This window comes from Herbaspirillum sp. GW103, from assembly GCF_000261365.1.
Taxonomy (GTDB): Bacteria; Pseudomonadota; Gammaproteobacteria; order Burkholderiales; family Burkholderiaceae_D; genus Herbaspirillum.
In genome coordinates this window covers 685410-799569 of record NZ_AJVC01000006.1, presented here as the reverse complement: position 1 = coordinate 799569, position 114160 = coordinate 685410, and the positions used below count along the sequence as shown (strand labels likewise).

106 protein-coding genes, 1 tRNA gene and 1 other RNA gene (1 of these 108 running past the window's edge) are annotated in these 114160 nt (G+C 63.7%); 37 read left to right on the top strand and 71 right to left on the bottom strand.

The genetic code is table 11. The features are described from left to right. The 7 genes from purH to tyrS form a co-directional block, all read right to left on the bottom strand. On the bottom strand, window positions 1–791 hold the 5' portion of the coding sequence (purH, locus tag GWL_RS22200) for a bifunctional phosphoribosylaminoimidazolecarboxamide formyltransferase/IMP cyclohydrolase (protein WP_008334724.1). Its footprint begins 781 nt before the window's first position; 791 of the gene's 1572 nt are visible here — the first part of the coding sequence; the start codon lies at window positions 789–791; the stop codon falls past the left edge of the window. A gap of 108 nt (window positions 792–899) precedes the next feature. After that, window positions 900–1133, bottom strand: coding sequence for a Fis family transcriptional regulator (locus GWL_RS22195; RefSeq protein WP_006463627.1), 234 nt, complete (start codon window positions 1131–1133; stop codon window positions 900–902). 172 nt (window positions 1134–1305) lie between these two features. Continuing rightward, window positions 1306–2325, bottom strand: coding sequence for a tRNA dihydrouridine synthase DusB (gene dusB, locus GWL_RS22190; RefSeq protein ID WP_008334716.1), 1020 nt, complete (start codon window positions 2323–2325; stop codon window positions 1306–1308). Window positions 2326–2543: 218 nt separating this feature from the next. Beyond that, window positions 2544–3188 (bottom strand): histidine phosphatase family protein, encoded by a 645-nt coding sequence (locus tag GWL_RS22185; protein ID WP_008334715.1) that lies wholly within the window; start codon window positions 3186–3188, stop codon window positions 2544–2546. A gap of 8 nt (window positions 3189–3196) precedes the next feature. Then, window positions 3197–3844 (bottom strand): YbhB/YbcL family Raf kinase inhibitor-like protein, encoded by a 648-nt coding sequence (locus GWL_RS22180; protein WP_008334713.1) that lies wholly within the window; start codon window positions 3842–3844, stop codon window positions 3197–3199. 87 nt (window positions 3845–3931) lie between these two features. After that, entirely contained in the window at window positions 3932–4414 is a 483-nt protein-coding gene (gene dtd / locus GWL_RS22175; protein ID WP_008334709.1) for a D-aminoacyl-tRNA deacylase, read from the bottom strand. Window positions 4415–4426: 12 nt separating this feature from the next. Beyond that, complete coding sequence (tyrS, locus tag GWL_RS22170) at window positions 4427–5698, bottom strand: tyrosine--tRNA ligase (protein WP_008334706.1); 1272 nt, start codon at window positions 5696–5698, stop codon at window positions 4427–4429. A 242-nt stretch (window positions 5699–5940) separates the two neighbouring features. Between tyrS and GWL_RS22165 the strand changes: the two genes are divergently transcribed. Together GWL_RS22165 and GWL_RS22160 are read left to right on the top strand one after the other, a co-directional pair. Continuing rightward, window positions 5941–7338 carry a M23 family metallopeptidase gene (locus GWL_RS22165; protein WP_008334704.1) on the top strand — a complete coding sequence of 466 codons (1398 nt, stop codon included), beginning with the start codon at window positions 5941–5943 and terminating at the stop codon, window positions 7336–7338. 81 nt (window positions 7339–7419) lie between these two features. Further along, window positions 7420–8538, top strand: a complete 1119-nt coding sequence (locus tag GWL_RS22160) for an anhydro-N-acetylmuramic acid kinase (RefSeq protein WP_008334696.1) — start codon at window positions 7420–7422, stop codon at window positions 8536–8538. A gap of 143 nt (window positions 8539–8681) precedes the next feature. Here the strand turns inward: GWL_RS22160 and GWL_RS22155 are convergent, their stop codons facing one another. From GWL_RS22155 to mpl, 9 genes are all read right to left on the bottom strand, one after another. Continuing rightward, a complete protein-coding gene (locus tag GWL_RS22155) occupies window positions 8682–9152 on the bottom strand; it encodes a glycine zipper 2TM domain-containing protein (protein ID WP_008334695.1) in 471 nt (156 codons plus the stop codon). Window positions 9153–9277: 125 nt separating this feature from the next. Then, window positions 9278–10243 carry a magnesium/cobalt transporter CorA gene (gene corA, locus GWL_RS22150; RefSeq protein ID WP_008334694.1) on the bottom strand — a complete coding sequence of 322 codons (966 nt, stop codon included), beginning with the start codon at window positions 10241–10243 and terminating at the stop codon, window positions 9278–9280. A gap of 186 nt (window positions 10244–10429) precedes the next feature. Then, window positions 10430–11137 carry a monofunctional biosynthetic peptidoglycan transglycosylase gene (mtgA, locus tag GWL_RS22145; RefSeq protein WP_008334693.1) on the bottom strand — a complete coding sequence of 236 codons (708 nt, stop codon included), beginning with the start codon at window positions 11135–11137 and terminating at the stop codon, window positions 10430–10432. A gap of 131 nt (window positions 11138–11268) precedes the next feature. Continuing rightward, entirely contained in the window at window positions 11269–12084 is an 816-nt protein-coding gene (gene aroE, locus GWL_RS22140) for a shikimate dehydrogenase (RefSeq protein WP_008334692.1), read from the bottom strand. Window positions 12085–12185: 101 nt separating this feature from the next. After that, window positions 12186–13067 carry a TonB C-terminal domain-containing protein gene (locus GWL_RS22135; protein ID WP_008334683.1) on the bottom strand — a complete coding sequence of 294 codons (882 nt, stop codon included), beginning with the start codon at window positions 13065–13067 and terminating at the stop codon, window positions 12186–12188. A gap of 55 nt (window positions 13068–13122) precedes the next feature. Next, the gene (locus tag GWL_RS22130) at window positions 13123–15204 is read right to left on the bottom strand and encodes an RNB domain-containing ribonuclease (protein WP_008334681.1); all 2082 of its coding nucleotides are present in this window, start codon (window positions 15202–15204) and stop codon (window positions 13123–13125) included. A 6-nt stretch (window positions 15205–15210) separates the two neighbouring features. Beyond that, window positions 15211–15825, bottom strand: coding sequence for a chorismate lyase (locus GWL_RS22125; protein WP_008334680.1), 615 nt, complete (start codon window positions 15823–15825; stop codon window positions 15211–15213). Next, complete coding sequence (locus GWL_RS22120) at window positions 15825–16415, bottom strand: YqiA/YcfP family alpha/beta fold hydrolase (protein WP_008334678.1); 591 nt, start codon at window positions 16413–16415, stop codon at window positions 15825–15827. Before GWL_RS22120 ends, GWL_RS22125 begins: the two co-directional genes overlap by 1 nt. Further along, complete coding sequence (gene mpl / locus GWL_RS22115; RefSeq protein ID WP_008334676.1) at window positions 16412–17794, bottom strand: UDP-N-acetylmuramate:L-alanyl-gamma-D-glutamyl-meso-diaminopimelate ligase; 1383 nt, start codon at window positions 17792–17794, stop codon at window positions 16412–16414. The genes GWL_RS22120 and mpl overlap by 4 nt, the downstream gene beginning before the upstream one ends. Before the next feature lie 66 nt (window positions 17795–17860). Here mpl and GWL_RS22110 point away from each other — a divergent pair, with 66 nt between their 5' ends. The 9 genes from GWL_RS22110 (at window position 17861) to GWL_RS22070 (ending at window position 25614) form a co-directional block, all read left to right on the top strand. Further along, a complete protein-coding gene (locus GWL_RS22110) occupies window positions 17861–18502 on the top strand; it encodes a hypothetical protein (RefSeq protein ID WP_008334675.1) in 642 nt (213 codons plus the stop codon). 3 nt (window positions 18503–18505) lie between these two features. Further along, on the top strand, window positions 18506–19027 hold the full coding sequence (locus tag GWL_RS22105; RefSeq protein WP_008334674.1) for a TlpA disulfide reductase family protein: 522 nt from the start codon (window positions 18506–18508) through the stop codon (window positions 19025–19027). 131 nt (window positions 19028–19158) lie between these two features. Then, entirely contained in the window at window positions 19159–19596 is a 438-nt protein-coding gene (gene aroQ, locus GWL_RS22100) for a type II 3-dehydroquinate dehydratase (protein ID WP_008334673.1), read from the top strand. A 124-nt stretch (window positions 19597–19720) separates the two neighbouring features. After that, window positions 19721–20191: an acetyl-CoA carboxylase biotin carboxyl carrier protein gene (gene accB, locus GWL_RS22095; protein ID WP_008334672.1), complete on the top strand. Its 471-nt coding sequence runs from the start codon at window positions 19721–19723 to the stop codon at window positions 20189–20191. A gap of 96 nt (window positions 20192–20287) precedes the next feature. Continuing rightward, window positions 20288–21667: an acetyl-CoA carboxylase biotin carboxylase subunit gene (accC, locus tag GWL_RS22090; protein WP_008334670.1), complete on the top strand. Its 1380-nt coding sequence runs from the start codon at window positions 20288–20290 to the stop codon at window positions 21665–21667. Window positions 21668–21724: 57 nt separating this feature from the next. Further along, window positions 21725–22639 (top strand): 50S ribosomal protein L11 methyltransferase, encoded by a 915-nt coding sequence (prmA, locus tag GWL_RS22085; protein WP_008334669.1) that lies wholly within the window; start codon window positions 21725–21727, stop codon window positions 22637–22639. A 3-nt stretch (window positions 22640–22642) separates the two neighbouring features. Then, a complete protein-coding gene (locus tag GWL_RS22080; protein WP_008334668.1) occupies window positions 22643–23914 on the top strand; it encodes a DUF3426 domain-containing protein in 1272 nt (423 codons plus the stop codon). A 106-nt stretch (window positions 23915–24020) separates the two neighbouring features. Next, window positions 24021–24956 (top strand): carbohydrate kinase family protein, encoded by a 936-nt coding sequence (locus GWL_RS22075; RefSeq protein ID WP_008334666.1) that lies wholly within the window; start codon window positions 24021–24023, stop codon window positions 24954–24956. A 64-nt stretch (window positions 24957–25020) separates the two neighbouring features. Beyond that, a complete protein-coding gene (locus tag GWL_RS22070; protein ID WP_008334665.1) occupies window positions 25021–25614 on the top strand; it encodes a peroxiredoxin in 594 nt (197 codons plus the stop codon). 82 nt (window positions 25615–25696) lie between these two features. On the opposite strand, the gene GWL_RS22065 is transcribed toward GWL_RS22070, so the two are convergent. From GWL_RS22065 to GWL_RS22020, 10 genes are all read right to left on the bottom strand, one after another. Next, window positions 25697–26236: a YggT family protein gene (locus GWL_RS22065; RefSeq protein WP_034351619.1), complete on the bottom strand. Its 540-nt coding sequence runs from the start codon at window positions 26234–26236 to the stop codon at window positions 25697–25699. Between the two features lie 315 nt (window positions 26237–26551). Continuing rightward, window positions 26552–27262 carry a histone H1-like DNA-binding protein gene (locus GWL_RS22060; RefSeq protein ID WP_008334655.1) on the bottom strand — a complete coding sequence of 237 codons (711 nt, stop codon included), beginning with the start codon at window positions 27260–27262 and terminating at the stop codon, window positions 26552–26554. 503 nt (window positions 27263–27765) lie between these two features. Continuing rightward, complete coding sequence (locus GWL_RS22055) at window positions 27766–28932, bottom strand: ribonucleotide-diphosphate reductase subunit beta (RefSeq protein ID WP_008334654.1); 1167 nt, start codon at window positions 28930–28932, stop codon at window positions 27766–27768. 211 nt (window positions 28933–29143) lie between these two features. Next, window positions 29144–32128 carry a ribonucleoside-diphosphate reductase subunit alpha gene (locus GWL_RS22050; RefSeq protein ID WP_008334653.1) on the bottom strand — a complete coding sequence of 995 codons (2985 nt, stop codon included), beginning with the start codon at window positions 32126–32128 and terminating at the stop codon, window positions 29144–29146. A 398-nt stretch (window positions 32129–32526) separates the two neighbouring features. Then, window positions 32527–33150, bottom strand: coding sequence for a 1,6-anhydro-N-acetylmuramyl-L-alanine amidase AmpD (gene ampD / locus GWL_RS22045; RefSeq protein ID WP_008334652.1), 624 nt, complete (start codon window positions 33148–33150; stop codon window positions 32527–32529). Between the two features lie 2 nt (window positions 33151–33152). Further along, the gene (locus GWL_RS22040) at window positions 33153–33452 is read right to left on the bottom strand and encodes a PP0621 family protein (RefSeq protein ID WP_008334650.1); all 300 of its coding nucleotides are present in this window, start codon (window positions 33450–33452) and stop codon (window positions 33153–33155) included. Beyond that, window positions 33449–34261, bottom strand: a complete 813-nt coding sequence (locus GWL_RS22035) for an inner membrane protein YpjD (RefSeq protein WP_008334647.1) — start codon at window positions 34259–34261, stop codon at window positions 33449–33451. Before GWL_RS22035 ends, GWL_RS22040 begins: the two co-directional genes overlap by 4 nt. A 136-nt stretch (window positions 34262–34397) precedes the next feature. Then, window positions 34398–35219 carry an ABC transporter ATP-binding protein gene (locus tag GWL_RS22030; RefSeq protein ID WP_008334645.1) on the bottom strand — a complete coding sequence of 274 codons (822 nt, stop codon included), beginning with the start codon at window positions 35217–35219 and terminating at the stop codon, window positions 34398–34400. 1 nt (window position 35220) lies between these two features. Next, complete coding sequence (locus GWL_RS22025; RefSeq protein WP_008334639.1) at window positions 35221–36042, bottom strand: ABC transporter permease; 822 nt, start codon at window positions 36040–36042, stop codon at window positions 35221–35223. Window positions 36043–36058: 16 nt separating this feature from the next. Then, window positions 36059–37024, bottom strand: a complete 966-nt coding sequence (locus GWL_RS22020; RefSeq protein ID WP_008334633.1) for an ABC transporter substrate-binding protein — start codon at window positions 37022–37024, stop codon at window positions 36059–36061. A 319-nt stretch (window positions 37025–37343) separates the two neighbouring features. Here GWL_RS22020 and ffh point away from each other — a divergent pair, with 319 nt between their 5' ends. From ffh to GWL_RS22000, 3 genes are all read left to right on the top strand, one after another. Beyond that, the gene (gene ffh / locus GWL_RS22015) at window positions 37344–38714 is read left to right on the top strand and encodes a signal recognition particle protein (RefSeq protein WP_008334631.1); all 1371 of its coding nucleotides are present in this window, start codon (window positions 37344–37346) and stop codon (window positions 38712–38714) included. A gap of 418 nt (window positions 38715–39132) precedes the next feature. After that, window positions 39133–39609, top strand: a complete 477-nt coding sequence (locus GWL_RS23170) for an SWIB/MDM2 domain-containing protein (protein WP_008334630.1) — start codon at window positions 39133–39135, stop codon at window positions 39607–39609. A 331-nt stretch (window positions 39610–39940) separates the two neighbouring features. After that, window positions 39941–40366 (top strand): hypothetical protein, encoded by a 426-nt coding sequence (locus tag GWL_RS22000; protein WP_034351616.1) that lies wholly within the window; start codon window positions 39941–39943, stop codon window positions 40364–40366. Window positions 40367–40437: 71 nt separating this feature from the next. On the opposite strand, the gene GWL_RS21995 is transcribed toward GWL_RS22000, so the two are convergent. Next, the gene (locus GWL_RS21995) at window positions 40438–42165 is read right to left on the bottom strand and encodes a proline--tRNA ligase (RefSeq protein WP_008334628.1); all 1728 of its coding nucleotides are present in this window, start codon (window positions 42163–42165) and stop codon (window positions 40438–40440) included. Between the two features lie 226 nt (window positions 42166–42391). Between GWL_RS21995 and GWL_RS21990 the strand changes: the two genes are divergently transcribed. Beyond that, window positions 42392–42982, top strand: coding sequence for an RNA pyrophosphohydrolase (locus tag GWL_RS21990; RefSeq protein ID WP_008334627.1), 591 nt, complete (start codon window positions 42392–42394; stop codon window positions 42980–42982). Window positions 42983–42987: 5 nt separating this feature from the next. Beyond that, entirely contained in the window at window positions 42988–43566 is a 579-nt protein-coding gene (locus tag GWL_RS21985; protein ID WP_008334625.1) for a CNP1-like family protein, read from the top strand. A gap of 144 nt (window positions 43567–43710) precedes the next feature. Here the strand turns inward: GWL_RS21985 and proB are convergent, their stop codons facing one another. The 4 genes from proB to rplU all read right to left on the bottom strand — a co-directional run bounded on the left by proB (window position 43711) and on the right by rplU (window position 46869). Further along, the gene (proB, locus tag GWL_RS21980) at window positions 43711–44829 is read right to left on the bottom strand and encodes a glutamate 5-kinase (RefSeq protein WP_008334624.1); all 1119 of its coding nucleotides are present in this window, start codon (window positions 44827–44829) and stop codon (window positions 43711–43713) included. A gap of 111 nt (window positions 44830–44940) precedes the next feature. Continuing rightward, on the bottom strand, window positions 44941–46050 hold the full coding sequence (gene obgE, locus GWL_RS21975) for a GTPase ObgE (protein ID WP_008334622.1): 1110 nt from the start codon (window positions 46048–46050) through the stop codon (window positions 44941–44943). 201 nt (window positions 46051–46251) lie between these two features. Continuing rightward, window positions 46252–46509 (bottom strand): 50S ribosomal protein L27, encoded by a 258-nt coding sequence (gene rpmA, locus GWL_RS21970; RefSeq protein WP_013232410.1) that lies wholly within the window; start codon window positions 46507–46509, stop codon window positions 46252–46254. Between the two features lie 48 nt (window positions 46510–46557). Beyond that, window positions 46558–46869, bottom strand: coding sequence for a 50S ribosomal protein L21 (rplU, locus tag GWL_RS21965; protein WP_006713215.1), 312 nt, complete (start codon window positions 46867–46869; stop codon window positions 46558–46560). A 379-nt stretch (window positions 46870–47248) separates the two neighbouring features. On the opposite strand from rplU, the gene ispB reads away from it, so the two are divergent. Together ispB and GWL_RS21955 are read left to right on the top strand one after the other, a co-directional pair. After that, on the top strand, window positions 47249–48178 hold the full coding sequence (gene ispB, locus GWL_RS21960; RefSeq protein WP_192811602.1) for an octaprenyl diphosphate synthase: 930 nt from the start codon (window positions 47249–47251) through the stop codon (window positions 48176–48178). 16 nt (window positions 48179–48194) lie between these two features. Then, a tRNA-Pro gene (locus GWL_RS21955) sits at window positions 48195–48271 on the top strand. A 188-nt stretch (window positions 48272–48459) separates the two neighbouring features. On the opposite strand, the gene GWL_RS21950 is transcribed toward GWL_RS21955, so the two are convergent. The 10 genes from GWL_RS21950 to GWL_RS21905 form a co-directional block, all read right to left on the bottom strand. Further along, window positions 48460–49536 (bottom strand): acyltransferase, encoded by a 1077-nt coding sequence (locus tag GWL_RS21950; protein ID WP_008334615.1) that lies wholly within the window; start codon window positions 49534–49536, stop codon window positions 48460–48462. A 577-nt stretch (window positions 49537–50113) separates the two neighbouring features. Next, window positions 50114–50374, bottom strand: a complete 261-nt coding sequence (locus GWL_RS21945) for a hypothetical protein (protein ID WP_034351615.1) — start codon at window positions 50372–50374, stop codon at window positions 50114–50116. Window positions 50375–50479: 105 nt separating this feature from the next. Continuing rightward, window positions 50480–50743 carry a translation initiation factor IF-1 gene (gene infA, locus GWL_RS21940; RefSeq protein ID WP_006713209.1) on the bottom strand — a complete coding sequence of 88 codons (264 nt, stop codon included), beginning with the start codon at window positions 50741–50743 and terminating at the stop codon, window positions 50480–50482. Between the two features lie 518 nt (window positions 50744–51261). Continuing rightward, window positions 51262–52311 carry an ABC transporter substrate-binding protein gene (locus GWL_RS21935; RefSeq protein WP_008334609.1) on the bottom strand — a complete coding sequence of 350 codons (1050 nt, stop codon included), beginning with the start codon at window positions 52309–52311 and terminating at the stop codon, window positions 51262–51264. Continuing rightward, the gene (locus GWL_RS21930) at window positions 52308–53480 is read right to left on the bottom strand and encodes an FAD-binding oxidoreductase (RefSeq protein WP_008334608.1); all 1173 of its coding nucleotides are present in this window, start codon (window positions 53478–53480) and stop codon (window positions 52308–52310) included. Before GWL_RS21930 ends, GWL_RS21935 begins: the two co-directional genes overlap by 4 nt. After that, window positions 53477–54928: an NAD(P)/FAD-dependent oxidoreductase gene (locus tag GWL_RS21925; protein ID WP_008334606.1), complete on the bottom strand. Its 1452-nt coding sequence runs from the start codon at window positions 54926–54928 to the stop codon at window positions 53477–53479. Before GWL_RS21925 ends, GWL_RS21930 begins: the two co-directional genes overlap by 4 nt. Next, a complete protein-coding gene (locus GWL_RS21920) occupies window positions 54925–55239 on the bottom strand; it encodes a (2Fe-2S)-binding protein (RefSeq protein ID WP_008334604.1) in 315 nt (104 codons plus the stop codon). Before GWL_RS21920 ends, GWL_RS21925 begins: the two co-directional genes overlap by 4 nt. Then, complete coding sequence (locus tag GWL_RS21915; protein ID WP_008334602.1) at window positions 55236–56030, bottom strand: ABC transporter permease; 795 nt, start codon at window positions 56028–56030, stop codon at window positions 55236–55238. Before GWL_RS21915 ends, GWL_RS21920 begins: the two co-directional genes overlap by 4 nt. 3 nt (window positions 56031–56033) lie before the next feature. Further along, window positions 56034–56951, bottom strand: coding sequence for an ABC transporter permease (locus tag GWL_RS21910; RefSeq protein ID WP_008334601.1), 918 nt, complete (start codon window positions 56949–56951; stop codon window positions 56034–56036). After that, window positions 56948–58033: an ABC transporter ATP-binding protein gene (locus GWL_RS21905; RefSeq protein ID WP_008334600.1), complete on the bottom strand. Its 1086-nt coding sequence runs from the start codon at window positions 58031–58033 to the stop codon at window positions 56948–56950. The genes GWL_RS21910 and GWL_RS21905 overlap by 4 nt, the downstream gene beginning before the upstream one ends. Before the next feature lie 265 nt (window positions 58034–58298). Between GWL_RS21905 and GWL_RS21900 the strand changes: the two genes are divergently transcribed. From GWL_RS21900 to yacG, 9 genes are all read left to right on the top strand, one after another. Beyond that, a complete protein-coding gene (locus tag GWL_RS21900; RefSeq protein ID WP_008334598.1) occupies window positions 58299–59156 on the top strand; it encodes an IclR family transcriptional regulator in 858 nt (285 codons plus the stop codon). Further along, a complete protein-coding gene (locus GWL_RS21895; RefSeq protein ID WP_008334596.1) occupies window positions 59153–60121 on the top strand; it encodes a glyoxylate/hydroxypyruvate reductase A in 969 nt (322 codons plus the stop codon). The genes GWL_RS21900 and GWL_RS21895 overlap by 4 nt, the downstream gene beginning before the upstream one ends. 152 nt (window positions 60122–60273) lie before the next feature. Further along, entirely contained in the window at window positions 60274–61566 is a 1293-nt protein-coding gene (locus GWL_RS21890) for an HlyC/CorC family transporter (RefSeq protein WP_034351614.1), read from the top strand. Window positions 61567–61716: 150 nt separating this feature from the next. After that, window positions 61717–62856: a GspE/PulE family protein gene (locus GWL_RS21885; protein WP_008334586.1), complete on the top strand. Its 1140-nt coding sequence runs from the start codon at window positions 61717–61719 to the stop codon at window positions 62854–62856. Next, window positions 62843–64099, top strand: coding sequence for a type II secretion system F family protein (locus GWL_RS21880; RefSeq protein WP_008334585.1), 1257 nt, complete (start codon window positions 62843–62845; stop codon window positions 64097–64099). The genes GWL_RS21885 and GWL_RS21880 overlap by 14 nt, the downstream gene beginning before the upstream one ends. A gap of 55 nt (window positions 64100–64154) precedes the next feature. Further along, on the top strand, window positions 64155–65018 hold the full coding sequence (locus tag GWL_RS21875; RefSeq protein WP_008334584.1) for an A24 family peptidase: 864 nt from the start codon (window positions 64155–64157) through the stop codon (window positions 65016–65018). 4 nt (window positions 65019–65022) lie between these two features. After that, a complete protein-coding gene (gene coaE, locus GWL_RS21870) occupies window positions 65023–65643 on the top strand; it encodes a dephospho-CoA kinase (RefSeq protein WP_008334575.1) in 621 nt (206 codons plus the stop codon). 216 nt (window positions 65644–65859) lie between these two features. Beyond that, window positions 65860–66615 (top strand): cell division protein ZapD, encoded by a 756-nt coding sequence (zapD, locus tag GWL_RS21865; protein WP_008334573.1) that lies wholly within the window; start codon window positions 65860–65862, stop codon window positions 66613–66615. A gap of 36 nt (window positions 66616–66651) precedes the next feature. Further along, the gene (yacG, locus tag GWL_RS21860; protein ID WP_034351612.1) at window positions 66652–66837 is read left to right on the top strand and encodes a DNA gyrase inhibitor YacG; all 186 of its coding nucleotides are present in this window, start codon (window positions 66652–66654) and stop codon (window positions 66835–66837) included. Between the two features lie 42 nt (window positions 66838–66879). Here yacG and GWL_RS21855 read toward each other — a convergent pair whose 3' ends face one another. The 7 genes from GWL_RS21855 to GWL_RS21825 all read right to left on the bottom strand — a co-directional run bounded on the left by GWL_RS21855 (window position 66880) and on the right by GWL_RS21825 (window position 75229). Further along, the gene (locus GWL_RS21855; RefSeq protein WP_008334571.1) at window positions 66880–67296 is read right to left on the bottom strand and encodes an NUDIX domain-containing protein; all 417 of its coding nucleotides are present in this window, start codon (window positions 67294–67296) and stop codon (window positions 66880–66882) included. After that, window positions 67296–68171 carry an ATP-binding protein gene (locus GWL_RS21850; protein WP_008334570.1) on the bottom strand — a complete coding sequence of 292 codons (876 nt, stop codon included), beginning with the start codon at window positions 68169–68171 and terminating at the stop codon, window positions 67296–67298. Before GWL_RS21850 ends, GWL_RS21855 begins: the two co-directional genes overlap by 1 nt. An 8-nt stretch (window positions 68172–68179) precedes the next feature. Then, entirely contained in the window at window positions 68180–69415 is a 1236-nt protein-coding gene (gene argJ / locus GWL_RS21845; protein WP_008334569.1) for a bifunctional glutamate N-acetyltransferase/amino-acid acetyltransferase ArgJ, read from the bottom strand. Between the two features lie 35 nt (window positions 69416–69450). Then, the gene (locus GWL_RS21840; protein WP_008334568.1) at window positions 69451–70203 is read right to left on the bottom strand and encodes an SGNH/GDSL hydrolase family protein; all 753 of its coding nucleotides are present in this window, start codon (window positions 70201–70203) and stop codon (window positions 69451–69453) included. 13 nt (window positions 70204–70216) lie between these two features. Then, window positions 70217–71023, bottom strand: a complete 807-nt coding sequence (locus GWL_RS21835) for a DUF2272 domain-containing protein (protein ID WP_008334567.1) — start codon at window positions 71021–71023, stop codon at window positions 70217–70219. A 172-nt stretch (window positions 71024–71195) separates the two neighbouring features. Then, the gene (secA, locus tag GWL_RS21830) at window positions 71196–73952 is read right to left on the bottom strand and encodes a preprotein translocase subunit SecA (RefSeq protein WP_008334558.1); all 2757 of its coding nucleotides are present in this window, start codon (window positions 73950–73952) and stop codon (window positions 71196–71198) included. 299 nt (window positions 73953–74251) lie between these two features. Then, on the bottom strand, window positions 74252–75229 hold the full coding sequence (locus GWL_RS21825; protein ID WP_008334553.1) for a M23 family metallopeptidase: 978 nt from the start codon (window positions 75227–75229) through the stop codon (window positions 74252–74254). A 53-nt stretch (window positions 75230–75282) separates the two neighbouring features. Here GWL_RS21825 and GWL_RS21820 point away from each other — a divergent pair, with 53 nt between their 5' ends. After that, entirely contained in the window at window positions 75283–75837 is a 555-nt protein-coding gene (locus GWL_RS21820) for a DciA family protein (RefSeq protein ID WP_034351610.1), read from the top strand. A 116-nt stretch (window positions 75838–75953) separates the two neighbouring features. Here the strand turns inward: GWL_RS21820 and lpxC are convergent, their stop codons facing one another. The 17 genes from lpxC to mraZ all read right to left on the bottom strand — a co-directional run bounded on the left by lpxC (window position 75954) and on the right by mraZ (window position 95849). Further along, window positions 75954–76889 (bottom strand): UDP-3-O-acyl-N-acetylglucosamine deacetylase, encoded by a 936-nt coding sequence (gene lpxC / locus GWL_RS21815; protein ID WP_008334548.1) that lies wholly within the window; start codon window positions 76887–76889, stop codon window positions 75954–75956. Window positions 76890–77085: 196 nt separating this feature from the next. Then, a complete protein-coding gene (locus tag GWL_RS21810) occupies window positions 77086–77592 on the bottom strand; it encodes a peroxiredoxin (protein ID WP_008334546.1) in 507 nt (168 codons plus the stop codon). Window positions 77593–77786: 194 nt separating this feature from the next. Next, complete coding sequence (gene ftsZ, locus GWL_RS21805; RefSeq protein ID WP_008334544.1) at window positions 77787–78977, bottom strand: cell division protein FtsZ; 1191 nt, start codon at window positions 78975–78977, stop codon at window positions 77787–77789. A gap of 324 nt (window positions 78978–79301) precedes the next feature. Beyond that, window positions 79302–80534, bottom strand: a complete 1233-nt coding sequence (gene ftsA, locus GWL_RS21800) for a cell division protein FtsA (protein ID WP_008334543.1) — start codon at window positions 80532–80534, stop codon at window positions 79302–79304. A 10-nt stretch (window positions 80535–80544) separates the two neighbouring features. After that, on the bottom strand, window positions 80545–81315 hold the full coding sequence (locus GWL_RS21795) for a cell division protein FtsQ/DivIB (protein WP_008334542.1): 771 nt from the start codon (window positions 81313–81315) through the stop codon (window positions 80545–80547). Window positions 81316–81343: 28 nt separating this feature from the next. Continuing rightward, a complete protein-coding gene (locus GWL_RS21790; protein ID WP_008334541.1) occupies window positions 81344–82348 on the bottom strand; it encodes a D-alanine--D-alanine ligase in 1005 nt (334 codons plus the stop codon). Next, window positions 82345–83772 carry a UDP-N-acetylmuramate--L-alanine ligase gene (murC, locus tag GWL_RS21785; protein ID WP_008334533.1) on the bottom strand — a complete coding sequence of 476 codons (1428 nt, stop codon included), beginning with the start codon at window positions 83770–83772 and terminating at the stop codon, window positions 82345–82347. Before murC ends, GWL_RS21790 begins: the two co-directional genes overlap by 4 nt. Next, window positions 83769–84851 carry an undecaprenyldiphospho-muramoylpentapeptide beta-N-acetylglucosaminyltransferase gene (gene murG, locus GWL_RS21780; RefSeq protein WP_008334531.1) on the bottom strand — a complete coding sequence of 361 codons (1083 nt, stop codon included), beginning with the start codon at window positions 84849–84851 and terminating at the stop codon, window positions 83769–83771. The genes murC and murG overlap by 4 nt, the downstream gene beginning before the upstream one ends. Next, a complete protein-coding gene (gene ftsW, locus GWL_RS21775; protein WP_008334530.1) occupies window positions 84848–86113 on the bottom strand; it encodes a putative lipid II flippase FtsW in 1266 nt (421 codons plus the stop codon). The genes murG and ftsW overlap by 4 nt, the downstream gene beginning before the upstream one ends. After that, complete coding sequence (gene murD, locus GWL_RS21770) at window positions 86110–88107, bottom strand: UDP-N-acetylmuramoyl-L-alanine--D-glutamate ligase (RefSeq protein WP_008334529.1); 1998 nt, start codon at window positions 88105–88107, stop codon at window positions 86110–86112. The genes ftsW and murD overlap by 4 nt, the downstream gene beginning before the upstream one ends. A gap of 119 nt (window positions 88108–88226) precedes the next feature. After that, window positions 88227–89396: a phospho-N-acetylmuramoyl-pentapeptide-transferase gene (gene mraY, locus GWL_RS21765; protein ID WP_008334527.1), complete on the bottom strand. Its 1170-nt coding sequence runs from the start codon at window positions 89394–89396 to the stop codon at window positions 88227–88229. Between the two features lies 1 nt (window position 89397). After that, window positions 89398–90858 (bottom strand): UDP-N-acetylmuramoyl-tripeptide--D-alanyl-D-alanine ligase, encoded by a 1461-nt coding sequence (gene murF, locus GWL_RS21760; protein ID WP_008334526.1) that lies wholly within the window; start codon window positions 90856–90858, stop codon window positions 89398–89400. Next, the gene (locus tag GWL_RS21755) at window positions 90855–92381 is read right to left on the bottom strand and encodes a UDP-N-acetylmuramoyl-L-alanyl-D-glutamate--2,6-diaminopimelate ligase (protein ID WP_008334523.1); all 1527 of its coding nucleotides are present in this window, start codon (window positions 92379–92381) and stop codon (window positions 90855–90857) included. Before GWL_RS21755 ends, murF begins: the two co-directional genes overlap by 4 nt. Beyond that, window positions 92381–94159 carry a penicillin-binding protein 2 gene (locus GWL_RS21750; protein ID WP_008334521.1) on the bottom strand — a complete coding sequence of 593 codons (1779 nt, stop codon included), beginning with the start codon at window positions 94157–94159 and terminating at the stop codon, window positions 92381–92383. The genes GWL_RS21755 and GWL_RS21750 overlap by 1 nt, the downstream gene beginning before the upstream one ends. Then, window positions 94156–94428, bottom strand: a complete 273-nt coding sequence (gene ftsL / locus GWL_RS21745; protein WP_008334519.1) for a cell division protein FtsL — start codon at window positions 94426–94428, stop codon at window positions 94156–94158. The genes GWL_RS21750 and ftsL overlap by 4 nt, the downstream gene beginning before the upstream one ends. Then, window positions 94425–95408 carry a 16S rRNA (cytosine(1402)-N(4))-methyltransferase RsmH gene (gene rsmH, locus GWL_RS21740; protein WP_008334517.1) on the bottom strand — a complete coding sequence of 328 codons (984 nt, stop codon included), beginning with the start codon at window positions 95406–95408 and terminating at the stop codon, window positions 94425–94427. The genes ftsL and rsmH overlap by 4 nt, the downstream gene beginning before the upstream one ends. Before the next feature lie 12 nt (window positions 95409–95420). Then, the gene (gene mraZ, locus GWL_RS21735; RefSeq protein WP_006465511.1) at window positions 95421–95849 is read right to left on the bottom strand and encodes a division/cell wall cluster transcriptional repressor MraZ; all 429 of its coding nucleotides are present in this window, start codon (window positions 95847–95849) and stop codon (window positions 95421–95423) included. Between the two features lie 432 nt (window positions 95850–96281). Between mraZ and GWL_RS23555 the strand changes: the two genes are divergently transcribed. The 3 genes from GWL_RS23555 (at window position 96282) to GWL_RS21720 (ending at window position 97845) form a co-directional block, all read left to right on the top strand. Beyond that, window positions 96282–96650 carry a hypothetical protein gene (locus tag GWL_RS23555; protein ID WP_157174308.1) on the top strand — a complete coding sequence of 123 codons (369 nt, stop codon included), beginning with the start codon at window positions 96282–96284 and terminating at the stop codon, window positions 96648–96650. A gap of 78 nt (window positions 96651–96728) precedes the next feature. Then, entirely contained in the window at window positions 96729–97013 is a 285-nt protein-coding gene (locus GWL_RS21730) for an HU family DNA-binding protein (protein ID WP_006465510.1), read from the top strand. Window positions 97014–97365: 352 nt separating this feature from the next. Continuing rightward, entirely contained in the window at window positions 97366–97845 is a 480-nt protein-coding gene (locus GWL_RS21720) for a nuclear transport factor 2 family protein (RefSeq protein ID WP_008334513.1), read from the top strand. Between the two features lie 44 nt (window positions 97846–97889). On the opposite strand, the gene GWL_RS21715 is transcribed toward GWL_RS21720, so the two are convergent. After that, on the bottom strand, window positions 97890–99050 hold the full coding sequence (locus tag GWL_RS21715; RefSeq protein WP_008334511.1) for an enoyl-CoA hydratase/isomerase family protein: 1161 nt from the start codon (window positions 99048–99050) through the stop codon (window positions 97890–97892). 80 nt (window positions 99051–99130) lie between these two features. Beyond that, an RNA gene (gene rnpB / locus GWL_RS22800) (RNase P RNA component class A) lies at window positions 99131–99465 on the bottom strand. 183 nt (window positions 99466–99648) lie between these two features. Between rnpB and GWL_RS21710 the strand changes: the two genes are divergently transcribed. Both GWL_RS21710 and GWL_RS21705 read left to right on the top strand, forming a co-directional pair. Continuing rightward, window positions 99649–100914: a D-amino acid dehydrogenase gene (locus tag GWL_RS21710; protein ID WP_008334508.1), complete on the top strand. Its 1266-nt coding sequence runs from the start codon at window positions 99649–99651 to the stop codon at window positions 100912–100914. 85 nt (window positions 100915–100999) lie between these two features. After that, window positions 101000–101752, top strand: a complete 753-nt coding sequence (locus GWL_RS21705; protein WP_008334506.1) for an HpcH/HpaI aldolase/citrate lyase family protein — start codon at window positions 101000–101002, stop codon at window positions 101750–101752. A 34-nt stretch (window positions 101753–101786) separates the two neighbouring features. Here GWL_RS21705 and GWL_RS21700 read toward each other — a convergent pair whose 3' ends face one another. The 3 genes from GWL_RS21700 to GWL_RS21690 all read right to left on the bottom strand — a co-directional run bounded on the left by GWL_RS21700 (window position 101787) and on the right by GWL_RS21690 (window position 105173). Continuing rightward, the gene (locus tag GWL_RS21700) at window positions 101787–102794 is read right to left on the bottom strand and encodes an aldo/keto reductase (RefSeq protein ID WP_008334504.1); all 1008 of its coding nucleotides are present in this window, start codon (window positions 102792–102794) and stop codon (window positions 101787–101789) included. A gap of 63 nt (window positions 102795–102857) precedes the next feature. Further along, window positions 102858–103862 carry an AraC family transcriptional regulator gene (locus tag GWL_RS21695; protein ID WP_008334494.1) on the bottom strand — a complete coding sequence of 335 codons (1005 nt, stop codon included), beginning with the start codon at window positions 103860–103862 and terminating at the stop codon, window positions 102858–102860. Window positions 103863–104159: 297 nt separating this feature from the next. After that, on the bottom strand, window positions 104160–105173 hold the full coding sequence (locus GWL_RS21690; RefSeq protein ID WP_008334492.1) for a LysR family transcriptional regulator: 1014 nt from the start codon (window positions 105171–105173) through the stop codon (window positions 104160–104162). A 403-nt stretch (window positions 105174–105576) separates the two neighbouring features. On the opposite strand from GWL_RS21690, the gene GWL_RS21685 reads away from it, so the two are divergent. The 4 genes from GWL_RS21685 (at window position 105577) to GWL_RS21670 (ending at window position 112525) form a co-directional block, all read left to right on the top strand. Next, window positions 105577–106440 carry an alpha/beta hydrolase fold domain-containing protein gene (locus tag GWL_RS21685; RefSeq protein WP_175342936.1) on the top strand — a complete coding sequence of 288 codons (864 nt, stop codon included), beginning with the start codon at window positions 105577–105579 and terminating at the stop codon, window positions 106438–106440. A gap of 10 nt (window positions 106441–106450) precedes the next feature. Next, window positions 106451–107659, top strand: a complete 1209-nt coding sequence (locus GWL_RS21680) for an efflux RND transporter periplasmic adaptor subunit (RefSeq protein WP_008334482.1) — start codon at window positions 106451–106453, stop codon at window positions 107657–107659. A gap of 102 nt (window positions 107660–107761) precedes the next feature. Then, a complete protein-coding gene (locus GWL_RS21675; protein ID WP_008334481.1) occupies window positions 107762–110977 on the top strand; it encodes an efflux RND transporter permease subunit in 3216 nt (1071 codons plus the stop codon). 33 nt (window positions 110978–111010) lie between these two features. Beyond that, window positions 111011–112525, top strand: a complete 1515-nt coding sequence (locus tag GWL_RS21670) for an efflux transporter outer membrane subunit (protein WP_008334480.1) — start codon at window positions 111011–111013, stop codon at window positions 112523–112525. Between the two features lie 141 nt (window positions 112526–112666). On the opposite strand, the gene GWL_RS21665 is transcribed toward GWL_RS21670, so the two are convergent. After that, the gene (locus GWL_RS21665) at window positions 112667–114151 is read right to left on the bottom strand and encodes a SulP family inorganic anion transporter (RefSeq protein WP_008334478.1); all 1485 of its coding nucleotides are present in this window, start codon (window positions 114149–114151) and stop codon (window positions 112667–112669) included. Window positions 114152–114160: the final 9 nt, after the last annotated feature.

Sequence of the window (114160 nt, the reverse complement as noted above, 5' to 3'; positions counted from 1 at the left end):
GCGGCATCGGCGTCGGCGATGTTGTTGAAGGACAGTTCCTTGCCTTGCAACTGGGTGTAATTGGCCAGGGCGCCATCGACCTTCTTGATGTCGCGGTAGAAGGCGGCGCTCTGGTGCGGGTTTTCACCGTAGCGCATGTCCTGCACCTTCTCGAAATGCAGGTTCAGGGTGGCGGGATAGGCGCTGCGGGTGCTGTGCTGCTTGTCTTCACCCAGCGAGGTGAAGTAATTGGTGATGGCGCCGTCGTATTGCGCGGTGTGGGCGAAGACCTTCTTGGCCAGCGCGAAACGCTTTTCGTAGGGCAGGTCGCCGCCGGACTTGAGCTCGGCCAGCACGCCTTCATAGTCGGTCGGATCGCAGATGACGATGACGTCCTTGTGGTTCTTGGCCGAAGAACGCAGCATGGCCGGGCCGCCGATGTCGATGTTCTCGATCGCGTCTTCCAGCGAGCACTCGTCCTTGGCCACGGTCTGCTGGAACGGGTACAGGTTCACCACCACCATGTCGATCGTGGGAATGCCGTGCTGTTCCAGGGCGGCGACGTGCTCGGGGAAATCGCGACGGGCCAGGATGCCGCCATGGACCTTGGGATGCAGCGTCTTCACGCGGCCATCCAGCATTTCCGGGAAACCGGTGTAGTCGGCCACTTCGGTGACCGGCACGCCATTGTCGGCCAGCAGCTTGGCGGTGCCGCCGGTGGACAGGATGTTGACGCCCATGGCAGACAGCGCGCGCGCAAAGTCGAGCACGCCTGCCTTGTCGGATACGGAAATGAGTGCTTGTTTGATCATGGTAGGCAAGACTGGTAAGGAAAAGGAAACCTGAAAAACCGTGGAAGGAAGCGGCATCCGCACCTCATCCCGACGCCCCCGATGCGGCGCCGGCATGGTCGGTGACGGCTACAGCAGGCCGTGTTGCTGCAGCTTCTTGCGCAGCGTGTTGCGGTTGATGCCGAGGATCTCGGCGGCCTGGGACTGGTTGCCCTCGGCGCGCGCCATCACGGTCTCGAAGACCGGTTTTTCGACCGTGGCCAGCACCATGTCGTAGACATTGGTCGGTAGCTGTTCACCCAGATCCCGGAAATATTTTTCCAGGCTCTTCTTGACGACATCCTCGATACTTTCTTTGCTCATTGCTTTGTTGCTTCTGTTCTTGTCGGCGCCGCCTCGCAGGCTTGAATGCGCCATTTCCCCTGGGCGCGATCGTGCGTGGCGATGCCGTGTTGTTGATCAATTGCGCCCGCCGTTGCCGCTCGCGCCGGCGCATCCGATACCCTGTTCCGTGGTGCTGTCCTGCCGTGTTGCTTCAGGCGGCCAGCGGCACCTCGTCGGCCAGTCCGTATTGCAGGCGATCGCCATGCACGGTCTGGTCGGCAAAGAATTGCCGTACTGCCTGCAACTGCTGGCCGCAGTCTTCGATGCGGTTCATGCTGCGGCGGAAAGTCTCACCGCCCGGCAGGTCGCGCACATACCAGCCGATGTGCTTGCGTGCCGTGCGCACGCCCAGGTAGTCGCCGTAGAAGGCGTAGTGGGCTTGCAGGTGTTCCTCCATCAGGTGCGCCACTTCGGTCACCAGCGGCGCCGGCAGGTGTTCGCCGGTACGCAGGAAATGATCGATCTCGCGGAAGATCCAGGGGCGTCCCTGGGCGGCGCGACCAACCATGACGGCATCGGCCCCGGTGATGCGCAGGACCTCGCGCGCCTTCTCGGGGGTGGTGATGTCGCCATTGGCCACCACCGGGATCGTCACGGCGGCCTTCACGGCCGCGATGGTGTCGTACTCGGCTTCACCGCTGTAGCCGTCGGCCCGGGTGCGGCCGTGCAGGGTCAGCATGGCGATACCGGCGGCTTCGGCGCGGGCGGCGATCTTGAGGGCGTTCTTGTTGGCGCGGTCCCAGCCGGTGCGAAATTTCAGCGTCACCGGCACATCTACCGCCGACACCACCGCGTCCAGGATGCGCGCCACCAGATCCTCGTCCTGCAACAGGGCCGAACCGCACCAGCTGTTGCAGACCTTCTTGACCGGGCAGCCCATGTTGATGTCGATGATCTGCGCACCGCGCTCGACGTTGTACTTGGCGCAATCGGCCAGCATGACGGGATCGGCCCCGGCGATCTGCACCGCCTTGGGTTCCATCTCGCCATCGTGGTTGATGCGGCGCGAGGTCTTCTCGCTCTGCCACAGCCGCGGATCGGACGCCGCCATTTCGGACACGGCATACCCTGCCCCCAGCTGCTTGCACAGCTGACGGAACGGACGGTCGGTCACACCCGCCATGGGGGCGACGAACACGTTGTTGCGCAGGGAATAGGGCCCAATGTTCACGACGTGGATCAGGGGGAGGTTCGAGGAAGGGCGCTATTTTAGCGCGATTGCCAGCCTCGCCCAACAAGAATCGGGCGCGGTTACATCTTTGGGGCTGATTATTTATTGGGCAGGAGGGACTGTTGGCGAAATGCCAATGTCACGTATCAGCGGACAGGAAAACCAACAAACCGCCAAGATCAAACGACCGGAAAGATACCTCCCGGCAACAGTGCAGCTCAACGATCCACCTCATCCAGCGTCTCCCGCTGGAGATGCCCGATCTCGCCCCAGGAGCGGATGTGGGCGCGTTCGCCGTCCCAGTGCAGGCGGTTCACGCTGGCATTGAAGATGTCGAAGGTGCGCGGCTGGGCGAAGCAAGTCTGGCTGGCCCAGTGATGCACGCACTCCAGCACGCCGCCATGCGTGACGATGGCCACCTTGCGATAGCGGCCCGAGGCCAGCACGCGCTGCACCGCCGCGACAGAACGTTCATAGAATTCGCGCATGGTCTCGGCGATGCGCTCACCCGCGGGATAACGAAAGTCTGGTTCGCGAGCCTTCCACTGGCGATAAGCCTCGGGATAGCGCACCTCGATCTCGGTATGGCGCAGCCCCTCGAAGGCGCCATAGCAGCGTTCGCGCAGACCGGCATCGATCTGCACCGCCAATCCCGCCACCCCCGCCACGGCCTGGGCGGTATCGCGCGCACGCTGCAGGTCGCTGGCGAAGACGGCATCGATGCCCTCTCCCGCCAGCGCCTCGCCCAGCGCCAGCACCTGACGCTGGCCGGCCTCATTCAAGCCGATGTCGATATGCCCTTGCAGGCGCTTGTCCACGTTCCAGTCGGTTTCGCCGTGGCGGATCAGCAGGATCTCGGTCATGCTTCAGTTCAGCTGCGCGGGACCGCGTTGGGGTTGAGGGTGTACAGGCCGGTGATGGAAGCCTGCTCCAGCACGTGATCACGCAATGCGGTCAGGACCACCGATCCTTCCAGGTTGCCGGCTACCGGCAGCTGTTCCACGTCCAGCGCATAGAGGGTGAAAATGTAGCGGTGCACCAGCGCATCGTTCCACGGCGGGCAGGGGCCATCATAGCCGAAGTAGTCGCCGCGCATGTCGCCGTCCCCGGCGAACCAGCCGGTGTAGTCGTTGATACCCTGGCGCGCCCCCGGCATGACCTCGCCCAGCACCGCCGGCCCCGGCTTGCCGCGTGCGGTCACGCCGTTGCTGAACTGGCCGGCCTTGATCTGGCTGACATTGGCAGGAATGTCGACCAGCGTCCAGTGATAGAAATCAACGCGCGGCAGCTCCAGCGGCACGGTCTTGCCTTCCTGGTTCACGTCGTCGCCGCGCGAAGGCACGTCAGGATCGTGCACCACCAGCGCCAGCGACTTGGTGCCGGCAGGCAGATCACTCCACGCGAAGTGCGGATTGCGATTGGAAGACAACGCCACGTGGGTCTTGGGATCCATCACCGCAAAGGCGAATTCGCCGGGGATGTTGGCACCGTCCTTGAAAGAATCGCTCCAGAATTTCATATCACCTCCTAAAAGTAAGGCCACATTCAACACGCATTACGGATCCATTTGGGGACGCGCCGCCCGGCTTCAATGCCGGGTCTGGATTTATTGAGCAAGGTTCATATCGGCAGCCGGGGCCTTGGGCTTGACCTGCAGCCAGAAGGTCACCGGACCGTCGTTGATGAGCGATACCTTCATATCGGCTCCGAAACGCCCTGTTCCGACCCGCTCCTGACCATGCCGCACGCGCGCCTGCGCCACGAAGTGATCGAACAGCTGCCGCCCGAGTTCCGGCGCCGCAGCAGGCGTGAAGGAGGGGCGCGTGCCTGAATTGGTATCGGCCGCCAGCGTGAATTGCGGGATCAGCAGCAAGCCGCCTTGCACATCGGCCACACTGCGATTCATCTTGCCGGCCTCGTCGCTGAAGACGCGATAGGCCAGCAGCTTCTTCAGGAGGGCGTCAGCTTCGGCCGGGGTGTCGTGGCGCTCGGCGCAGACCAGCACCATGAGCCCGGTGCCGATGCTGCCCAGCGTCTGGCCATCCACCACCACCGCGGCCTGGCTGACCCGCTGCAAGAGAGCGATCATGCGCGCTCCAGCTTACGCCAGGGTGACGCGGGCAAACTTGCGCTTGCCCACTTGCACCACGCACTGGCCGGCCTCGACCTTCAAACCCTTGTCGCTGATGACGGTGCCGTCGATACGCACACCGCCCTGCTCCACCATGCGCAGTGCCTCCGAGGTGGAGGCGCACAGGTTGGCCTGCTTCAACAACTGGCCGATGCCCAGCGGTGCGCCCGACAGCGAGACTTCCGGGATATCGTCCGGGATGCCGCCCTTGGAACGGTTGACAAAGTCGGCCAGCGCATCTTCGGCGGCCTGCTGCGAGTGGAAGCGGGCCACGATTTCCTGGGCCAGGGCCACCTTGATGTCACGCGGATTCTTGCCGGCTTCGACATCAGCCTTGAAGCCGGCGATCTCGGCCATGGAACGGAAAGACAGCAGCTCGTAGTAGCGCCACATCATCACGTCGGAAATGCTCATCACCTTGGCGAACATGGTGTTGGCCGGTTCGGTGATGCCGATGTAGTTGCCCTTGGACTTGGACATCTTTTCCACGCCGTCCAGACCTTCCAGGAGCGGCATGGTCAGGATGCACTGGGGCTCCTGGCCGAAGTCCTTCTGCAGCTCGCGGCCCACCAGCAGGTTGAATTTCTGGTCGGTGCCGCCCAGTTCCAGGTCCGACTTCAGGGCCACCGAGTCGTAACCCTGCATGAGCGGATAGAGGAATTCATGCACCGAAATCGGCGTACCTTCCTTGAAGCGCTTGGTGAAGTCATCACGCTCCATCATGCGCGCCACGGTGTAACGCGAAGCCAGCTGGATCATGCCGCGGCTACCCAGGGCGTCGCACCATTCGGAGTTGTAGCGGATCTCGGTCTTGCTCGGATCCAGCACGAGACTGGCCTGGGCGAAATAGGTCTTGGCGTTGACCTCGATCTGCTCGCGCGACAGCGGCGGACGGGTGGCGTTGCGACCGGACGGGTCGCCGATCATGGAGGTGAAGTCACCGATCAGGAAGATCACCTGGTGGCCCAGGTTCTGCAGCTGGCGCATCTTGTTCAACACCACGGTGTGCCCCAGGTGCAGGTCGGGCGCAGTCGGATCCAGACCCAGCTTGATGCGCAGCGGCTGGCCGCTTTGCTCGGAACGCGCCAGCTTTTGCGCGAATTCGCTTTCGATGAGCAGCTCATCGATGCCGCGCTTGGTAATGGCCAGCGCCTCCTGCACCTTGTCGGTGAGGGGCAGGCGGGAAGGGGCTGCAGACGTGGCAGCAGAAGCAGCAGCGGAGGTGGACTGATCGGCGTTCATCGATATAACTAAAAAATAGGCTTTTGTAGGACAGGACCGCTAAACCGTGTTGCTATAATTCCGACTTTCGTTTTTTCTGCCCAGCGCCAGGACGCGGCCTCAGAAGCTCAGCAGCAGAAAAAGCGTATCGACCCGTAGGCGATGTTTCGCGGGCGCAACACGGTGGGGGACAGGAAACGCCGCATTGCAGCCATACCCGCCATCCGCCACGGAAACGCCAGATTTTAACGTATTCGGTTTGCATGTTCCCACAAGATAAACTCAAGCACCTCTCGTCCCTGTGCTTCTCCGTGTTGCAGTCCTGCCACCACAAAGTCGCCGCCTCCTCGCCCAAGACCCGCATCATTGGCGCCAGCGCCCTGTTCCTGGCCGCCTTCACCATCGGTGCCGCCGGTTTCGCCCCGGCCGAGCCGGACCTGCGCGATGCCCCGGTCAACCCGATCTCCAAGGAACTGGCCCTGCCCAATCTGCAACAGCAGATCAGCGCGCTGGAAGAACGCTCGCAGTATTACGTCAACGAAGAGAAGGTCCGCAGCGGTGACACCCTGGCCACCCTGCTCAACCGTCTGGGCGTGGATGACGACGAGGCCACCGCCTTCATCAAGTCCGATACCCTGGCGCGCACGGTGATGCAGTTGCGTCCCGGCAAGCGCGTGGTGGCGCAGACCGATGACAACGGCGAGCTCGTCAAGCTCTCCGCCACCCTGGACGACGGCAGCGACACCCCCAAGAACCTGGTGATCTCGCGCCACGACGGCAAGCTCACCGCCCAGGCCCAGCCCGCCGTGCTGGAGCGCCGCGTGGAAATGCGCGCCGGCATCATCTTCTCTTCGCTCTTCGCCGCCACCGATGCGGCCCAGATCCCGGACGCCATCGCGATGCAGCTGGTGGACATGTTCGCCACCAACATCAACTTCGCCTCCGACCTGCGCCGTGGCGACCGTTTCAACGTGGTCTACGAGACCTACTACCAGAACGGTGACCTGGTGCGCACCGGCCGCGTGCTGGCCGGTGAATTCGACAATGCCGGCAACCGCTACCAGGCCGTCTGGTTCAGCGACCCGGCCAGCAAGACCGGCGGGGGCGGCTACTATGCCTTCGATGGCAAGTCGCTGAAAAAAGCCTTCCTGAAGTCGCCCCTGGCCTTCACGCGTATCTCTTCCGGTTTCTCGATGCGCCTGCATCCCATCCTCGGCAAGTGGAAGCAGCACACCGGCGTGGACTTTGCCGCGCCGACCGGTACCCCCATCCATGCCGCAGCCGACGGTGTGATCGATTTCGTCGGCCAGCAGAATGGCTACGGCAACATCGTCGTCATCAAGCACTGGGGCGGCTACTCCACCGCCTACGGTCACATGAGCCGTTTCGCGCCCAACATCAAGAAGGGCATGAAGGTCAGCCAGAATGACGTGATCGGCTTCGTCGGCATGACCGGCTGGGCCACCGGCCCGCACCTGCATTACGAGTTCCGCGTCAACAACCAGCCGCGCAATCCGCTGTCGGTGGACGTGCCCAACACCCAGGCCCTGACGGGACCGCAAATGCAGCGCTTCCGTGCCGTGGCGGCCGAGATGCAGCATCGCATGGCCATGCTGCGTGTGCCGGGTGCGCCCGATGTGAAGCTGGCGACCATCAAATAAGCCGGGGCTGTCCGATATCCCCTGCCAGGGCGGCGCTGTAGAATCAGCGGCCGCCCTTTTCTTTTTCTGCCCTTGCCCGCCATGAACGATTCTTCCCAGTTGTATATCGGCCTGATGTCCGGCACCAGTCTCGACGGTGTCGATGGCGTGCTGGCCGCCTTCGACGGCCAGGCCGTGTCGGCCACGCTGGCAGCAGCCTACGTACCCTTCCCCGCACATCTGCGCGCCGACCTGATGGCCCTGCAAGCCGCCGGCCCCAACGAGATCGAGCGCGAAGCCCTGGCCGCCAATGCGCTGGCAGTGCATTACGCCGACTGCGTGGCGCAACTGCTGCTGCAGGCCGGCAAATCGGCAGCCGATGTGCGCATGGTGGGGGTGCATGGACAGACCATCCGCCATCGTCCCGAACTGGGGTTCACGCGCCAGAGCAACAATGCCGCCCTGCTGGCCGAACTGTGCGCCATCGATGTGGTCGCCGATTTCCGCAGCCGCGACGTCGCCGCCGGTGGCCAGGGCGCACCGCTGGTACCAGCCTTCCATCGCGCCCTCTTCGGTGATGCGACCCAGTCGCGGGTGGTGGTCAACATCGGCGGTATCGCCAACATCAGCATCCTGCCGGCCGATGAAGAAGGGGCTTACGGTTTCGATACCGGTCCCGGCAATGCGCTCATGGATGGCTGGATCCATCTGCACCAGCAACGCCCCTACGACGCCAATGGTCACTGGGGCGCCTCCGGCCAGGTCCATGCGGGACTGCTGGCGCAATTGCGCGATGAAGACTTCTTCCGCGCAGCACCGCCCAAGAGTTCCGGACGCGACCTGTTCCACCTGGACTGGCTGCAGGCAGCGCTGCTGCGCACCGGCGCAGCGCTCGCCCCGGAAGATGTGCAGGCCACCCTGGCCATGCTCACCGCCAGCACCATTGCCGAGGCCATCCTGGCCCATGCGCCTGCGGCCCGACAGGTCTATGTCTGCGGAGGCGGCGCCGAGAATGCCCTGCTGATGCGCTTGTTGCAGCAGCAGTTGCAGGACCGTGCGATCGTGCAGTCGACGGCAGTACTGGGCGTGGCCCCGCAACATGTGGAAGCGCTGGCTTTCGCCTGGCTGGCGCGCCGCTTCGACCTGCGACTGCCGGGCAATCTGCCGGCAGTGACCGGCGCGCGCGGCTTGCGGGTACTGGGTGCGCTCTACCCGGCCTGAACCGATATCGCAGAAACGACGAAGCCGTCCGGTGCAGCATCGGACGGCTTCGTTTTATTATTTATTCTATTTTTCATTTTTTATTTTATTTCGATACCGATCAGTTCGGTATCAAAATAAAAATCGCAATTTGCAATTTGCAATTAGTAACGGCTGATACGACCGTTATCCAGTCGCACGCGGTCGCCCACGCGGAAGTCGGTATTGTCTTCCTGCGCAAAGGTCTGCAAGGAACCGTCACTCATGCGCACGCGGATGTTGTAGACCGGATGAGCTGCAGCGCTGTTGCGTTGGACCTGGTTACCCGCATATGCGCCACCGGCTGCACCGGCTACGGTCGCCAGCACACGGCCGGTGCCGCCACCTACCGCGTTGCCCAGCAAACCACCCGCCACGCCACCCACCACTGCACCGGCCACGCCGCTGCTTTCCTTGTGGGTGACTTCGATGGCTTCCACCACGCCGGTACCGGAATAGGCTGCCACCCGTTCATAGTTCTGCGAGGTGGGCGCAGCGCCGTAAGGCGCTTGCTGCGGACTGGCGCAGCCGATCAGCAGGCCGGCGAAACTGGCGCTGACCACGGCCAGCGAAACATAATGATGACGGATGGACATGCGATTCTCCTGTGCGGCAATGCGATGGATAGTGTGCACAGTGTGCCGCGCCTGGTGCGCGCGCGGCATCGGAGAAGCCCGGCAATGCGTGTCGGAAGAATGAGGACGTCGCCGTCAGCAGACAGTCAATTGAGCCAGCCGCGCCGACGGAAATACCAGAACGGCGCAATGGCCGACCCCACCATCAGAAGGATGGCCAGGGGATAACCGACCACCCAGTCGAGTTCGGGCATGACCCGGAAGTTCATGCCGTAGATGCTGGCAATCAGCGTGGGGGGCAGGAAGGCCACCGAGGCCACCGAGAAGATCTTGATGATCTTGTTCTGGTTGATGTTGATGAAGCCGACCGTGGCATCCATCAGGAAGTTGATCTTGTCGAAGAGGAAGGCGGTGTGACCATCCAGGGATTCGATGTCGCGCAGGATCTGGCGCGCATCCTCGAACTGCTCCGAACTCAGCAGACGCCCGCGCATCAGGAAGCTGACCGCGCGGCGCGTATCCATCATGTTGCGGCGGATGCGGCCGTTCAAGTCTTCTTCGTGGGCGATGGTGTTGAGCACATCGGCGGCGGCCTGGTCGGAGAGGCTTTTCTTCAACACGCTGGTACTGACCGCTTCGAGCTTCTGGTAGATGCCTTCGAGGGCATCGGCGGAGTATTCGGCATCGGTCTCGTAGAGATCGAGCAGCACGTCGCGATAGTCGCCGATGGAACCGGGCCGCGAGCGCGCGCGCATGCGCACCAGGCGGAACACCGGCAGGTCTTCGGCGTGCACCGAGAAGAGGATGTTGCGCGCCAGGATGAAAGCCACCGTCATGGTGGAGGACGAATCATCATCCCCTTCGAAGAGGAAGTCGGTGCGCAGATGCAGGTCGCCGTTCTCGGCCTCGAAGTAACGGGCCGAGGCTTCGATGTCGCTGAATTCATCCTCGTCGGGCAGGGTCACGCCATAGATGCTCTTGACCCAGGCGCGCTCTTCGTCATTGGGTTCGGTCAGGTCCACCCAGACCGGCGCGGCCTGTTCCAGGTCGGTGCGGCTGTCGATGTTGACCTGACTCAGCCGTCCGTTTTGCAACACGAATACATTGATCATGGGTTCTCGCTCGGTGGAACGCGGGTGAAGTGCGGGCAGCCCGTGGCGACAGGCGCGAAACGTGCGCAAGTGTACGTTCAAGCCCCGCGCCAGGCAAGCGCCAATCCAGCGCCGACGACACGGCCGTGCTCGCCAGGGCGCACTGTCATACGGCGGTCATCTGGCTGCGGCAGCAGCGCGATCACTTCACTTGTGCGCAGGCGGCAGCGTGGCCGCATTCATGCGACGCAGGATCAGGCTGGTACGCACCGCCAGGTAGCCGGAGCCGCGATTGCGGTCATAGTAGCGCGGACGCGGCAACATCACCGCCAGCCGCGCAGCCTGCTCCGGGCCGAGACTGGCGGCACTGATGTGATAGTAATGCTGGGCCGCCGCCTCGGCGCCGAAGACACCGTTGCCCCATTCCACCACGTTGAGGTAGATCTCGAAGATGCGCTGCTTGTCCAGCAGGAATTCCAGCATGTAGGTGATGATGAATTCCTGGCCCTTGCGCAGGTAGCTGCGCTCGCCCGAGAGGAACAGGTTCTTGGCCAGCTGCTGGGTGATGGTCGACCCACCGGCCACCACGCGGCCTTTCTTCTCATTCTTTTCGTAGGCCCGTTGCAAGGCGTCCCAGTCGATACCGTCATGCTCGGAGAAATTGGAGTCCTCGGAAGCGATGATGGCGCGCTTGAGATTGTTGGAGATGCGCGCGTAAGGCACCCAGCGCAATTGCAACTGGGCTTTCGGATCCTTCTCGCGCAGCAGCGACAATTGCTGGCGCATGAAACTGGTGGACTCGGGATTGTGATCCTTCCACCACCAGATCTGCACGAAGAAGTACATCTGCAGCAGCAATACCAGTGCAATGGGCAGGACGATGATCCAGAAGAGCAGCTTGCGTAGCGATTTCATGTGCCTGTTGTTGTTCTGTTGCCGTGTTGCGTCGATCCGGGAAATTGTGTCATGGCAGGGTCATGCAGAGCTGCAATCCAGCAGTCCTGTGGTCCTGCAGTCTTCTACAGGAGCAGAGGACTATCCTGCCCTCATTGCGACAACTGCTGGCGCAGGCTGGCAAACACCTCGGCGGTGGCCGGTCGCACGCCGCGCCAGAGCTGGAAGGCTTCGGCTGCCTGCTCGACCAGCATGCCCAGGCCATCGCGCACACTGGCACCATGTTGCTGTGCGCTCTGCATGAATACCGTGGGCTGGCGACCATACATCATGTCGTAGGCCAGGGTCTCGCCACCATAGACCGACACCGGCAACGGCGGCAGGTCATCGGACAGGCTGGCCGAGGTGGCATTGATGATGACATCGAACACGCCCCCCAGTTCGGCATAGGCGGCACTGGTGATGGGCCCGTATTCGGCAAACTGCTGCGCCAGCTCGTCGGCCCTGGATTGGGTGCGGTTGACGATCACCAGCTGCGCCGGTCGCTGCTGCAGCAGGGGCAGCAAGGCCCCGCGCGAGGCTCCCCCGGCGCCCAGCAAGAGCACACGACGCCCTGCCAGGGCCTGGCCGGCATTGACCATGATGTCGGTGACCAGGCCGGCACCATCGGTGTTGTCCCCGAGGATGCGTCCGCCCTCGAACTTGAGGGTATTGACCGCCCCCGCCAGGCGCGCGCGCTCGGTCAATTGATCGGCCAGGGCATGTGCCTCCAGCTTGAAGGGTACGGTGACGTTGGCGCCGCGCCCGCCGCGCCGCCGGAACACCTGCACCGCCACCGTGAAACCGTGCAGCGGCGCCAGCAGGCGCTCGTAGTGCAGCGACTGGCCGGTCTGGGCAGCGAACTGCGCATGGATCTCGGGCGACTTGCTGTGGGCAATCGGATTGCCGATGACGACGTATTCATCCATGGTGATGGACCTGCTCCCTCGTTGTATGTTGTTCGCTCTTCTTGGCCGGCATGGGCGGGTATTGGAGACTGCGGCCCCGGTCGGCTGCGTCGCCGACGATATCAGCCGGCACCCAGCTGTGCCTGCACACCCTCGTCGCGGGTGAAACGGAAGGTCACGATGACTTCCCACACGTCATCCTTGCCGTTGGTACGCATGTTGTCCGGAAAGCGGCCAAACGGTGCCGAACGCCGCACGATGGCCACTGCCGCCTGGTCCAGTGCGGCATTGCCGGAACTGGTGCGCACCAGCACGCCGCCATCGCGCTCGTAGATGCTGCCATCCTGGAAGACAGGGATCACCACCAGCAATTCACCGTAGAGCTTCTTGCCGTCGCGGGTCGGGAAGTTCAGGGTGCCGACCTTTTCTATCTTGTCCTGCAGGGCCTTGAAGTAGCGGGCATAGCCGACTTCACGGGTGCTGGGCGTGATCTGTGTCTTCTTCGGACGCTTGTTGTATTGCTCGATGTCCCTGGCCAGTTCCGCTTCCATGCGCGCCATGGCCCGGGCGGTCTCGGTCAGGTCGCGCGCCTCGGGCTGGGGCGCGGCCACCGGCTTGTGCTGCTCGGCGCTGGCCACGTGCTGCCTTGCCTCCCGCAACTGGGCCAGCATCTTGCGCTGCTCCTGTTCCAGTTCGGCCACCTTGCGCTGCGCGGCCTTGACGCTGTCACCGCTCTGCACGTGCTGCATGTCCGGCAGCGGCGACCTGGCACGGCCCTTCTCGGCATTGCCGCCGCCATCCAGATTGGCCTGCGCCAGCGCCTGGGCGTTGACCGGCTTCTTGTCATGCTTGGCGTTGACCAGGATGACTTCCAGTTCCGGGTCCGACGGTTTGAAGCGGAAGGCGTCGGGCGCGGCGAAGTGCACGGCCAGCAGCAGGCCATGCACCAGCAGCGAAATTCCGAGCGCCAGGCTCAGCAGACGGTGTTGGGCAAACAGATTCACAGCAGATGGGGAGCAACGACGATATTCACAGCGCCAATTCTACGCCAGCACCGCGTCATTGGGCCGCCTGGGCGGACGGGTTTTCACCCGCGTCGGCCAGGTGATCGGGCTCATCCTCCTGCGCCGGATCGGGTTCGGCGGCAGCGTCTTCGTCCTGCGCTTCGCCGCCCATGGCGGCCATGCCTTCGAGCAACTCCTCGTCGTCTTCGCCCAGATCGTTGTCCAGGGTCTGGGCGGCGGTCGGCACTTCCAGCAGGCGCGCTTCCACGGTCAGGTCGACTTCATCCCAGCGCAGCAGGTCCAGCTTGACCTGCAGGCCGCGCGCCAGCTGCGGCAGGCCGGGCATGCGCAGCACCAGCGGAATCTCGACCAGGCGCAGGATTTCATCCTTCAACACCACCGCTTCCACGGTACGGGCATTTTCCTGGGCCAGCCAGCGCAGACACCAGTAGCGTTCCATGGTGGACTGGAAATCGGCATAACCGGAATACGCCGCATCGAAGCCCGAGACGATGGCGAACAGATCGGCATCACGCGGCTTGAAGGGCGCCACCAGCGGCGCGGTCACGCCATGTTCGATGCAGGCCAGGATCTGCCACTGGTTGACCAGGTCGGTATAGCGGCGCAGGGGCGATGTGCTCCACGCATATTGGTCCACACCCAGCCCCTGGTGAGGCGCAGCGTGCGTGACCATGCGCACCTGCATCTTGGCCGCCCAGCCGCCTGCCCCGCCGCCTTGCGCGCGGTAGATGCCGGGGACGCCATGATCGGCCATGAGCTTGCCCCAGGTGCTGTTGGCAAAGATCATCAGCTCGGCCACGATCTTGTCGAGCGGCGCGCCACGGCGACGGCGCACGATGCTCACCACATCGTTCTCGACGTAGAAGTTGAAGTCGACGCGGTTGTTCTGTTCCGGACGCAGCCCGAAACTCTCGCGCTTGGCCATGCGCCCCTGTTCCAGCAACTGCACCCACTGCCACAGCAGGGCGATCTCGTCCTTGTGCGGATACTCGCCACGATTTTCGGCCAGGGCTTCCTCGGTGACCAGCTCGTCGAGGTCGTTGTGGCGCAGGTTGGCGGCGATCGGCACCCGCTCGGCGCGGGTCTCGGTGGCCAGCACTTCCCAGTTGGCCGCATCCAGCGTGGCGTACAGCGACAAGGCCGGACGGGCGGCGCCGGCATCGAGCGTATAGGCGGCCACCAGGTCGTCGGGCAGCATGGTGATCTTTTCGCCCGGCATGTAGACGGTGGACATGCGCGCGCGCGCAAGCGCATCGATGGCGTCGCCGCGCTTGATGGCCAGGCCGGGGGCGGCAATGTGGATGCCCACGCGCAGCTTGCCATCCGGCAGGCGGGTGACCGACAGCGCGTCATCGATTTCGGTAGTGGTCACGTCATCGATGGAGAAAGCCTGCACGTCAGCCAGTGGCAGATCGGTGGTAGCGGGGGGAATCTCGATGGCCGGAAAACCGGTGCCACGCGGGAAGAATTCGTAGAGGAAGCGCGCGTAATGCAGATCCTTGGGCGAGGCCACCCCACCGGCGGCCAGCATCAGGCGTTGCGGGGTGGTCTGCAATTCCTTGGCGGCGGCGTCCAGGGCCTTGAATTCGATGCCGTTCTTGTCCGGCTTGAAGAGCAGTTGCAGGGCGATGGGGCGGAAAGCTTCGGGTAGCTTGTGCGCCTTGAGTTCTTCCACATACACGGCTTGTGCGGCCAGTTGCTGCTTCTTCTTTTCCAGCCCGGCCAGCGCGGCCTGCAACGAGGCTTGCGGGGCGGCCTTGTAGCGGCCACGCCCCTTCTTGTAGAAATAGATCGGCGCGCGATGCAGGCACAGCAGCAAGCCGGCCGCTTCCGGCGGCAGCGGGGCATGACCAAAGTACTCGGCGGCCAGATCGGTGAAGCCGAACTCTTCTTCGCCGGCCACTTCCCACAGGAAATCCAGGTCGACTTCGTCAGCGATGGCCTGGGCCTGCTGCATCAGCTCGGCCGGGGAAGGGGCAGCGAATTGCAGCAGTGCATCGCGCGACTTGACCTTGGCGCGCTTGCCGGAGGCCATCTCGACCTGGTAGGACTCGCCCTGCTGGGTCATGATGGAGCCGGCCTTGAAGTCGCCGGATTCTTCGAACAATAAATTCATCTGCTTCTATCGCTTTTCAATCGCTACGTGGGCCGGCCGAGGACGCATCAGCACTTCCAGGGCCGGCAGGAAAACATCGGTGACCATCAGTACGCCGCCGCGCCGGGTAAACAGGGAGCGGCGCGCGAGCAAGGTGGTCGGCAATTCGGTCTCGGGCAGGGCCTGCGCAATGCGACGCATCAGCGGATGGCCGGCGCACAGCCGAGCATACTGGATGGGACTGCGCCCGACCAGCGGATCAAAGAACAAGTTGGCGCCCAGCGGGGTGGTACCCAGCTTGCTGAAAAAAGGCCAGTCGGACTTGACCGAGCCGGTGGACAGGATCGTGTGCCCGAACACCAGCGGCTGCCCGTCACCCAGCAAGATCACATCGCGCTCCACCACGCGGCTGCGGGGCGATATGCACAAGGCTTCATGCTCATCGGCCAGGATGCGGCCCGGACGCTGACGCAGCAGGCGCACACTGAAGCTTTCTGTCCGTTTCCTGAGTTTCAGCGTCATGGAACCCGGGTCCGCCAACCAGGACCAGGTGCGCCGCATCAGCTCGCCATCGGCGGCCAACAGCCCCGCCAATGCCTGCGGATGCGCCATCCAGCGCGCCTTGCGCACGGCATGCGGCATCAACGCACCGCCTTGCCGGATACATCCACACCGCAGAAGGCCAGCACCTCGTCGAGATGGTCAGCAAACTCGGCCATGCCGTGATCGCTGCCCTCGATGACGGTCTGGCGGGCACCGGGGTAATGGGCCACCATCTCGCGCCAGTCCAGCACTTCGTCGCCGGTGGCCGCCAGCAGGAAATAGCGCTCGGGGCGCGTGATGGCCGGTACGGCCAGGGCCAGCAGCTCGGCGATGTACTCGCGCTTGAATTCGAAGGGCTCGTCGGAGTGATACTGCGTGCTCACGCCGACATAGGATTCCAGGTCGCGCGGCGGCTTGACCGCCGGGTTGACCAGCACCGCCCGGCAGCCGGTATGCTCGGCCAGCCAGGTGGCGTAATAGCCGCCCAGGGAAGAGCCGACCACGGTCAGCCGCGCCGGGTCCACGCCGGCCACCAGCGCGCCGGCCAGGGCGATGGCGCCGGCCGGTGACGCCGGCAGTTGCGGGCAGACGTAGTGGTCCTGCAATCCCAGCGCGGCCATGCGCTGCCCCATCACACGCGCCTTGAAGGACTGCGGCGAGGAACGAAAGCCGTGCAGGTACAGGATCATGCCAGCGCGTCCAGCAGTTTCTGGTGCACACCGCCGAAGCCGCCATTGCTCATCACCAGCACGTGGTCACCCGGCTGCGCGGCGGCCTTGACGGCTTGCACCAGCGCATCCAGATCGTCGAAGGCAGAGGCTTTCTGCCCCAGCGGCGCCAGCGCCTCGGCCAGATCCCAACCCAGCGCATCGCGCCCGGACCGGGCGCCGAAACCGAAGACCAGGTCAGCATCCACCAGGCTGCCCGGCAGGGCCTCTTTCATCGTGCCCAGCTTCATGGTGTTGGAACGCGGCTCCAGCACCGCCAGGATGCGGGCCGCGCCGACCTTCTTGCGCAGACCGGCCACGGTGGTGGCAATCGCGGTCGGATGATGGGCGAAATCGTCATACACGGCCACTCCGTTGGCGCTGCCGCGCAGCTCCATGCGCCGCTTGACATTCTGGAACGCGCCCAGGGCCGCGATAGCCTGGGCCGCCGGTACGCCCACGTGACGCGCGGCGGCAATGGCGGCCAGCGCATTCATGCGATTGTGTTCACCGGTCAGGGTCCAGTCCACCGTTCCCTGTGACTGGCCTTCGAAGAAGACCTCGAAACGGCCATCGTCGTGGGTCTGCAGCGACCAGCCGGGCTGGCCTGCGGCCACGCCAAAATCTTCACGTTCGCTCCAGCAGCCGCGCGCCAGCACGCGCTGCAACGCGGCTTCACGGCCATTGACGATGACCCGGCCGATCCCGGGCACGGTACGCACCAGATGGTGGAATTGCGTCTCGATGGCGGCCAGATCGGGGAAGATGTCGGCGTGATCGTATTCCAGGTTGTTGAGCACGGCGGTGCGGCTGCGGTAGTGCACGAACTTGCTGCGCTTGTCGAAGAAGGCGGTGTCGTACTCGTCGGCCTCGATGACGAAGAAGGGTGAAGGTCCACCGTGACCATCGCTGCCCAGGCGTGCCGAGATGCCGAAGTTCATCGGTACCCCGCCGATCAGGAAGCCGGGCTGGTAACCTGCGTGCTCCAGCACCCAGGCCAGCATGGCCGAGGTGGTGGTCTTGCCATGCGTGCCGGCCACCGACAGGACCCATTTGTTCTGCAGGATGTTCTCGCCCATCCATTGCGGCCCGGACACATAGGGCAGGCCGCGGTTGAGGATCTCTTCCATCAGCGGGTTGCCGCGCGAGACGACATTGCCGATCACGAACAGGTCCGGCTGGATGTCCACCTGGGACGGCTCGAAACCCTGGGTCAGGGTGATGCCCTGGGCTTCCAGTTGCGTGCTCATGGGGGGATAGACGTTGGCGTCGCAGCCGGTCACGGTATGGCCAGCCTCTTTGGCCAGCACGGCCAGGCCGCCCATGAAGGTGCCACAGATGCCGAGGATGTGTATGTGCATAGCGAATCTTGGGGTGTAATCCCGCGATTTTACCTGAGGCGGCGGGTGCACCCGCTAACGAGTATGATGTCGGCCATGTCTGAATTCGAATTCACTTCCCCTACCGAGCAGCTGCGCGCCGAAATCGCCGCGGCCGCCGCTCGCATGATCGCCGAAGACGGTGCCGACTACGGCAGCGCCAAGCGCAAGGCCGCCAGACAGATCCTGGGCAACCAGAAGGTGCGCGGCGAGATCATGCCGGATAACGAACAGATCGAAGAAGAAGTGCGCATCTACAACGAACTCTTCTTTGCCGACACGCAACCGGCGCGCCTCTTGCACCTGCGCCAGGTGGCCCTGCAACTGATGCAGGACCTGCAACAGTTCAATCCTTATATTACCGGCGCGGTGTGGAATGGCACGGCAGGTGAACATTCTGACATCCACTTGCAGCTGTTCTCCCCCAGTGCCAAGGATGTCGAGATCTTCCTGCTGAACAAGAATGTGAACTTCGAGGTCGGGGAGACCAGCCACTTCCGCACCGGCCAGGCCGTGGAGACCCTGAGCTTCCTGCTGCCCCAGCGCGGCGCCGACCCCGAACTGGCCCATCTGGCCCTGTATGACCAAGACGATCTGCGCGGCAGCCTCCGTGCGGCGCCCGGCAAACGCCCCGAGCGCGGCGATGCGGCTGCGCTGGCCAATCTGATCGACGCCCCCTCCGAGGACTGACTCATGACGAAGCTGAAAAATATCATCCTGTTGGCCGTAGTTGCGGCCGTTTGCGTGGGCGTTGGCGTCTATGTCGGCCATCGCACCAACCCGCCCGTCTCGCCGGAGACCCAGGCGCTCAACACGCTGTTGTCGCAATCGATGCCGGATGCCAGCGGGCAGACGCAGTCGCTGGCGCAGTACAAGGGCAAGCCCCTGATCGTGAACTTCTGGGCCACCTGGTGCGGCCCCTGCGTGGAAGAAATGCCGGAGCTGACGGCCTTGCAGCAGGAAATCGCGCCGGTGCAAATTCTCGGAATTGGCGTCGATAGTCAGGAAAATATCGCCAAGTTTGCGCAAAAGTACCAAATCCGCTATCCTCTCTTCGTTGCCGGAACCGGCGCCACCGATTTGCTGCGGCAATTCGGCAATCAGGCGGGCGGTCTTCCGTTCACCGCTCTGGTGGGCAAGGACGGCAACGTCAAGAAGGTCTACCTGGGCCGCATCAAGTTCGATGAACTGCGCGCCGACCTGGCACAGCTCTGATCCTGGAGTCACCTGCGAGGCCACCTGGCCGCCGTGCCAAACGCAAATCCGTGAAAAGAAAGTTTTTCTTGCCAAATGATGGTATTTGACGGCAAAATGCGCGCATCGTCGTCAAACGGAGCTTAATCTCCATGGCAAAACAGCTACTCCTGCTCAATGGTCCGAACCTCAATCTGCTCGGAACCCGGGAGCCGGAAGTCTACGGATCGACCACGCTGGCCGATATCGAACAGCGTGCACAAGAACAGGCCCGCGCCGCCGGGGCGCACCTGGCGAGCTTCCAGAGCAATCACGAAGGCGCCCTGATCGACCGCATCCACCAGGCGCGCCTGGAGGGGGTCGATGGCATCATCATCAACCCGGGCGGACTCACGCATACCAGCGTGGCCCTGCGCGATGCGCTGGCCGGCGTGGCCATTCCCTTCGTGGAACTGCATATCTCCAATGTGCACCAGCGCGAGGAGTTCCGGCATTTTTCCTACCTGTCCGGCATCGCCCGGGCAGTCCTGTGCGGCTTCGGGGTGGACGGTTATCGCATGGCCGTCGACTACTGGCTGCGTCAATCCTGACGGCGGGCTGCCCCCGCTTCGAACGGATCGCTTCACGTACTGCAAGACCCAGACTGAACCCGCCGGACGCGACAGAGCGCCGGCGCTTCGTTAACACTACTTATCTACATTCCGAGGGATTCAAATGGATTTACGAAAACTCAAGACGCTCATCGACCTGGTTGCTGAATCGGCCATCGAAGAGCTGGAAGTCACCGAAGGTGAAAGCAAGGTCCGCATCGTCAAGTCTTCCCCGAATGCCCAGAACCAGGTGGTGATGGTGCCGCAACAGCAGGCCTACGCGCCGGCCGCCGCCCCCGTGGCCGCTGCCGCGCCTGCTGCGGCCCCCGCTGCCGCACCGGCGGCCCCGGCCGTGCCGGAAGGCCATATCGTCAAGTCGCCCATGGTCGGCACCTTCTACCGTTCCTCGGCACCGGGCGCACCGGCTTTCGTCGAAGTGGGCAAGGAAGTCAAGGAAGGCGATACCCTGTGCATCATCGAAGCCATGAAGCTGCTCAACGAAATCGACGCCGACAAGGGTGGCGTGGTCAAGCAGATCCTGGTGGAAAACGGCCAGGCCGTCGAGTTCGGCCAACCGCTGTTCGTGCTGGGCTGATTCCCGCCACAGCAGTCCCTGGCCTGGCAGCAACGGCTGCCGCGGCCCGGCTCCGGAACCTATAACGCTTGAACCTGGCGACGCCTCATTCCTGTTATGTTTGAAAAAATCCTCATCGCCAACCGTGGCGAAATTGCCCTGCGTATCCAGCGCGCCTGCCGCGAACTGGGCATCAAGACCGTGGTCGTGCACTCCGAGGCCGACCGCGAGGCCAAGTACGTGAAGCTGGCCGATGAGTCGGTCTGCATCGGCCCGGCCCCGTCCACACTGTCCTACCTGAACATGCCGGCCATCATCAGCGCCGCTGAAGTCACGGACGCCCAGGCGATCCACCCCGGCTACGGCTTCCTGTCGGAAAATGCCGATTTCGCCGAGCGCGTGGAACAGTCCGGCTTCGTCTTCATCGGTCCGCGCGCGGAAAACATCCGCATGATGGGCGACAAGGTCTCGGCCAAGCAGGCCATGATCCGTGCCGGCGTACCCTGCGTGCCGGGTTCGGAAGGGGCACTGCCGGACAATCCCAAGGAAATCGTCCAGATCGCCCGCAAGATCGGCTATCCGGTCATCATCAAGGCTGCCGGCGGCGGCGGCGGTCGTGGCATGCGCGTGGTGCATACCGAAGCCGCGCTGATCAATGCCGTGACCATGACCAAGACCGAAGCCGGTGCCGCCTTCGGCAATCCGGAAGTCTATATGGAGAAGTATCTGGAAAATCCGCGCCACGTGGAAATCCAGATCCTGGCCGACGAGCACAAGCAGGCCATCTGGCTGGGCGAGCGCGACTGCTCCATGCAGCGCCGCCACCAGAAGGTGATCGAGGAGGCTCCGGCACCGGGCATCCCGCGCAAGATCATCGAGAAGATCGGCGAACGCTGCGCCGAAGCCTGCCGCAAGATGAACTATCGTGGCGCTGGTACCTTCGAGTTCCTGTATGAAAATGAAGAGTTCTACTTCATCGAGATGAACACCCGCGTGCAGGTGGAACACCCGGTGACCGAGATGATCACCGGTGTGGACATCGTGCAGGAACAGATCCGCATTGCCGCCGGCGAAAAACTGCGTTACCGCCAGCGCGAAATCGAACTGAAGGGGCATGCCATCGAGTGCCGCATCAACGCCGAGGATCCGTTCAAGTTCATCCCCTCGCCGGGCCGCATCACGGCGTGGCACGTGCCGGGTGGTCCTGGCATCCGCGTGGATTCGCATGCCTATTCAGGTTATTTCGTGCCGCCCAACTATGACTCCATGGTCGGCAAGGTGATCGCCTATGGCGCCACCCGCGAACAGGCCATCCGCCGCATGCAGATCGCGCTGTCGGAAATGGTGGTGGAAGGCATTTCGACCAACATCCCGCTGCACCGCGAACTGATGGTCGATGCGCGTTTCTTCGAAGGCGGAACCAATATCCATTATCTGGAACATAAGTTGTCGGAACGCCCGACGGCGCCGGAAGCGGACAAGTCCCTCAAGAAGTAAATCGCAGCACATCAGCAACAACGCAACGCAAGAGCAAAGGCAAAGGTAGAGGCAAGCATGGCTTGGGTAGAAATCGTCATCGAAGTGGCGCGCGAACAGGCGGAGGCATTGTCCGACGCCCTGATGGACTCTGGCGCCCTGTCGGTGTCGGTGGAAGATGCCGATGAAGGGACGGACGCCGAGCGTCCGCTCTTCGGCGAACCCGGCATGGAGCCGGAAACGGCCGCCTGGGATCGCAGCCGCGTGGTGGCCTTGGCCGGCAAGGATGCCGACCACGCCACCATCGTCATGGATGCGGCCAAGGCCATCGGCCTGGACTATGCCCTGCCCTTTGCCACCCGCAGCGTGGAAGAGCAGGACTGGGTGCGCCTGACGCAATCCCAGTTCGAGCCCATCCACATCGGCCAACGTATCTGGGTCGTGCCCAGCTGGCACGAAGCCCCCGCCGATCCGGATGCCCTGGTGCTGGAACTGGATCCGGGCCTGGCCTTTGGCACCGGCAGCCATCCGACCACGCGGCTTTGCATGGAGTGGCTGGAAGCCAATGCCACGCAAGCCCGCACGCTGCTGGACTACGGCTGCGGCTCGGGCATCCTGGCGCTGGTCGCCGCCAAGATCGGCGTACCCCAGGTGATCGGGGTGGACATCGATCCGCAGGCGCTGGAGTCGGCCCAGCACAATACCGCACGCAATCATTGCAGCGCCGCTTATTACCTGCCCGAACCCTTCGCCGAAGCCCATCCGGAAGGGGAACGCTTCGACGTGGTGGTGGCCAACATCCTGGCCGGTCCCCTGCAACTGATGGCGCCGATGCTGGCTGGCCGCGTGCGCGCCGGTGGCTCGCTGGTGCTGTCGGGCGTGCTGGATCGCCAGGCGCAGGAAGTCATCGCCACCTATGCTCCCTACATCGCCCTGACCGTGTGGGCTGAACATGAAGGCTGGGTGGCCCTGGCGGGCCGCCTGCCGGAGTAATCCATGGCGCTGGCGACCCAGTGTCCGCACTGCCTGACCATCTTCAGGGTCGCCAGCGACCAGCTCAAACTGCGCGGCGGACTGGTCCGCTGCGGCAACTGCCGCCAGGTCTTCAACGGTAACGAATTCCTGGTCGAGGCCAGCGTGGCCGACGGTCATTACCAGCCGGCGCCGGGCAGCAAGGCCCAGGCCGGCATGAGCACGCCGCCCCCATCGCCCCCCGCACCGGCGGCAGCCCCCAGTGGCCCCGCCAACAGCCCCTATGAACAATCTGGCGCGCCGCTTGCCGCGCAGCCGGTTCCTGTCGCGCCCGCCGCGCAGACGTCCGTTCCAGAGGTGAACGTTCCTGCTGCACAGCCCACTGCGCCCGTCGCTGCCTTGGCGGCCGCGCCTGCGGCCATCCCGGTCATCGCCGAGCCCAAGGTCTTCCGCTCGCCCGCCAGCCCTGGCTACCTTCCCGACCTCGGAGCAAGCTTCAAGCCTGCCGCGTCGGCCGCAGAGATCCCCGCGGATGACCAGACCGCCCGCCCGACGACACCGCCCGAGCCAGCCCCGGACAGCGCCGCCCTGCTGCGCCGCTCGTCTGCCGACGCCGAGGAGATTGTCGCGCCGCCCGAGGTGGCGGCCGTCTTCCGCATCGATGATGAACCCGTGTTGCACGAGGTGGCGCAGTCCGAGGAGGCATTCTCCGCCCTTGACGAACCGTCAGGGCAAGAACAGGACGACGCGCAAGACGACGAGCCCGCCGCCGAGCCCGGCTTCGTCAGGCGCGCTGAGCGCCGCGCGCGCATCAGCCAGGTCATGAAGATGGTGATGATGGTGCTGGCCGGCGTGATGGTGCCGGTGCTGCTGCTGCAATCGCTTTATTACTGGCGCAATCCGCTGGCCGCGGCGGTGCCGCAACTGCGCCCCATGCTCAACGGCATGTGCGTGGCCTTGCATTGCACCGTCGGCCTGCCCACCGAGATCGACCGGCTCTCGCTGGAATCCAACGAACTGCAGGTGGTGCCGCCCAACCAGAACGTGTATGCGCTCTCGCTGGTGATGCGCAATCGCGGCATCAGCGCCCAGGCCTGGCCGCATATCGAGCTCACGCTCAACAATGACGACGAAAAGGCCGTGGTGCGCCGCGTCTTCCGTCCGCGTGACTATCTGGCCGACCCGGGCCAGGCCGACAGCGGCATCGGCCCCGAGAGCGAACAGCAGATCAGGATCAACTTCGAGCTCAAGGATGCGCTGGTCTCGGGCTATCGCATCTATCTCTTCTATCCCTGATCGTCACCGCCCTGCCTGAACACGAAACGACTTGCGTCAGGTTCGGACTGCACGCCGCTTTTCTTCTACAATGCGGCATCATTCACTCACAAGTCCCGACCACCCCATGAGCTCCCTGATCTGCGGTTCCCTCGCTTACGACAACATCATGCAGTACGAGGGCCGCTTCGCCGAAGCCCTGCTGGCCGACCAGTTGCACAAGGTCAACGTCTCTTTCCTGGTGCCGACCATGCGCCGCGAATTCGGCGGCTGTGCCGGCAACATCGCCTACAACCTCAAGCTGCTGGGCGGTGAGCCCATCGTGATGGCCACTGTTGGCCTGGACAGCGCGCCCTACATGGAGCGCTTTGCGGCGCTGGGCATCTCCACGCAATGCGTGCGCCAGATCGAGTCTTCCTTCACGGCCCAGTGCTTCATCACCACCGATGCCGACAGCAACCAGATCACCGCCTTCCACCCCGGCGCCATGACCTGGTCGCACGAGAACAAGGTGGCCGATGCCGGCCCGGTCAAGTTCGCCATCGTCGCCCCGGATGGCCGCGACGGCATGCTGCAGCATGCCCAGCAGGCCGCCGAGCTGAACATCCCGCTGATCTTCGATCCGGGCCAGGGCATGCCGATGTTCGATGGCAACGACCTCAAGAACTTCATCGACCTGGCCACCCACGTGGCCGTCAACGATTACGAAGCCGAGCTGCTGACCGCGCGCACCGGACTGTCGCTGGCACAGATCGCCGAGCGCGTCACGGCCCTGGTGGTCACGCGCGGTGAACTGGGTGCGGACATCTTCGTGGACGGCAAGCAATATGCCATCCCCTGCGTACCGGCCGACCGGATCGCCGATCCGACCGGTTGCGGCGATGCCTTCCGCGCCGGCATGCTGTTCGGCCTGACCGAAGGCTACGACTGGGAAACCACGGGACGCCTGGCCAGCCTGATGGGCTCCATCAAGATCGCTTCGCAGGGACCGCAGAACCACGCACCGTCCAGGGCCGAGATCGAGGAGCGTTTCCACCAGGCCTTCGGTTATCGTTTCGGCTGATGTGCCTGCCTGCCGGCACGACACTGCGTGAGGCCGGCAGCATGACCCACCAAGGAGATCGACCATGCTGAGCCCTTCCTCGTTTGCCATGACCGCCGGTGCTGCCGCCCGCCTGCGCCGCTGGTGCGGTGCCTCCCTGCTGGTGGGGGCGGCCCTGTGTTCGCAGGCCGCGCTGGCGGCACTCAAACCCGGGGACAAGGCGCCCGAGTTCTCGGCCCCGAGTTCACTGGGCGGACAGGTTTCGACCTTCACGCTCTCGGAGGCGCTCAAGAAAGGTCCGGTGGTGCTGTACTTCTACCCGGCCGCCTTCACCTCCGGCTGCACCATCGAAGCCCATCTCTTCGCCGAGGCCGTGGACCGCTACAAGGCCCTGGGGGCAACCGTCATCGGCGTGTCGGGCGACAATATCGAGACCCTCAACAAGTTCTCCGTCAGTGAATGCCGCAGCAAGTTCGCCGTGGCTGCCGATGTCGACAAGAAGATCATGAAGGCTTATGACGCCCAGTTCCTCAAGGTGACCGGCTATGCCAGCCGCACCTCCTACGTCATCACGCCGGACCATGCGATCCTCTACGAGTACACCGACATGAATCCGGAGAAGCATGTGGAGAACACCATGCAGGCGCTGGAGCAATGGTCGGCCAGGCAGAAGCGCTGACCGCAGAAGAGCAGGCAGACAGCAAAAGAGCCGGACGATGTCCGGCTCTTTTTGCGTGTGGGGAGAAGCCCCGGCAGTGCGCTCAGAACATCCCGAAGAGCAGGCCGCTGACCACCCGCACCGCGATCTGCAACAGGATCAGCAGCACCAGGGGGGACAGGTCGACGCCTCCGAGCGGCGGGATGATTCGGCGCAGCGGACGCAGCAGGGGATCGTTCAGGGCGCCCACGAAGGGCGCCAGCGGCGCGTGCGGGTTGACCCAGCTGAAGACGGCCTCGATGATCAGCGTGGCCATGAAGCCATAGCAGATCCATTCAAAGAAGCGCTCCAGCGCTACCAGGAAGATGAGTTTGAAGTCGAAGCCCGACTGCAGGCCCAGGATGGCGATGATGGACAGCAGCACGATGAGGAAGGCCCCCACCAGGCTGGCCCAGTCGTAACCGCCGCCCGGCATCACCCGTCGCAGCGGACGCACCAGCCAGTCCGAGAGCTGGTAGACGAACTGTCCCACCGGTTGCGGCGGACGCACGCGCACCACCTGCATCCAGAAACGCAGCAGCATGACACCGGCCAGGATGCTGGCGACGGCGTTGACGATCATCGTGAAAATACTAAGCAGCACAGGGATCTCCATCAGTGAGAGGCAGGGCACATACTAGAGGGCAAGCAGCGGCGGCGCAATCGCCAGCGGCACCTTGCGTCACGCGCTGCCGTAGTGCGCAGACAAACCGGGGCGCCGCGTGCGAGCATACCCGAGCTTTCATATATTGTGCCATTGCGACGAATTGCCAGAGCAATCCAGCGCATCAAATCGCCATCACCGGCGCAGAGTGAGCGCCGTGGCCGCGGATCGGCCGGGCATAAAAAAACCGCTGCATGGCGCAATGCCACACAGCGGCCTTCAGTCTGAGGGGATCAGACTAGACGCGCGCCGATCTTACGGACGGCCAGCGCCGGTCGGGAACGGCCATGCAGCGGCCGGGTTCAGCACGGTCTTGGCGGCCGGTGCTGCGGCTGCCGGCTTGGCGGCTGCCTTCTTCGGAGCGGCGGCCTTCTTGGCGGCTGCCTTCGGTGCTGCAGCTGCCTTGGGCGCTGCGGCCTTCGGAGCGGCTACCTTCTTGGCGGCTGCCTTGGGAGCGGCCTTCGGTGCTGCAACCTTCTTGGCGGCTGCCTTCGGCGCTGCAACCTTCTTGGCTGCTGCCTTCGGTGCTGCGACCTTCTTGGCTGCTGCCTTCGGTGCTGCGACCTTCTTGGCTGCTGCCTTCGGTGCTGCGACCTTCTTGGCGGCGGCCTTCGGTGCTGCAACCTTCTTGGCGGCTGCCTTCGGTGCTGCAACCTTCTTCGCTGCGGCTGCCTTCGGTGCTGCGGTCTTCTTCGCTGCTGCCTTCGGTGCTGCAACCTTCTTCGCTGCGGCTGCCTTCGGCGCTGCGGTCTTCTTTGCAGCTGCCTTCGGCGCTGCAACCTTCTTCGCTGCTGCCTTCGGAGCGGCTGCCTTCTTCACGGCTGCCGGCTTGGCGGCGGCCTTGGCCACGGTCTTCTTGGCGGCTGCGGCCTTGGGCGCGGCTACCTTCTTGGTGGTTTCCTTGGCGGCTGCCGCCTTCTTTGCCGCCGGCTTCTTCGCCGCGGTCTTCTTTGCTGCTGTTGCCATTTTGTTTCTCCTTCTTCACGTGAATGGAAAAAATCAAGCTTGATATAAGCAACCCGCACGCGACATCGCGATGACGCGGGCGAGCTATTCATCGGCACAAGCCGCCTGTGGCTTGCGCTAATGAATTCGGCACCAGCTGAACTGCTGCATCCCCTCACCTATGCAGCGCTTCAGCTATCTTGGCGACGCCCCTCCGGTAGTGCCCGCGCAATGGCGCAGGAAGATGCGACTACGGGAGCAGGCGCGACACCAAAAAAAACGCCAGCGTGTTCAAACGCTAGCGTCGGAATCGCGTTCCTGAAAAACCTTGGTGTTTTTCAAAGGAAAAGCCGCCTGACCCGACAAGATGGGGTTAAGCGGCGATAACAGAGAAGATTGATTCGGTCTCTGACTGTTCATTAATTTGGCGTAGGCCTTTTCCGTTTCAGCAGCCGGGTATCTTGCAAGCTACCCGACTGCTGTTGTGCATCATGTCTCGATGAAGAGAACTTCGAGACTGCACATCATTCCCAACTCAGTGCGCCCCCGGTTTGGTATTCGATGACGCGGGTCTCAAAGAAGTTGCGCTCCTTCTTCAAGTCGATCATCTCGCTCATCCACGGGAACGGATTTTCTTCTTGTGCGAACAGCGGGTCCAATCCGATTTGCTGTGCGCGGCGGTTTGCGATGAATCGCAGGTAGCCCTTGAACATGGTAGCGTTCAACCCGAGCACGCCTCGCGGCATTGTATCCTCTGCGTAACGATATTCCAACTCCACCGCGCGTAAAAACAACGATTTGATTTCGTCGCGGAACTCAGGCGTCCACAGGTGCGGGTTCTCCATCTTCACGGTGTTGATCAGGTCGATACCGAAGTTGCAGTGCATCGATTCGTCACGCAGGATGTACTGGTACTGCTCGGCCGCACCCATCATCTTGTTCTGGCGACCCAGCGCCAGGATCTGCGTGAAGCCCACGTAGAAGAACAGTCCCTCCATGATGCAGGCGAAGACGATCAGGGACTTCAACAGCTTCTGGTCATTCTCCATCGTGCCGGTCTTGAACTCGGGATCGGTCAGCGTATCGATGAAGGGAATGAGGAACTCGTCCTTGTCGCGGATCGACGCGACCTCGTGATACGCATTGAAGATCTCGGCTTCATCCAGGCCCAGCGATTCAACGATGTACTGGTAGGCGTGGGTGTGGATCGCCTCTTCAAACGCCTGGCGCAGCAGGTACTGGCGGCACTCCGGCGCGGTGATGTGGCGATAGGTGCCCAGCACGATGTTGTTGGCCGCCAGCGAGTCGGCGGTGACGAAGAAGCCCAGGTTGCGCTTGACCAGACGGCGTTCGTCTTCGGTCAGGCCGTTGGGGTTCTTCCACAGCTCGATGTCGCGCTGCATGTTGATCTCTTGCGGCATCCAGTGGTTGGCGCAGCCGGCCAGGTACTTGTCCCAGGCCCACTTGTACTTGAAGGGCACCAGCTGGTTGACGTCGGTGTGGCCGTTGATGATGCGCTTGTCGGCGGCATTGACGCGACGGGTGGTGTCGACCTGCTCGCTGTTGCCGGCCATCAGCGCCGGGTTCAGCGCGGCGTTGGCCTGACCAAAGGCCGGTTGCAGTTGCGGCTGCAGGTTGGGGGTACGCGGCGCCTGGGGCGCTTGCTTGACTTCATCATCCCAAGAAAGCATCTGTGGTTCCTCTTTACTTTATCGGTCGCTGCCGGCGAGGTCGGATGACCGTGGCGCGGCGGGTATCTATCAGGTGACAACGGCGCATCCGGTGAAGTTCACCGCGATGCGCCGGCTAGGGTGGGTGGGACATCAGACAGTGGTGCTGCCGTCATCTTGGATGACCTTGATCATCCTCATCAGCAGGCCGCCCGGGCCCCACCCGGATTGCTTACTGGCAGGCTTCGCACTCTTCGAAGCCCGGATCGCCCGGACGCATGGTGCAGACCGGACCGTCGGCTTCGATGGAAGTACCCGGGTTCGGCATCACATAGGCAGCCGATGCCGCGGCGGCCGAGGCGATGGGCGCAGCGGGAACCGCATTGCCCGAGGCCGAGGCCATGCTGCCGGCACCGCCATCGACAGCCACTGCGTTCAGTGCGCCCGCACGGGAAGTGGACTTCTCGGTGTGGGTGGCGCCGATGGTGCGCAGGTAGTAGGTGGTCTTCAGACCGCGCAGCCATGCCAGCTTGTAGGTCTCGTCCAGGCGCTTGCCGGAGGCACCGGCCATGTAGATGTTCAGCGACTGGGCCTGGTCGATCCACTTCTGGCGACGCGAGGCGGCTTCCACCAGCCAGGACGGATCGACTTCGAAGGCGGTGGCGTAGATGTCGCGCAGGTCTTGCGGGATGCGGTCGATCTTGGCCAGGCTGCCGTCGAAATACTTGAGGTCGGCGACCATGACTTCGTCCCACAGGCCACGGGCCTTCAGGTCACGCACCAGGTACTCGTTGATTTCGGTGAACTCACCCGACAGGTTCGACTTCACGTACAGGTTCTGGTAAGTCGGCTCGATGCAGGCGGACACGCCGATGATGTTGGAGATGGTCGCCGTCGGCGCAATGGCCACGCAGTTCGAGTTGCGCATGCCGTGTTCGGCGATGCGCGCACGCAGGGCGGCCCAGTCCAGGGTCTCGGTGGTGTCGGTTTCCAGGTAGCCGCCGCGCTCTTGCGCCAGCAGCTTCAGGGAATCCTGCGGCAGGATGCCGCGATCCCACAGCGAACCGCGGTAGGAAGCGTAACGGCCGCGCTCTTCAGCCAGTTCGGTCGAGGCCATGTAGGCGTAGTAGCAGACGGCTTCCATGGAGCGGTCGGCGAATTCGACGGCGTCCATCGAGGCGTACGGCACGCGCTTGATGTGCAGGCAGTCCTGGAAGCCCATGATGCCCATGCCCACCGGACGGTGGCGCAGGTTGGAATCACGTGCCTTCTTGACGGCGTAGTAGTTGATGTCGATGACGTTGTCCAGCATGCGCATGGCGGTGCGGATGGTCTTTTGCAGCTTGGCATGGTCCAGCTCGCCATTGACCAGGTGCGCCGGCAGGTTCACCGAACCCAGGTTGCAGACCGCGATCTCGCTCTCGTTGGTGTTCAGGGTGATCTCGGTGCACAGGTTGGAGCTGTGCACCACGCCCACGTGTTGCTGGGGCGAGCGGATGTTGCAGGGATCCTTGAAGGTGATCCACGGGTGGCCGGTTTCGAACAGCATCGACAGCATCTTGCGCCACAGGTCGTTGGCTTGCACCTTCTTGAAGAGCTTCAGCTCGCCACGAGCAGCCTTGGCTTCATAGGCGGTGTAGGCTTCTTCGAAGGCACGGCCGAACTTGTCGTGCAGGTCCGGGGTGTCGGAGGGCGAGAACAGGGTCCACTCGCCCTTTTCCATCACACGCTTCATGAACAGGTCGGGAATCCAGTTCGCGGTGTTCATGTCGTGGGTGCGGCGGCGGTCGTCGCCGGTGTTCTTGCGCAGTTCGAGGAATTCCTCGATGTCCATGTGCCAGGTTTCCAGGTAGGCGCACACTGCGCCCTTGCGCTTGCCGCCCTGGTTGACCGCCACGGCGGTATCGTTGACCACCTTCAGGAAGGGGACCACGCCTTGCGACTTGCCGTTGGTGCCCTTGATGTGGGCGCCCAGGGCGCGCACCGGGGTCCAGTCATTGCCCAGGCCGCCGGCGAACTTGGCCAGCAGGGCGTTTTCCTTGATGGCTTCGTAGATGCCGTCGAGGTCGTCGGCCACCGTGGTCAGGTAGCACGAGGACAGCTGCGAACGCTGGGTACCCGAGTTGAACAGGGTCGGGGTCGAGCTCATGAAGTCGAACGAGGACAGCAGGTCGTAGAACTCGATGGCGCGGGTTTCGCGGTCGATTTCGTTCAGTGCCAGGCCCATCGCCACGCGCATGTAGAACGCCTGGGGCATCTCGATGCGGGTGCCGCCGATGTGCAGGAAATAACGGTCATACAGGGTCTGCAGGCCGATGTAGCCGAACTGCAGGTCGCGCTCGGGCTTGAGCGCAGCAGCCAGCTTGGCCAGGTCGAACTGGGCCAGCTTGGTGTCGAGCAGCTCGGCGTCGATCCCCTTCTTGATGTATTGCGGGAAGTATTCCAGGTATTCGGCGGGCGCATCGGCCTGAGCCACTTCCTTGCCGAAGACTTCCTTGCGGATGGTGTGCATCAGCAGGCGCGAAGTCACCTGGCTATACGCAGGGTCCTTCTCCATCAGCGCGCGGGCAGCCAGGATGGCGGACTTGTACAGCTCTTCGACGGGCACACCGTCGTACAGGTTCTTGACGGTCTCGGCCAGGATGGCTTCGGCGTCCACGTGCGCGTCCAGACCGACGCAGGCGGCGGCGATCAGGGAGCGCACTTCATTGATGTCCAGCGGACGGCTCTGGCCATCTTCCGTCACGTGCAGCTGCGGTGCGGCCACTTCGGTCTTGGTGGCGGCACCTTGCTGGGCGCGCTCTTCCATGCGCTTGGCACGGTAGAGCACGTAGGCACGGGCGACGTCATGCTCGCCCGAACGCATCAGGGCCAGCTCGACCTGGTCCTGGATGTCTTCGATATGGAAGGTGCCACCGGTGGGCTGACGACGCACCAGCGCCGACACCACGTTGGTGGTCAGTTGCTCGACCATCTCGCGCACGCGCGCCGAGGCGGCACCCTGGCCACCGTTGACGGCCAGGAAGGCCTTGGTCACGGCGATGGAAATCTTGGAGGGCTCGAAACCGACCACGGCGCCATTGCGGCGGATGATGCGGTACTCGCCCAGGCCTGCGGTCTGGGACACGATGGACTGGCCTTCGGCGGAGCCTTCCAGCTCGGCGGACGTGCCAAACGGGGCGGGCGATTTGACGGACATTTCTTGGGTTGAGCGCACTTAGCCTCCTGGGGTACATGGGACAGGCGGCCGGGGGTTGCCGCCTGCGTTGCTAATAACTACATCGGAACCGTACTGCACGGACCGGCGAACGACAGAAGCGCCCCACAATGACTGTCCCTTGCGTGGACATTCATGCTGACGCAAAACTGCTTGAAACTGATGTGTGGAACGGATTTAAAAGAAGGAGAACCGGGGGCGTTGTCGTACTTGGTTACTGCCTCGCGGGTCTGGTACCTTCTGAAGCACTGCCTGGAACGGGCCTGCTGTGGGTGCAGACCCGAATACAACAATAAGTTCAACTGAGCACTACATCTAGTATCAAAACATCGATTGGGACTAATTCTAGTAGCGGGTCCGGGCAGATGCAACCGCTATTTCGAGAATTTTTCTGCCGTTCAAGCTTGACTTTTGTGAAGGCCAAGAGGGAAGCGCAATTGCGCCGTATTCATTATTTCCGCCATTTTGTTGTGATAGCCTGCCCAGTCGAAGAAGGGGCCCGGATCGGTCTTGCGCACCGGCGCGATGTGCTCGTGACCGGTCACGGCGCTCAGGCCGTAGCGTCTTGCCAGCGCCTGGGATAGTGCCACCAGGGCCGTATACTGGGCCTCGGTGAAGGGCTCGAAGTCGGTCCCTTCCAGTTCGATGCCGATGGAAAAGTCATTGCAGCGCTCTCGCCCCTCGAAGCTGGACACGCCCGCGTGCCAGGCACGACGATGCGCGGCTACGAACTGCACCACCTCGCCATCGCGACGGATCAGGAAGTGGGCCGAGACCCGCAACGAACGCAACTGGTCGAAATAGGGATGGGCGTCGAAGTCGAGCCGATTGCAGAACAGATCGGCGATGTAGGGGCCACCGAACTCACCGGGCGGCAGGCTGATGTTGTGGATCACCAGCAGCTCGGCGGCCACGCCCTCGGGACGCTCGTCGCAGTTGGGCGAGGCTTCGCGGCGGGCGTGATCGCACCAGCCGTCGCCATCGATGATCCAGGCGTCGCGCTCGGACGGGGTGGTGTCCATGCTCAGAAGGAAGCCAGGCGGCGATGCTCTTCGCAGCAGTAGTGCGCGCCGGAGGCATGCACCACCGCCTCGGAGGACGGGAAATGGATGCCGCAATGGGCGCACTGCACCATGGTCTCGACATTGCTGTCGCCACGGCGGCGGAAACGCGAAGGTTTGGGGCGCGGCATGCCAGGCTCGGGCTCGCCTGCGTTGGCATTGCGCTCGGCGGCAGGGTCGCTGCCGGCCAGCATGGATTTCTTGGCGCGCTGGAGCCACACCACCACGGCCAGCAGCACGACCAGCCAGATCAGATATTTCATGTCAGAACCCGATGCAGCACGACTTCAAGCACGAACCGGCTGCCCACATAAGCCAATAAAAGAATGGCGAAACCGGCCAGCGTAAAGCTCAGCGCGGTCCGCCCCCGCCATCCCTGCCAGCGACGGCCGGCCAGGAGCAGGCCGAACAGCAGCCAGGACAGCATGGTGAAGATCGTCTTGTGGTCCCACTTCAATGGTGTCCCGAACAACTGCTCGGAAAAGACGACACCCGACAATACCGTCAGCGTCAGCAAGCTGAAGCCGAAGGCGATCAGGCGAAACAGCAGTTTTTCCATGGTCAAGAGCGCCGGCAGGCGATCCAGCGCCAGTCCGAACCAGCTGGACTGCGCCGCCGGACCGGGGCGGGTATGCAGGCGCGACTCCTGCAGCACCATCAGCACGGCATGGAAGGCGGCGATGGTGAGCGTGCTGTAGGCCAGGATGGAGACGGCGATATGCGCCAGGAACCAGTCGGACTTGCCGGCCAGCGCCACCATGTTGCCGGGGAAGATGCTGGGCAGCACCACCGCCACGGCGGCCACCGGCAGCACCAGCACGCGCATGCTGTCTAGCGAGAAATTGCGATTTTCCAGCCAGTAGGCCGCCACCGAAATCCACAGCGTGGACGACAGCATGACCGCAAAGCCCACCCGCAGCGCTTCCGGCGCGAACATGTCCGACAGCAGCGCCCCGCCATGCAGCACCCAGCCGACCACGATGCCCGCCGAAATCGGCACGCGCCGCTGCGAAGGCATGAAGGCGCAGCCCAGATAGAGCAGCGCAGCCAGGATGAAAAAATAAGTTTGCATCACCCGAGTTTACACTATCTCGGCGCCCCGCCCGCTTGCGCCGGGTCAGCCCGCAGGCGAATCGTCCCCGCCAAAAGCGACACGGCAGGGCGTGCCTGCCGTGTCGGTAGCGGCATTGCCGCAGAACGAAACCGCCTCAGTCGACGGCGGCCGACTTCATCTCCGCGTTGTGATGGCGCTGCTGCTCCTCCATCACCAGCTGACCCAGTTCGCGCTTCAAGGCATTGAACTCGGGATCGGCCGGATCGCGCAGGCGCGGCAGGTTCACCAGCATGTCGCGCTTGACCGTCCCGGGCCGGTAGGTCATGACCACGATGCGGTCGGCCAGGTAGATGGCTTCCTCGATGCTGTGGGTGACGAAGACGATGGTCTTCCTGAACTCGTCCCAGATGCGCAGCAACTCGTCCTGCAGGTTGCGGCGGGTCAGGGCATCGAGGGCGCCAAAGGGCTCGTCCATGAGCATGATGGGCGAATCCAGCGCCAGCACCCGGGCAATGGCCACGCGCTGGCGCATGCCGCCCGAGAGGTCCTTGGGGAAGCGGGTGCGGAAGTCGATCAGGCCCAGCTTGTCCAGCAGTTGCGTGACGCGCTGGTGGATCTCGGCCTTGGGCCGGCCCTTGATCTCCAGCCCGAAGGCCACGTTCTGCTCCACCGTCATCCAGGGGAAGAGCGCATATTCCTGAAACACCATGCCACGGTCCGGCCCCGGCTCGCTGACCACCTTGTCGTCGGCGAGGATCTGGCCCGACGACGGCAGGGCGAAGCCGGCGATGGCGTTCAACAGCGTCGACTTGCCGCAACCGGAGGGGCCGAGCAGGCAGACGAACTGGCCATCGGGGATGTCCAGGTTGATGTCCTTGAGGGCCACGACCTCGCGGTCATCGGTCTTGAAGACCTTCTGCACGCCCTGTATACGAATACGGGGCAAGGCATTGGCCTGATTGATTGCCTGGTTCATCTCAGTTCTCCAGTCCGCGATGCCAGCGCAGCATGTAATTGTTGAGGCGGCTCATGCCCAGGTCGATCGCCAGGCCCAAGAGGCCGATGGTGATCATGCCGGCGATGATCTTGTCCGACCAGAAATACTCGCGCGCCTCCATGATGCGGAAACCCAGGCCATTGCTCACCGCAATCATCTCGGCCACGATCACCACGATGAAGGCGGTCCCGATGCCGATGCGCACCCCCGAGAGGATGTAGGGCACCGCCGCCGGCAGCATCACCCGCAGAAACAGCGTGGACTGGCTCGCCCCCAGGTTGCGGGCGGCGCGCAGGTAGATGCTGTCGACCTGGCGCACCCCGGCGATGGTGTTCATCAGCACCGGGAAGAAGGCCCCCAGCGCAATCAGGAACAGCGCCGGCGGATTGCCCAGCCCGAACCAGAGGATGGCCAGCGGAATGTAGGCAATCGGCGGAATCGGACGGATCACCTGGACGGTCAGATTCATCAGCCCGTAAATGCGCTGACTGGAACCCATCAGCAAGCCCAGCGGCAGGGCCAGCCCGGCACCGATCAGGAAACCGGCCACCACCCGGTACAGGCTGCCGATGGCATCCATGATCAGTTCGCCCGAGAAGGCCCAGGCCAGCCAGCTGCCCTCCTGCGGGTCATAGGGTTTCAGGGGGGTGGCGTATTCCACCCATTTCTTGAGCACCGCCCAGGGCGAAGGCAGGATCTGCGGATTGATCCAGCCTGCCCGTGACGCCCCCTCCCACAGGGCAATCACGAGGATCGGCACCAGCAGCCCCTGCAGGAAGCTGCCCTTGTTTTGCTTTGCCATGCGAGATTCCCCCGGCTTACTTCAGGTTCATGCTCTTCTTGGCCTGCTCCAGCAGATCGGTCCTGACCCAATCCTTGGCCACGGGCGGCTTGGCCATCTTGCCGGTGCCATACTTGGCCATGGTGTCGGTCGTCACCTGGATGTGCTCGGGGGTGATGTCGTAGGCGTAGGGGGAATTGCCGATGGCGTCATAGAAGTCTTCCTTGGTGATCTGGTTCTTGAAGATCACTTCCCGCACGTACTTCTCGGCCACTTCCGGCTTGTCGATGAAGGTCTTGGTCGCCTCCAGGAAGCAGCGCATGAACTTCTCGGCCAGTGGACGCTTCTCGGTATAGAACTTTTCCGTCATCACCATGGTGCGGTAGGGCTCGCCGATGGGGGTGTCGTAGGGCTTCATCACTTCCACCCCGAAGCCCTTGTTGATGGCCTGCGAGGATTGCGGCTCGCTCTGCATCATGGCGTCGATGTTCTTGCCCAGCAGGGCCTGGTTCAGGTCGGCAAAGGCCAGGTAGACGATGGTCACATCCTTGGGCGACAGGCCGTTCTGGCCCAGTTCCGCGTCCAGCAGCACTTCATGGATGCCGCCACGGGTCACGCCGACCTTCTTGCCCTTGAGGTCCTTGACCGACTTGATGCCCGAATCCTTGCCCGCCACCAGGCGCGCGCCGCCCTTGGCGAAACCGGCCACCACATAGATCGGCGCACCGTTGGCGCGTCCCGAGATGGCAGCTTCCGACGCGGTCGTGCCCACATCCAGCTCCCCGGCCAGAATGCCCTGCATCACGTCCGGCCCCTTGGCGAAGACCTTCTCGTCGACCTTGATGCCGCATTTGGGAGCGATCTCCTTGATATAGGACACCGCGCCATAGTGGGCGAACTTCAGGTTGCCCAGACGAATCACGTCATCGGCGGCATGGCTGGCGGCCGAGAAGCCGGCACTTGCCAGCAGGGCCAGGGCGATCCATTGCTTTTGCTTTTGCATTTCCACTCTCCTCTTGTGTGTATCGTTGTTGATACTGCGCGCCGGCGCCAGCAGTGCGGGGCCGGCAGTCTCTCTGGCGTTGGCCCCTGCTGCGTGGCAGGGGACCTTGGTTGTTCTGTGCGCTTGGAAATTCAGCGCCCATGTATACACAAAGAGCGCGGGCTGTACAAGCTGTTAATTTTACGTATCCCCCCCATCTGGGCCGCACGCGCCGGCGGGGGCGCAGCAGGTCTGATCGGTTAGAATGCAGGATTGCCCGCCGCCGCGCCTGCCCGTTTCGTCCCGGCCTGCGGCCATCCACCTATTTGCAGATATCACCATGCTAGACAACCTGACCCAACGCCTCGCCAAAGTCGTCAAAACCATGCGCGGCGAGGCGCGACTGACCGAATCCAATACCGCCGAGATGCTGCGCGAAGTGCGCCTGGCCCTGCTGGAGGCCGACGTGGCCCTGCCGGCCGTGCGCGAATTCATCGCCAAGGTGAAGGAAAAAGCCATGGGCGAAGAGGTCATCGGCTCCCTCACCCCCGGCCAGGCGCTGGTGGGCGTGGTCCAGCGCGAGCTGGCCAGCCTGATGGGTGCCGACCTCGGGGCCGAAGCCTCGCAACTGAACTTTGCGACCCAGCCGCCCGCCATCATCCTGATGGCCGGCTTGCAGGGTGCCGGTAAAACCACCACCGTCGGCAAGCTCGCCAAGTACCTGCGCGAGAACAAGAAGAAAAAGGTGCTGACCGTCTCCGCCGACGTCTACCGCCCGGCCGCCATCGGCCAGCTGCAGACCGTGACCGGGCAGGCCGGTGCCGACTTCTTCCCCAGCCAGCCGACCGACAAGCCGGTCGACATCGCCCTGGCCGCACTGGATTACGCCAGGAAGCACCACCACGAAGTCCTGATCGTGGACACCGCCGGCCGTCTGGGCATCGACCAGGCCATGATGGATGAAATCCGCGCCGTGCACGCCGCCATCAAGCCCATCGAAACCCTGTTCGTGGTCGACGCCATGCTGGGCCAGGACGCCATCAACACCGCCAAGGCCTTCAACGATGCCCTGCCGCTGACCGGCGTGGTGCTCACCAAGCTGGACGGCGACTCGCGCGGCGGCGCTGCGCTGTCGGTGCGCCACATCACCGGCAAGCCCATCAAGTTCGCCGGTGTGGCCGAAAAGCTCGATGGCCTGGAAGCCTTCGATCCCTCGCGCATGGCCAACCGCATCCTCGGCATGGGCGACATCCTGGCGCTGGTGGAAGAGGCGCGCAAGGGTGTGGACATGGAAGCCGCGCAGGATCTGGCGCACAAGATCAAGGGTGGCGGCAAGTTCGACCTCAATGACTTCAAGGCGCAGCTGTCGCAGATGAAGAAGATGGGCGGCCTCACCAGCCTGCTGGACAAGCTGCCGGCCCAGATGCAGGCCGCTGCCGGCAACGCCAACATGGACCAGGCCGAAAAGCAGGTGCGCCGCATGGAAGGCATCATCAACGCCATGACCCCGCAGGAGCGCGCCAAGCCGGAACTGATCAAGGCCACCCGCAAGCGCCGCATCGCCGCCGGTGCCGGGGTGCAGGTGCAGGAAGTCAACCGCATGCTGTCCCAGTTCGAGCAGATGCAATCGATGATGAAAAAGCTCAAGGGCGGCGGCATGATGAAGATGATGCGCGGCATGAAGGGCATGCTGCCCGGCGGCATGCGCTGACGGCATCGGCCGCAAAGCCTTGCTGGAAAAGGCTTTGCGCATCTTCTGCAAGATTTCCGGCGGCACCTCTGCCGCCGCAGTCCCGCCCCCCCTTCGCTATTACCCCCCCCGTTTTCCTGGCCTGGCCCGGCGCTCGCGGATGCGATTTTCTGCCCGCTTGCGACTCATGAAAACATGCCCTTCTTTCATCGCTTTGGCATCGCCTTCGCAGTCCCGAAAGCACCCCTTTCCCGGACGCCGGTGATCCGCCGCGATCCCTTTACCGGCGCGGCTTGACGGCGGATCGGGGCGGCTCGTTGTTTCCTGGCGCATTCGCAGGAAAATCCACTAAAAAATACTTGCGTGGCCGTGCAAACAGCACCACTATTAGCGGTGCGTAAATGACGCATTCATCTCATTCTTGTGAGGAGTCTTTCCGATGGCCACAGCAAAAAAAGCAGCAGCCGCAGTAAAGAAGCCAGCAGCAAAACCCGCCGCCAAGCCGGCCGCCAAAGCAGCCGCCAAGCCTGCTGCCAAGGCAGCCCCCAAGGCCGCAGCGAAACCGGCCGCCAAGGCAGCGCCGAAAGCCGCACCGAAGGCAGCCCCCAAGGCAGCCGCTCCCAAGAAAGCCGCAGCAAAGCCCGCCGCCAAGCCCGCAGCAAAACGTACTCCCAATGCCGCCTTCATGAAGCCGCTGACCCCATCGGCAGCCCTGGGCGAAGTGGTCGGCGCCAAGCCGCTGCCGCGCACCGAGGTGACCAAGAAGGTGTGGGAATACATCAAGAAGCACAAGCTGCAAAACGCCGAAAACAAGCGCAACATCGATGCCGATGACAAGCTCAAGGCAATCTTCGGCGGCAAGAAGCAAGTCACGATGTTCGAAATGACCAAGCTGATCTCGGCTCACCTGAGCTGATCGACGCCCGCGGTTTGCAAGCGACTTGCAAACAAAAACGCCCGCAGAAGCCATGCGGGCGTTTTTGTTTCCGGATGTTTCAGGCGCAGTCGGGTTTTCCTCTTGTCTGACGGTCCTTGCGGCGCTTCTCTGATGGCGGCCCGGCCTGCAAGCGCCTATCATGGCGGTTCTGCGTGATGGGGCAGAGGCCGCAAAGCCTGGTAACAAACTTTCCCGATCATATGGCTTCCCGCAGAACTGAATAAAAGAACCGAAAACCGTCAACCGGGTCTACCCCTGTGCCATCCACTGATGAGCCTGGACGCTCATGACCAAGAGAAAGGAAATGACCATGCCAAACCAAACCGCGCCCAACGCATCCCTGCGCCACCAACTGCTGCGCTCGGCCAGCGCCCTCGTGATCGGCCTGGCGGCGCTGGGCGGCGCCTCGCACGTATTTGCCGCCGGCAAGGCCGGCAAGGCCGGCAATTCGGAATACCAGCAACAGATCGCCGCCTGCAAGAGCGGTGCTTCCACCGAGGACCGCGCCACCTGCCTGCGTGAAGCCGGCGCCGCCCAGCAAGCCGCCGCACGCGGCACGCTGACCGACCCGAGCCCGGCGCAACTGAAGGAAAACGCCCTGCGTCGCTGCGAAGGCCTGCCGCAGTCGGATCGCATTGATTGCGAAAAACGCGTCAATGGCCAGGGCAGCAGCGAAGGTAGCGTCGCCTCGGGCGGTATCCTGCGCGAGACCGTGACCATCGTACCGGCCAGGTAAGCCGATCCCTCCCCAAAAACAAAGGCGGACGCCCATGGCGCCCGCCTTTGTCATTGCTACCTGTGGAAAGATCAGGCGGCCAGCTTGCCCCGGATGAAGGCCAGCGCCTCGGCCAGCGGCACTTGGGTCGCTTCGGTATCACGACGCCCCTGGTATTCGACGTTGCCATCCTTGAGGCCACGGTCGCCCACCACGATGCGATGCGGCACGCCGATCAGCTCCCAGTCTGCAAACATCGCGCCCGGGCGTTCGCCACGGTCGTCCAGCACCACGTCCACACCAGCTTCGGTCAGTTGCGCATAGAGCTTGTCGATCTCGGTCTTGACAGCTTCGCTGCGGTCATAGCCCATGGGGCAGAGCACCACTTCGAAGGGCGCAATCGAGGTCGGCCAGATGATGCCGCGATCATCGAAGTTCTGCTCGATGGCCGCGCCCAGGATACGGGTGACGCCAATGCCGTAGCAGCCCATCACCAGCGGTTGCGGCTTGCCGGATTCATCCAGGTAGGTTGCCTTCATCGCTTCCGAATACGTGGTGCCCAGCTGGAACACGTGGCCCACTTCGATGCCGCGCTGGATCGCCAGCACACCACGGCCGTCCGGCGAGGCATCGCCTTCGACGACGTTGCGGATGTCGGCCACCAGCGGCTCGGGCAGGTCGCGGCCCCAGTTGGCGCCGGTATAGTGGAAATCGGCTTCGTTGGCACCGCAGACGAAATCGGCCATGTTGGCGACCGTGCGGTCAGCGACGACCTTGACCGGCTTCTTGGTCCCGATCGGACCCAGGTAGCCCGGCGGCGTGCCGAACCATTCGACGATCTCGGCTTCGTTGGCGAAGCGGTAGGTGGACAGACCCGGGATCTTGCTGGCCTTCACTTCGTTGAGCTCATGGTCGCCACGCAAGAGCAGCAGCCAGATTTCCTTCTTGGCCGGGTCTTCGTTGTCCACCGCCAGCACGATGGACTTGACGGTACGCGCCAGCGGCAGGCCCAGCAGCTCGGCCACGGCTTCGCATTTGGACTTGCCTGGTGTGGCGGTCTTTTCCAGCGCCTGGGTAGCGGCACCACGGGAGCCGTCCACCGGCAGCGCTTCGGCCGCTTCCATGTTGGCGGCGTAGTCGGAGGTGGGGCAATACACCAGCGCGTCTTCACCGGTGGCGGCGATGACGTGGAATTCGTGCGAACCGGAACCGCCGATGGCACCGTTGTCGGCTGCCACGGCGCGGAACTCCAGGCCGAAGCGGGTGAAGATGCGCACGTAGGCGTCATACATGGCCTGGTAGGACTTCTTCAAGCCATCGAGATCGCGGTCGAAGGAGTAGGCATCCTTCATCGTGAATTCACGGCCGCGCATGAGGCCGAAACGCGGACGACGCTCGTCGCGGAACTTGGTCTGGATGTGATAGAAGTTGACCGGCAATTGCTTGTAGCTGCGCAGCTCGGTGCGGGCCACATCGGTGACCACTTCTTCCGAGGTCGGCTGGATGGCGAAGTCGCGGCCATGGCGATCCTTCACGCGCATGAGCTCGGCGCCCATCTTGTTCCAGCGGCCGGTTTCCTGCCACAGCTCGGCTGGCTGCACGACCGGCATCAGGAGCTCGACGGCACCGGCGCGGTTCATTTCCTCGCGCACGATGGCCTCGACCTTGCGGATCACGCGCAGCCCCATCGGCATGTAGGTGTAGATGCCGGCGCCCAGACGCTTGATCATGCCGGCGCGCATCATCAGCTTGTGGCTCACGATTTCAGCGTCGGAAGGGGCTTCTTTCAGGGTGGAAATAAAAAAACGTGAGGCGCGCATGACGGTCGGTTCTTTTTAAAAAGAGGAGGGTTATAATCATTCCAATTTTAAAGGATTAGCTGGCTGATGCGCCCTTTCTTTGCAGATTTGCTCCCAGTTTCAATGACATCCGTGCATCGATGTGATTGCTCCTGACCCGCCTGGCGTACCGGTTTTCCGTGTATGCCCGCAGTCGCACGAGCCTGCCTGAAAGGGACTTCCAGCCGCAGAAAGTTTGAGGATCACCATGCTGGATCGAGAAGGCTTCCGCCCGAACGTCGGCATCATCCTGCTCAACGCCAATAACGAGGTGTGGTGGGGCAAGCGCGTACGCGAGCACTCCTGGCAATTCCCGCAAGGCGGCATCAAGCACGGCGAGACCCCCGAACAGGCGATGTTCCGGGAACTGGAAGAAGAGATCGGCCTGCGTGCCGAGCACGTCAAGATCATCGGCCGCACCCGTGACTGGCTGCGCTACGAAGTCCCCGACCATTTCATCAAGCGCGAAGTGCGCGGCCATTACCGCGGCCAGAAACAGATCTGGTTCCTGCTGCGCATGGTCGGGCGCGATTGCGATGTCAACCTGCGCGGCACCTCGCATCCGGAGTTCGATGCCTGGCGCTGGCATGACTACTGGGTGCCGCTGGACGTGGTCATCGAATTCAAACGCGAGGTCTACCAGCAGGCACTGCAGGAATTGTCGCGCTTCCTGAACCGGCCGGCGCACGGCCAGCGTCGCGCCGAGCAAGCCGGACGCCTTGCGCATCCCCACAAAAATCCGGGCCAGGCCGCCACAGGCCAGTCCTGCAACGGCGCGAGCACGCCCGAAACCAAGTGAGTTCCATGCCCTCTTCCCAGCACGCTGACACCCAACGTTCCCCGTTCACCCTGCGCAGCCTGCGCCGCGCCGTCCTCGCCTGCTCGCTGCTGGCGGTCTGCGCCAGCACGCTGGCGCAGAGCTTCGATGAAGAATTCGACGACGAGGAGAAGCCCTGGCAGGAAATCGCCGTGCATCTGCCTCCCACACCGCAGGCGAAGAACCTGGCCGAGTTCTACCTCAGCCCGCAAGCCACCATGAAGGCCTATGTCGACCTGAACTCGGTCTCCATCGGTACCGACAAGGTGGTGCGCTATACGGTCGTGACCAAGACCGAAGGCGGTGCGGTGAACGTGATCTACGAAGGCATGCGCTGCGAGACCTGGGAAAAGAAGACCTACGCCTTCGGCCACCCGGATGGCACATGGTCACGCTCGCGCCGCGACAAATGGCAGCCGATTCGCGATATTGGCGTCAATCGCATCGACGGTGCGCTGTTCAGGGATTATTTCTGCGAAGGCAAGATGATTGCCGACAACGAGAACCTCAGCAGCATCCTCAGCCGCCTGAAGTCCCAGACCCGCCTCGATCCGGTGCGTCGCTGATTGCCTCAAGGAGCCCGGACCGGGCAACAAAAAACGCGGCCTCGGCCGCGTTTTTCTTTACATCATTTACATCATTTATATCGTATAAATGATTTATACGATAGGCGATGAATCATCCATCCGATGCAGATCGGCGCGGCGCCGTCACAGCAACACCAGGTTGTCCCGATGCACCAGTTCCGGTTCCTCGACGAAGCCCAGGATGGCCTGGATCTCGGCAGATGGATGGCGGATGATGCGGCGCGCATCCGAGCTGTTGTAGTTGCTCATGCCACGGGCGATGGCGCGACCGCTCTCGTCCACGCAGGTGATCACATCGCCCCGGCCAAACTCGCCCGACACTTCCACCACACCGATGGGCAGCAGGGACTTGCCCTCCAGGCTCAGCTTCTGCACCGCACCGGCATCGAGCACCACACGACCGGCGGTCTTGAGGTGGTCAGCCATCCATTGCTTGCGCGCGGTCAGTTGCGCGGTCTCGGCATTGAGCTGGGTGCCGATGGCTTCACCGGCCGCCAGGCGCGTCAAGACCTGCTCTTCACGGCCCCAGGCGATCACGGTATGGGCGCCGGAGGTGGCGGCGCGCTTGGCCGCCAGAATCTTGGTCAGCATGCCGCCACGGCCGATGCCGGTACCGGTACCGCCTGCGATCAGCTCCAGCGACGGATCGCCGGCACGCGCTTCGGAAATGAGGGTGGCCGTCGGATCCTTGCGCGGATCAGCCGTGAACAGGCCCGGCTGGTCGGTGAGGATGATGAGCGCTTCGGCTTCGATCAGGTTGGCCACCAGCGCACCCAGGGTGTCGTTGTCTCCGAACTTGATTTCATCGGTGACCACCGTGTCATTCTCGTTGATGACCGGCACCACCCCCAGTTGCAACAGGGCGAACAGGGTGGAGCGGGCATTGAGGTAGCGTTCGCGGTCGGCCAGGTCGGCGTGGGTCAGCAGCACCTGAGCAGTGTGCAGGTCATGCTTGCGGAAACTCGTTTCGTAGATCTGCGCCAGGCCCATCTGCCCGACGGCGGCGCAAGCCTGCAGGTGATGGATGCCGGTCGGGCGCTTGTCGAAGCCCAGACGCTGCATGCCTTCGGCGACCGCGCCGGAGCTGACCAGCACCACTTCCTTGCCGAGCGCGCGCAGTTGTGCGATCTGTTCGGCCCAGCGGGCGATGGCGTTAGCGTCCAGGCCCTTGCCATCATTGGTGACCAGGGAAGAGCCAACCTTGATGATGAGTCGCTTGGCGCGTTGAATGACCGATTGCATAGTGTTCCGGGTTCTGATTCTTCTGGGAGCGGGAGGAAATTCCGACAGGCAGAGATGATAGCCCGAACCGCCCCCGCGCGCAGCCCCGGCAGGGGCTACGCAAGAGAGGAATCAGTCCAGGACCTTGAAACGCGGATCGTCCGGATCGATGCTGGAGATGGCGCGGGCTTCCTCGGTCATCTGCGTTTCTTCCGAACGGTGCTCTTCGGCACGCTTGGTTTCCAGGTACTTGTAGATCTCGTTGATGAGTTCTTCGCAGCCATCGCGGTTCAGGGCCGAAATCTCGAAGACCGGGCCCTTCCAGCCGAAGCGCTTGACGAAATCCTTCACCCGCTTGGCGCGCTCGGCCTCGGGGACCACGTCCAGCTTGTTCAGGACCAGCCAGCGCGGCTTGTCGAACAGGGACTGGTCGTATTTCTTCAGTTCCTGGACGATGGCCTTGGCTTCCTTGACCGGATCGACTTCATCATTGAAGGGCGCCAGGTCGACGATGTGCAGCAGCAGACCGGTACGCTGGAGGTGGCGCAGGAACTGCACGCCCAGACCGGCACCATCGGCAGCCCCTTCGATCAAGCCGGGAATGTCGGCGATCACGAAGCTCTTCTCGTGGCTCACGCGCACCACACCCAGATTGGGGTGCAGCGTCGTGAAGGGATAGTCGGCGATCTTGGGACGCGCGTTGGAGACGGCCGTGATGAAAGTCGACTTGCCCGCATTGGGCATGCCCAACAGACCCACATCGGCCAGCACTTTCAGTTCCAGGCGCAGCTCGCGGCGCTCGCCTTCCTTGCCTTCGGTCTTCTGACGCGGGGCGCGGTTGGTGGAGGTCTTGAAGTGGATGTTGCCCCAGCCGCCCTCACCGCCCTTGGCCAGCATCACGGTCTGGCCGTGGAAGGTCAGGTCGGCGATGTGCTCGCCGGTGTTGATGTCGACGATGAGCGTACCCACCGGCATGCGCAGGTAGACGTCATCGGCACCCTTGCCGTAGCAGTCCGAGCCACGACCGTTCTCGCCGCGACCGGCACGGTGCAGCTTGGCGTAGCGGTAGTCGATCAGGGTGTTGACGTTGCGGTCGGCCACGGCCCAGATGGTGCCGCCCTTGCCGCCGTCGCCGCCGTCGGGACCGCCGAAGGGGCGGAATTTCTCGCGGCAGAAGCTGGCGACGCCGTTGCCGCCATCGCCTGCCACGACTTCAATACGTGCTTCGTCGATGAATTTCATGATTTGGACGCCTCATGGGACATGGGAGCCGCTAACAAAACGTCGATACCTGCCCGGTCAGGGTCAGGCCCCACCCCTGCACTTGCCATGCAAGCCGAGGCTCGGCGCTTTGTTGACGGCTCTTCAAAAATCAAAAAGGCTCCACCACCGGCAGAGCCTTTTTTATGCCTGGTTCCGGGCGAACCCGGATGACAGGAACGCTTACGCCGGAACGACGGTAGCGTATTGACGCTGTTGCAGGCCCTTGACAACGAACTTGACCTTGCCGTCCTTCAGGGCGAACAGGGTGTGGTCCTTGCCGACGCCGACGTTTTCGCCAGCGTGGACGCGGGTGCCGCGTTGACGGACGATGATGCCGCCAGCGTTGATCACTTGGCCGCCATAAACCTTGACGCCCAGGCGTTTCGATTCTGAGTCACGACCGTTGCGCGTAGTGCCGCCGCCTTTTTTGTGTGCCATTTAAAACTCCTTGATGACTTTGGATGAGCAGTTCGTTCGGGACAACGCTCAAGCGTTGATCGAGACGATTTGCAGTTCGGTGTAGTTCTGACGATGGCCTTGACGCTTTTGGTAGTGCTTGCGACGACGCATCTTGAAGATGCGGACCTTGTCATGGCGACCTTGTGCTACCACAGTAGCCAGCACCGTAGCACCTGCGACCAGCGGCGCACCGAACTTCACGGTTTCGCCTGCGCCCACTGCGAGCACTTGATCCAAAGTGATTTCGGAGCCAATGTCAGCCGGTATCTGTTCTACTTTGAGTTTTTCGCCAGCAGCAACTTTGTATTGTTTGCCGCCGGTTTTTATGACCGCGTACATGTGAAACCTCACGAATGAATGAATAAGAACGATTTTTCCCTTGCCGCGCCCGTCAAAAACCCATGGCGAAACAGGAAAACCGCAAATTATACAGGCACTTAGCTGCACGGTCAAAAGACTTGACACTTTGCCGGGCCTCTGTACAACAGAGTTTCCGGGCGGACAAGGAACAGGGCCGGCCCTGTCGGCCACCCCGCTCGGGACGCATGTTTTCATTTCGACAAGGCAAAAGCGGCATCATCTGGCCTGAGGCACTTTGGCGTGGCACTGCCTTGTCGTCGTATAATCCGGGCAATAACCATTTCCCACAGGTTCCGCCTTGTCTGCCGCCGTACAAACCGCTTCGCAACAAACCATCCTGCATCCGATCGTCGCCGACATGGAGGCGGTCAACGCAGTCATCCGTCGGCAGCTGTATTCGGAAGTGCCGCTGGTCAACCAGGTCGCCGAATACATCATCAGTGCGGGCGGCAAGCGCCTGCGCCCGGTGCTGGTCGTGCTCATTGCCAATGCCTTCGGCTACAAGGGCGAGCATCATCATGCGCTGGCGGCGGTGATCGAATTCATTCATACCGCCACCCTGCTGCATGACGATGTGGTCGACGAATCGTCGTTGCGTCGTGGCAAGCAGACCGCCAATGCGATGTTTGGCAATGCGGCCTCGGTGCTGGTGGGTGACTTCCTGTATTCGCGCGCCTTCCAGATGATGGTGGCGGTAGGCAATCCGCGCGTGATGGAAATCGTGGCCGATGCCACCAACGTCATCGCCGAGGGCGAGGTGTTGCAGCTGCTCAACATGCACAATCCGGATGTGGACGAGGCGGGCTACCTGCAGGTGATCCGTTCCAAGACCGCCAAGCTGTTCGAGGCGGCCAGCCAGATTGGTGCGCTCATTGCCGGCGCCGACGAGGCGGGCATTGAAGCCGCTGGCGAATATGGCCGTTCCATCGGCACCGCCTTCCAGCTGATCGACGACGTGCTGGATTATTCCGGCAACAGCGCCGAGATCGGCAAGAACGTCGGTGACGACCTGCGCGAAGGCAAGCCCACGCTGCCGCTGATCTGGCTGATGCAGCATGGTACGCCGCAGCAACGCGAGCTGGTGCGCACCTGCATCGAGAATGGTGACGAGCAGCATTTCGACGAAGTGCTGTCGGCCATCACCCATTCCGGCGCCCTGGCCTATACGCGAGAACAGGCGGAAATCGCTGCGCGACGGGCTGCGGACGCAATTATTTCACTTCCGGATAGCCAATTCAAAAAATCCCTGTTAGAATTATTGGCTTTCGCAGTAGATCGAAATCACTGACTTAGATCTCACTCGACGGGGTGTAGCTTAGCCTGGTAGAGCGCTACGTTCGGGACGTAGAGGCCGGAGGTTCGAATCCTCTCACCCCGACCAGAATTACCCAAGCAAAAACAGCGAGTTATTGAACTCGCTGTTTTTCTTTGTGCGTCCCGCCTGCATCTTCTGTGTCCAGCCCCGTCAGGGGCCCGACCGATTTCTGCCTGTTTTTTCACATCCACCACCGACAATTTCCTGCCCCGCCCGAGGTACCAGCCTGAGCGCCCGGAACACGGCCCTTTCCTTCATATCGGCGCAGGACCAGGCTTGCCCGCCAGCCGGCGCCGCACACTGTCGCGGATCGGCACTTCGCAATACCGATAGGACACATACGCCAGGATCACTGCCAGCCCCATCGCCGCCAGAATATGGAGCAATGGTCCCTCGCCGTTCCTGGTGACCAGTTGCAGCAAAGGGATATGCCACAGGTAGATGCCATAGGAGAGGATGCCGGTGCGCACCATCAGCTTTGCCGACAGCAGTTGCTGCATCACGGCCCTGCGCTCGCAGTCGAGCGCCGCAATCTGCAAGGCGCCACCCGCACCGATCAGGGTCGGACCGAATACGCTGCTCAAGGGCGCCAGCCACACGATGCTGGCAGCAACCGCGACCACCCCAGCCAGCACCGCACCGATGCCCGGACGCCAGCCGCGACGCACGGCAACCGCCGCGGCACATCCATAGAGCAGGGAATCGAGTCGCTCCAGGCTGCCCGCATAGAGCATGAGCCTGACCTGCTCGCCGAAGAACACGAACAGCAAGGCGCGCCAGCACAGCACCGCCACGCAGAGTGCCAGCACCGCCTTGATGAAGCCGGGCGCCTGCAGGCGTCGGAGCAACAGCAGCATCAGCGGTGGCCAGACCAGATAGAAATGCTCCTCCACCGCCAGCGACCAGGTATGTCCGAATCCGGCCAGATGGTGGCCACTGAAGATGGCGGCGTAATTGGCCGTATAAGTCACGGCAAACAAGCCATTGAAAGCAGCGCGCCGCTGCCCCTCCGCCAGAAACGCCACGCCCGCGACCACCACCACGATCACCAGCGCCGGTGCCAGGCGCGCGAAGCGCCGCAGGTAGAACGGCACCAGCGCCAGTCGCCCTTCCCGGGCAAACTCATCCCATAACAAACCGGTAATCAGATAACCCGACAGCGCAAAGAAGATGCCAACGCCAACACCACCCAGATTGAATTGCTTGAACAGATTGGTATGTTCCAGCAGCACCAGCAAGATGGCCACCGCCCTGACACCATCGAGCCACGGCCGATAGCCGGTGAAACGCGCGGCGCCTGCCCCACTCTCCGACATGACCGGGATACTCATGCCACACCTCCATGGTTGACCAGGGTCGCAGCACGGCGCTGCAAGCCCGTCGATGCGCAAGACTGCGCGACCACGGGGTGGCCTGCGCTACCGGACGCATCATGTGCGCATGGGCTGAAATGAATGTGCATGGCGTTTATGGCGCAATTCGTCCGCGCTCTTGAGCAGATCTGCCGATCTGACACAGGTGGAAGGAAATTCGGGATAGGGACCGATATCTCGACGACGCATTGCCACAGAAAAACATTGCCGCATGGCCTTCAGCCGGCACCCGAATACTTAACAAAAATGAATGAGTCGCGGCGCTATTCTATGTTGCGAAGCACGCCGACCACAAGCGACGCTGACAGGGTCGAGGCGATAGCCTCGCAATCCCGTCGACAGCGCCTGTTGCGATAATCCACTGAAAGTCGGCGCGGCAACTAGTTCCGCAGAAAATGCAGGAGCGAAGCGCCAGCAGGCTGGCCGGAGAGGGGAACAAGCCCAGGAAGATGTCCACGTCGAACATCAATACGGTGCGTAGATGAAGATGGCCGATCCGGCCAGAGATGCGCTGGATGAAAGAGCAACAGCCAGCTCAGCTGGCCGTCCACTCTCCATCGAGCGCCGGGTCAAGATTGTCGATCACCGCCCTGGCCCAGCCCATGCCGCGCTCGATGGCCAGTCCGGCGCTCTCGAAACGCCCCGGCAACTGGCGGCGCGGAAAGAGGGCCGGCGCCATTGCACTGCCGTGGACAATGTGCACGTCACTCACCTCCCACAGACCTTGTGCGCCGCTACAGCGCAGCGAAATGTGGAAGCCCTTGTACTGCTCCTGATGGTGGACCGGAGCTTGCATATTTTTTTTCTTTCGCAAAACCGATCATGTGAGCGCAGGCCAGCGCCTTGGGCGTGCCGCAGGGCATCAGGCGACGCGACGCCACAGCATCACGCCGCTCCAAGCTCAGCGACGGCGGAAGCCCGGACGCGGGCCGCTGGGGCCGCGCTGTTCCAGGTGACGGAAGATGATGCGCCCCTTGTTCAGGTCATAGGGGGACAGTTCCAGCGTAACCTTGTCGCCCGCCAGGATCTTGATGAAATTCTTCTTCATGCGACCAGCCGTGTAGGCGATCAGCGAGTGGCCGTTGTCCAGCGCCACGCGGAAACGGGAGTCAGGGAGGACTTCGGAGACTTGTCCTTGCATTTCGATCAGTTCTTCTTTTGCCATTTTCTCTTTCTTGTGCGTGAGCGCGCGACCTCCAGCGAGGAAGGGCTCGGGGATTTGAATTCTCTGGCTTTGACGACTGGCCACGCCAAGTGGAGGCCGGGAGCGTTAAGGTCGGAGGACAGTTGACCGCGCACGCGGCGAAGCCGGCAGCGCTGGTGCTTTACTCGGGGAAGCGGATGAAGATGCGAATCACGCGGATTGCAGGGTGCTGGTACGACAAGGCGCGTGGGGATCAGGATTTCCGCTCGGTTCTTGAGCGATCCAAGCATTATACGCGATTTTTGCCCCTCCCGCCAATGCGCCTCACTGCCCGCCCTGCTGCGGCTTATCTACGCCATTGCACAATCGATATCGATTCATCGATGCCGCAGATAAACAAAAACTGCGCCGCACGCCTTCATCGAAAAAAACGCCACCGCAAAGGTGGCGCAAAAAACTACCAGAGATTCTGCAAAACCAGATAAATCATTTAGATCATTTAGATCATTTCTGCACTTCACGCCGTGGAGCGGCAGTCATCAGCGTTCGATGGTGCGGCTCCAGCGGGTATTCCACACCGCGCGATTCTTGTTGATCTCATCCCAATCCACCGCCCGGGCCGCCTTGACGAAAGCGTTCATGCGGGTCTGCTCGGCGGCTGCCGCGCCACTGACCTGGACCTTGGTATTGGTCGGGTTGTAGTTGCCATTTTCCAGCGCCAGCGCCTGGGCCTGCGGCGAGAGCAGATAGGCCGCCAACTCCTGTGACAGTTGCGGCTCGCTGTTGTTGGCGATCACGCACTGCGCCACCATCAGCACGATGGCACCTTCCTTGGGCTGCACGTATTCCACGGGCACACCCTTGCTCTTGAGGAGCGTGGAGAGTGTGGGCGTATAGGGGAACAGCGCGGCTTCGCCGGTCTGTGCCATCTCGGAAATCTTGGCCGAATTGGCGATGTACTCCAGCACATTGGGACCGATGGTCTTGGGCCAGGCCTTGAAGCCCGGATCGACATTGGCATCGGTGCCGCCCTTGATCTGGTTGAAAGCGAGGAAGGCATGCAGCCCGAAGGTGGACGAGGGCAGCGACTGAAACACCACGCGCCCCTTCAACTTGGGATCGGCCAGATCCAGCCAAGAGGTCGGCGGCGCCCAGCCCTTCTCGGCATAGACCTTGGTGTTGTAGGCCAGGCCGGTGACGCTGATGGTCACACCGGTGGCCATGTCATCCTTGATGTGCGCCACCGGCAGCAGGTCGGCCAGGTTGGGATTGGGCTTCTGCTTCTCGCACAGCCCCATGCCGACGGCGCGGGCCATCACGCCATCGTCCAGAAACATCAGGTGCATCTGCGGCTTGTCCCTGGCGGCCTGGGCCTTGGCCAGGATGTCGGCCGAACCGCCCGGCACCACGGCGATCTTGACGTTGTATTTCTGCTCGAAGGGACCGAACACCGCCTGCGTAAAGGTCTTCTCCATGTTGCCGCCATTCATGCCGACATACAGCGTACGGGTCTGTGCCTGCACCTGTGATCCGGCGCTGGCGGTGGCCAGCAGGAGTCCGAGGGCAGCGGTGCGGGAGAGCGACATCATGAGATCTTCCTTTCAGGGTGGGAGGACAACAGGTCGACGACAGCGGCACGCGCCGGGAGGAAGCGGCCGATCGAGAAAGCATCCAGCGCAATGGTGCTGCGTCCGTGCAGCACCAGTTCGGCCAGCGCTTCGCCGGCTGCCGGACCGATCTGGAAACCGGCACCGCAGAAGCCGAAGCCATGCAGCAGGCCCAGTTGCGTAGTGCTGGGGCCGATCACCGGATGCTGGTCCGGCAGGTAGCCTTCCACACCGCTCCAGGTCCGGATGATGTGTACATGGCGCAGTGCCGGCAGCAGGGCCGCCGCCTGCGGCAGCAGACCGAGGATGGAATCATGCGAGGCGCGGGCGCGCTGCTCATCGAGCACATAGCCACGTCCGCCGCCCAGCACCACGTTGCCGCGCGCCACCTGGCGGCAATAGATGGAGCCTCCCTCCACACCCAGGCTCCAGGGCAGGAAGTGCGCAATCGGTTCGGTGACCACCATGCTGGGGTGGCCGCTGGTCAGCGGCACGGTTTCGCCAAAGGCTTGCGCCACGCGGTTGGCCCAGGCCCCGGCACAGTTGATGAGGACTTCCGCGCGGACCTGCAGGGTACTTTCCCCATGTCGCGCTTCGGCCACGAAGTCGCGACCATCATGGCCGACCTGCAGCACTTCGCAGCGCTCGACGATGGTCGCACCGGCGGCCTCGGCAGCGCGTGCGAAGGCCGGTGAGATCAGGCGCGGATTGGCCTGGCCATCTTCCGGACACAGCGAGCCACCGACTGCGGCGCCGCCCAGCCAGGGACATTGTTGGCGCAGGCGCTCACCGCTGATGAGTTCGATGCCCAGGCCATAAGGACGGCTCAGTTCGGCATAGCGCGCCAGTGACTGCATGTCGGCCTCGCTGCGGGCCAGCTTGAAGTGACCGCTGCGTTCGTATTCGCCGGTGGTGCCGATCAGGTCCTGGAGCTGGCCCCAGATCTCATGCGCCCGCTGCGACAGCGGCAGTTGCACTTCGGGCCGCCCCTGGCGCCGTACGCCGCCATAGTTGATACCGCTGGAGCGTGCACCACACAGGTCGCGCTCCAGCACGGTCACGCGACGTCCGGCCTTGGCCAGCACCAGCGCAGCGGAGGCGCCGACGATGCCGCCGCCGATGATGAGGACTTCGGTGGCAAGAGTTTTCATGAGGCATCTTCCTGGACAGGCAGCGCGATCACCCGCGCCGGGACAGGCTCGGGAGCGGGCACGTGCATGCCCAGGGGAATCGGCTTGATCGGCGCCTGCCCGCGCAGGCGTCCCACTTGCGACACCGGCAGGCCGGCCGCGTGAGCCAGGATTTCGGTCGCAGCCGCGCCGCACATGCGGCCCTGGCAACGGCCCATCCCCACCCGCGTGAGCGCCTTGAGCCGGTTCATTTCCGTGGCCCCCTGCTGACGCACGGCGGCGCGCAATTCACCGGCCCGGATGTTCTCGCACCGGCACACCACCAGATCATCCGGCGCAGTGGCCGCCCAACGTTCGGGGAAGGGAAATGCGCGTTCCAGCCCGAGACGGAACGCACCGATACGCGCCAGCTCCGCCTCGATCTGCGCCACCCGTGCTGCATCGACTGCGATGCCACGATCCTGCAACAGCGCCAGCGCGGCACGTTCGCCGGCCAGTTCAGCCGCATCCGCGCCCATGATGCCGGCACCGTCGCCGGCCAGGTAGACGCCGGGCACGCTGCTGCGGGTGCTGGCGTCGCGCACCGGCAGATGCGCGCGCTGCAGGGCATCGAACTGGAAGCGGCAACCCAGCAGGTCGGCCAGTTGCGTTTCCGACCGCAGTGCATAGCCGAAGCCCACGGCATCGCATGCAATGCGCTGCTCGGGGCCGGGCTTGCCGCCCGCGTCTGCCAGATGCTCGCGACGCCAGGCCAGTGCCTGCACACGTGTATCGCCTTCCACGCGCAACACTCGCGCGTGCGAATGCACCGGCACGCCATGCAGGCGGAGCCAGGCAAGGTAGTAGATGCCCTTGGCCAGCAACGCGGGCTGCCCCAGCATGGCCGGCAGTGCGGCGATGCGGTCGGTCAGGCTGCTGCTGTCGAGTACCGCCGCCACATGCGCGCCGGCCTTGGCATATTGATAGGCCACCAGATAGAGCAGCGGGCCATTGCCGGCCAGTACCACCGAGCGGCCGATGGCACAGCCCTGGAACTTCAACGCGACCTGCGCACCACCCAGCGTGTAGACGCCCGGCGTGGTCCAGCCAGGGAATGGCAGTACGCGATCAGTGGCCCCGGTGGCCACGATGATGTCTTCCCAGACCAGGGTGGAGGCCGATTGTGCGCCGCCATCCATCAGATCCAGCAAACCCGGCTGGGCATTCCAGACCAGGGTGTCGGGCCGGTAATCGACGGCCTCGCGCAAGGTGTCGAAGGTATCGTGGACCGATTGCGCGCGGCTGGCCTCGAAGCCATACAGCGTCTTGCGGCTGCGCAGGAATCCGCGCGGTGGCTGGCGATAGATCTGGCCGCCTGCGCGCGCGGCTTCATCGATGACGACCGGACGCAGGCCGTGTGCCAACAGCGTCTGGGCCGCGCGCACACCGGCCGGACCGGCACCGACGATGACGGGAGCACGGCGGCTCATGCGGTCTCCCCCTGCCCGCTCAGCAACTGCATGCCGGCGCGGATGAAAGTGGAACAGGCGCGCAAGCGCTCACCGTTATCGGTGGCGATCCAGCAATCCTGGCAAGCGCCCATCATGCAGAATCCGGCCCGCGGCTGGCCGCTGAATTCATTGCGACGCAGGCTGCCCGCGTTGGTCAGCACGGCGGTCAGCACGGTGTCGCCTTCGAGCGCGGTGGCCGGACGGCCGTCCAGAGTGAAGCTGACCGTGGCGCGATCACGCTCGGCCAGCCGCACCAGCTGGGCCTGTGACGGGGAGGAGGTCGGTGTCATGAACGTCCCACCAGCACGCGGTCCAGGCCATAGACCCGGTCCAGGATGATCATCGCCACCGCCGTGATGCCCACCATCAGCGCCGACACCGCCGCCATCATCGGATCAATCGATTCGGTGGCATACATGTACATGCGCACCGGCAGCGTCACTGTCGAGGGCGCCGTCACGAAGATGGACATGGTGACTTCATCGAAACTGTTGATGAAGGCCAGCAGCCAGCCACCGGTGATGCCGGGCAGGATCATCGGCAGCGTGATGCGCAACAATACCTTCGTGCGCGAAGCGCCCAGCGACAGCGCCGCCTGCTCGGCACTGCGATCAAAACCGATCAGGGCGGCCATGATGAGGCGCATGGTATAGGGCGTCACCACCAGCGAGTGCGCCAGCACCAGCCAGCCGAAGTTGCCGGCGCCGCCCACCACCGAGAACAGCTGCAGCAGCGCCACGCCCAGCACCAGGTGCGGAATGATGAGCGGTGACAGGAACAGGCCCTGCAACATGCCCGACCAGCGATGCGGATAGCGCACCAGCGCCATGGCCGCCGGTATGGCCAGCCCGGTGGAAATGGTGGCGGCGGCCAGGGCCAGCCACAGGCTGTTCCAGAAGGAAGTCACGAAATCGGGGAATTCAAACACTGCCTTGAACCAGCGCAGCGAGAATTCCGGTCCGTTCATGGTCAGGGTGTTTTCGGGGGTGAAGGCGATCACGCACACCACCAGGATCGGCGCCAGCGTGAAGAGGATCACCAGCGCATTGAAGCACAATGCAATCGGTCCGTTCTTGTTCATGGTTCAGCCCAGCGCTTTCTTGTAGCGGCGTTCGATCATGCGGTTCCAGCCCAGCATGATGACCAGGTTGGCCACCAGCAGCAGCAGCGCGATGGCTGCGCCCAGTGGCCAGTTCAGTTCGTGCAGGTATTCGTCGTAGATGATGGTGGCCATCATCTTCAGACGCCGTCCGCCCAGGAGGCCCGGAATGGCAAAGGAACTGGCCGAGAGGCCAAAGACGATCAGGCTGCCCGATAAGATGCCGGGCATGATCTGCGGCAGCACGATACGACGCAGCACGGTCATGGGCGAGGCGCCCAGCGACAGCGCGGCATTGGCCACGCCTGCGTCGAGCTTCTGCAGCGAGGTCCACACCGGGATCACCATGAAGGGCAACATCACATGCACCAGCGCAATGACAATGGCCGTCTCCGTATAGAGCAGCCTGACCCGGGCAAAGCCCAGTGCGGCCAGCGTGCCGTTGATGAGTCCTTCGGGACCGAGCAGCATGCTCCAGCCGAAGGCGCGCACCACCACCGAGATCATCAGCGGGGCCAGCACCACCAGCAGCATGACGGAGCGCCATGGCTTGCGCATGCGGTTGAGAATGTAGGCTTCGGGCGCGCCCACCACGATGCAGATCAGCGTGACCAGGCCCGAGATCCACAGCGTGCGCCAGAAGATGCCGTAGTAGTACGGATCGGTCAGCACCGCATAGTAGTGCTCCAGCGTGAAGGTGCCGGCCTTGGGGCCGGTCTCGGCATCATAGGCGTTGAAGGACAGCACGAAGGTCAGCACCAGCGGCACCAGCAGCATCACCGTGCACAGCAGGATGGCCGGGGCCGACATCAGCCAGGGCAGGCTGCGCTGGCCGGGGACCTTGCTGCTGTCGCCGGGGGCCACCGCGGGTGGCGCTACGGAAGTCGTGCCGGCCGCGCTCATGCCGTCACCTGTTCATCGCTGCGGGCGGTGGAGACCAGGCGCAGACTGTAGTCGCTCCACGCCAGGCCGACGGCAGCGCCCTGCTCCAGCGCCTCGGCGCCATCGTTGGCCGACAGCACCGACAGCAGACCCAGCGGCGTCTGCACTTCATACATCCACTGGCTGCCGAGGAAGAAGCGGCGCACCACGTCGCCATTGCAGCGGCCCTGGCCGGGCGCGGTACAGCGGATCTTTTCCGGACGCAGGCCGAGCACCACGCGGCCACCGCCGCGCAGGCCGGTATCGCTACTCTCCAGGGACAGCATCATGCCACCCACGGCGATATCGGCGCGCTCGCCGGCCGCACCGACCACCTGACCCTCGAGCAGATTGGCCTTGCCCACGAAGGTGGAAATGAAGCGATTGGCCGGATGCTCATACACGTTCAGAGGACGCCCGACCTGGGTGATGTGACCGGCCTCCATCACCACCACGCGATCACTGATGGACATGGCTTCGCTCTGGTCGTGCGTGACCATGATGGTGGTGGTGCCGACCTTGCGCTGGATGTCGCGCAGCTCGAACTGCATTTCTTCACGCAGCTTGGCGTCGAGGTTGGACAAGGGTTCGTCCAGCAGCAGCACGGGCGGTGCGATCACCAGCGCACGCGCCAGGGCCACCCGCTGGCGCTGGCCGCCGGACAGTTCGCGCGGATAGCGGGCACCGTGTTTTTCGAGATGCACCAGGGCCAGGGCCTGCGCTACGCGGTCACGTTTTTCCGCCCGGCCGCACTTGCGCATCTCCAGGCCAAAGGCCACGTTCTGCTCCACCGTCATGTGCGGGAACAGCGCATAGGTCTGGAACACGATACCCAGGCCACGGCTGTTGGGCCTGGCGTGCGTGATGTCGCGTCCGTCCAGTTCGATGCGGCCGCCGCTGACGGCTTCGAAACCGGCAATCATCTGCAGGGTGGTGGTCTTGCCGCAGCCCGAGGGCCCCAGCAGGGAGATGAACTCGCCCTTTTCCACCGTGAGGTTGAAACCCGATACCGCCTGGGTATCACCATAGAACTTACTGACATTGGTCAGCGTAAGAAATGACATTGCAAGCTCCCTGTCGCAAGGTTCGGGCGCTGCACGGCTGGCGGGCTTGTCGGCCGGCGGGCGCTCCGATGCATTCTTTCAAGTACGCCACCGCGGCGCTGAGCGAGGTGGGTGGCGCGTCTCCTGTTTCGTTATTGATGCAATTTCGGTGCCAATTCTGCTATCGTATTTCGACTGTCAGGAAATTTTTTATATTTATTCCGTTCAACGAAATACATCGGCGGACCGACCACTACCGATTCCACCCAGCAGACAAAGTCCCCTCATGAGCGAGCACAACGACCAGGCCGCAGCGGCCAGCGCCCCAGCCTCCCTGCCGGTCAACGGCATCCAGCGCACCTTCGCGGTGTTGCGTGCCTTGGCCGATGCACCACCACAAGGCATGCGCGTGACCCAGGTGGCCAAGGCCATCGGTCTGACCCAGGGCACCACGCACCGGCTGCTGCAATCGCTGGCCGTCGAAGGCGTGGTGGAGCAGGATGAGCGCAGCAAGCTGTACCGCCTGGGCATGGACCTGTTCGCCCTGGCCGCGCGCGCTGGCAATGCCTCGGATGTGCGCAGCCTGTGCCGTCCGGCCCTGCTGCGGCTGTGCGGCAGCCTGGGCGATACGGTCTTCCTGCTGCTGCGCTCGCGCTTCGATGCGGTGTGCGTGGACCGCGTCGATGGCCCTTTCCCGATCCGCGCCTTCACCGGCGACATCGGCGGACGCGTGGCGCTGGGTGTGGGACAGGGAGCACTGGCCATCCTCGCCTTCCTGCCGGAAGAAGAACGCGAGGAAGTGATCCGCTACAACGTGCCGCGCCTGCGCGAGTTCGGTGTCTATGACGAGGTCTACCTGCGTACCGAGATCGAACGGGTGCGGGAAACCGGCTACGCGGCACGCCAGGCCGGTTTGCTCGATGGCATGGCGGGCCTGGGCGTGCCGCTGTTCGATGCCGCCGGCGGCATCGTCGGCGCCTTGAGCGTGGGCACGCTGACCTCGCGTCTGACCGAGGAACGGCTACCCACCGTGGTGCAGATGCTGCAGCGGGAAGCGGCAGCCCTGTCGCGCCGGATCAATCCCTTCGATCCTGCCTTGCGCCGGCCCATGCACCAGGCCAATCCGGGGGAGCCGCAAGCATGACCTCGCCCGCCTCTGCCCTTGCCCCCGTGCTGCTGATCAAGTCAGGCGGTGCTGCCGCGCTGGCCGAGTGGCGCGCCAGCTTTGATGAATTCGCACCCGGGCTGGGCCTCGAAGTGCGCGCCTGGGACGATCCGGAAGTCGATCCGGCGCGTGTGCAGTTCGTGCTGGTGTGGCAGCCCGAAGCGGGAAGACTGGCGCAGTTTCCCAATCTGAAGGCCATCCTCAGTGCGGCAGCCGGCGTGGATCACATCCTCGCCGACCCGCACCTGCCGGAGCTGCCCATCGTGCGCATGGTCACCCCCGAAACCCAGCAGCGCATGGCCGAATTCACGCTCATGAGCAGCCTGATGCTGTTGAAGGACATGCCACGCATCATCGCCCAGCAGGCGCGCGCCGAGTGGCGCGAATTCTCCACCCCGCGCACCGCGCGCGAAACCCGGGTGGGCGTACTGGGTCTGGGTGCGCTGGGCCTGTCGGCGGCACGCATACATGCGGCGGTCGGCTTCGAGACGGCCGGCTGGGCGCGCTCGCCGCGCAGCGAAGAGGGTCTGGCCTGCTTTGCCGGCGCCGAGGCGCTGCCGGCCTTCCTGGCCCGAACCGACCTCCTGATCTGCCTGCTGCCCGAGACCGCCGACACCCGCCACATCATCGATGCCGGGCTGCTAAGCCAGTTACCCAAGGGGGCGGCGGTCATCAACGTCGGACGCGGCAGCCACGTCTGCCTGCCCGACCTGCTGGCCGCGCTCGACAGCGCTCACTTGTCCGCTGCGGTGCTGGACGTATTCGAGGAAGAACCGCTGCCTGCCGGGGCCGCCGTGTGGCGGCATCCGCGCGTACTGGTCACACCCCATGCAGCGGCCACCCCCTCGCGGCGCGAGCGCGCACGACAGGCGGCGGTGGCGATGGCGGCCGTGCTCAACGGCCTGCCGCCACCGCATCTCTACGATCGCGCACGGGGTTACTGAGGAGCAAGTCGGGACCGCACGGCTTGCGGGATACGCCCCCATCGTCTAGACTTTGGCGCTTGCTGGCCGCCCTGGCTTGCCTGTCGTGATGACAGGTGAACAGGCCCGCCGACTCCCTCCCATGCGTGAGGGCAACCCACTGACGGCAACGTTTGGATACCGTACCCATATGGGTGCAAGCTCTTGCACTCCTGCTCCTGATCCTGCTCTCGGCCTTCTTTTCCATGACCGAGACGGCGCTGATGGCCGCCAATCGCCATCGCCTGCGGCACCTGGCCAAACAAGGCAACCGTGCCGCCATCACCATCCTGTGGCTGCTGGACCGCACTGAACGGCTGCTCTCGCTGATCCTCATCGCCAATACCGTCATCAATGCACTGGCCACAGCCCTGGTGACGGCGCTGGCCATTGCTGCCTTCGGCAACCACCAGCGCGTCATCACGGCGGCCACCGCCTTCGTGGCGGCGCTCTTGATCGTCTTCGCCGAGATCGTGCCCAAGGTGATCGGCGCCACCCATCCGGAACGCATTGCGCTGTTTACCAGCTTCGTGCTCAAGCCGCTGATGCGGGTGGCCAAGCCGCTGGTGTGGTTCGTCAACATCTTCGTATCGGCCATCCTCAAGGTGCTGCGCATCAAGACCGGTTCCCGCGCGGCCGAGCAGCGCATCTCGCCGGAAGAGCTGCGCTCCATCGTGCTGGAGGGCGGCAGCTTCATTCCGCAGAAACACAAGAGCATCCTGCTGAACCTGTTCGACCTGGAAAAAATCTCGGTGGAAGACGTCATGACCCCGCGCGCCCAGGTCGAGGCCCTGAACCTGGCCGCGCCGGTGGAAGACATCCTGCACCAGCTGGCCACCTGCTATCACAACAAGTTGCCGGTGTTCGAGGGCGAGATCAACCATATCGCCGGCATCCTGCATGTGCGCAAGACGGTCGCGCTGTTCCGCCAGGAAGACGACATCACCCACGACGACATCCGCGCCCTGCTCTCGACCCCCTACTACGTGCCGGTGGAGACCGATGTCTTCACCCAGCTGCAATATTTCCAGGAAAACCACGAGCGCCTGGGCATCGTGGTCGATGAATACGGCGAAGTGCAGGGGCTGGTGACGCTGGAAGACATCATCGAGGAAATGATCGGCGAATTCACCACCTCCTCGCCCGGTTCCTCGGGGGAAGGCTTTGGCTGGGACAAGGACGGCAGCTGCCTGCTCGAAGGCAGCACCACCCTGCGCGACATCAACAAGCGCCTGGGCCTGCAGCTGCCGCTGGATGGCCCCAAGACCATCAACGGCCTGCTGCTGGAAACCCTGCAGGACATCCCCGAAGCCAGCGTGGCCGTCAAGATCGATGGCTGCGTGATCGAGATAGTGCAGGTACAGAACCAGGCCATCCGCATGGTCAAGCTCATTGCCATGCCGGCTGACGGGAAGACACCGGACTGATTCGCCCCTCGCCGGGCCGGACCGTATCGAAGTCCTCCGAATTTGTTCCACGCAAATCGCCGCTCCGCTTTCCGGGCAGCGGCAACGCGTGGGAGACTTCCCCTCCCTGTGCGTTGCCCTGCGGCAGCGCCCCTGCGCGCGAGGTCTCCCATGCAATCCGCTCCCGACACGGCCGTGGCCGACGACGATGTCCCCGTGGTGCGCCTGCTGCACAAGCTGCTGGCCGATGCGGTCGGCATGGGCGCCTCCGACCTGCATTTCGAACCCTTCGAACATCTCTTCCGCGTACGCCTGCGCCTGGACGGCGTACTGCACGAACTGGCGCAGCCGCCGCTGACGCTGCGCGACAAGCTGGCCACCCGGCTCAAGATCCTGGCGCGGCTGGATATCGCCGAAAAGCGCCTGCCCCAGGATGGCAAGATGCGCCTGGCGCTGGACCAGCGCACGGTGGACTTCCGCGTCTCGACGCTGCCCACGCAGTTCGGCGAGAAGATCGTGCTGCGCATCCTCGATACCACCCAGGCCACCCTGTCCATTGCCCAGCTCGGCTATGAACCGGCCCAGCAGGAAGCCCTGCTGCAGGCCATCGGCAAGCCGCACGGCCTGGTGCTGATGACCGGTCCGACCGGCTCGGGCAAGACCGTCTCGCTATACGCCTGCCTGCAACGGCTGAACCAGCCGGGCATCAACATCGCCACCGCCGAGGACCCGGTGGAGATCAACCTGCCCGGCATCAACCAGGTCAACATCAACGAGCGGGCCGGTCTGGACTTCGCCCTGGCGTTGCGCGCCTTCCTGCGCCAGGACCCGGATGTACTGATGGTGGGCGAGATACGCGATCTGGAGACCGCCGACATCGCGGTCAAGGCGTCGCAGACCGGGCATCTGGTGCTCTCCACCCTGCACACCAACGACGCTCCCGCCACGCTCACGCGCCTGCTCAACATGGGGGTGCCGGCCTACAACATCGCGGCTTCCGTCAGCCTGATCGTGGCCCAGCGGCTGGTGCGCAAGCTGTGCCGCTGCCGCCGTCCGGCCGGCGGCACGCCCGCCACCTTCCTGCCGCAGGGCTGCCCGGCCTGCAATCAGACCGGGTTTCGCGGACGCACCGGGATCTACCAGGTCATGCCGGTCAGCACCGCCATGCAGTCCCTGATCCTGGCCCAGGCCGGCACGCTGGAGCTGGGACGGCAGGCGCAGGCCGAAGGCGTCATCGACCTGCGCCGGGCCGGGCTGCTGAAGGTCTTGCGGGGCGAAACCAGCATGGGAGAAATCCTTGCCTGCACCTGATCGCCTGCCTTCCGGCCTCCCCTTCCGCTGGGAAGGACTGGACCGCCACGGCCGCCCGCAGCGCGGCGTCCTTACCGCCGCCGATGAAGCCCAGGCACGCGCCCGGCTGCGTCAACAGGGCCTGCGCGTGGCACGGCTGCGGCGCGATGACGGCGCGCGCACCGCCGACCTCACGCAGGACGGCAGTAGCACCCCGATCATGCGCGGACGCATCACCGCCAAACAGGTCGCCCTCTTCACACGCCAGCTCGCCACCATGCTGCAAGCCGGACTGCCGCTGCTGCAATCGCTGGACATCGCCATCCGGGGCGCGACCAGGACTGCGCTGGCCGCGCTGCTGGCCGACGTGCGGCAAGCCGTGGCGCGCGGCGACAGCCTGCATGCCGCATTGGCGCGCCATCCACGCCAGTTCGATGCGCTCTTCTGCAACCTGGTGCGCGCCGCCGAGGAAGCCGGGATGCTGGATAGCATGCTGGAGCGCATCGCCCTCTATCGTGAGAAATCGCTGGCCTTGCGCGGCAAGGTGCGCGCGGCACTGGCCTATCCCTGCGCGGTGGTGCTGGTCGCGGTCGCGGTGACGGTGGTCATCATGCTGTGGGTCGTACCGGCCTTCGAGCAGATGTTCCAGCAGTTCGGTGCCGAACTGCCACTGCCCACGCGCATCGTGATGGGCATGGCGCATCTGCTGGGTCGCCATGGCCTCCTGTTGCTGCTGGGCTTGCTGATCTCGGGCGTAACGGCAACGCTGGCGTGGCGGCGTTATCCCGCGCTGCGACGGGCCGCGCAACGCCTGAGCCTGTCGCTGCCGCTGTTCGGAAAACTGCTGCGACAGGCCGCCCTGGCGCGCTGGAGCCGCACCTTCGGCACCCTGTTCGGGGCCGGCATCGCCCTGGTGGAGGCGCTGGAGACGGTGGCCGGAGCCGCCGGCAACGTGGTCTATGCCGAGGCCTCGCTGGTCGTGCGCGATGCCGTGCGCAACGGCGCCTCGCTGCATGGGGCCATGCAGGCCACGGGCGTCTTCCCGGACCTGGCGGTGCAGATGACGGCCGTGGGCGAAGAGGCCGGTGCACTCGATGCCATGCTGGCGAAGATCGCCGAGCTCAACGAACGCGAGGTCGACGAGGCCGTCACGGCCCTCACCAGCCTGATGGAACCCGTTATCATGGCGGTGCTGGGCGTGGTCATCGGCGGCCTGGTGGTGGCGATGTACCTGCCGGTGTTCCGCATGGGTGCGGTGGTATGAAACGACAGGCCGCCTTCCCGCTTCCTTCTCGATCGACACGGACTTGAACGCGACGATGTTTTTCCCCGATGCCCTCGCCCTCCCCGGCCATGCGGCCACAGCGGCCGTGGCGGCGCTGCTGGGCCTGCTGGTGGGCAGTTTCCTGAACGTGGTGATCCATCGCCTGCCGCGCATGATGCTGCGCGAGACTGCCAACTTCGTCGCCCAGGAACGTGGCGAGACCATGCCGCATACCGATCGCTACAACCTCTGGCTGCCCGCCTCCGCCTGTCCCCATTGCACCAGACCACTGGCGCTGCATCACAAGATTCCGCTCCTGAGCTGGCTGCTGCTGCGCGGACGCTGCGGCTTCTGCGCGGCCCCCATCGGCGCGGCCTATCCCCTGGTGGAACTGCTGAGCGCGCTGCTGTTCGCCCTGCTGGGCTGGCGCTTCGGCCTGGGCCTGCACGGGGTGGCGCTGATGGTATGCGCCGCCTTCCTCATTGCGCTGGCCGTCATCGATGCGCACACCATGCTGCTGCCCGACGACCTCACCCTGCCACTGATGTGGCTGGGGCTGCTGGTCAATCTGGTGCATCCCCTGGTGCCGTTGCAGGATGCGGTGCTGGGCGCAATGGCCGGCTATGTCCTGCTGTGGCTGATCTTCTGGATCTTCAAGCTGGCCACCGGCAAGGAGGGCCTGGGCTATGGCGACTTCAAGCTGATGGCGGCGCTGGGCGCCTGGCTGGGCTGGCAAGCCCTGCCGCTGGTCCTGCTGCTGGCCTCGGCGCTGGGTGCGCTGCTGGGCCTGCTCCTGATGGGCCTGGGCCGCCACCAGCGCGGCCAGGCGATTCCCTTCGGCCCCTGCCTGGCCCTCGCCGGCATGCTGACCTTGCTGATGGGCCATGGCTGGCTCACCCGGCTTCTCTACGATTTCTGATCCCATGACCTCACTGACTGAACGCTTCACCATCGGCCTGACCGGCGGCATCGGCAGCGGCAAGACCACGGTGGCCAATCTGTTCGGCGCGCTGGGCGCTGCGCTGGTGGATACCGATGCCATCGCCCATGCCCTGACCGCACCGCAGGGCCTGGCCATTGCGCCCATTCGCGCGCATTTCGGCGACCAGTTCATCGATGCCCACGGCGCCATGGACCGCACCCGCATGCGCCAGCACGTGTTCGGCAATCCGAGCGCGCGTCATGCGCTGGAAGCCATCCTGCATCCGCTGATCCGCAGCGAGACCGTGCGCGAGGCCGAGCTCGCCACCGGCCCCTACGTCATCTTCGTGGTGCCGCTGCTGGTGGAGTCCGGCACCTGGGTCGGTCGCGCCAGCCGTATCCTGGTGGTGGATTGCCCGGAAGAGGTCCAGATCGAGCGCGTCATGCAGCGCAATGGCCTGCAGCGTGAAGAAGTGGAAGCCATCATGGCCGCCCAGGCCAGCCGCCAGGCCCGCCTGGCCGTGGCGCAGGATGTCATCGACAACGGTGGCAGCAATGCCGCGCTGCCGGACCAGGTCCGTGCGCTGCATGCGCGTTACCTGGCGCTGGCGGGGGCGTCCTGAAGCACGGGCAGGCATCCCCTGATGAGGCGGCAATGCACACGGGCAGCCGGGCAAAGGCGAACCGGCAAAGCAGCTTCATTTGATGCCGACTGCATTTGTAATTTTCTTCTGCATGGGTCAGAATCACAGACATTGCACATGTTGACGAGGTTATTGCACCCACGCGGCCTGTCAGCGGCCTAACAAGTCCGGTTCAACCAATAAAGGGATCATGCTTTGATCGTCTACGAATACCCTTTCAACGAGCGTATTCGCACGCTGTTGCGACTGGAAGACCTCTACGAGAAATTCGTCTTCTTCCTGCACCAGGAAAGCCCGCATCAGCATCACATCGCCCTTGCCACCATTTTCGAAATGCTGGAGGTCGCCGGACGCGCCGACCTCAAGTCCGACCTGCTGCAAGAGCTGGAACGGCAGAAGCAGATCCTGCTGGCCTACCAGTCCAACCCCAATGTCGAGCCCGAGATGCTCAGCGCCATCCTGGCCGAAGTCGACCAGGCCAGCAGCGCCCTCGCAGCCGCCCAGGGCAAGACCGGGCAGAACATCCGCGACAATGAATGGTTGATGAGCATCCGCGGACGCACCATCATCCCGGGCGGGGCCTGCGAATTCGACCTGCCGGCCTATTACGCCTGGCAACAGCATCCCTTCGACCGCCGTTTCCAGGACATCTCCAACTGGTTCGCCCCGCTGATCCCGCTGTTCGATGCCATCGGCATCGTCATGCGGCTGCTGCGCGAATCAGGACATGCCGTCAAGATCAACGCCGAAGGCGGCAGTTACCAGCAGATGCTACAAGGGAAGGTCTACCAGATGCTACGCCTGTCGCTCGACATCGAACTCGGCGCAATTCCCGAGATCTCGGCCAACAAATACATGCTGTGGGTGCGCTTCACCCAGCAGGATGGCGACGAAAAGCCGCGTGCCTTCGATGGCGAAGTGCCCTTCGAGCTGGCGCTGTGCGGCTTTTGACCTGTAATCTGAATGAAATGAAGTGAAGTAAAACGTATGGCAACGATCGTAGACTGCCCGACCTGTGGCACCAAAGTGGAATGGAACGAGAAGAACAAGTACCGCCCCTTCTGTTCCGAACGCTGCAAGCAGATCGACCTGGGTGCCTGGGCGGAAGAAAAGTACACCATCCCCGCAGTGAACCTGCCCCTGGAAGACGAAGGCGACAAGCCCGTGCAGTGATCACGGGCTTTTTCCTTCATATCGCCTCAAACCCGCCTATTTTCAGCCTTTGTCGCCGTACCTGAGCTGATCCAGCCACTGGATCAGCGGGATGGTGGCCGGCAGCAGTGGCTCCACGTCCACACCGCCCTGCCAGGCAAAGGCCTGGCCTTCCAGGCTCTGCGGCTGGCCGCGCCACTGGCGGCTGATGTAGAAATGCAGACGCACATGGGCATGCGGATAGACATGCTCGACGCCGCACCAGGGTTCGCCATCGAGCACCTCGATACCCAGTTCTTCCTTGAACTCGCGCTGCAAGGCCGCGAAGATGCTTTCCCCCTGCTCCACCTTGCCACCGGGGAATTCCCAGTAGCCTGCATAGGGCTTGCCTTCCGGACGCTGGCCCAGCAGCACGTCGCCGTTGGGCTGCATCAGGATGCCCACGGCCACGTCGATGGGCCTGGATGGCGTCGCCGCCATCAGCCTTGCGCCTTGCCCGCGTAGTCGCGCGCAAACTGCCAGGCCACGCGGCCCGAGCGCGAGCTGCGTTGCAGGGCCCAGCGCAGGGCATCGGCGCGGGCGTCGGCGATCTGGGCGTCGTTGCAACCGAAGTGGCGCAGCCAGTGCGCCACGATGTCCAGGAAATCATCCTGCTTGAAGGGGTAGAAGGTCACCCACAGGCCAAAGCGCTCGGAGAGCGAAATCTTTTCTTCCACCGTCTCGCCGGGATGCAGGTCGCCGTCCTCGGTGTGGGTATAGGTGCTGTTGTCGGAGAGGCGCTCCGGCATCAGGTGGCGACGGTTGGAGGTGGCGTAGATCAGCACGTTGTCCGACTGTGCGGCGATGCTGCCGTCCAGCGCCACCTTCAGGGCCTTGTAACCACCCTCGCCTTCCTCGAAGGAAAGATCGTCGCAAAAGACGATGAAGCGCTCCGGGCGCGAGGCCACCAGCTCGACGATGTCCTGCAGGTCGTGCAGGTCATCCTTGTCCACCTCGATCAGGCGCAGGCCACGGTCGGCGTACTGGTTCAGGCAAGCCTTGATGAGCGAGGACTTGCCGGTACCGCGCGCACCGGTCAGCAGTACGTTGTTGGCCGGGCGGCCTTCGACGAACTGGCGGGTGTTCTGGTCAATCTGTTCCTTTTGCGGACCGATATTGTGCAGGTCCGACAGGCCGATCCTGGAGATGTGGCCCACCGCCTGCAGGTAACCGGCACGCTGCGCGGTGGCGCCGCGCCAGCGGAAGGCGACGGCGGCGTTCCAGTCCGGTTCACGGGCGGCGGCGTTGGGCAGGATGGCTTCGACGCGCGCCAGCAAGGCTTCGGCACGCTGCAGGAATTGATCTAGCTGGGTCATGGCGATGCTCAGGAACGATAGTCGGCGTTGATCGACACGTAGTCATGCGACAGGTCGCAGGTCCAGATGGAGGCCTTGGCGGTGCCGCGCGCCAGCTTCACGCGCACCACGATCTCGGCCTTCTTCATGACGCGCTGGCCGTCTTCTTCGCGGTAATCCGGGTTGCGGCCACCATCCTTGGCGACCCACACGTCGTCCAGCCACAGGTTGATCTTCGACACATCCAGATCATCGATACCGGCATAGCCGATGGCGGCCAGGATGCGGCCCAGGTTCGGGTCGGAGGCGAAGAAGGCAGTCTTGACCAGCGGCGAATGGCCGATGGAATAGGCGATCTGGCGGCATTCCTCGATGCTCTTGCCGTCTTCCACGGCCACTTCGATGAACTTGGTCGCGCCTTCGCCATCGCGCACGATCTGGTGCGCCAGATGCTGCGACAGGTCGGTGACGGCTGCGGCCAGTTGCTTGTATTCCTCGCTGTCGGCGCTGGTGATCTCCAGCTCGCCTGCACCAGTGGCCATCAGGATGAAGGAATCGTTGGTCGAGGTATCGCCATCGATGGTGATGCAGTTGAAGGAATGGTCAGCGGCGTCCTTGACCAGCTGGTTCAGCAGCGCCTGCGGCAGCTTGGCGTCGAAGGCCAGGAAACCCAGCATGGTGGCCATGTTGGGCTTGATCATGCCAGCGCCCTTGCTGATGCCGGTCATCACCACCTGCTTGCCGCCGATGGTGAGCGTACGCGAAGCGGCCTTGGGCTGGGTGTCGGTGGTCATGATGGACTCGGCCGCGTTGAACCAGTTGTCGGCCTTGAGGTTGGCTATGGCTTGCGGCAGGCCCGCGATGATGCGGTCGGCCGGTAGCGGCTCCAGGATCACGCCGGTGGAGAACGGCAGGATCTGCTGCGGCTCCACACCCATCTCCCGGGCCAGCGCGGCGCAGACCGACTTGGCGCGCTGCAGGCCTTCTTCACCGGTGCCGGCGTTGGCGTTGCCGGTGTTGATCACCAGGGCGCGGATGGGCTTGCCGGCGCTCAGCTGCGCCAGGTTGGCCTGGCAAATCTGCACCGGGGCGGCGCAGAAGCGGTTCTTGGTGAAGACGCCCGCCACGGTAGCCGTCTCGGCCAGCTTCATGACCAGCACGTCCTTGCGATTGGCCTTGCGCACGCCCGCTTCGGCATGGCCGAGTTCGATGCCGGCAACGGCTTTCAGGTCGGAAGGAACGGGAATCGGGGAATTGACGGCCATGGCGAGCTTTCAGCGTAAAAATCGGAACGCGTATTTTAAACACTTTCCGTCACCGGCTGATGACGCAGGAACTCGCTTTCGATGATCTCGGCGCTCATCCTGGCCCATTCTGCATATTGGCCATGGCCAGGGTGGAAGCGGTCGATGGCCATCTCATGCGGCAGCGCCCATTGCAGCGAGCAGTAGCGCAGCGCGGCGTCGGCGCCGATCCAGTCGCGCAGCGCCCGGTCCAGCTTGCGCGCATAGCGGCCCAGGTACCAGCGCAGCGGCTGCGGCGCCACCGGCAACAGGTGCATGGGCGGCAAGCCCGAAAAGACGATGTGCTCCACCCCGGCCTGCGCCATCAGACGCTCGCACAGCAGGCGCAGGTTGGCCACGTAGCGCTGCGGACTCATCTGCGAGGTGACATCGTTCACTCCCAGCGCCACCACCAGCACGGTGGCCGGGCCGATCTCGTGGCGTCCCAGCAGATCCAGCGCTTCCAGCGAATTGACACCGCTCTGCGCCACCAACTGCCAGGCCACCGGATGGCCGGTGCGTACGGCCAGCTGGCGTGCCAGCGGCTGAGCCAGGGCATGCTCCTGATGCTCGACGCCGACGCCCGCTGCGGAAGAGTCGCCCACCACCAGCACGCGCAAAGGTTCAGCCACCAGCGTCCCGCGCAGGGGGGCGAACTCCACGCCGCTGCGCGGACCGGCCGCTTCCGGCAGCCGCAGCGCGGTCTTGCGCAGGCGTCTGGCCTGCGCCAGCAACAGCGGCCCCAACAGCAGCTTGGCCAGTATCAGCATGGCAGCCTGCGCATCAGGGCAGCAGATTCTTGACCACCACCAGCCAGGGACGCGCCGCAATCGGCTGGGCGCGGCCCTGCTCATCCACCGGGATCAGGGATTCGGACACCGAATTGAAGACATTGCCGCCGATCACCCCGGCCCAACCATCATCGGCATGCACCTCCACCACCATATCGCAGTGGCCCGCCAGGCCGGGGCGGATCTCGTCAATGGAGGTGATGTTGTTGTTGCCGCGCGGGGCGCAGAGCAGGTCACCAGGAGCAATTGGCTCGCTCTCGGGGGGGCGCAACACGAATTGCGGCGAGGGGCGCGACTGGCGGTCCTTGAGGAAGCTCAGGTAATTGAAATGGGTTTCGCTGGGCGCAAAATCCTGCGGCGGCACATTGGTGCTCACCATCAGCCAGGAAATGAAGGCGGCCGACCAGGCTTGCTGGCAGTCCGCACCGGTCAGGTTCTTGCCGACCGCGTGCCAGTATTCGGCCACCCGCTGCACGGCCTCGCCCTCGTCTTCCAGCAAGCCCAGGCGCGGGGCGCTGAAGGGCTCATGGCGCATATCGATCTGCTGGTTGCCGAAGAAATCCCACTCGGCCTTGGCCGCTTCCACCAGTGCCGCACGCGTGGGCGCAGCCGTGCTGATGGCCACGGCGGGCACGCCGGTATTGGTCACCGGGATGGAGGGAGTGATGGGCGCGTAGCCCGGGTTATCGCTGTCGCGCCATTGCGGTAGCGGCGAGGAAGCGCAGCCGGCCAGCAGGACGGCGATAGCGGTGGCGGTGAAGCCGGAACGGGACGCACGAAACATCTTGGCGAGGGACATCTTCTTGTTCTCCTGGGCGGCAGGCGTTGGCTGCCGGAGCGCTCATCATAAGGGGAGCCGGGGCAATTTTGCAGAAGCCTTCACCTGCAGGATGTAAAAAAGGCCGCCCACCCGCTTGGGTGGACAGCCTCTTCACATCTGGCCAGTTTGCGGCCGAACCGGGGACTCTGGTTCAGGCCAGCTTGCCGTGGCACTGCTTGTACTTCTTGCCGCTGCCGCAGGGGCAGGGATCGTTGCGGCCGACCTTGGGGTATTCCGAACCATCGTCCTCGGACCCGGCCTGCGCGGTCGGTGCCAGCAGTTCTTCCGGTGCGGCTTCGGGGTCGAAGTCGGCGTGCTGGTAGTTGACGTTGATGGGCGAGCCACCGGACATGCTTTCCTCGGCCGCCTCGATTTCTTCGCGGCTCTGGATGCGCACGGTCATGACCACCTTGATCACTTCGTTCTTGATCAGGTCCAGCATCTGGGCGAACAGCTCAAACGCTTCGCGCTTGTATTCCTGCTTCGGGTTCTTCTGCGCATAGCCGCGCAGGTGGATGCCCTGGCGCAGGTGATCCAGCGCGGCCAGGTGTTCGCGCCAGTGGTTGTCGATGCTCTGCAGCATGACGCTGCGCTCGAAGCCGGCGAAGGCCTCCACGCCAACCACGGCCACCTTGGATTCGTAGGCATCCTTGGCGGCGGTGAGCAGGCGTTCCAGCAGCTCGTCGTCGGCCATGTCGGGCTCGTCCTTGAGCAGGGCTTCCAGATCGACCTCGAGCTGCCATTCGTTGTTGAGCACGGCTTGCAGGCCGGGGATATCCCACTGCTCTTCCATCGACTCGGCCGGCACGTACTGGCGGAACAGATCGGTGAAGACACCTTCGCGCAGGGAGGCGATCATCTCGGCCATCTCGACCGACTCCAGCAACTCGTTGCGCTGCTGGTAAATGACCTTGCGCTGGTCGTTGGCGACGTCGTCGTATTCCAGCAATTGCTTGCGGATGTCGAAGTTGCGGGCTTCCACCTTGCGCTGGGCCGACTCGATGGAGCGGCTCACGATGCCGGCTTCGATCGGTTCGCCTTCGGGCATCTTCAGGCGGTCCATGATGGCGCGCACGCGGTCGCCGGCGAAGATACGCAGCAGCGCATCGTCCAGCGACAGGTAGAAGCGCGAGGAACCCGGATCGCCCTGGCGGCCCGAACGGCCACGCAGCTGGTTGTCCACGCGGCGCGATTCGTGACGCTCGGTGCCGATGATGTGCAGGCCGCCGGCATTGACCACGTGGTCGTGCAGGGACTGCCATTCATCGCGCAGCTGCTGCGACTTGGCGGCCTTGTCGGCCTCCGACAAGGACTCGTCGGCTTCGATCAGCTGGATCTGCTTGCCCACGTTGCCGCCCAGCACGATGTCGGTACCGCGACCGGCCATGTTGGTGGCAATGGTGATCATCTTGGGACGGCCGGCCTGCGCCACGATCTCCGCTTCACGCGCGTGCTGCTTGGCGTTCAGGACATTGTGCGGCAGCTTGGACTTGGTCAGGATGCCCGAGAGCAGTTCCGAGTTCTCGATCGAGGTGGTGCCCACCAGCACGGGCTGGCCGCGCTCGTAGCAGTCCTGGATATCCTTGACCATGGCCATGTACTTCTCTTGCGCGGTCTTGTAGACCTGGTCCTGGCGGTCCTTGCGGGCATTGGGACGGTTGGGCGGGATCACCACGGTTTCCAGGTGATAGATTTCCTGGAATTCGTAGGCTTCGGTATCAGCCGTACCGGTCATGCCGGACAGCTTGGCATACATGCGGAAGTAGTTCTGGAAGGTGATCGAGGCCAGGGTCTGGTTCTCGTTCTGGATCTTCACGCCTTCCTTGGCTTCGACGGCCTGGTGCAGGCCATCGGACCAGCGGCGGCCGGTCATCAGGCGGCCGGTGAATTCATCGACGATCACCACTTCGCCGTTCTGCACCACGTAATGCTGGTCGCGGTGATACAGGGTGTGCGCGCGCAGGGCGGCATACAGGTGGTGGATCAGGGTGATGTTGGCGGCATCATAGAGCGATGCGCCTTCGGGCAGCAGGCCCATCTGGGTGAGGATTTCCTCGGCCTTGTCGTGACCGGCTTCGGTCAGCAGCACCTGGTGGCTCTTCTCGTCCTTGGTGTAGTCGCCGGGGACTTCGATCTTGCCCTTGCCGTCCGGGGTTTCCTCACCGATCTGCAGGGTCAGCAGCGGCGGTACGGCGTTGATCTTGTGATACAGCTCGGTGTGGTTCTCGGCCTGGCCGGAGATGATCAGCGGGGTACGCGCTTCGTCGATCAGGATCGAGTCCACTTCGTCGACGATGGCGAAGTTCAGGGCGCGCTGCACGCGGTCGTCGGCGTCGAAGACCATGTTGTCGCGCAGGTAGTCGAAACCGAACTCGTTGTTGGTACCGTAGGTGATGTCGGCGGCGTAGGCTTCCTGCTTGACGTCGTGTTCCATCTGCGACAGGTTCACGCCGGTGGTCAGGCCCAGCCAGCTGTAGAGGCGGCCCATGTCTTCGGCATCGCGCTGGGCCAGGTAGTCGTTGACGGTCACCACGTGGACACCCTTGCCGGCCAGGGCATTGAGGTAGGCCGGCAGGGTTGCCATCAGGGTCTTGCCTTCACCGGTGCGCATTTCGGCGATCTTGCCGAAGTGCAGCGCCATGCCGCCGATGAGCTGAACGTCGAAGTGGCGCATCTTGAGTACGCGACGGGAGGCTTCCCGGCAGACCGCGAAGGCTTCCGGCAGGATCGCGTCCAGCGTCTCGCCGCCGGCGATGCGTTGCTTGAATTCGGGCGTCTTGGCTTGCAGTTCGGCGTCGCTCAGCTTCTCGACCGACGGCTCCAGCGCATTAATCTGGCGGACGATTTTTTGATATTGTTTGAGCAGTCGCTGGTTACGGCTGCCGAAAATCTTGGTCAGGAATGACATGCTTGGATTCTATAAAAGCGCCGATGAACGATCCGGCAGAATGACGTTGGGCTCCCGGCTCGCGGGATTCCAGCCGATAACGCCCGAAAATAAACCATGGATTCTAGCACGCAGGCCGAAGGCATTGGCTCGCCGGGGCGGCCACGCGCAGCATTCGCTTTAGATCGGGCGTGTTTGCAAGGTTTCAATGGGGGGACGCAATTTGGCAGAAATCGCCATATTGCGCTTGCCCGGCATGCAGCAATTTGCCGGGAATGCGGCCTGCAGACGGCTCGCCTGGCCGGAAACACCCGTCCGGCCTAGCGCCCCGCCACGAAGACCGGCAACTGCTTGGGCTGGTTGCCGCCGGTGGCGCCCAAGGCCAGGAACTTGCGCGGATCCTGGGCCACGCCCCGGATACGTACCTCGAAATGCAGGTGCGCCCCGGTCGAACGTCCGGTCGAGCCCACATCGGCCACGCGCTGACCGCGCTTGACGATGTCGCCCACCTTCACGTACAGCCGCGAGGCGTGGGCGTAGCGGGTGATGATGTTGTTGCCGTGGTCGATTTCCAGCATGTTGCCAAACTGGTAATGATATTCGGAGGCGATCACCACCCCGGCGGCGGCGGCCACGATGGGGGTGCCCACCGGTGCCGGGAAGTCCAGGCCCTCGTGGAAGGCGTTGTGGCCGGTGAAGGGGTCCAGGCGCCAGCCGAAGCTCGACGAGTTGTAGGCCACGTTGACCGGTTGATTGGTCGGCAACAGGCGCGACTTGATCTTGTCGCCCATCAGGGTGGATTCGACGGCGTTGAGGTAGTCGGTGCGGTGACCGGCGTCCACGGCCAGGGTGTCGAGCATGCGGCGCAGCTCGTCCATGCCGACGTCGCGGCCGGGTCCGGCCAGGCTGGAGACTTCGGCGCCGCCGCGACCGGGTGACTCCTTGAAGTTGAATTCCTCGGGGCGGATGCCGGCCAGGCCCTGCACCCGCTCGCCCAGGGCATCCAGACGCATCATCTGGGCCTGCATCTCGCCGACCTTCACGGCCATCATGGCGAGGTTTTCCTTGAGGAATTTCTCGTTGCGGCCATCTTCTTCCTGGCTCATCGAGACGGCCAGCTTGTGCAGCATGGGCGCGGCATCCGGATCGGTGGCCTTGTTGATCAGGAAGTAGGTGATCCCCAGCGAGGAAGCGGCGATCAGCACCACCAGCAGCAACATCATCAGCAGCAGGTGCCGGGTCCCGAGGGTGACGGACCGGGCTTTGGTAAAGCGGGGGTGCAGCAGGATAATTTGCATCTTTGCTCCTTGGTCTCCGGCCGGTCAGACACCGGATGTGATAAGGTTTAAAGATGAAGGTCCCATCTACGTTTACCCCTTATCGGCCCGCTCCCACGAGCGCCCAACGCATGGCGAAGAGCACGAAGGGAGCCGCGGATTTCTTGCGGTCGAATTCGACGATGGCGGCGCTCTTGCCCGCCCTGGCTCGCATGGGCACGCTGCAGCAGTCGGTCGCCGCGAGCTTGCCGGCGATGTTTGCCGCGTGTCAGATCTTGCAGTTTGAAGCTGGCGTGCTGGTCATGAGCGCGCCCAATGCAGCGCTGGCGGCACGGTTGAAGCAGCAAACCCCGAAGCTGCAGGACCGCCTGCTGAAGGACGGATGGCAGGTTAATTCAATCCGAATCAAAGTGCAAGTTGGCCGGACGGCCCCTCCCCCAGCGCCCAAACGGGTGCTGGAACTGACCGAAAACGCCCTCTCCTCCTTTGCCGAACTCAGCAGTACGCTGGCGCGCGACCCGCGCAGCCAAGGCTTGAAGGAAGCCATCGACGCCATGATACGCCGCCGCGACCAGCGCATATTGGCCAAACAGACAGGCGAAGATCCGCCATTTCCCGAGGGAAAATAGCCGCTTGACGAAATCCTTATAAAAAATTTACGAGATTTCTCTCGTCAGATCGCCAGAAAACCAAACGCCCCGGTCCAGGCCGGGGCGTTCGTTCATGGGGTCGATGCGGGGATCGGTCAGTTCAGTGCCCACTCCTGCTGGGCCTGCATCACGTAGGTCTGCGGTGCCTGGTCGAGCTGGTCGAAACTGACGATTTCATAGGCATCCGGTTGCGAGAGCAGTTCACGCAACAGCAGATTGTTCAGGCCGTGGCCGGACTTGTGGGCATCGTAGCTGGCCAGCAGCGGATGGCCGATGATGTAGAGATCGCCAATGGCATCCAGGATCTTGTGGCGCACGAACTCGTTGTCGTAGCGCAGGCCGTCGGCATTGAGGATGCGGTACTCATCCATGACGATGGCGTTCTCGAAAGAACCGCCACGGGCCAGGCCCATGCCGCGCAGGGTCTCCACATCCTGCATGAAACCGAAGGTGCGCGCGCGGGCGATTTCCTTGACGTAGGAGTCGATGCCGAAATCGACCTCGGCCACCTGCCCGGTGCCGTCCACGGCCGGGTGATTGAATTCGATGAAGAACTTCAGGCGGAAACCGTCGTACGGTTCAAGACGCGCCCATTTTTCCTTGTCGCCGCTGCCTTCACGCACTTCCACGGGCTTTTTCACGCGGATGAATTTCTTGGGCGCGTTCTGCTCCTGCAGGCCAGCCTGCTGCAGCAGGAAGACAAAGGACGAAGCCGAACCATCCATGATGGGGATTTCTTCGGCGGTCAGGTCGATGATGAGATTGTCGATGCCCAGCCCGGCGCAGGCCGACAGCAGGTGTTCGACGGTGGACACCTTGGCGCCATCCTTGGTCAGGGTCGATGCCATGCGGGTATCGCCCACGCCAGTGGCGATCATCGGCAGCTCGACCACCGGGTCCAGATCCACGCGGCGAAACAGGATGCCGGTATCGGCTGCCGCCGGCCGCAGGGTCAGCTCGACCTTGGTGCCGGAGTGCAGGCCCACGCCCGTGGTCTTGACCAGATTCTTGATTGTGCGCTGTTTCAACATCCGGTCATTATAGCCAAGATGCCCCGGCCCCGCCCCGTATGGTACGGCTTTGTTGCAAATCGTTCCTATCTGTAAAACAGGCGACGGCGGGGGTATTGAGCAATCAGATCGATGAATACCTTTCCCCCAGGAAAAACGGCATGCCGCAGCATGCCGTCTTGCGCTCACTGCCTGGCCGGGGAGTTCCCCGGACGCATCAGCCCAGCTGGGCCAGCAGGGTTTCGGCGTTGGAGACTTCGAACTTGCCCGGTGCTTCCAGGTTCAGCTGCTTGACCACACCGTCTTCGACCAGCATGGAATAGCGCTGCGAGCGTACCCCCATGTTGCGTTCGGTCAGGTCGAATTCCATGCCCAGGGCCTTGGTGAAGGTGGCGCTGCCGTCACCGAACATGCGCACGATGCCGGTGGCCTTCTGGTCGCGGCCCCAGGCGCCCATGACGAAGGCGTCGTTGACCGAGAGGCACCAGATCTCATCCACACCCTTGGCCTTGAACTGGTCGGCCAGGGCGATGTAGCCCGGCACGTGCTTGGCCGAACAGGTCGGGGTGAAGGCGCCGGGCAGTGCGAACAGGGCGATCTTCTTGCCCTTGACCAGGTCCGACACCTTGAAGGCATTGGGCCCCAGGCTGCAGCCTTCGGTTTCGGTCTCGATGAATTCGGTCAGGGTGCCTTCGGGCAGGCGGTCGCCGATCTTGATGGTCATGGTGTTTCCTCGTCTGGTTGTAGGACTGTGAATTAAGTGGTGAAACAGATGCCTCTGCCGCGATTGATCGATTCAGCAGATGAATTGCCGGCACGCTGCGCACGAAAAAACGCCGCGCACGTGGCGCGGCGTTAGTATGCCTTGGAACCGGCCGGCCTGCTTTGAAGCCGCCGACCGCTCCTGGCCAACGACGATCAGTCCGCCTGCTTGCGCAGGAAGGCCGGGATGTCGTAGGTTTCCATGCCGTTCTTTTCCAGGGCGCGCACGGTGTCCGAAGCCGACTCGCGACGCCACACGGCCGGCGCCTTCAGACCACCGAAAGTGGCACCGGCCGGTTGTGCCGTACCTTGCGGCATGGCGCCACCGACGGCCATCATCGGCTCGTTGTGGGTACCGGTGCGCATGACCGGGGTCTGCACCAGCTGCACGGCCTTGCGGGCACGGCCCAGGCCGGTGGCCACGACGGTCACGCGGATCTCGTCACCCATGCTGTCGTCGTAGGCGATGCCCTGGGCAATCGAGGCGTCCGGTGCGGCGAAGGCGCGCACGGTGGCCATGACTTCCTTGATTTCCTTGCCCTTGAGGCCGCGGCTGGCAGTGACGTTGACCAGCACGCCGCGCGCGCCGGACAAATCGATGCCATCGAGCAGCGGCGAAGCCACGGCCTGCTCGGCGGCCACGCGGGCGCGGTCGACACCGGCAGCGGTAGCGGTGCCCATCATGGCCTTGCCCTGCTCGCCCATGATGGTCTTGACGTCGTTGAAGTCGACGTTGATGTGGCCGGGCACATTGATGATTTCGGCGATACCGGCCACCGCATTATTCAACACGTCATCGGCGTGAGACAGCCATTCGATCATGCTGTCGTCTTCGTAGATCTCTTCCAGTTTTTCATTGAGGATGATGATCAGCGAATCGACGTGCTGGGTCAGCTCTTCCAGTCCGGCATCGGCGATGTCCATGCACTTCTGGCCTTCGTAGGAGAAGGGCTTGGAGACCACGGCTACCGTCAGTGCGCCCAGCGACTTGGCCACCTGCGCCACCACCGGAGCAGCGCCGGTGCCGGTGCCGCCGCCCATGCCGGCGGCGATGAAGACCATGTGCGCGCCGCGCAGGGAGTCTTCGATGCGGGCCCGGGTTTCCTCGGCCAGCCGACGACCGACGTCGGGCTGCATGCCGGCGCCCAGACCGGTGTCGCCGATCTGGATGACGTTGTGCGCCTTGGATTGCTTCAGTGCCTGGGCATCCGTGTTGGCGGCGATGAATTCGACGCCGGACACACCCTTGTTAATCATGTGCTGCACGGCATTGCCGCCAGCACCGCCAACGCCCACGACCTTGATGATCGTACCCAGCGTCGCATTGTCGACCATATCGATTTCCATGATGACTCCTTAAAATATATGTGTCCTGCAGCTGGCAGTTGATAGGCATCACGCGGTGTGACGACTAGCAACTGATCACTGCTGTCTATGTACTTGATTCCCTGTTGTTTCTTCTAATGCCGTACTGCCAATGCTGCGAATACTGCGAATACTGCGAATGATGCCTTGATACCGCTATTCCAAGAAAACCCTGCTGCAAATTTGCTGCGGTCTTCATCATTTTTTTACTGCCAGAACCCTACAACTGAACCGCCAGCAACAACCAATGCTTTTACATCCTGAAGCAATCATCGACGGCCGCACGCGACGGCCTTCGCGAAGGGTTCAGAAATTGCCGAGGAACCACTCCTTCATGCGCTGCCAGACCGCCTTGACCGAACCTTCCTGGCGGGTCACGATGTAGCCGCGCAGATACTGTTTCTTGGCTTCCTGCAGCAGGCCCAATACGGTCGAGTAGCGCGGGCTGCGTACCACGTCAGCCAGCTGGCCGCTGTATTCGGGCGTGCCCAGGCGCGCCGGTTTCAGGAAGATGTCTTCGGCCAGTTCGGTCATGCCGGGCATCATTGCCGAGCCACCGGTGAGCACGATGCCCGAGGACAGCACCTCTTCATAACCCGACTCGCGCACCACCTGATGCACCAGCGCAAACAGCTCTTCGACGCGCGGCTCGATGACGGCGGCCAGCGCCTGGCGCGACAGGGTGCGCGGATTGCGGTCGCCCAGGCCGGGCACTTCCAGCGTCTCGGTCGGATCGGCCAGGATCTGCTTGGCCACGCCATAGCGCAGCTTGATCTCTTCGGCTTCCAGCGTGGGGGTGCGCAGGGCCATGGCGATGTCGTTGGTGATCTGGTCACCGGCAATCGGGATCACGGCGGTATGACGGATCGCGCCTTCGGTGAAGACCGCCACATCGGTGGTGCCGCCACCGATGTCGACCAGCACCACGCCCAGTTCGCGCTCATCCGTGGTCAGCACCGAATCGGCCGAGGCCATCGGTTGCAGGATCAGGTCGGAGACTTCCAGACCGCAACGGCGCACGCACTTGACGATGTTCTGCACGGCAGAAACCGCACCGGTGACGATGTGCACCTTCACTTCCAGGCGGATACCGCTCATGCCGATGGGCTCGCGCACGTCTTCCTGGTTGTCGACGATGAATTCCTGCGGGACCGTGTGCAGCAGTTGCTGGTCGGTCGGGATGTTGACGGCCTTGGCGGTCTCGATCACGCGCGAGACGTCGGCGGCGGTCACTTCCTTGTCCTTGATGGCGACCATGCCGCTGGAATTGAAGCTGCGGATGTGACTGCCGGCGATGCCCGTGTAGACATTGCGGATCTTGCAGTCGGCCATCAGCTCGGCTTCTTCCAGGGCGCGCTGTATCGATTCCACGGTGGCCTCGATGTTGACGACCACGCCCTTCTTGAGCCCCTTGGATTCGGACTGCCCCAGCCCGATCACTTCATGGCGGCCATCGGGCAGCACCTCGGCCACCACCGCCACCACTTTCGAGGTGCCGATGTCCAGACCGACGATCAGATTTTTTGCGTCTTTTGTCATAGCGTTCCGCTTATTTCTTTTTCCCGTTCATTGCCGCCAGCACCAGGCCATCCGCCTTCAAGGCCATCCCGTTGGGATAGCGCAGGTCGACGCTTTCTATCTTTCCCTGCAATCGTTCCATCAGCTGCGGATAGGCCGCCACCAGCCGCGCCACCCGTTCCTTCAATATCGCATCGCCCTGCTCGCGGCCCAGCTCGACCGTCATGCCATTGTCCAGCCGTACGGTCCAGGCATAGCGGTTCGACAGCACCACCGACTCCGGCTCCAGCTTGATGGGCGCGAACCACTGACGGAACAAGGCCAGTCGCGCCACCACCTGCTTCTCGCTGCCGGGGGGGCCATCGAACTCCAGCAGCTCACCGTCATCCTCGGCCTCGGCCAGGTTGGCGGTGAACACGTCACCCTTCTGCGACAACAACTTGCCATCTTCGCCCCAGGTACCCAGGGCCTTGTGTTCCTCGATCTTCACCACCAGCCGGTCCGGCCATTCACGCCGCACCATGGCCTTGCGCACCCAGGGCACGGCTTCGAAGGCCGCACGTACCGCCGTCAGGTCGGCCGTGAAGAAATTGCCATGGATGCGCGGCACCGCAGTGGCCCGCACCGTCAAGGCATTGACCTTCTCCAGCGGCATATCGCTGGCTGATTCGATGCGTATCGTGTGCAGCGTAAACATCGGCCGCTGCGCCACCCACCACAAACCCGATGCCACCAGGGCCAGCAGCACCAGCGCAAAAAGCGCACTGCTGATGGCGTTGAGCATCTTGACGTCCTGCCACATCGACGCGTTCTTCCTTAAACCCGGACCATCACGGCTGGCCCGCCTGCGGCGTCCAGTCCTTCGATGGCCTCATGTCCAGCGCGGCCATCGCCAAAATCTCGCAGCACAGGTCTTCATAGCTCATGCCCACCGCCTTGGCCGCCATCGGTACCAGCGAATGGCCAGTCATGCCGGGCGAGGTGTTGATTTCGATCAGGTAAGGCTCAGCCTTTCCATCCGCCTCACGCAGCATGAAGTCCACGCGGCTCCAGCCACGGCAACCCAACGCATTGAAAGCCCGTACCGCCAGATCCTGGATATGGCGCGTCAGTTCCGCATCCAGCGGGGCGGGGCAGTAATATTTCGTGTCGTCGGTGAAATACTTGTTCTGGTAGTCGTAGTTGCCATCCGGCGCGCAGATCTCGATGACCGGCAAGGCCCGCGCATCGCGTCCCTGCCCCAGTACCGGCACCGTCAGTTCACGACCACGGATGAATTCCTCGGCCAGCACCACGCTGTCATAGCGGGCGCACATCTCGAAGCTCACCTGCATGTCGGAATAACCGTTGACCTTGGCAATGCCGATGGTCGAGCCTTCATGCGGCGCCTTGAGCATCAGAGGCAAACCCAGCTCGTCGGGCACCACGCGCAATTGCTCGCGCGAGGTGGCCTTGGCATCCAGGCTCAGGAAGCGCGGCGTGGGCAGAGCATGCGAGAGCCAGATGCGCTTGGTCATGATCTTGTCCATAGCGATGCTGGAGGCCATCACGCCCGGGCCGGTATAGGGCAAGCCCATCTGTTCCAGCGCACCTTGCAGCGTGCCGTCTTCGCCATAGCGGCCATGCAGGGCGATGAAGACGCGGTCGAATTTCTCGGCCTGCAATTCACCCAGGCTGCGCTCAGCCGGATCGAAGGGATGCGCATCCACCCCCTTGCTGCGCAGGGCCTGCAAGACGCCATTGCCCGACATCATCGACACTTCGCGCTCGGCGGAACGACCACCGAAGAGCACGCCGACGCGGCCAAAGGCCTTGATCTGGTCCTGGCTGATCATGCGGCCCCCTGTTCATTCTTGCCACCGGCGTGCGCGACCAAACGCCCCGGTACGGCGGAAATCGATCCAGCCCCCATGGTCATGACGACGTCGCCGTCGCGCACCACATTGCGGATGGTCTCGGGCATGTCGCCGATGTCGTCCACGAAAACTGGCTCCACCTTGCCGGCCGCGCGCAGCGCATGCGCCAGCGAACGGCCATCGGCGGCCACGATGGGGGCTTCACCGGCGGCATACACTTCACCCAGCACCAGCACATCGGGTGAGGACAATACCTTCACGAAATCCTCGAACAGATCGCGCGTACGGGTGTAGCGGTGCGGCTGGAAGGCCAGCACCAGGCGGCGGCCCGGATAGGCGCCACGGGCGGCGGCGATGGTGGCGGCGGTCTCGACCGGGTGATGGCCGTAATCGTCCACCAGCGTGAAGTGGCCAGCGGGATTGCCCTGCGCATCGGTGATCGGCACCTCGCCATAGCGGGTAAAGCGGCGGCCCACACCGTTGAATTCGGTCAGCGCCTTCTGGGTGGCGACATCATCCACATCCAGTTCACGGGCAATGGCGATGGCGGCGCAGGCATTCTGCACGTTGTGCATGCCGGGCTGGTTCAGGCTCACCTGCATGGGTGCGTAGCCGTCCTGGATCACGGTGAATTCCATCTTGCCCTCCACGGCGCGGGCCTCGATGGCGCGCACGTCGGCGTCGTCATGGAAGCCGTAGGTCAGAATGGGCTTGGAGACCATGGGCATGATCTCGCGCACGTGCGGATCATCCAGGCACAGCACTGCCACACCGTAGAACGGCAGGCGCTGGGTGAACTCGACGAAGGCTTGCTTCAGACGCGCGAAGTCATGGTTGTAGGTTTCCATGTGATCGGCATCGATGTTGGTGATGACTTCGATCACGGGCGTCAGGTTGAGGAAGGACGCATCCGACTCATCGGCTTCGGCCACGATGAATTCACCGGTGCCCAGCTTGGCATTGGCGCCGGCGCTGGTGAGCCGGCCACCGATGACGAAGGTCGGGTCCAGTCCGCCTTGGGCCAGCACGCTGGCCACCAGGCTGGTGGTGGTGGTCTTGCCGTGGGTGCCGGCAATGGCAATGCCCTTCTTCAGGCGCATCAGTTCACCCAGCATCACCGCGCGCGGCACGATGGGGATGTGCTTCTTGCGCGCGGCCAGCACTTCCGGGTTGTCGCCCCTGACGGCGGTGGAGGTGACGATGGCGTCAGCGCCTTCGATGTTCTCGGCCGCATGGCCATAGCGGATGTTGGCGCCCAGCTGCGCCAGGCGCTGGGTGGCGGCATTGCTGCCCAGGTCGGAGCCTGAGACGCCATAGCCGAGGTTGAGCAGCACTTCGGCGATACCGCTCATGCCTGAGCCGCCGATACCCACGAAATGAATGTTCTTGACGCGATGCTTCATGGTGTTACCAGTCCTTCCAGCACGCGCGCGATTGCCTCGTTGGCGTCGCGCCGGCCTTGTTCGTATGCCGCCTGTGCCATGTCATGGCATGCAGCGCGGTCCAGTTTCTGCAGCAAACCGGCCAGGTGATCCGGCGTCAGTTCGCGTTGCGGCAAGTGAATCGCCGCCTTGTTCCGTGCCATCCACTTCGCATTGTCGATCTGGTGCGAGGTGGTCGATACCGCCAGCGGCACCAACACGCTGGCCACGCCCGCAGCCGTCAGCTCGGAGACCGTGATGGCCCCGGCGCGGCAGATCACCAGATCGGCCTCGGCATAGCGGCGCGGCATGTCGTCGATGAAATCGACCACTTCGGCCTGCACGCCTGCGGCCTCGTAGGCTGCGCGCAAGGCGGCGATATGCTGCTTGCCCGACTGGTGCGTCACTTGCGGACGCAACTGGGCAGGCAGCTTCGCCAGCGCGGCGGGCACGTTGTCGTTCAAGACCTTGGCGCCCAAGCTGCCGCCCACCACCAGAATCTTCAGCGGGCCGCTGCGGCCGGCGTAACGTTGGGCCGGCTGCGGCAGCGCGATGATTTCCTTGCGCACCGGATTGCCGGTGACCTCGGCCTTGCCCGCCGCACGGCCGAAATCGGCCGGGAAGCCAAAGAGAAGCTTGGTCGCCATCGGCGCCAGGGTCTTGTTCGACAGCAGCAGTGCCGCATCCGCATTGACCAGCACCAGCGGCTTGCCGCGCAGGCGCGCCATCACGCCGCCCGGTACGGTGACGTAACCGCCCATGCCCAGCACCACATCGGGACGACGACGGCCGAGGATGGCATGGCAATGCAGGAAGCTTGCCAGCAGACGCCACATCCCCTTGACCGTATGCAGCAGCCCCTTGCCGCGCAGGCCGGCGAAGACAATGCTGTCCATCTCCACGCCATGGCGCGGCACCAGCTCGCGCTCCATGCCGTGCGTGGTGCCCAGCCAGCTCACTTGCCAGCCGCGCGCGCGCATGGTGTCGGCGATCGCCAGACCCGGGAAGATGTGGCCGCCGGTACCGGCGGCCATGATCAGCAACTTGCGCGGCGCGCTCATGGACGGCCTCCGCGCATGAGTACCCGGTTTTCGTAATCGATGCGCAGCAGGATGGCCAGGCCCACGCAATTCAACAGCACACCCGAACCGCCATAACTCATCAGCGGCAGCGTCAGGCCCTTGGTCGGCAGCAGGCCGAGGTTCACGCCCATGTTGATGAAGGCCTGCACGCCCAGCCAGATACCGATGCCCTTGGCCACCAGGCCGGCAAAGGTGAGGTCCAGCGCGATGGCCTGGCGACCGATCTCGAAGGAATGCTTGACCAGCCAGTAGAACAGCAACACCACCACCAGCACCCCGACGAAACCGAGCTCCTCGCCGATGACGGCGAGCAGGAAGTCGGTATGCGCTTCGGGCAGGTAATGCAGCTTTTCCACGCTGCCGCCCAGCCCGACGCCGAACAGTTCGCCGCGCCCGAAGGCGATCAGCGAATGCGACAACTGATAGGCCTTGCCCAGCGCGTTTTCTTCCTCCCAGGGATTCAGATAGGCAAAAATGCGCTCGCGCCGCCACGGCGAGGTGACGATGACCAGCGAGAACACCCCCACCAGGGTAGCCCCGATACCGCCGAACCAGACGCCGTTGATGCCGCCCAGGAACAGGATGCCCATGGCGATGCAGACGATCACGCCGAAAGCACCCAGGTCAGGCTCCAGCAGCAACAGCAGGCCGACCAGGCCGACGGCGGCGGCCATGGGGAAGAAGCCCTTGACCAGCTTGTGCATCACCGCCTGCTTGCGCACCGTGTAGTCGGCGGCATACAGCACGATGAAGAGCTTCATCAGTTCGGAGGGCTGCAGGTTGATGATCTTCAGCGAGAGCCAGCGCTTGGCACCATTGACCCCCTTGCCCACGCCCGGAATGAGCACCATCAGCAGCAGGATCAGCGTGATGGCAAAGAGATAGGGCGCCCACTTCTGCCAGGTCTCGATGGGCACGCGGAAGACCACCGCACCGGCCACGATGGAGAGCACGATGAAGATCGCCTGGCGGATCAGGAAGTGGTAATTCGAATAGGACGCGTACTTGGGCGAGTCCGGCAATGCCACCGAGGCCGAATACACCATCACCATGCCGAACAGCATCAACAGCAGGACCACCCAGATCAGCGGCTGGTCGTATTCCATCATGCGCGAGCGCTGCTCGAAGCCGATGCTGCCCGATGCGCTGCCACGGCTGCTGCGGGCGCGACCGGCGGCCACCGGCGCGGCCTGTTTCAAGCCGCCCAGCCAGTTGCGCACCGAGGACAGGCCCAGTTTCATGCCAGCACCTCACCGCGCGAGAGCGCCAGTTCGCGCACCGCGTCCACGAAGACCTCGGCGCGATGGGCATAGTTGCGGAACATGTCCAGGCTGGCGCAGGCCGGCGAGAGCAGTACGATATCGCCGGCGGCGGCGAGTTCACCGGCCTTTTCCACGGCCGCTTCCAGGCTGGCACAATCGATGAGTTCGACACCGCTGTCGGCCAGGGCCGCGCGCACGGCGGGGCCGTCGCGACCGATCAGCAAGACGGCGCGGGCGTATTTCTGCACCGGCAGATCCAGCGGCGAAAAGTCCTGACCCTTGCCATCACCACCGGCGATCAGCACGATGCGGTTGGGACGGCCACCCAAACCCAGTCCATTGAGCGCAGCCACGGTGGCGCCGACATTGGTGCCCTTGCTGTCGTCGTAGTACTCGACGTCCTGGATCACGCCGACCAGTTCCACCCGGTGCGGTTCGCCCGTGTAGTCGCGCAGACCGTGCAGCAGCGGCGCCATCGGCAGATCGACGGCGCGGCACAAGGCCAGCGCGGCCAGCGCATTCATGGCGTTGTGGGCGCCACGGATGCGCAGGGCATCGGCAGGCATGAGGCGCTTGACGGTCACCGGCGGCGGCAGCATGTCCTTCTGCTTGCGGCGACGCTTGCCTTCCGGAACTTCATCGTCTTCATGCACGAAGGCGTTGGCCAGCCACAGCATGCCATTGTCATTGACCAGGCCGAAGCTGTTGGGGGTGGACGGTTCGTCCAGACCGAAGGTGGACAGCGGCGCAGCGGCGGCGCTCATCTCCATCACCAGTGCGTCATCGCGGTTGAGCACGCGTACGGTGTCCTGGCCGAAGATGCGGGCCTTGTCGGCGGCGTAGTTGTCCATGCTGCCGTGCCAGTCGAGGTGGTCCTGGGTCAGGTTCAGGACGGTGGCGGCATGCGGCTGCAGGCTGTGCGTGGTGTGCAGCTGGAAGCTGGAGAGCTCCAGCACCCAGGCCTGCGGCAGGGAACCGCGATAGCTCGGCTCCGGTGGCGGCGGCGGAGGCACTTCCACCAGCGCATCTTCCTCGGCCTTGCGCGAGACTTCCATGAAGTCGCCCAGGCTCATGGCTTCGCCCGTGGTGGCGGGGGCCGCCATATCGGCTTGCGGCACCACGTCGGAGGCCACGTCCAGGGTGGCCTCGGTGGGCTGCCCGGTATCCGGTACCGTGTGCTCGGCAGCTTCGTGCGGGGGTTCCTCGCTGGCCAGCAGTTCTCCCTGCGGCGCCGGTTCAGGCGCTGGCGCGGCTACGTCGGGCTGCGCCTGCAGGACCGGCACGGCAATCGCGGCGGCCTGCTCGATGCTGGCCGCAGCACGGCGATGCTTCTCGGCCTCGGCGGCCTGGCGGGCGTCCAGCACGGCCTGTTGGGCCGCTTGTGCCTCGGCTTCGGCTGCGGCCTGAGCCGCGTCGCGGGCATCCTGCTCGGCCAGTTCGGCCAGGAAGATCTTGTCCTTGATCACGGCTTCACGCAGCACATCCAGCGCAGCCGGGCTGATGTTGCCTGCCACCTGCACCGACAGCCCGGCACGCTCGCATAAAAGACCGGTCAGGCGGGTCACGGTGGTCTTGCCGTTGGTGCCGGTGATGGCCAGCACCTTGGGTTGATACAGGGTCTCTTCGCGCAGGGCGGCCAGGGCCTGGGCGAACAGTTCGATCTCGCCCCACAGCGGCAGGCCGCGCTCGGCGATGGCCGGCATCAGCGGGGCCAGTTCGCCTGCGGGGGCCAGGCCGGGACTGACGGCGACGAAATCGATTCCCTCCAGCAACGAGGGTGCCAATGCCTGGCCCAGCACGGCCTCGGCCTCGGGCGCGTCGGCGCGCAAGGCCGCCAGGCGCTCAGCCAGCGCCGCTTCGCTACGGGTATCGGCCACGCGCACGCCGGCGCCGCAGTAGACCAGCCACCGCGCCATTGCCAGGCCGGACTCGCCGAGTCCGAGCACCAGAACGTGTTTGCCCGAGTAATTCATCTTGTTTTCCGACTCACTTCTTCATCAAGGTCTTGCCATGCAGGGCCCAGCCCTGCCAACCACGAAGGCGCCTCCTGCATTTCGTCACAAGGGGCGCCGTTTTTCTTCATATCGCCTGTTTACCGCAGCTTCAGGGTCGACAGGCCGACCAGTACCAGCATCATGGTGATGATCCAGAACCGCACCACCACCTGGGTTTCCTTCCAGCCCTTCTGTTCGTAGTGGTGATGCAGGGGTGCCATCAACAGCACGCGACGGCCAGTGCCGAAGCGCTTCTTCGTGTACTTGAAATAGGCCACCTGGATCATCACCGAGAGCGTCTCCACCACGAAGATGCCGCCCATGATGAAGAGCACGATTTCCTGGCGCACGATGACGGCGATGGTGCCCAGCGCGCCACCCAGTGCCAGCGCGCCGACGTCGCCCATGAACACCTGCGCCGGGTAGGCGTTGTACCAGAGGAAGGCCAGGCCCGCACCGCCCATGGCGCCGCAGAAGATGAGCAGTTCGCCGGCACCCGGGATGTGCGGGATGAACAGGTACTTGGCGTAGGCCGCGTTGCCGGTCAGGTAGGCGAACAGGCCCAGGGCCGCCCCCACCAGCACGGTGGGCATGATGGCCAAGCCATCCAGACCATCGGTCAGGTTGACCGCATTGCTGGTGCCGACGATGACGAAATAGGTCAGCGCGATGAAGCCCCACACGCCCAGCGGATAGGTCACGGTCTTGAAGAAGGGCACGATCAGGTCGGCCTTGGGCGGCAGGTCCAGGCTGAAGCCGGAACGCACCCAGGCGACGAAGAGGTCGAAGACCTTCAGGTTGCTCACTTCGGAAACCGAGAAGGCCAGGTAGAACGCCGCCACCAGTCCGATCAGCGATTGCCAGAAATATTTTTCGCGCGAGCGCATGCCTTCCGGATCGCGATAGACCACCTTGCGGTAGTCATCGACCCAACCGACGGCGCCGAACCCGAGCGTGACGATCAGCACGATCCACACGAAACGGTTGGACAGGTCCGCCCACAGCAGGGTGGAAACGCCGATGCCGATCAGGATCAGCACGCCACCCATGGTGGGGGTGCCGGACTTGATCAGGTGGGTCTGCGGTCCATCGGTGCGCACGGCCTGGCCGACCTTCATGCGGGTGAGCATGCGGATCACGGCAGGGCCGGCGATCATGCCGATCAACAGCGCCGTCAGCGTGGCGAAGACCGCGCGGAAGGTGATGAAGTTGAACAGGCGCAGAAAGCCGAAATCCTGTTGAAAATTCTGTGCAAGCCAGAGCAGCATGCTAATGGGTCTCCTGTTGATGTTGCGAGAGTGATTCAACGTTGACCAGATGCTGTACAACTCGCTCCATCTTCATGAAGCGTGAACCTTTTACCAAAATGGTCGCCCCCTGCGGGGCAGCCTTTTCCACCGCGGCATTGAGTGCGGCGATATCGTCGAAATGCGTAGCCTGCGCTACACCTTGCAGCGCCGGACCATACGAACTGACGACGTGTTTCGTCAATTCGCCCAGTCCGAGCAAGAGCGGAATGCCACGGCTGCGGGCATAGGCGCCGATCTCGGCATGGAACTGCGGGCCCTGGTCGCCGACTTCACCCATGTCGCCCAGCACCAGCACGCGCGGACCGTCGATGGCGGCCAGCACGTCGATGGCCGCGCGCACGGAGTCGGGGTTGGCGTTGTAGGTGTCGTCGATCACCAGCGCGCCGCTGCGGGCTTGCTTGCGCTGCAGGCGGCCACTGACCGGGGCAAAGCTCTGCAGGCCGCGTATCACGGCCTCAACCGTGATGCCGGCACCCAGCGCGCAGGCGGCAGCAGCCAGGGCATTGCGCACGTTGTGCTCACCGACGGCGGCCAGTTCCACCTTGAACTGCGCGGGCGGGACGGCCAGACCTTTCACGGTCACCTGCAGGGTACTGCCGAAGGCGCTGGCCTGATAGCTGGCGCTGACATCGGCTTGCGCAGTCAGGCCGAAAGTCAGCACGCGGCGGGCACCGGCCTCTTCACGCCAGAGCGCGGTGAAATCATCATCGGACGGGAACACGGCCACGCCGTCAGCAGGCAGGTGGCGGATCACGGCGCCGTTTTCGCGTGCCACCGCTTCCACGCTGGCCATGAATTCCTGATGCTCGCGCTGGGCATTGTTGACCAGGCCCAGCGTCGGCGCGGCGATGCGCGAGAGCACGGCGATCTCGCCCGGATGGTTCATGCCCATCTCGATGACGGCAGCCTGATGTTGCGCGCGCAGACGGAACAAGGTCAGCGGGACGCCGATCTCGTTGTTGAAATTGCCGCGCGTACCCAGGTAGCCGTCTTCACCGAAGGCGGCCGCGAGGATGGCGGCGATCATTTCCTTGACGGTGGTCTTGCCGTTGCTGCCGGTCACGCCGATCACCGGGATCTGATGCCGGACACGCCAGCCATGGGCGATCTGGCCCAGTGCGGCGCGGGTGTCGGGCACCACGATGGCCGGCACGCCAAGGCCTGGCGGTACGCGTTCGACCACCACGGCGGCAGCACCCTGGACGGCTACCGTATCGAGGAAATCATGTGCATCGAAGCGCTCGCCGCGCAGGGCGACGAAGACATTGCCAGGCTTGACCGCACGGCTGTCGGTGACGACGTCATTGAGTTCGAGTACGCCTGCCGGCGCATTGACCACGCCCGGCACGGTGCGTGCGGAGGCGGCTTGCTCGGCGGTGCGGATCCACTCCAGCAACTGGCGGAAATCGAATCGCATCATGCGCCCCCCATCATGGTCGAGCGCGCGGCAAGCGCCAGCGCGACATGGTCGGCGTCGAGGAAGGGCAATTTCTTGCCGGCGATTTCCTGGTAAGGCTCATGTCCCTTGCCGGCCAGCAGGACCACATCGGCCTTGGTGGCATGGCGGATCGCCCACAGAATGGCGCCGGCGCGGTCGGGCAGCACCACCGGTTCGACGCGGCTCATGCCTACACGGATCTGCTCGATGATGGCCTGCGGATCTTCACTGCGCGGATTGTCGCTGGTCAGCACGACCTGGTCGGCCTGCTCGGCGATCTGGCCCATCTGCGGGCGCTTGCCCGGATCGCGATCACCACCGCAGCCGAATACGCACCACAGCTGGCCGCCACGCTGGGTGGCGACCTGGCGCAGGGTGGACAGTGTCTTGTCGAGGGCGTCGGGGGTATGGGCGTAATCGATCACGATCAGCGGCACATCAGGACCGCCGAACTGCTGCATGCGGCCCGGTGCCGGGGTCAGTGCGGCCGCTGCGGCGACCACGGTATCCCAGGCCACGCCCTGCGTGAGCAGTACGCCCATGATGCCCAGCACGTTGCTGACATTGAAGCGTCCCACCAGCTGGGTCTTGACCTGGCCGCTGCCGAAAGGGGAATCGACGTGGAAGGCGGTGCCGGTATGGCTGCTGCGCAGTTGGCTGGCGCGCAAGGTCGGTACGCCGTGCGTGTCGCCGCCCTGCTCGTCGGCGATGGCGTAACCGATCACAGGCAGCTTGCGCTCGGCCAGCAGCGGCAGCAGGCGCTGGCCCATGCCGTCGTCCAGGTTGACCACGGCGTGCTTCAGGCCCGGCCACTGGAACAGCTTGCGTTTGGCGTCTTCGTAGGTCTGCATGTCACCGTGGAAATCCAGGTGATCGCGGGTGAAATTGGTCAGCAGGGCGACATCGACGTGCATGCCGTTCATGCGCCCCTGGGCCAGTCCGATGGAGGAGGCCTCGATGGCCAGCGCACCGACGCGGCCCTGCGACAACTTGAACAGGCTGCGTTGCAGCAGTACGGCGTCCGGTGTGGTGTAGCCGGTGACCTCGAAGCCTTGCGGCTTGCCATTGACAAAGCTGCCCACGCCGAGCGTGCCGATCACGCCGGCGGCGCTGGCGCCGGGCAGACGCGACAATGCGGTACCCAGCCAGTAGGCGCAGGAAGTCTTGCCATTGGTGCCGGTGACGGCCACCGTCAACATGGCCTGATCAGGCTGGCCGTACCAGGCGGCGGCGATCTCGCCGGCGCGCGCCTTCAGGTCGGACAGGGGCAGGTGCGGCACGTCGATCTGGGACGGCCAGGTATAACCGTCGGCTTCGTAGAGCACGGCGGCCGCGCCCCGCTCGACGGCATCGGCAATATAGGAGCGGCCATCGGCGTCGCCCACGTAGGCGAAGAACACGTCGCCGGCCGCCACGCGGCGGGAATCCGAGGTGAGTTGCGCAGACGGCGACGCCTGGCGCAGCCAGGCGAGGATGTCTTGAAGGCTGGGAACGCGCTCGGACATTACATGCTCTCCTCAAGCGGTTCTTTGGGAATGATGATGTTGGTCACGCTGGAATCCGGCGGTACGTTCAATGCGCGCAAGGCATTGGCGGCGACGTTGGCAAATACCGGGCCGGCCACCGGGCCGCCGAAGTGCTGACCTTGCGGCTCGTCGATCATCACCGAGATGATCAGGCGCGGATCCGACATCGGGGCGATGCCCGTGAACGAGGCCACGTACTTGCGCACGTACTTGCCGTTTTCGATCTTGTAAGCGGTACCGGTCTTGCCGCCGACGCGATAGCCCGGCACCTGGGCCTGCGGTGCCGTACCGCCCGGAGCGACCACGGTTTCCAGCATGCGACGCATCTGCAGGGCGGTATCGGCCGAGATGACACGCTGGCCGATGGGCGAATCGGTGACCTTGGTGAAGGACAAGGGAATGATGTCGCCATTGCGGGCGAAGATCAGATAGGCGTGGGCCAGCTGGATCAACGACACCGAAATGCCGTGGCCGTAGCTCATGGTGGCCTGCTCGATCGGGCGCCACGACTTGTAGGGACGCACGCGACCGGCCACCGCCCCCGGGAAGCCGAACTTGGGCTGCTGACCGAAACCGACCGTGGTGAACATTTCCCACATCTCTTCGGCCGGCATGCCCAGCGCGATCTTGGCAGTGCCGATGTTGGAAGACTTCTCGATGATCTGCGCCACCGTCAGCGGACCGTGGGGATGCGAATCGCCGATGGTGGCGGTGCCGATGGTCATCTTGCCGGGCGCGGTCTGGAACACCGTGGACGGAGTCACGCGATGCGTGTCCAGCGCCAGGGCCACGGTGAAGGGCTTGAGGGTCGAGCCCGGTTCGAAGGTATCGGTCACCACGCGATTGCGCAGCTGCGCCCCGGTCAGCACCGAACGGTCGTTGGGATTGTAGGAGGGCAGATTGGCCATGGCCAGCACTTCGCCGGTCTTGGCATCGACCACGATGATGCCGCCGGCCTTGGCCTTGTATTTTTCTACCGCTTCCTTCAGTTGCGTGAAGGCGATGTACTGAATCTTGCTGTCGATGGACAAGGTCAGGTCACGGCCATCGTGCGGCTCGCGGATCGATTCGATATCTTCCACCACACGGCCCAGGCGGTCCTTGATGACGCGGCGGCTGCCGGTCACGCCGGCCAGCGTCTTCTGCGCGGACAGCTCCATGCCGTCCTGGCCGGCATCCTCGATGTTGGTGAAGCCGACCACGTGCGCCATCACCTCGCCTTCGGGATAGAAGCGCTTGTATTCCTTGCGGGTCTGGATGCCGGGAATGCCCAGCTTGACGATCTTGTCGGCGGTATCCTGCTCGACCTGGCGCTTGAGGTAGACAAAGCTGCGATCGGAATCGAGCTTCTTGCGCAGCTCGGCATCGCTCATGTCCAGCAGCTTGGCCAGCTGCACCAGCTTGTCCTTGGGTGCGCCCTGCACATCGTCGGGGATGGCCCAGATCGCCTTGACCGGCACCGAGGAAGCCAGCACCTGGCCGTTGCGGTCAAGGATCTTGCCGCGCGTGGCGGGCATTTCCAGGGTGCGGGCGTAGCGCGAGGCGCCCTGCTTCTGCAGGAAATCGGTCGATACGCCCTGCAGCCACAGCGCGCGCAAGACCAGCGCCACGAAAGCGGCAAACAGCACGAACAACACGAAGCGCGAGCGCCAGGCCGGCAGCTTGACCTGCAGGATGGGATTGGACGAAAACGCCACGCCCTTGGAGGCAGCCACGCGAGCGCCGGTCAGATTGGTACGCGGGGGCATCTTGGTCATGGCACCCCCACGGTGAGGTATTGGGTACGGGCGGCGGTGACCGGGACCATGCCCAGATCACGCCGTGCCAGCTCCTCGATGCGGGCATTCTTGCCCAGCGTGGACTGGTCCAGCTGCAACTGCGCCCAATCGACGTCGAGCTGGCGCGCCGCGCTCTGGGCGCGCTCCAGCTCGATGAAGAGGCTGCGGGCCTTGTACTGGGCGCTCACCACGGACAGCGCGCAACCCACCAGCATGATGGTCAGCAGGATGCACAGACGCCCGGTCATGCAGGCGCCCCTTCGGTGGTGCGGGTGGACACCGGCATCACGCGCTCCAGGCCGCGCATGACCGCCGAGCGGGCACGCGGGTTGGATTCGACTTCGGCACTGCTGGGCATGACGCGCGGCAGCAGGCGGGCCGGGGCTTGCGGCAGGTCCACGGCACGGATCGGCAGGCGACGGTCAGGCTGCGGCGCATGGGCTTTGGAGGCCATGAACTGCTTGACGATGCGATCTTCCAGCGAGTGAAAGCTGATCACGACCAATCTCCCGTGCTGCGCCATCTGGGCAAATGCCTTGTCCAGTCCTACTTCGAGTTCTTCAAGCTCTTGATTGACGAAAATCCGTACAGCCTGAAAGGTACGAGTGGCCGGGTCTTTGCCTTTCTCGCGGGTTTTGACGGCTTGTGCCACGAGCGCGGCAAGCTGTCGTGTGCTTGAAATTGGCTCGATTGCCCGGCCAGCAACAATCTTCTTTGCAATCTGAAGAGCAAACCGTTCTTCCCCATAATCTCGTATCACCTTTGCAATCTGCTGTTCATCTGCCGTTGCCAGCCATTCCGCTGCCGACACGCCACGGGTGGTATCCATGCGCATGTCCAGCGGGCCATCAAGACGGAAACTGAAGCCGCGCGCGGCGTCATCCACCTGCGGCGACGAGATGCCCAAATCCATCAATACCCCGTCGACCTGCGCGATGCCGCGTGCGGCCAGCGCCTCGTCCATGGTCGCGAAGCTGTCGTGCACGATCTCGAAGCGGGCATCGTCAATCTTCTGCGCCGTGGCGATGGCCAACGGGTCCTTGTCAAATGCGATCAGACGCCCTTGCGGGCCCAGCCTGGAAAGGATGGCACGGCTATGACCGCCACGGCCGAAGGTTCCGTCCAGGTAAATGCCATTGGCGCGCTCACCACTGATGGCCAGCGCGTCCACGGCTTCTTCCAACAGCACGGTGCGGTGCTGCAGCTCGGGCACCGGTTGCAGATTCATCTTGTCCGGCCGTCAGAAGGAAAAGTTGCTCAACACATCCGGCATGCCACCCGCCACGGCCTCGGCTTCACTCTCGGCCAGCTTGACGGCATCCCAGATTTCGAAATGACTACCCATGCCCAACAACATCACATCACGCTGCAAGCCCACGGCCGCGCGCAGTTCGGGCGCAATCAGGATGCGGCCGGCACTGTCGAGCTCCACGTCCTGGGCATTGCCCAGGAAGATGCGCTGCCAGGCACGGGCCGACATCGGCCAGTTGGCGATCTGCTCGCGATGCGTCTCCCAGGTCGGGCGCGGAAAGAACAACAGGCAGCCATGCGGATGGCGCGTCACGGTGGCGCGTCCTTCGCACTGCACAATCAGGGCGTCACGATGCTTGGCCGGAATGGTCATCCGTCCTTTGGCATCGAGATTGAGTGCTGACGCGCCCTGGAACACTGTGTTTTTCCTTCGCCTGCGGCGAGTGAGATTGCTGATCGGGTGCCGTGTCGTGCCGGGCAAATGCAAATGACACCACAAATGCCCCACAAAAAAACACTTTTTGACACTGCCGCCCACTTTAGTGGATGCACTATTGCAGGTCAAGCGGTATACGTTGCGAAAAACCGCGATTTTGCTAATAAAGTCAAAGACTTAGCGCACTTCCTTAAAACACCCTCTTCATAACATTTGTGAAGAAAATGAAGGACTTAGCATTTACATTGAAGGTGCAACCTGAGCTATACACATGTGTTTCGCGCCAGAATTGCGCAACGGCGCGGATTTGCGGCGCATGGACGCGGCGGTCTGCCCGATTTCGGGGCAGCAGGGAGAGGGAAAACGACTGGAGCAGGAAAGCGCAGGATTTGCGAGTGAACTGAACCAAAGGACATGGATTTTGCAGTGCAACTTAAGTTCACCGGATGGCGCGAAAATGGACAAGAAATATCCGTTTGGGGCAGTCCGGAGCATGCCTCGCCCTGCATCGTCACCCTGACAACGAGGGCATTGCCCTGCGGGGCAAGCGCCTCAGCAGATGAGGCAAGAACGCTTGTGATCCCGAAACTTCATGAAATTCTTCGTCAAATGAATGGCAGGAAGCGTTTTTGTTTTGACTTCGGCGGCGAGCACCTTTTACTATCCGTGTCTTTGGGAAGATCGATACGCAAAAACGCGGCCGGCATGGCCCGTTTGCGGGTGTTGAAAAGCACGTCGATTTTTTTCAATCAAGGCTGGTTCCGACCAGGCCCTATCGGCTGAAAACGCAGATAGGGCTTGCGGATCCGGCTCATTCCAGTGCTAAAATCTGGGCACCTTAACAGTGAAAGGAATTTAAAAGTGAACAAATCTGAATTGGTTGACGTTATCGCCGCCGACACCGAGATCTCCAAGGCAGCAGCCCAGCGCGCGCTGGACTCCGTCATCGAGAACATCATCAAGGCCGTGACCAAGGGCGATACCGTGCAATTGGTTGGCTTCGGTTCCTTCTCGACCGGCAAGCGCGCTGCCCGCACCGGCCGCAACCCGCAAACCGGCGAAGAAATCAAGATCGCCGCTGCGACCACCGTGAAGTTCTCGGCTGGCAAGGCTTTCAAGGAAGCCGTCAACAAGAAGAAGAAATAATTTCACGCTTCACGCATTTGAATGCCCTCAACCAGGTTCAGGGCATTCAAATCGAGGCCGATTCGACAGGATCGGCCGTCCCTCCCCCTCCTCGCCTTCCCGCTCGTTTCTTCTTCCTCATCGCTTCTCTTGAGGGCCACACCGCAGAGCGATGTCCCTCCAGCACAGTTGCCCGTTGGCGTGCAACGCACAGCAATGACGGTCTCCCGCACAGGCCGGCTTTGTTTGCCAAGGTCCGGCGCAGCGCCTAGAATTTTTTCGATCCATCGCTCCATACAGCCGCATTCCCGCTTGCCGTCCCGTCGTAGACCATGAACAGCCGGCCCATCCGGCACACCCAAGGAGACTGTCGATGAATAGCCCCGCCCAGCGTCCACCGCTGCCCCCGTTCACCCGTGAGACGGCCGCCATGAAGGCGCGCGCTGCCGAAGATGCCTGGAATTCCTGCGATCCGCAGCGCGTCTCGCTGGCCTATACCGAAGACAGCCGCTGGCGCAACCGCGCCGACTTCGTCCACGGACGCGCCGAGATCGTCGCCTTCCTCACCCGCAAATGGGCGCGCGAGCTGGATTACCGACTCATCAAGGAAGTCTGGGCGCACGAAGACAACCGCATCGCCGTGCGCTTCGCCTACGAATGGCACGACGATTCGGGGAGCTGGTTCCGCTCCTATGGCAACGAGAACTGGGAATTCGACGAGCATGGACTGATGCGCCTGCGCCATGCTTCCATCAATGATCTGCCGATCAGGCAAGCGGAACGCAAATTCCACTGGGACCGCTCAGGCCCGCGTCCGGACGACCATCCCGGCCTGTCCGAACTGGGCCTGTAAGCACGGACCGTCCGTCGACCCGACCGGCGTCGACCTGAAGCGATTCAGGCGCCCAGGTCGGCCAGCGGATGCGCCTGGCGCGACCAGGGATCGGCAAAGAATCCCTCTACCCATGCCGGCGTGGCTGCGGCCAGAGAGGCCGGATTCCATTGTGGTTTCTGGTCCTTCTCGATGATCAGCGCGCGGATGCCCTCGACGAAATCGGGGCGTGCCGCGCAATGCAGCGACACCACGAATTCCAGCCGGAACACCTCCGCCAGCGACAGCGGACGCACACGCTTCTGCAGGGCATAGCCCAGCCAGGCCGAACCGGGTGAGCCGGCCCGCAGGGTAGCCTGGGCTTTGCTCAGCCAGGCATCCTCGGTCTGCAAGCTCAGAATGCCCTCGACGATTTCCGGCAAGGTGGGCCGACGGCAGAGGGACTCGATCAGGTCGAAATGCGTACGCAGGCTGGAGGCCGCAAACGATGCCGTGCCTTGCGACGAGCAAGAAGCCTGCGCCGCACCCAGTACACGATCCAGCAGCTCGGCATCCTTGCCCTCTCCCCACGGCTGCATCAGCAGGGCATCGATCACCGATGCCTTGGCGGCATGGGCCACGCGATAGTCCGCCAGGCCGGCGAAGAGGGCGTCGTTGGCATTGAGGTTGGCACCGGTGAGCGCCAGGAAGACGCCGCTCTTGCCCGGCATGCGGGACAGGAACCAGCTGCCGCCCACATCCGGATAGAGCCCGATGGTGATTTCCGGCATGGCCAGACGCGATTTTTCGGTGACCACGCGATGGCTGCAACCGGCCATCAGGCCGATACCACCGCCCATGACGATGCCATGCCCCCAGCACAGGATGGGCTTGGCGAAGCTGTGGACAAGATAATCCAGGCGATATTCCTGCTCGAAGAATTCCGCTGCGTAGGAATTGGCGCCAATGTCCTCGCGCGCGGGCGAGGCGTGATGTTCGCGCATGGAGCGATAGAGCTGCTGCAAGTCGCCACCGGCACAAAAGGCCTTGTCGCCCTGCGCCTGCAGCATCACCATGGCCACGCCCGGATCGGCCTGCCACTGCTGCAGTTGGGGCGTGAGCAGCCTGACCATCTCCAGCGAGATGGCATGCAGGGTCTTTTCGGAAGCGAGGGTGGCGATGCCGATGCGATGGCCGTTGGCGGCCGTCAGTTCTTCGAATGCCACGGGGGCGGCGGCTTGGTTCATGGGTCTCCTGGGGTCTCTGGCGAGCCCGCAGTGCCCACGGGCCGCAGTGTTGTTATGAAGAATGAAGAAAAAATCGAATTCAATGAAGCAGGCCGGTAGGCCGGATTCTGTTACGGCGGGAAACCCGCTATGACAGCCATTCCTCTAGGCGACGGATCGCTCCGCCGCTCAAGCTTTCTACCCGCACGCTCCGCGAGCCACATCAACGCGTGCCTATTTGAAATTGCTCCGGGTGGAGGTTACCGCGTTTCACCGTAACTGAATACGCTCGTCTCTGTGGCCCTGTTCCTCGCCTTATACCGGCTTGCGCCGGCTTTCAGCGGACGGCCGTTAACCGTCACCCTGCTCTGTGGAGTCCGGACCTTCCTCCCGCCGCCTCCTTGCGAAGACGGCCAGCGGCTGTCTGGCCTGCATCGGGCGCTATTGTAGCGCAGCATGGGCCGACACCGGCTATCGTCCATCGCAAAACGCTTTTGCGCCCACGCAAAAAGATCATGCCGATTCGGCATGTGACACCCGAGCGGCTCTTCGGTAGTCTGCTGCTGATCCGCTACAGGCCCTGCGCCGCGCGGTTCCTGACTGACTTCAACGAAACACCATGCAAATCTGCGTACTGGGCGCCGGCGTGATCGGCGTGACCACTGCCTACCGTCTCCTGCAGGATGGCCATCAGGTCAGCCTCATCGATGCCCGCGACCAACCCGGCGAGGGCACCAGCCAGGGCAATGGTGCCCAGCTCAGCTATTCCTACGTGGCCCCCCTGGCCGATCCCTCAGTGTGGACCAAATGGGCATACTACCTGTTCAGCAAGGATTCGCCGCTGACCATCAAGCCGACCGCCGATAGCGCCCAATATCGCTGGCTGCTGCAGTTCCTGCGCTGCTGCAATGCGCAGCGCGTACGCCAGACCACCATCGACCTGCTGCAACTGGCCTTCTACAGTCGCGACCAGCTCACCCAATGGAATGCCGGCCTGCAGCTGTCCTTCGATCATCAGCGTTCCGGCAAGCTGGTCATGTTTACCGATGCACAAGGGCTGGAGGCGGCTGCGCAGCAGGTGCAATTCCAGGCGCAGCATGGCTGCCGGCAAGAGGTACTCAGCGCGGCCGAGTGCATCCGCATCGAACCGGCCCTGGGCCACTCACAGCGCGACTGGGTTGGCGGGGTTTACACGCCCAGTGAAGAGGCGGGCGATTGTCCGCAATTCTGCCGCGCCCTGGTCGAAACCATGCAGGCGCATCCGGATTTCCGTTTCATCGGCGCTGCCCGCGTTGATGCCGTACGCCGCGAAGGGCGTGCCCTGCGCGCGGTGCAGGCCGGTGGCCAATGGATTGCTGCCGACCGTTTCGTGCTGGCACTGGGTGCCGATAGCGCGGACTTCGCGCGCCTGGTGGATCTGCGCCTGCCACTCTATCCACTCAAGGGCTACAGCATCACCGTGCCGCTGGAGGATGAGGCCAGCCGCGCCGCGGCACCTCAGGTGTCCATCACCGACATCGCCAGGAAGATCGTTTATGCACGCCTCGGCCAACGGCTGCGCGTGGCGGGCCGCATCGAGCTGGTGGGCCGCGACGCCCGCATCCCGCCCTCGGCCATCGAGGAACTGAAGAATGGCCTGCGCGAGCTCTTCCCCGGCTGCGCGCTGGGCGAGGATGCGACGCTGTCGCCGTGGACGGGATTTCGGCCGGCCACGCCGAGCGGCGTGCCCATCGTCGGCGCATCGCCGGTGGAGAATCTGCATCTCAACATTGGCCAGGGTGCGCTGGGCTGGACGCTGGCCTGCGGCAGTGCGGCGCTGGTGGCCGACCAGATCGCCGGCCGCCGGCGCGCCATCGACGATGCGCCCTTCCGGTACCGCGCCTGAAGAAGTTTCATCTCAGGCGCCCGCATTCGGACTTAACATGGCACATCGCCAGCATCTGCGCTGGCCTATCCACGGGAGACGAACGATGCGGGAAAACCGGCTGCGCACCCTCTTCGCGCAACAGCAACTGGCCCTCTCGGGCTGGGTATCGATGGGCAATTCGCTGCTGGCCGAGGTGCTGGGGCACAGCGGCTACGATGCGGTGACGGTGGATCTGCAGCACGGTCCCTTCTCGATCGAATCGGCGCTGCCGATGCTGCAGGCCATCTCCGGCACGCCCGCCATACCGCTGGTGCGCTGCTCCGAAAACAGCCTGGGAGAAATCAACAAGCTGCTCGACGCCGGTGCCTATGGTGTGATCTGTCCGCTCATCAACACGGCGGCCGACGCCGAGCGCTTCGTGCGGGCCTGCCATTATTCCCCGCGCGGCGGACGCAGCTATGGCCCGGCGCGCGGCTTCCTGTATGGCGGAGCGGACTACTTTGCGCACGCCAACGCCACCATTCTGACCCTGGCCATGATCGAGACCCGCGAAGGCTATGCCAACGCCGAAGCGATCCTGCAGACCCCTGACCTGGACGGCATCTTCATCGGCCCCAGCGACCTGGCCATCGAACTGGGCCTGGCGCCCGATGCCTACGACGACGTGCGCCTCAATGACGCCATCGACCATCTGCTGGCGCTGGCGCGCAGGCTGGGCAAATACGCGGGGATCTTCGCCGGGACCATGGAGATGGCCCAGCGCATGAAGCATATCGGGATGGATCTGGTGGTGCCGGGGACGGATATTCAGCAGATCAAGGCGGAAGGGGCGCGGCGGATCGGGGCATTGCGCTGATCCGCTCGCGTGATGCCAGAATCGTTCCGTGGCTTCAGCGGGTCACCACCCGTCCAAAGAACGGATAATTCGGATCGTTATACCCATGCGTGGAAGCATGCCCGGGCGTCACCAGGCTATCCACCAGCGCTTCCTCCTCGGCAGTGATCTTCAGGTCCGCCGCATCGTAGTAATCCTCCATCTGCGCCAGCGTGCGCGGCCCCGCGATCACGCTGCTGATGGCCGAATTGGCCAGCACCCAGGCGGTGGCGAACTGGCCCAGTTTGATGCCGCGCGCTTCGCAGTGCTGCTGCAGCCGCTGCGCGATCAGCAGCGATTCCTCGCGAAACTCGGTCTCCATCATGCGCTTGTCGCCCCGACCGGCGCGCGTGTTTTCGGGCGGCTTCTGACCGGGCTGGTACTTGCCGGTCAGCACCCCGCGTGCAATCGGGCTGTAAGGCACCACGCCCAAACCGTAATGCGCGCAAGCCGGCAGGATTTCCACTTCCGGCTGACGATTGAGCAGGTTGTAATACGGCTGGCACACCAGCGGCAACGGCACATTGTTTTTCTCGCACAGCCGCACGATCTCGGCAATGCGCCAGCCACGGAAATTGGAGACGCCAAAACCGCGAATCTTGCCCGCACGGATCAGATCGCCCAGCGCCTGCACGGCTTCCTCCAGGTTCTCGTCCTGGTAATCGCGGTGCATGTAGAGAATGTCGAGGTAATCGGTATCCAGGCGCTTGAGGATGTTCTCGGTCTCGCGCACGATCCAGCTGCGCGAGTAGTTCGACTCATTGGCCTTGCCGCTCATGGCATTGCCCAGCTTGCTGGCCAGCACCCACTCATGGCGCTGTCCGGCCAGCAGCTTGCCGACGATTTCCTCGGACTTGCCCTTGGTGTAGACGTCGGCAGTATCGATGAAATTGACGCCATGCTCACGGGCCGAGGCCACGATGCGGCCGGACTCCTGCAGATCGGTCTGATCCCCGAACATCATCGACCCCAAACACAGGGCCGATACCTTCAGATTGCTCTTGCCAAGGCGACGATAGTGCATGCTCTCTCCAAATCGAAAAAAGGGTGTGGATAAATCAACTGCCCGATTGCATACCTCACAGGCTCACAAGACCGGCGCTTCCTCTTCCTGCCAGCGCCGCTTGTCGCGCAGGGGCGGGGCGCCGAACAGGCGGCTGTATTCACGGCTGAACTGGGATGAACTTTCATACCCGACGCGATGCGCAGCGGTGGCCACGCTGGCGTCGGCGGTGAGGATCAGCTTGCGCGCTTCCTGCAGACGCAGGTTCTTCTGGTATTGCAGCGGACTCATGGCCGTCACCAGCTTGAAGTGATGATGCAGCGAAGATACGCTCATGTGCACCTCGCGTGCCACATCCTCGATGCGCAGCGCCTGGTCATAACCCTCCTTGATGAGCCGGATCGCCTTGGCCACGCGGTTCATCTGGCTATCCTGCAAGACGGTCTGGCGCAGCAGCGCGCCCTGCCCGTTCATCAACAGCCGGTACAGGATCTCGCGCCGTATCATGGGCGCCATGATCGGCACATCGCGCGGCGTTTCATGCAGGCGCAACAGGCGCAGCACCGCGTCGAGCAGGTCGACGTCGAGCCGGTTCACGTACAGCCCGCGTGCCGCCCCCTCCCCCAGGCTGGCGGCGGCGGGCAGGTTTTCATCGCCGATGAGCTCACCGATTTCCTGGGTATCCAGCTCCAGCCGCAAACCCAGATAGGGCTCGTCAGGACTGGTGACCATGACCTTGCCGACCACCGGCAGATCGACCGAGGCCACCAGGTAGTGCATGGGATCGTATTCGTAGATCTCGTCGCCCACGAAGATGCGCTTGGAACCCTGCGCAATCACCGCGAAAACCGGCTTCTGCACCGCGTGCTTGGGGCCGGTCGGGCAGGTGATGCGATAGATTTCCATGTTGGGAATGGCCGTGGCCAGCATGCCCTCGGCACCGGTCGTATAGCGCTCCAGCAACTGCAACAGTTCCTGCTGCATGGCCTGGAAACGCGGATCATCCCTCTCCTGGTCCGCGGCGCCCGGCGCCGCATCAGGCAGCAGCAAGGGCCCGGCATCCTGCAGGGAATGCAGATCGAGGTCCATAAGCTCCTCTCATTGAAAGACAGACACGACTGTAGCGCGGACTGACATTTGCCTGATCCTCCATGATGCAAGACCGGAGAATCAGGCAAGAAGTTTGCAGAATCAGGTATGCCGCAACAGAAATGGGTCCGACCAAAATTCCAACAACGCAGCATACAAAAGGACGCGGCGCTGCCCCACCTGAAAACCCAAGCACGACACACAGAGAATCGGGCAGAAAATCTGCAACTTAAGGCACGCGCAAAGCGGTGCCACCACTGCATAATCCTCGCCGAACCCAAAGCGATACAGAATCGGTCAGAACACGCTCTCCGCGATGTTGTACTGCTCTACCACCGTACGCACCGTCGTGGATTCGGGCTTGTTGACGAAGTGGCACTCGCTGTCTTCCATGCCCATGGTGCAGGCCTTGTTCAGCGGGCAGGTAGCGAACAGCTCGGCCACCCAGTCCACGAAGGCGCGCACCTTGGGCGAGAGATGACGGTTGTGCAGGTACACCACCGAGATTGGCAGCGGTGCCGGTTTCCATTGCGACAGCACCTCCACCAGCCGGCCTTCGTCGATGTGGCGCGTGACCATGTAGAGCGGCGCCTGCACCATGCCGAAGCCCTGCAGTGCGCATTCCACGTAGGCATCGGCATCGTTGACGGAAAGACGTCCGTTCATCTTCACCTCGCGGGTGACGCCATCGACCACGAAATCCCAGTCGATGGTACGCCCGGTACGGCTGGAGAAGTAATGCACCGACTGGTGCTGCTGCAGATCTTCCAGGGTGTGCGGTACGCCATGGCGCTCCAGGTAGGAAGGCGCGGCGCAGGTCACGGTCTGGAAGGTGCCGATGCGGCGCGCCACCATCGAGGAATCCTGCAGCTCGCCCACGCGGATGACGCAGTCCACTGCCTCCTGCACCAGATCCACCGGACGGTCGCCCATGCCCATGACCAGTTCGATGTCCGGGTACTTGCCGTAGAAATCGCACAGGTTGGGCAGCAACATCAGGCGGCCGATCGAGCCGGGCACGTCGATGCGCAGTCGTCCCTGCGGGCCGCGCGTGACATTGCGGAAGGACTGCTCGGTCTCGTCGATGTCAGCCAGGATGCGCACGCAGCGCTCGTAATAGGCCGCGCCATCAGGTGTGAGGCTGATGCGGCGCGTGGTGCGGTTCAGCAGGCGCACTTGCAGCATGCTCTCCAGCCCCTGGATCAGGGTGGTGACGGTGGTGCGCGGCAGGTTCAGGTTGTCGGCAGCGCGCGTGAAGCTGTTGGCATCCACCACAGCGGTAAAGACCTGCATGGCCTGGAAACGGTCCATCGCTCTCTCCTTTGAGGCCGCCACCGGGGTCAACACCGGCGCGGCAAACGGGGGCCAAGACAGATCCACGCAAGGCCAGGCACCGCCCCCGGCGCGCCGTCTTGCCATGACGGGATGCAGCAACAAGCCTCATCCCAATTTAAACCAAATAACGCCAAAAGCCAGCCAACTTAGTGCATCGGCAGCCAATCTTGCCGATGCCACCTCAGCAAGCCTGCCCGGCCGGGGCGGCTGAACTGGTTTTTTCTTCACTAAAAAGGATAGCAAAGTGAACGAATTGATGCTCCCGATTGTTCAGGGTTGCCGAACAGTGTTGTTGGATTATAGGTGTTTATTCGAGACCCTGCTGTGCCGCACAATTCGCCTCATTCTTGGACAAGTGGCTTCGGCCCGGGCGCTCATCATGCACGCTTCCTCTTCGCTGGACATCCGCAATTTCTTCGTTCCAGGCCCGCTGGGACGTATCCCCGTGCGTCTGTACCAGCCCGCCGAGGCGCTGCCCAAGGGCGAGAAACGCCCGCTGGTGCTGTATTTCCACGGTGGCGGTTTCACCAGTGGTTCACTGGACGACGCCGATACCCCGGCCAGTTTCCTGGCACGGCACAACCAGGCCGTGGTGCTCTCGGTGGGCTACGCGCTGGCCCCGGCCAAGCCCTTCCCGGCCGCGCCCGAAGACGCCTTTGCCGCCGCCACCTGGGCCTGCAAGAACGCGGCCGAACTGAAGGTGGACCTGGAGCGCATGGTGGTGGCCGGTGACGACGCCGGTGGCAGCCTGGCCGCCAGCCTGACCATGATGACGCGCGACCGCTGCGGCAAGCCGCTGGCGGCCCAGGTGCTGATCAGCCCGATGCTGGATCCGAGCATGCGCCTGCTGGGCGACGCCGCCCGCCTGCAATCGGACCTCACCGCCGAGACCTGTGCGGCCAGCTATCGCCAGTACCTGCCGCAGACCATGCAGCGCCTGCATCCCTATGCCGCACCGCTGGAAGTGAGCCGCCTGGCCGGTCTGCCGCCGGCCTTCATCGCCACCGCCGAGCGCGACGTGTTGTGCCCGGAGGCGGAAAAATACGCCTCCAGCCTGATCCGCGCCGGTGTGCCGACCCAGGTCTCGCGCTTTGCCGGTATCACGCATGGCGCGCTGCGTACGCACCTGCCGCTGCTGACCGAGATCGTCAATTTCCTGCGCTGTCGCTTCGCCAGCTTGCGACGCGATGCCGCGCCCGCTGAATTCCTGCCGTATCCGCTTCACCCCTCCACTTCACTTTGAGGACAAGAAAATGAACACTCCCGCTCCACTGCGCAAACGCTTCGCTCTCACCGCTACGGTCCTGGCCGTCATCGCCCTCGCTATCGGTGGCGCCATTTCGGTGGTAGGCCTCTCGGCCAACGCCACCACCGCACCGACCGCCGCCGCCGCTGGTGCCCCGGTCGATGTGGCCGAAGTGGTCCAGCGCCGGATCATCGACTGGCAATCCTATTCGGGCCGCATCGAAGCCGTCGATCGTGTCGAAATCCGTCCCCTGGTTGGCGGCACCCTGACCGCCGTCCACTTCAAGGATGGCGCGCTGGTCAAGAAGGGCGATCTGCTCTTCACCATCGATCCGCGCCCTTATGAGGCCGAAGTCGCCCGTGCCGAAGCCCAGCTGGCCGGTGCCGAAGCCCGCGCCGGCTACACCGCCTCCGATCTGGCCCGTGGTCAGCGCCTGCTGGGCGACAACGCCATCGCCAAGCGCGACTTCGAAGAGAAGCAGAACGCCTCGCGCGAAGCCTCGGCCAACGTCGCCGCCGCCCGCGCCGCCCTGCGTGCAGCACGCCTGAACCTGGAATACACCCGCATCACCGCACCGGTGTCCGGACGTATTTCCCGCGCCGAAGTCACGGTCGGGAACGTAGTGAACCCCGGTGCAGCCAATGCGCCCCTCACCACGCTGGTATCCGTGGCCAAGGTCTATGCCTCCTTCGACGTAGATGAACAAAGTTTCCTGAAATACGTCAACCCGGCCCGCGCCGCAGGCACCACCGTCCCCGTGGAACTGGGCCTGGCCAATGAAGACGGCTACTCGCGCAAGGGCCGGGTCGGTTCGGTGGACAACCGTCTCGACACCGCCTCCGGCACCATCCGCGTGCGCGCCATCTTCGACAATGCCGATGGTCAGCTGGTACCGGGTCTGTATGCCCGCGTGCGCCTGGGTGGCGGCTCGCCCCATGAGGCGGTGCTGATCGATGAAAAGGCCATCGGCACCGACCAGGACAAGCGCTTCGTGATGGTGGCCGACAAGGACAACCACGCCAGCTATCGCCAGGTGGTGGTAGGCGCCGGTCACGGTGGCCTGGTGGTGATCGAAAAGGGTCTGCAGCCGGGTGAACGCATCGTGGTCAATGGCCTGCAGCGCATCCGTCCGGGTGACGCCATCACCCCGACCGTGGTGCCGATGCAGGTGCAGACCGCGACGGCGGCATCGGTACCTGCTGCCGGCAAGGCCTGATCCGACACAGACCTCTCTCGCATTCAAGGAAGAACAAGTCGCAGGGGCGCAAACCGCCCGCTGCCCGGGCGTTTGCATCCTGACGACTGACAAGGAACCTACATGAACATCTCCAAATTCTTCATCGACCGCCCGATCTTTGCGGGTGTGCTGTCGGTACTGCTCTTGCTGGGCGGCGTGCTGGCCATGCTGCAGCTGCCCATCTCCGAATATCCGGAAGTGGTGCCGCCCTCGGTGGTGGTGCGCGCGCAGTATCCTGGTGCCAATCCCAAGGTGATCGCCGAGACGGTAGCCTCGCCGCTGGAAGAGCAGATCAACGGTGTGGAAAACATGCTCTACATGCAGTCGCAGGCCAACAGCGACGGCAACCTCACCATCACCGTCAACTTCCGCCTGGGGGTCGATCCCGACAAGGCCCAGCAACTGGTGCAGAACCGCGTCTCGCAAGCCCTGCCGCGCCTGCCGGAAGACGTGCAGCGCCTGGGCGTGACCACGCTCAAGTCCTCCCCCACGCTGACCATGGTGGTGCACCTGACCTCGCCCGACAACCGCTATGACACCACCTACCTGCGCAACTATGCGGTCCTCAACGTCAAGGACCGCCTGGCGCGTATCCAGGGTGTTGGTGAAGTGGGCCTGTTCGGTTCTGGCAACTACGCCATGCGCGTCTGGCTCGATCCCAACAAGGTAGCGCAGCGCGGCCTGACGGCTTCGGACGTGGTGCGCGCCATCCGCGAGCAGAACGTGCAGGTGGCCGCCGGTGTGATCGGCGCCTCGCCCAGTTCGCCGGACACGCCGCTGCAACTGTCGGTGAACGCGCAAGGCCGCCTGAAGACCGAAGCCGAATTCCGCGACATCATCCTGAAAGCCTCGCCGGATGGCGCCACCACCCGCCTGGGTGACGTGGCCCGGGTGGAATTGGCCGCTTCCGAATACGGCCTGCGCTCGCTGCTGGACAACAAGCCGGCCGTGGCCATCCCCATCTTCCAGGCGCCCGGCGCCAATGCGCTGGAAGTCTCGACCCAGGTGCGCGCGGCGATGAAGGAATTGTCGGCCGACTTCCCCAGCTCGGTCAGCTACAGCATCGTCTATGACCCGACCCAGTTCGTGCGTGCTTCCATCGAAGCGGTGGTGCATACGCTGCTGGAAGCCATTGCGCTGGTGGTGATCGTGGTGATCATCTTCCTGCAGACCTGGCGCGCCTCCATCATTCCGCTCCTGGCGGTGCCGGTGTCCATCATCGGTACCTTCTCGCTGATGCTGGGATTCGGCTACACCATCAATGCGCTGTCGCTGTTCGGGATGGTGCTGGCCATCGGTATCGTGGTCGACGATGCCATCGTGGTGGTGGAAAACGTCGAGCGCAACATCGGCGCCGGGCTCTCGCCGCGGGACGCCACCTATCGCGCCATGCAGGAGGTCTCCGGCCCCATCATCGCCATTGCCCTGACGCTGGTGGCGGTGTTCGTGCCGCTGGCCTTCATGACCGGCCTGACCGGCCAGTTCTACAAGCAGTTCGCGATGACCATTGCGATTTCCACCGTCATCTCGGCCTTCAATTCGTTGACGCTCTCGCCGGCCCTGGCCGCCCTGCTGCTCAAGGGCCACGGTGACAAGCCGGACTGGCTGACGCGCCAGATGGACCGCTTCCTCGGTGGTTTCTTCGTCCGCTTCAACCGCTTCTTCAATCGCGCCTCCAACAACTACGGCGGCGGCGTGACCGGCGTGATCAAGCGCAAGGGCGCCACCATGGGCGTGTATGTGGTGCTGCTGGCCGCGACCCTGGGGGTGTCCTACATCGTCCCCGGCGGTTTCGTGCCGGGGCAGGACAAGCAATACCTGGTGGCGTTCGCGCAGTTGCCCAATGGCGCCTCCATCGACCGCAGCGAAGAAGTGATGCGCAAGATGAGCGACATCATGTTGAAGGAACCCGGTGTGGCCAGTGCGATTGCCTTCCCCGGCCTGTCCATCAACGGTTTCACCAACAGCTCCTCGGCCGGTATCGTCTTCGTGGGTCTGAAGCCCTTCGAGGAACGCAAGAGCAAGGAATTGTCGGGCAATGCCATCGCCGCTTCGCTGAACAAGAAATTCGGCAGCATCAAGGAAGCCTTCACCGCCGTCTTCCCGCCACCGCCAGTCATGGGGCTGGGCACGCTGGGTGGCTTCAAGATGCAGATCGAAGACCGCGGTGCGCTGGGTTATGCCGAACTGGACAAGGCCGCACAAGCCTTCATGAAGGCGGCAGCCAAGGAACCGGCGCTGGGTCCGATGTTCTCCAGCTACCAGATCAACGTGCCGCAACTGGATGTGGAACTGGATCGCGTGAAGGCCAAGCAGCTCGGCATCCCTGTCACCGATGTGTTCAACACCATGCAGATCTACCTCGGCTCGCTGTATGTGAACGACTTCAACCGCTTCGGCCGCGTCTACCAGGTGCGTGCCCAGGCTGACGCGCCCTTCCGCGCCAAGGCCGAGGACATCGCGCAACTGAAGACCCGCAACGATGCCGGCGAGATGGTGCCGCTGTCTTCGGTGGTGAAGGTCAAGCAGACCTTCGGTCCGGAGATGGTGGTGCGCTACAACGGTTATACCGCCGCCGACATCAACGGCGGCCCGGCGCCCGGCTATTCGTCGGACCAGGCCCAGGCTGCTGCCGAACGCGTGGCCGCTGCCACCCTGCCACGCGGCATCAAGTTCGAATGGACCGACCTGACCTATCAGAAGATCCTGGCCGGCAATGCGGGCGTGTGGGTGTTCCCGATCAGCGTGCTGCTGGTGTTCCTGGTGCTGGCCGCGCTGTATGAAAGCCTGACCCTGCCGCTGGCCGTGATCCTGATCGTGCCGATGAGCATCCTGGCGGCCTTGACCGGTGTCTGGCTGACCCGTGGCGACAACAACATCTTCACCCAGATCGGCCTGATGGTACTGGTGGGACTCTCGGCCAAGAACGCCATCCTGATCGTGGAATTCGCCCGCGAACTGGAGATGCAGGGCCGCAGCGCCGTACAAGCCGCCATCGAAGCCAGCCGCCTGCGTCTGCGTCCGATCCTGATGACCTCCATCGCCTTCATCATGGGTGTGGTGCCGCTGGTGACGTCCTCCGGCGCGGGTTCGGAAATGCGTCATGCGATGGGGATCGCGGTGTTCTTCGGCATGCTGGGCGTGACCCTGTTCGGCCTGTTCCTGACCCCGGTGTTCTATGTCCTGCTGCGCACCATCGACCGCCGCGCACTGCACTCGGCCTCGCATCACGAAGCCCCGATGACCGCCGGCACCCACATCGCCCATGCTGCACCGGGCGCACAGGATGATCGCTGATCTGCGGATCAGCCCATGAATGGAGCAAGAAAAATGATGACCCAATCTCTATCGATGAGCCGCCTGCTGCGCCCCGTGCGCATCGGCTCGGCCCTGCTGGCAGCGCTGCTGGTACTGGCCGGCTGCTCGGTGGCCCCGACCTATGAACGTCCTTCGGTGGACACCCCGGCCGCCTTCAAGGAAGCCGCCCCGACCGCGCAGACCGGCGAAAACGGCAGCCAGTGGAAGACCGCCCGGCCCGCCGAAGACATCGCCCGCGGCGAGTGGTGGAAGATCTTCGGTGACGACAAGCTGAACGCCCTCGAAGACACCGCCCGGCAAGCCAACCAGGACCTCAAGGCCGCCGCCGCGCGCCTCGGCCAGGCGCGCGCCCTGACCCGCGATGCACGCTCGGGCTACTTCCCGCAGGTGGATGCAGGGGTCGGCGCGACCCGCCAGCGCCCTTCGCCCGCCTCACAAGGGTTAGCGGCCGATGCCAATACACAACCGTTCACTCTGTATCGCGCACAAGTGAATGTTTCTTACGAAGTTGACCTGTTCGGCCGGGTCGCCTCCACGGTCGATGCCGCTACCGCCGATGCCCAGCGCAGCGAGGCATTGTTCCACTCGGTGCTGCTGGCCTTGCAGGCCGACGTGGCGCAGCAGTATTTCCAGGTGCGCGAACTGGATGCCGCCGCCGAGCTGTACCGCGGCACTGTGGACCTGCGCCAGGAATCGCTGCGCCTGGTGCAGCGCCGCTTCGATGAGGGTGATATCAGCGAGGTCGACGTCGCCCGTGCCCGCTCCGAACTGGCCTCGGCCCAATCGGAGGCGCTGGGCATTGCGCGCCAGCGCGCCAGTGCCGAACATGCGCTGGCGATCCTGCTGGGCCGCACCCCGGCCGAGTTCTCGCTGCCGCCACAACCGCTCACGCGCCTGAACGTATCGGTGCCGGCCGGGCTGCCCTCGGCGCTGCTGGAACGCCGTCCCGACATCGCCGCCGCCGAGCGCGCCATGGCTGCCGCCAATGCCCGCGTGGGCGTGGCCAAGTCGGCCTTCTTCCCGGCGCTGAACCTGACCGGTGGCCTGGGGTATGAGTCGGCGCAACTGGGCGATCTCTTCAACTGGTCCAGCCGCACTTTCCTGCTGGGACCGCTGGTAGGCACGGCCTTGTCGATGCCGCTCTTCGATGGCGGCCGCCGTCAGGCCGGTGTGGATCGTGCGCGCGCCAGCTATGAAGAACAGGTGGCCACCTATCGCGGCACGGTCTTGAATGCCTTCCGCGAAGTGGAAGACAACCTGGCCAATCTGCGCATCCTGGACGACCAGAACCGCGCCCAGGATGAAGCCGTGGCCGCCTCCTCGCGCGCAGCCAAACTCTCGCACACGCAGTACCGCGAGGGTGCGGTGAGCTACTTCAGCGTCATCGATGCCGATCGCACCGTGCTGCAGACCAGGCGCGCCTCGGTCACGCTCGATGGCGAACGCGCCCGTTCCACCGTCAACCTGATCCGCGCACTGGGCGGCGGCTGGGGCGGACCGGCGACGCAGCTGTCTTCCTCGAAGTAGGAGCGCCCGCAGCGACAAGCAACAAACAAAAAACCAGCAATACGAAAAACCGGCCCGCATCCTTCGATGCGGGCCGGTCATGCAGCAGAATTTCCCGTGGTACTTCAGCCCGCCCCGCACCCAGCGACGGCGGGCATTTTTTTACGCCACCTGCGGCAAGCCCGCCCGCTGCAACAACTGGCTGCAGCGCTGCGACAAGGTCACCACGCGCAGGTCCTTGCCAAGTCGGGCATAGCGCTCGGCCAGGGTCTGCACGGCGGCAATGGCGGAATGATCGGCCAGGCGCAGATGGCGGCAATCCAGGGTGACCTGCTGCGGATCATTGACGGTATCGAACAATTCGAGGAAATGCGTGGTGGAGGCAAAGAACAGCGTGCCATGCGGCAGGTAGGTGCGGCTGCCGTCGTCTTCATCGCGCACATCCGAGCGCACTTCGCGCGCATGCTGCCAGGCGAAGTTGAGCGCGGCGATCACGATGCCGCACAACACAGCCACGGCCAGATCGGTCAGCACCGTAATGACCGTCACCGCAATGATGACCAGCGCGTCGTTCCGCGGCACCTTGCCCAGCACCCGCAGCGAGCCCCAGGCGAAGGTCTCCTGCGCCACCACCAGCATGACCCCGGCCAGCGCGGCCAGAGGAATACGCTCGATGGCCGGCGAAAGGAACAGGATGAACAGCAGGATCATGCCACCGGCCACCACTCCGGAGAGCCGCGACCGGCCGCCGGAGCCGAGGTTGATCATGGTCTGGCCGATCATGGCGCAACCGCCCATGCCACCGAACAGGCCCGAGACGATGTTGGCCGCGCCCAGGGCCAGGCATTCGCGGTTGGGCTGGCCCCGGCTGGAGGTGATCTCATCGGTGAGATTGAAGGTCAGCAGGGTTTCAAGCAGGCCGACGATGGCCATGAGTACCGCGTAGGGACCGATGATGCGCAGCGTCTCCAGGTTCATCGGCACGCTCGGCCAGTGCAGTGGCGGCAGGCCGCCGGCGATGTGGGCCATGTCGGCCAGCGTACGGGTATGCAGGCCGCTGGCCCAGGTCACCAGTCCCACCCCCAGAATGGCCGCCAGCGCCGGTGGAACCGCCTTGGTCACGCGCGGCAGCAGCCACACGATCAGCATGGTCGCCAGGGTCAGGCCGATCATGATGGCCAGCGCCGAGCCCTGCAGCCATTGCGGACCGGCAGCAGTATCGACACGGAAATGCTCCAGCTGCGACATGGCGATCACGATGGCCAGGCCATTGACGAAACCCAGCATCACCGGATGCGGCACCATGCGCACCAGCTTGCCCAGCCTGAGGGCACCGAAGAGCAGCATGATCACGCCCGAGAGCACCACCGTCGCCAGGAAATACTGTGCACCATGCTGCACCACCAGCGCCACGATGACCACGGCCATCGAGCCGGCAGCCCCGGAAATCATGCCCGGGCGGCCACCGAAAAGAGCCGTGATGGTACAGATGAAGAAAGCACCATATAGCCCCATGAGCGGGTTCAACTGGGCCACCAGCGCAAAGGCGATACATTCGGGCACCAGTGCAAAGGAAGTGGTGAGGCCGGCCAGTACGTTCTGGCGCAGATCGCGCAGGCGCGAAGTCGGGGTGGCGATGGTCGTCATGGGCAAGAT

What these genes read in the sequence shown, in the direction of transcription:
- GWL_RS22195 (WP_006463627.1), bottom strand. Translation starts at nt 1,133, where the DNA reads ATGAGCAAAGAAAGTATCGAGGATGTCGTCAAGAAGAGCCTGGAAAAA.
- GWL_RS22185 (WP_008334715.1), bottom strand. Translation starts at nt 3,188, where the DNA reads ATGACCGAGATCCTGCTGATCCGCCACGGCGAAACCGACTGGAACGTG.
- GWL_RS22180 (WP_008334713.1), bottom strand. Translation starts at nt 3,844, where the DNA reads ATGAAATTCTGGAGCGATTCTTTCAAGGACGGTGCCAACATCCCCGGC.
- dtd (WP_008334709.1), bottom strand. Translation starts at nt 4,414, where the DNA reads ATGATCGCTCTCTTGCAGCGGGTCAGCCAGGCCGCGGTGGTGGTGGAT.
- tyrS (WP_008334706.1), bottom strand. Translation starts at nt 5,698, where the DNA reads ATGAACGCCGATCAGTCCACCTCCGCTGCTGCTTCTGCTGCCACGTCT.
- GWL_RS22165 (WP_008334704.1), top strand. Translation starts at nt 5,941, where the DNA reads ATGTTCCCACAAGATAAACTCAAGCACCTCTCGTCCCTGTGCTTCTCC.
- GWL_RS22160 (WP_008334696.1), top strand. Translation starts at nt 7,420, where the DNA reads ATGAACGATTCTTCCCAGTTGTATATCGGCCTGATGTCCGGCACCAGT.
- GWL_RS22155 (WP_008334695.1), bottom strand. Translation starts at nt 9,152, where the DNA reads ATGTCCATCCGTCATCATTATGTTTCGCTGGCCGTGGTCAGCGCCAGT.
- corA (WP_008334694.1), bottom strand. Translation starts at nt 10,243, where the DNA reads ATGATCAATGTATTCGTGTTGCAAAACGGACGGCTGAGTCAGGTCAAC.
- mtgA (WP_008334693.1), bottom strand. Translation starts at nt 11,137, where the DNA reads ATGAAATCGCTACGCAAGCTGCTCTTCTGGATCATCGTCCTGCCCATT.
- aroE (WP_008334692.1), bottom strand. Translation starts at nt 12,084, where the DNA reads ATGGATGAATACGTCGTCATCGGCAATCCGATTGCCCACAGCAAGTCG.
- GWL_RS22130 (WP_008334681.1), bottom strand. Translation starts at nt 15,204, where the DNA reads ATGAATTTATTGTTCGAAGAATCCGGCGACTTCAAGGCCGGCTCCATC.
- GWL_RS22125 (WP_008334680.1), bottom strand. Translation starts at nt 15,825, where the DNA reads ATGCCGCATGCCGTGCGCAAGGCGCGCTGGATGGCGCATCCGCAGGCA.
- GWL_RS22120 (WP_008334678.1), bottom strand. Translation starts at nt 16,415, where the DNA reads ATGATCCTGTACCTGCACGGCTTTCGTTCCTCGCCGCAGTCCTTCAAG.
- mpl (WP_008334676.1), bottom strand. Translation starts at nt 17,794, where the DNA reads ATGCACATACACATCCTCGGCATCTGTGGCACCTTCATGGGCGGCCTG.
- GWL_RS22110 (WP_008334675.1), top strand. Translation starts at nt 17,861, where the DNA reads ATGTCGGCCATGTCTGAATTCGAATTCACTTCCCCTACCGAGCAGCTG.
- GWL_RS22105 (WP_008334674.1), top strand. Translation starts at nt 18,506, where the DNA reads ATGACGAAGCTGAAAAATATCATCCTGTTGGCCGTAGTTGCGGCCGTT.
- aroQ (WP_008334673.1), top strand. Translation starts at nt 19,159, where the DNA reads ATGGCAAAACAGCTACTCCTGCTCAATGGTCCGAACCTCAATCTGCTC.
- accB (WP_008334672.1), top strand. Translation starts at nt 19,721, where the DNA reads ATGGATTTACGAAAACTCAAGACGCTCATCGACCTGGTTGCTGAATCG.
- accC (WP_008334670.1), top strand. Translation starts at nt 20,288, where the DNA reads ATGTTTGAAAAAATCCTCATCGCCAACCGTGGCGAAATTGCCCTGCGT.
- prmA (WP_008334669.1), top strand. Translation starts at nt 21,725, where the DNA reads ATGGCTTGGGTAGAAATCGTCATCGAAGTGGCGCGCGAACAGGCGGAG.
- GWL_RS22080 (WP_008334668.1), top strand. Translation starts at nt 22,643, where the DNA reads ATGGCGCTGGCGACCCAGTGTCCGCACTGCCTGACCATCTTCAGGGTC.
- GWL_RS22075 (WP_008334666.1), top strand. Translation starts at nt 24,021, where the DNA reads ATGAGCTCCCTGATCTGCGGTTCCCTCGCTTACGACAACATCATGCAG.
- GWL_RS22070 (WP_008334665.1), top strand. Translation starts at nt 25,021, where the DNA reads ATGCTGAGCCCTTCCTCGTTTGCCATGACCGCCGGTGCTGCCGCCCGC.
- GWL_RS22060 (WP_008334655.1), bottom strand. Translation starts at nt 27,262, where the DNA reads ATGGCAACAGCAGCAAAGAAGACCGCGGCGAAGAAGCCGGCGGCAAAG.
- GWL_RS22055 (WP_008334654.1), bottom strand. Translation starts at nt 28,932, where the DNA reads ATGCTTTCTTGGGATGATGAAGTCAAGCAAGCGCCCCAGGCGCCGCGT.
- ampD (WP_008334652.1), bottom strand. Translation starts at nt 33,150, where the DNA reads ATGGACACCACCCCGTCCGAGCGCGACGCCTGGATCATCGATGGCGAC.
- GWL_RS22040 (WP_008334650.1), bottom strand. Translation starts at nt 33,452, where the DNA reads ATGAAATATCTGATCTGGCTGGTCGTGCTGCTGGCCGTGGTGGTGTGG.
- GWL_RS22035 (WP_008334647.1), bottom strand. Translation starts at nt 34,261, where the DNA reads ATGCAAACTTATTTTTTCATCCTGGCTGCGCTGCTCTATCTGGGCTGC.
- GWL_RS22030 (WP_008334645.1), bottom strand. Translation starts at nt 35,219, where the DNA reads ATGAACCAGGCAATCAATCAGGCCAATGCCTTGCCCCGTATTCGTATA.
- GWL_RS22025 (WP_008334639.1), bottom strand. Translation starts at nt 36,042, where the DNA reads ATGGCAAAGCAAAACAAGGGCAGCTTCCTGCAGGGGCTGCTGGTGCCG.
- GWL_RS22020 (WP_008334633.1), bottom strand. Translation starts at nt 37,024, where the DNA reads ATGCAAAAGCAAAAGCAATGGATCGCCCTGGCCCTGCTGGCAAGTGCC.
- ffh (WP_008334631.1), top strand. Translation starts at nt 37,344, where the DNA reads ATGCTAGACAACCTGACCCAACGCCTCGCCAAAGTCGTCAAAACCATG.
- GWL_RS23170 (WP_008334630.1), top strand. Translation starts at nt 39,133, where the DNA reads ATGGCCACAGCAAAAAAAGCAGCAGCCGCAGTAAAGAAGCCAGCAGCA.
- GWL_RS22000 (WP_034351616.1), top strand. Translation starts at nt 39,941, where the DNA reads ATGCCAAACCAAACCGCGCCCAACGCATCCCTGCGCCACCAACTGCTG.
- GWL_RS21995 (WP_008334628.1), bottom strand. Translation starts at nt 42,165, where the DNA reads ATGCGCGCCTCACGTTTTTTTATTTCCACCCTGAAAGAAGCCCCTTCC.
- GWL_RS21990 (WP_008334627.1), top strand. Translation starts at nt 42,392, where the DNA reads ATGCTGGATCGAGAAGGCTTCCGCCCGAACGTCGGCATCATCCTGCTC.
- GWL_RS21985 (WP_008334625.1), top strand. Translation starts at nt 42,988, where the DNA reads ATGCCCTCTTCCCAGCACGCTGACACCCAACGTTCCCCGTTCACCCTG.
- proB (WP_008334624.1), bottom strand. Translation starts at nt 44,829, where the DNA reads ATGCAATCGGTCATTCAACGCGCCAAGCGACTCATCATCAAGGTTGGC.
- obgE (WP_008334622.1), bottom strand. Translation starts at nt 46,050, where the DNA reads ATGAAATTCATCGACGAAGCACGTATTGAAGTCGTGGCAGGCGATGGC.
- rpmA (WP_013232410.1), bottom strand. Translation starts at nt 46,509, where the DNA reads ATGGCACACAAAAAAGGCGGCGGCACTACGCGCAACGGTCGTGACTCA.
- rplU (WP_006713215.1), bottom strand. Translation starts at nt 46,869, where the DNA reads ATGTACGCGGTCATAAAAACCGGCGGCAAACAATACAAAGTTGCTGCT.
- ispB (WP_192811602.1), top strand. Translation starts at nt 47,249, where the DNA reads ATGGAGGCGGTCAACGCAGTCATCCGTCGGCAGCTGTATTCGGAAGTG.
- GWL_RS21950 (WP_008334615.1), bottom strand. Translation starts at nt 49,536, where the DNA reads ATGAGTATCCCGGTCATGTCGGAGAGTGGGGCAGGCGCCGCGCGTTTC.
- GWL_RS21945 (WP_034351615.1), bottom strand. Translation starts at nt 50,374, where the DNA reads ATGCAAGCTCCGGTCCACCATCAGGAGCAGTACAAGGGCTTCCACATT.
- infA (WP_006713209.1), bottom strand. Translation starts at nt 50,743, where the DNA reads ATGGCAAAAGAAGAACTGATCGAAATGCAAGGACAAGTCTCCGAAGTC.
- GWL_RS21935 (WP_008334609.1), bottom strand. Translation starts at nt 52,311, where the DNA reads ATGATGTCGCTCTCCCGCACCGCTGCCCTCGGACTCCTGCTGGCCACC.
- GWL_RS21930 (WP_008334608.1), bottom strand. Translation starts at nt 53,480, where the DNA reads ATGAAAACTCTTGCCACCGAAGTCCTCATCATCGGCGGCGGCATCGTC.
- GWL_RS21925 (WP_008334606.1), bottom strand. Translation starts at nt 54,928, where the DNA reads ATGAGCCGCCGTGCTCCCGTCATCGTCGGTGCCGGTCCGGCCGGTGTG.
- GWL_RS21920 (WP_008334604.1), bottom strand. Translation starts at nt 55,239, where the DNA reads ATGACACCGACCTCCTCCCCGTCACAGGCCCAGCTGGTGCGGCTGGCC.
- GWL_RS21915 (WP_008334602.1), bottom strand. Translation starts at nt 56,030, where the DNA reads ATGAACAAGAACGGACCGATTGCATTGTGCTTCAATGCGCTGGTGATC.
- GWL_RS21910 (WP_008334601.1), bottom strand. Translation starts at nt 56,951, where the DNA reads ATGAGCGCGGCCGGCACGACTTCCGTAGCGCCACCCGCGGTGGCCCCC.
- GWL_RS21905 (WP_008334600.1), bottom strand. Translation starts at nt 58,033, where the DNA reads ATGTCATTTCTTACGCTGACCAATGTCAGTAAGTTCTATGGTGATACC.
- GWL_RS21900 (WP_008334598.1), top strand. Translation starts at nt 58,299, where the DNA reads ATGAGCGAGCACAACGACCAGGCCGCAGCGGCCAGCGCCCCAGCCTCC.
- GWL_RS21895 (WP_008334596.1), top strand. Translation starts at nt 59,153, where the DNA reads ATGACCTCGCCCGCCTCTGCCCTTGCCCCCGTGCTGCTGATCAAGTCA.
- GWL_RS21885 (WP_008334586.1), top strand. Translation starts at nt 61,717, where the DNA reads ATGCAATCCGCTCCCGACACGGCCGTGGCCGACGACGATGTCCCCGTG.
- GWL_RS21875 (WP_008334584.1), top strand. Translation starts at nt 64,155, where the DNA reads ATGTTTTTCCCCGATGCCCTCGCCCTCCCCGGCCATGCGGCCACAGCG.
- coaE (WP_008334575.1), top strand. Translation starts at nt 65,023, where the DNA reads ATGACCTCACTGACTGAACGCTTCACCATCGGCCTGACCGGCGGCATC.
- yacG (WP_034351612.1), top strand. Translation starts at nt 66,652, where the DNA reads ATGGCAACGATCGTAGACTGCCCGACCTGTGGCACCAAAGTGGAATGG.
- GWL_RS21855 (WP_008334571.1), bottom strand. Translation starts at nt 67,296, where the DNA reads ATGGCGGCGACGCCATCCAGGCCCATCGACGTGGCCGTGGGCATCCTG.
- GWL_RS21850 (WP_008334570.1), bottom strand. Translation starts at nt 68,171, where the DNA reads ATGACCCAGCTAGATCAATTCCTGCAGCGTGCCGAAGCCTTGCTGGCG.
- argJ (WP_008334569.1), bottom strand. Translation starts at nt 69,415, where the DNA reads ATGGCCGTCAATTCCCCGATTCCCGTTCCTTCCGACCTGAAAGCCGTT.
- GWL_RS21840 (WP_008334568.1), bottom strand. Translation starts at nt 70,203, where the DNA reads ATGCTGATACTGGCCAAGCTGCTGTTGGGGCCGCTGTTGCTGGCGCAG.
- GWL_RS21835 (WP_008334567.1), bottom strand. Translation starts at nt 71,023, where the DNA reads ATGTCCCTCGCCAAGATGTTTCGTGCGTCCCGTTCCGGCTTCACCGCC.
- secA (WP_008334558.1), bottom strand. Translation starts at nt 73,952, where the DNA reads ATGTCATTCCTGACCAAGATTTTCGGCAGCCGTAACCAGCGACTGCTC.
- GWL_RS21825 (WP_008334553.1), bottom strand. Translation starts at nt 75,229, where the DNA reads ATGCAAATTATCCTGCTGCACCCCCGCTTTACCAAAGCCCGGTCCGTC.
- GWL_RS21820 (WP_034351610.1), top strand. Translation starts at nt 75,283, where the DNA reads ATGAAGGTCCCATCTACGTTTACCCCTTATCGGCCCGCTCCCACGAGC.
- lpxC (WP_008334548.1), bottom strand. Translation starts at nt 76,889, where the DNA reads ATGTTGAAACAGCGCACAATCAAGAATCTGGTCAAGACCACGGGCGTG.
- GWL_RS21810 (WP_008334546.1), bottom strand. Translation starts at nt 77,592, where the DNA reads ATGACCATCAAGATCGGCGACCGCCTGCCCGAAGGCACCCTGACCGAA.
- ftsZ (WP_008334544.1), bottom strand. Translation starts at nt 78,977, where the DNA reads ATGGAAATCGATATGGTCGACAATGCGACGCTGGGTACGATCATCAAG.
- ftsA (WP_008334543.1), bottom strand. Translation starts at nt 80,534, where the DNA reads ATGACAAAAGACGCAAAAAATCTGATCGTCGGTCTGGACATCGGCACC.
- GWL_RS21795 (WP_008334542.1), bottom strand. Translation starts at nt 81,315, where the DNA reads ATGTGGCAGGACGTCAAGATGCTCAACGCCATCAGCAGTGCGCTTTTT.
- GWL_RS21790 (WP_008334541.1), bottom strand. Translation starts at nt 82,348, where the DNA reads ATGATCAGCCAGGACCAGATCAAGGCCTTTGGCCGCGTCGGCGTGCTC.
- murC (WP_008334533.1), bottom strand. Translation starts at nt 83,772, where the DNA reads ATGAAGCATCGCGTCAAGAACATTCATTTCGTGGGTATCGGCGGCTCA.
- murG (WP_008334531.1), bottom strand. Translation starts at nt 84,851, where the DNA reads ATGAGCGCGCCGCGCAAGTTGCTGATCATGGCCGCCGGTACCGGCGGC.
- ftsW (WP_008334530.1), bottom strand. Translation starts at nt 86,113, where the DNA reads ATGAAACTGGGCCTGTCCTCGGTGCGCAACTGGCTGGGCGGCTTGAAA.
- murD (WP_008334529.1), bottom strand. Translation starts at nt 88,107, where the DNA reads ATGAATTACTCGGGCAAACACGTTCTGGTGCTCGGACTCGGCGAGTCC.
- mraY (WP_008334527.1), bottom strand. Translation starts at nt 89,396, where the DNA reads ATGCTGCTCTGGCTTGCACAGAATTTTCAACAGGATTTCGGCTTTCTG.
- murF (WP_008334526.1), bottom strand. Translation starts at nt 90,858, where the DNA reads ATGATGCGATTCGATTTCCGCCAGTTGCTGGAGTGGATCCGCACCGCC.
- GWL_RS21755 (WP_008334523.1), bottom strand. Translation starts at nt 92,381, where the DNA reads ATGTCCGAGCGCGTTCCCAGCCTTCAAGACATCCTCGCCTGGCTGCGC.
- GWL_RS21750 (WP_008334521.1), bottom strand. Translation starts at nt 94,159, where the DNA reads ATGACCAAGATGCCCCCGCGTACCAATCTGACCGGCGCTCGCGTGGCT.
- ftsL (WP_008334519.1), bottom strand. Translation starts at nt 94,428, where the DNA reads ATGACCGGGCGTCTGTGCATCCTGCTGACCATCATGCTGGTGGGTTGC.
- rsmH (WP_008334517.1), bottom strand. Translation starts at nt 95,408, where the DNA reads ATGAATCTGCAACCGGTGCCCGAGCTGCAGCACCGCACCGTGCTGTTG.
- GWL_RS23555 (WP_157174308.1), top strand. Translation starts at nt 96,282, where the DNA reads ATGGATTTTGCAGTGCAACTTAAGTTCACCGGATGGCGCGAAAATGGA.
- GWL_RS21720 (WP_008334513.1), top strand. Translation starts at nt 97,366, where the DNA reads ATGAATAGCCCCGCCCAGCGTCCACCGCTGCCCCCGTTCACCCGTGAG.
- GWL_RS21715 (WP_008334511.1), bottom strand. Translation starts at nt 99,050, where the DNA reads ATGAACCAAGCCGCCGCCCCCGTGGCATTCGAAGAACTGACGGCCGCC.
- GWL_RS21710 (WP_008334508.1), top strand. Translation starts at nt 99,649, where the DNA reads ATGCAAATCTGCGTACTGGGCGCCGGCGTGATCGGCGTGACCACTGCC.
- GWL_RS21705 (WP_008334506.1), top strand. Translation starts at nt 101,000, where the DNA reads ATGCGGGAAAACCGGCTGCGCACCCTCTTCGCGCAACAGCAACTGGCC.
- GWL_RS21700 (WP_008334504.1), bottom strand. Translation starts at nt 102,794, where the DNA reads ATGCACTATCGTCGCCTTGGCAAGAGCAATCTGAAGGTATCGGCCCTG.
- GWL_RS21695 (WP_008334494.1), bottom strand. Translation starts at nt 103,862, where the DNA reads ATGGACCTCGATCTGCATTCCCTGCAGGATGCCGGGCCCTTGCTGCTG.
- GWL_RS21690 (WP_008334492.1), bottom strand. Translation starts at nt 105,173, where the DNA reads ATGGACCGTTTCCAGGCCATGCAGGTCTTTACCGCTGTGGTGGATGCC.
- GWL_RS21685 (WP_175342936.1), top strand. Translation starts at nt 105,577, where the DNA reads ATGCACGCTTCCTCTTCGCTGGACATCCGCAATTTCTTCGTTCCAGGC.
- GWL_RS21680 (WP_008334482.1), top strand. Translation starts at nt 106,451, where the DNA reads ATGAACACTCCCGCTCCACTGCGCAAACGCTTCGCTCTCACCGCTACG.
- GWL_RS21675 (WP_008334481.1), top strand. Translation starts at nt 107,762, where the DNA reads ATGAACATCTCCAAATTCTTCATCGACCGCCCGATCTTTGCGGGTGTG.
- GWL_RS21670 (WP_008334480.1), top strand. Translation starts at nt 111,011, where the DNA reads ATGATGACCCAATCTCTATCGATGAGCCGCCTGCTGCGCCCCGTGCGC.
- GWL_RS21665 (WP_008334478.1), bottom strand. Translation starts at nt 114,151, where the DNA reads ATGACGACCATCGCCACCCCGACTTCGCGCCTGCGCGATCTGCGCCAG.